This is a genomic window from Vibrio sp. DNB22_10_4 (assembly GCF_052879755.1).
In genome coordinates, this window is sequence record NZ_JBNNXW010000014.1 from 1 (window position 1) to 102,195 (window position 102,195).

91 protein-coding genes, 1 tRNA gene and 2 pseudogenes are annotated in these 102,195 nt (G+C 46.0%); 46 read left to right on the forward strand and 48 right to left on the reverse strand.

Features of this window, described 5'->3' with window-relative positions:
• Window position 1: 1 nt before the first annotated feature.
• From ACVA6Q_RS20810 to uvrY, 4 genes are all read right to left on the reverse strand, one after another.
• Window positions 2-72: transfer RNA gene (locus ACVA6Q_RS20810), tRNA-Cys, on the reverse strand.
• Window positions 73-427: 355 nt separating this feature from the next.
• Window positions 428-982: a CDP-diacylglycerol--glycerol-3-phosphate 3-phosphatidyltransferase gene (pgsA, locus tag ACVA6Q_RS20815; protein WP_353498401.1), complete on the reverse strand. Its 555-nt coding sequence runs from the start codon at window positions 980-982 to the stop codon at window positions 428-430.
• 48 nt (window positions 983-1,030) lie between these two features.
• Entirely contained in the window at window positions 1,031-2,866 is a 1,836-nt protein-coding gene (gene uvrC / locus ACVA6Q_RS20820) for an excinuclease ABC subunit UvrC (protein WP_418641569.1), read from the reverse strand.
• Between the two features lie 13 nt (window positions 2,867-2,879).
• A complete protein-coding gene (uvrY, locus tag ACVA6Q_RS20825) occupies window positions 2,880-3,524 on the reverse strand; it encodes a UvrY/SirA/GacA family response regulator transcription factor (protein ID WP_006075673.1) in 645 nt (214 codons plus the stop codon).
• Between the two features lie 484 nt (window positions 3,525-4,008).
• Between uvrY and ACVA6Q_RS20830 the strand changes: the two genes are divergently transcribed.
• On the forward strand, window positions 4,009-6,387 hold the full coding sequence (locus tag ACVA6Q_RS20830; protein WP_446648818.1) for a DNA polymerase II: 2,379 nt from the start codon (window positions 4,009-4,011) through the stop codon (window positions 6,385-6,387).
• Window positions 6,388-6,613: 226 nt separating this feature from the next.
• On the opposite strand, the gene ACVA6Q_RS20835 is transcribed toward ACVA6Q_RS20830, so the two are convergent.
• From ACVA6Q_RS20835 to ACVA6Q_RS20850, 4 genes and pseudogenes are all read right to left on the reverse strand, one after another.
• Window positions 6,614-6,877, reverse strand: a complete 264-nt coding sequence (locus ACVA6Q_RS20835; protein ID WP_446648819.1) for a hypothetical protein — start codon at window positions 6,875-6,877, stop codon at window positions 6,614-6,616.
• A 329-nt stretch (window positions 6,878-7,206) separates the two neighbouring features.
• Window positions 7,207-7,506 (reverse strand): annotated as a pseudogene (locus ACVA6Q_RS20840) (IS66 family transposase); the annotation flags it as partial.
• 20 nt (window positions 7,507-7,526) lie between these two features.
• Window positions 7,527-7,634, reverse strand: a pseudogene (gene tnpB / locus ACVA6Q_RS20845) (IS66 family insertion sequence element accessory protein TnpB); the annotation flags it as partial.
• A complete protein-coding gene (locus tag ACVA6Q_RS20850) occupies window positions 7,631-7,993 on the reverse strand; it encodes a hypothetical protein (protein WP_446648820.1) in 363 nt (120 codons plus the stop codon). The gene ACVA6Q_RS20850 and the pseudogene tnpB, both read right to left, overlap by 4 nt.
• 152 nt (window positions 7,994-8,145) lie before the next feature.
• On the opposite strand from ACVA6Q_RS20850, the gene ACVA6Q_RS20855 reads away from it, so the two are divergent.
• Together ACVA6Q_RS20855 and ACVA6Q_RS20860 are read left to right on the forward strand one after the other, a co-directional pair.
• Complete coding sequence (locus ACVA6Q_RS20855; RefSeq protein WP_446648821.1) at window positions 8,146-9,021, forward strand: hypothetical protein; 876 nt, start codon at window positions 8,146-8,148, stop codon at window positions 9,019-9,021.
• Between the two features lie 171 nt (window positions 9,022-9,192).
• Window positions 9,193-9,843, forward strand: a complete 651-nt coding sequence (locus tag ACVA6Q_RS20860) for a GntR family transcriptional regulator (RefSeq protein ID WP_446648822.1) — start codon at window positions 9,193-9,195, stop codon at window positions 9,841-9,843.
• Between the two features lie 4 nt (window positions 9,844-9,847).
• On the opposite strand, the gene rpiB is transcribed toward ACVA6Q_RS20860, so the two are convergent.
• The 6 genes from rpiB to ACVA6Q_RS20890 form a co-directional block, all read right to left on the reverse strand.
• Window positions 9,848-10,315, reverse strand: a complete 468-nt coding sequence (rpiB, locus tag ACVA6Q_RS20865; RefSeq protein WP_446648823.1) for a ribose 5-phosphate isomerase B — start codon at window positions 10,313-10,315, stop codon at window positions 9,848-9,850.
• A gap of 81 nt (window positions 10,316-10,396) precedes the next feature.
• Window positions 10,397-10,855, reverse strand: a complete 459-nt coding sequence (locus ACVA6Q_RS20870) for a YhcH/YjgK/YiaL family protein (RefSeq protein ID WP_446648824.1) — start codon at window positions 10,853-10,855, stop codon at window positions 10,397-10,399.
• 1 nt (window position 10,856) lies between these two features.
• The gene (locus ACVA6Q_RS20875) at window positions 10,857-11,501 is read right to left on the reverse strand and encodes a GntR family transcriptional regulator (RefSeq protein ID WP_446648825.1); all 645 of its coding nucleotides are present in this window, start codon (window positions 11,499-11,501) and stop codon (window positions 10,857-10,859) included.
• Window positions 11,502-11,529: 28 nt separating this feature from the next.
• Window positions 11,530-12,828, reverse strand: a complete 1,299-nt coding sequence (locus tag ACVA6Q_RS20880; RefSeq protein ID WP_446648826.1) for a TRAP transporter large permease — start codon at window positions 12,826-12,828, stop codon at window positions 11,530-11,532.
• Window positions 12,825-13,355 (reverse strand): TRAP transporter small permease, encoded by a 531-nt coding sequence (locus ACVA6Q_RS20885; protein WP_446648827.1) that lies wholly within the window; start codon window positions 13,353-13,355, stop codon window positions 12,825-12,827. Before ACVA6Q_RS20885 ends, ACVA6Q_RS20880 begins: the two co-directional genes overlap by 4 nt.
• 43 nt (window positions 13,356-13,398) lie before the next feature.
• Entirely contained in the window at window positions 13,399-14,367 is a 969-nt protein-coding gene (locus ACVA6Q_RS20890) for a TRAP transporter substrate-binding protein (RefSeq protein WP_446648828.1), read from the reverse strand.
• 212 nt (window positions 14,368-14,579) lie between these two features.
• On the opposite strand from ACVA6Q_RS20890, the gene ACVA6Q_RS20895 reads away from it, so the two are divergent.
• The 3 genes from ACVA6Q_RS20895 to eda all read left to right on the forward strand — a co-directional run bounded on the left by ACVA6Q_RS20895 (window position 14,580) and on the right by eda (window position 17,162).
• A complete protein-coding gene (locus ACVA6Q_RS20895) occupies window positions 14,580-15,542 on the forward strand; it encodes a C-terminal binding protein (protein ID WP_446648829.1) in 963 nt (320 codons plus the stop codon).
• Between the two features lie 65 nt (window positions 15,543-15,607).
• Window positions 15,608-16,546 carry a sugar kinase gene (locus tag ACVA6Q_RS20900; RefSeq protein WP_446648830.1) on the forward strand — a complete coding sequence of 313 codons (939 nt, stop codon included), beginning with the start codon at window positions 15,608-15,610 and terminating at the stop codon, window positions 16,544-16,546.
• Window positions 16,533-17,162, forward strand: a complete 630-nt coding sequence (eda, locus tag ACVA6Q_RS20905; RefSeq protein WP_446648831.1) for a bifunctional 4-hydroxy-2-oxoglutarate aldolase/2-dehydro-3-deoxy-phosphogluconate aldolase — start codon at window positions 16,533-16,535, stop codon at window positions 17,160-17,162. Before ACVA6Q_RS20900 ends, eda begins: the two co-directional genes overlap by 14 nt.
• Window positions 17,163-17,497: 335 nt before the next feature.
• Here eda and ACVA6Q_RS20910 read toward each other — a convergent pair whose 3' ends face one another.
• Both ACVA6Q_RS20910 and ACVA6Q_RS20915 read right to left on the reverse strand, forming a co-directional pair.
• The gene (locus ACVA6Q_RS20910) at window positions 17,498-18,325 is read right to left on the reverse strand and encodes a hypothetical protein (RefSeq protein ID WP_446648832.1); all 828 of its coding nucleotides are present in this window, start codon (window positions 18,323-18,325) and stop codon (window positions 17,498-17,500) included.
• Between the two features lie 543 nt (window positions 18,326-18,868).
• Window positions 18,869-19,648, reverse strand: a complete 780-nt coding sequence (locus ACVA6Q_RS20915) for a nucleotidyltransferase domain-containing protein (RefSeq protein ID WP_446648833.1) — start codon at window positions 19,646-19,648, stop codon at window positions 18,869-18,871.
• A gap of 160 nt (window positions 19,649-19,808) precedes the next feature.
• On the opposite strand from ACVA6Q_RS20915, the gene efpL reads away from it, so the two are divergent.
• On the forward strand, window positions 19,809-20,375 hold the full coding sequence (gene efpL / locus ACVA6Q_RS20920) for an elongation factor P-like protein EfpL (protein ID WP_042499378.1): 567 nt from the start codon (window positions 19,809-19,811) through the stop codon (window positions 20,373-20,375).
• A 3-nt stretch (window positions 20,376-20,378) separates the two neighbouring features.
• The gene (locus tag ACVA6Q_RS20925) at window positions 20,379-20,696 is read left to right on the forward strand and encodes an HI1450 family dsDNA-mimic protein (protein WP_338164042.1); all 318 of its coding nucleotides are present in this window, start codon (window positions 20,379-20,381) and stop codon (window positions 20,694-20,696) included.
• A gap of 67 nt (window positions 20,697-20,763) precedes the next feature.
• Here the strand turns inward: ACVA6Q_RS20925 and ACVA6Q_RS20930 are convergent, their stop codons facing one another.
• The 3 genes from ACVA6Q_RS20930 to ACVA6Q_RS20940 all read right to left on the reverse strand — a co-directional run bounded on the left by ACVA6Q_RS20930 (window position 20,764) and on the right by ACVA6Q_RS20940 (window position 22,821).
• Window positions 20,764-21,297 carry a phosphatase PAP2 family protein gene (locus tag ACVA6Q_RS20930; protein ID WP_353498397.1) on the reverse strand — a complete coding sequence of 178 codons (534 nt, stop codon included), beginning with the start codon at window positions 21,295-21,297 and terminating at the stop codon, window positions 20,764-20,766.
• Between the two features lie 101 nt (window positions 21,298-21,398).
• A complete protein-coding gene (locus tag ACVA6Q_RS20935; protein WP_042499372.1) occupies window positions 21,399-21,785 on the reverse strand; it encodes a DUF2750 domain-containing protein in 387 nt (128 codons plus the stop codon).
• 130 nt (window positions 21,786-21,915) lie between these two features.
• Entirely contained in the window at window positions 21,916-22,821 is a 906-nt protein-coding gene (locus ACVA6Q_RS20940) for a manganese-dependent inorganic pyrophosphatase (RefSeq protein WP_446648834.1), read from the reverse strand.
• Between the two features lie 229 nt (window positions 22,822-23,050).
• Between ACVA6Q_RS20940 and ACVA6Q_RS20945 the strand changes: the two genes are divergently transcribed.
• Window positions 23,051-24,271 carry a putative manganese transporter gene (locus ACVA6Q_RS20945; RefSeq protein ID WP_446648835.1) on the forward strand — a complete coding sequence of 407 codons (1,221 nt, stop codon included), beginning with the start codon at window positions 23,051-23,053 and terminating at the stop codon, window positions 24,269-24,271.
• A 9-nt stretch (window positions 24,272-24,280) separates the two neighbouring features.
• Here the strand turns inward: ACVA6Q_RS20945 and ACVA6Q_RS20950 are convergent, their stop codons facing one another.
• The 4 genes from ACVA6Q_RS20950 to torE form a co-directional block, all read right to left on the reverse strand.
• On the reverse strand, window positions 24,281-26,035 hold the full coding sequence (locus tag ACVA6Q_RS20950) for a glycoside hydrolase family 36 protein (protein ID WP_446648836.1): 1,755 nt from the start codon (window positions 26,033-26,035) through the stop codon (window positions 24,281-24,283).
• Window positions 26,036-26,138: 103 nt separating this feature from the next.
• On the reverse strand, window positions 26,139-28,601 hold the full coding sequence (gene torA, locus ACVA6Q_RS20955) for a trimethylamine-N-oxide reductase TorA (protein WP_446648837.1): 2,463 nt from the start codon (window positions 28,599-28,601) through the stop codon (window positions 26,139-26,141).
• Window positions 28,602-28,624: 23 nt separating this feature from the next.
• On the reverse strand, window positions 28,625-29,806 hold the full coding sequence (gene torC / locus ACVA6Q_RS20960) for a pentaheme c-type cytochrome TorC (protein ID WP_353498392.1): 1,182 nt from the start codon (window positions 29,804-29,806) through the stop codon (window positions 28,625-28,627).
• A gap of 42 nt (window positions 29,807-29,848) precedes the next feature.
• The gene (torE, locus tag ACVA6Q_RS20965) at window positions 29,849-30,025 is read right to left on the reverse strand and encodes a trimethylamine N-oxide reductase system protein TorE (protein WP_042499363.1); all 177 of its coding nucleotides are present in this window, start codon (window positions 30,023-30,025) and stop codon (window positions 29,849-29,851) included.
• Window positions 30,026-30,453: 428 nt separating this feature from the next.
• Here torE and ACVA6Q_RS20970 point away from each other — a divergent pair, with 428 nt between their 5' ends.
• Window positions 30,454-31,248, forward strand: a complete 795-nt coding sequence (locus tag ACVA6Q_RS20970; protein ID WP_446648838.1) for an ABC transporter permease — start codon at window positions 30,454-30,456, stop codon at window positions 31,246-31,248.
• A gap of 240 nt (window positions 31,249-31,488) precedes the next feature.
• The gene (locus ACVA6Q_RS20975) at window positions 31,489-31,665 is read left to right on the forward strand and encodes a hypothetical protein (RefSeq protein ID WP_353498391.1); all 177 of its coding nucleotides are present in this window, start codon (window positions 31,489-31,491) and stop codon (window positions 31,663-31,665) included.
• Between the two features lie 112 nt (window positions 31,666-31,777).
• On the opposite strand, the gene focA is transcribed toward ACVA6Q_RS20975, so the two are convergent.
• Window positions 31,778-32,620, reverse strand: a complete 843-nt coding sequence (gene focA, locus ACVA6Q_RS20980) for a formate transporter FocA (RefSeq protein ID WP_353498390.1) — start codon at window positions 32,618-32,620, stop codon at window positions 31,778-31,780.
• A gap of 232 nt (window positions 32,621-32,852) precedes the next feature.
• Window positions 32,853-34,034 carry a hypothetical protein gene (locus tag ACVA6Q_RS20985; protein ID WP_446648839.1) on the reverse strand — a complete coding sequence of 394 codons (1,182 nt, stop codon included), beginning with the start codon at window positions 34,032-34,034 and terminating at the stop codon, window positions 32,853-32,855.
• Between the two features lie 260 nt (window positions 34,035-34,294).
• Here ACVA6Q_RS20985 and ACVA6Q_RS20990 point away from each other — a divergent pair, with 260 nt between their 5' ends.
• Window positions 34,295-34,528: a TIGR02647 family protein gene (locus ACVA6Q_RS20990; protein ID WP_446648840.1), complete on the forward strand. Its 234-nt coding sequence runs from the start codon at window positions 34,295-34,297 to the stop codon at window positions 34,526-34,528.
• Window positions 34,529-34,636: 108 nt separating this feature from the next.
• On the opposite strand, the gene ACVA6Q_RS20995 is transcribed toward ACVA6Q_RS20990, so the two are convergent.
• On the reverse strand, window positions 34,637-35,083 hold the full coding sequence (locus ACVA6Q_RS20995; RefSeq protein WP_353498387.1) for a PACE efflux transporter: 447 nt from the start codon (window positions 35,081-35,083) through the stop codon (window positions 34,637-34,639).
• 97 nt (window positions 35,084-35,180) lie between these two features.
• Between ACVA6Q_RS20995 and ACVA6Q_RS21000 the strand changes: the two genes are divergently transcribed.
• Both ACVA6Q_RS21000 and ACVA6Q_RS21005 read left to right on the forward strand, forming a co-directional pair.
• Window positions 35,181-36,065 carry a LysR family transcriptional regulator gene (locus tag ACVA6Q_RS21000; RefSeq protein ID WP_446648841.1) on the forward strand — a complete coding sequence of 295 codons (885 nt, stop codon included), beginning with the start codon at window positions 35,181-35,183 and terminating at the stop codon, window positions 36,063-36,065.
• A 1-nt stretch (window position 36,066) separates the two neighbouring features.
• Window positions 36,067-36,909, forward strand: a complete 843-nt coding sequence (locus ACVA6Q_RS21005) for an NAD-dependent epimerase/dehydratase family protein (RefSeq protein ID WP_353498385.1) — start codon at window positions 36,067-36,069, stop codon at window positions 36,907-36,909.
• 86 nt (window positions 36,910-36,995) lie between these two features.
• Here the strand turns inward: ACVA6Q_RS21005 and ACVA6Q_RS21010 are convergent, their stop codons facing one another.
• Entirely contained in the window at window positions 36,996-37,574 is a 579-nt protein-coding gene (locus ACVA6Q_RS21010) for a thymidine kinase (protein ID WP_353498384.1), read from the reverse strand.
• 61 nt (window positions 37,575-37,635) lie between these two features.
• Window positions 37,636-39,018 carry a cysteine--tRNA ligase gene (cysS, locus tag ACVA6Q_RS21015; protein WP_353498383.1) on the reverse strand — a complete coding sequence of 461 codons (1,383 nt, stop codon included), beginning with the start codon at window positions 39,016-39,018 and terminating at the stop codon, window positions 37,636-37,638.
• A 239-nt stretch (window positions 39,019-39,257) separates the two neighbouring features.
• Between cysS and ACVA6Q_RS21020 the strand changes: the two genes are divergently transcribed.
• The 4 genes from ACVA6Q_RS21020 to ACVA6Q_RS21035 all read left to right on the forward strand — a co-directional run bounded on the left by ACVA6Q_RS21020 (window position 39,258) and on the right by ACVA6Q_RS21035 (window position 42,363).
• Window positions 39,258-39,752, forward strand: a complete 495-nt coding sequence (locus tag ACVA6Q_RS21020; RefSeq protein WP_353498382.1) for a peptidylprolyl isomerase — start codon at window positions 39,258-39,260, stop codon at window positions 39,750-39,752.
• 39 nt (window positions 39,753-39,791) lie between these two features.
• Window positions 39,792-40,523 carry a UDP-2,3-diacylglucosamine diphosphatase gene (lpxH, locus tag ACVA6Q_RS21025; protein WP_353498381.1) on the forward strand — a complete coding sequence of 244 codons (732 nt, stop codon included), beginning with the start codon at window positions 39,792-39,794 and terminating at the stop codon, window positions 40,521-40,523.
• Between the two features lie 90 nt (window positions 40,524-40,613).
• Window positions 40,614-41,846, forward strand: coding sequence for an EAL and HDOD domain-containing protein (locus ACVA6Q_RS21030; protein ID WP_446648874.1), 1,233 nt, complete (start codon window positions 40,614-40,616; stop codon window positions 41,844-41,846).
• Between the two features lie 28 nt (window positions 41,847-41,874).
• Window positions 41,875-42,363, forward strand: a complete 489-nt coding sequence (locus ACVA6Q_RS21035; RefSeq protein ID WP_446648842.1) for a YchJ family metal-binding protein — start codon at window positions 41,875-41,877, stop codon at window positions 42,361-42,363.
• 90 nt (window positions 42,364-42,453) lie between these two features.
• Here ACVA6Q_RS21035 and ACVA6Q_RS21040 read toward each other — a convergent pair whose 3' ends face one another.
• Window positions 42,454-42,654, reverse strand: coding sequence for a DUF4250 domain-containing protein (locus ACVA6Q_RS21040; RefSeq protein ID WP_042499342.1), 201 nt, complete (start codon window positions 42,652-42,654; stop codon window positions 42,454-42,456).
• Between the two features lie 77 nt (window positions 42,655-42,731).
• Window positions 42,732-43,415, reverse strand: a complete 684-nt coding sequence (locus ACVA6Q_RS21045; protein ID WP_446648843.1) for a hypothetical protein — start codon at window positions 43,413-43,415, stop codon at window positions 42,732-42,734.
• A gap of 162 nt (window positions 43,416-43,577) precedes the next feature.
• Between ACVA6Q_RS21045 and ACVA6Q_RS21050 the strand changes: the two genes are divergently transcribed.
• From ACVA6Q_RS21050 to ACVA6Q_RS21135, 18 genes are all read left to right on the forward strand, one after another.
• Window positions 43,578-45,923: a YgiQ family radical SAM protein gene (locus ACVA6Q_RS21050; RefSeq protein WP_446648844.1), complete on the forward strand. Its 2,346-nt coding sequence runs from the start codon at window positions 43,578-43,580 to the stop codon at window positions 45,921-45,923.
• A 244-nt stretch (window positions 45,924-46,167) separates the two neighbouring features.
• Window positions 46,168-47,835 (forward strand): asparagine synthase-related protein, encoded by a 1,668-nt coding sequence (locus ACVA6Q_RS21055; RefSeq protein ID WP_446648845.1) that lies wholly within the window; start codon window positions 46,168-46,170, stop codon window positions 47,833-47,835.
• Between the two features lie 9 nt (window positions 47,836-47,844).
• Entirely contained in the window at window positions 47,845-49,032 is a 1,188-nt protein-coding gene (locus tag ACVA6Q_RS21060; RefSeq protein WP_446648846.1) for a glycosyltransferase, read from the forward strand.
• Window positions 49,029-50,447 carry a lipopolysaccharide biosynthesis protein gene (locus ACVA6Q_RS21065; RefSeq protein WP_446648847.1) on the forward strand — a complete coding sequence of 473 codons (1,419 nt, stop codon included), beginning with the start codon at window positions 49,029-49,031 and terminating at the stop codon, window positions 50,445-50,447. Before ACVA6Q_RS21060 ends, ACVA6Q_RS21065 begins: the two co-directional genes overlap by 4 nt.
• A gap of 11 nt (window positions 50,448-50,458) precedes the next feature.
• A complete protein-coding gene (locus tag ACVA6Q_RS21070) occupies window positions 50,459-51,394 on the forward strand; it encodes a glycosyltransferase family 2 protein (protein WP_353498373.1) in 936 nt (311 codons plus the stop codon).
• Between the two features lie 289 nt (window positions 51,395-51,683).
• Window positions 51,684-52,016, forward strand: coding sequence for an STAS domain-containing protein (locus ACVA6Q_RS21075; RefSeq protein ID WP_353498372.1), 333 nt, complete (start codon window positions 51,684-51,686; stop codon window positions 52,014-52,016).
• A 46-nt stretch (window positions 52,017-52,062) separates the two neighbouring features.
• Entirely contained in the window at window positions 52,063-52,938 is an 876-nt protein-coding gene (locus tag ACVA6Q_RS21080; RefSeq protein ID WP_446648848.1) for an OmpA family protein, read from the forward strand.
• Between the two features lie 38 nt (window positions 52,939-52,976).
• Window positions 52,977-55,040, forward strand: a complete 2,064-nt coding sequence (locus tag ACVA6Q_RS21085) for an SLBB domain-containing protein (RefSeq protein ID WP_446648875.1) — start codon at window positions 52,977-52,979, stop codon at window positions 55,038-55,040.
• On the forward strand, window positions 55,040-55,756 hold the full coding sequence (locus ACVA6Q_RS21090) for a chromosome partitioning protein ParA (protein WP_446648849.1): 717 nt from the start codon (window positions 55,040-55,042) through the stop codon (window positions 55,754-55,756). Before ACVA6Q_RS21085 ends, ACVA6Q_RS21090 begins: the two co-directional genes overlap by 1 nt.
• Before the next feature lie 130 nt (window positions 55,757-55,886).
• Entirely contained in the window at window positions 55,887-57,398 is a 1,512-nt protein-coding gene (locus tag ACVA6Q_RS21095; protein ID WP_446648850.1) for a sigma-54-dependent transcriptional regulator, read from the forward strand.
• The gene (locus tag ACVA6Q_RS21100) at window positions 57,388-58,437 is read left to right on the forward strand and encodes a glycosyltransferase family 4 protein (RefSeq protein ID WP_446648851.1); all 1,050 of its coding nucleotides are present in this window, start codon (window positions 57,388-57,390) and stop codon (window positions 58,435-58,437) included. The genes ACVA6Q_RS21095 and ACVA6Q_RS21100 overlap by 11 nt, the downstream gene beginning before the upstream one ends.
• Window positions 58,438-58,606: 169 nt before the next feature.
• Window positions 58,607-60,016, forward strand: a complete 1,410-nt coding sequence (locus ACVA6Q_RS21105; protein ID WP_446648852.1) for an O-antigen ligase family protein — start codon at window positions 58,607-58,609, stop codon at window positions 60,014-60,016.
• A 111-nt stretch (window positions 60,017-60,127) separates the two neighbouring features.
• A complete protein-coding gene (locus tag ACVA6Q_RS21110; RefSeq protein ID WP_446648853.1) occupies window positions 60,128-60,856 on the forward strand; it encodes an acyltransferase in 729 nt (242 codons plus the stop codon).
• Between the two features lie 12 nt (window positions 60,857-60,868).
• The gene (locus ACVA6Q_RS21115; protein ID WP_353498364.1) at window positions 60,869-61,990 is read left to right on the forward strand and encodes a glycosyltransferase; all 1,122 of its coding nucleotides are present in this window, start codon (window positions 60,869-60,871) and stop codon (window positions 61,988-61,990) included.
• On the forward strand, window positions 61,987-63,411 hold the full coding sequence (locus tag ACVA6Q_RS21120) for a GumC family protein (RefSeq protein ID WP_446648854.1): 1,425 nt from the start codon (window positions 61,987-61,989) through the stop codon (window positions 63,409-63,411). The genes ACVA6Q_RS21115 and ACVA6Q_RS21120 overlap by 4 nt, the downstream gene beginning before the upstream one ends.
• Window positions 63,412-63,584: 173 nt before the next feature.
• The gene (locus tag ACVA6Q_RS21125) at window positions 63,585-64,709 is read left to right on the forward strand and encodes a glycosyltransferase (protein ID WP_446648855.1); all 1,125 of its coding nucleotides are present in this window, start codon (window positions 63,585-63,587) and stop codon (window positions 64,707-64,709) included.
• A 30-nt stretch (window positions 64,710-64,739) separates the two neighbouring features.
• Window positions 64,740-65,945 (forward strand): glycosyltransferase family 2 protein, encoded by a 1,206-nt coding sequence (locus ACVA6Q_RS21130; RefSeq protein ID WP_446648856.1) that lies wholly within the window; start codon window positions 64,740-64,742, stop codon window positions 65,943-65,945.
• Window positions 65,932-66,573 (forward strand): sugar transferase, encoded by a 642-nt coding sequence (locus ACVA6Q_RS21135; RefSeq protein WP_353498360.1) that lies wholly within the window; start codon window positions 65,932-65,934, stop codon window positions 66,571-66,573. The genes ACVA6Q_RS21130 and ACVA6Q_RS21135 overlap by 14 nt, the downstream gene beginning before the upstream one ends.
• A gap of 35 nt (window positions 66,574-66,608) precedes the next feature.
• Here ACVA6Q_RS21135 and arnF read toward each other — a convergent pair whose 3' ends face one another.
• From arnF to ACVA6Q_RS21170, 7 genes are all read right to left on the reverse strand, one after another.
• Window positions 66,609-67,034: a 4-amino-4-deoxy-L-arabinose-phosphoundecaprenol flippase subunit ArnF gene (arnF, locus tag ACVA6Q_RS21140; protein WP_353498359.1), complete on the reverse strand. Its 426-nt coding sequence runs from the start codon at window positions 67,032-67,034 to the stop codon at window positions 66,609-66,611.
• Window positions 67,034-67,381 (reverse strand): 4-amino-4-deoxy-L-arabinose-phospho-UDP flippase, encoded by a 348-nt coding sequence (locus ACVA6Q_RS21145; RefSeq protein ID WP_353498358.1) that lies wholly within the window; start codon window positions 67,379-67,381, stop codon window positions 67,034-67,036. The genes arnF and ACVA6Q_RS21145 overlap by 1 nt, the downstream gene beginning before the upstream one ends.
• The gene (gene arnT, locus ACVA6Q_RS21150; RefSeq protein WP_446648857.1) at window positions 67,381-69,033 is read right to left on the reverse strand and encodes a lipid IV(A) 4-amino-4-deoxy-L-arabinosyltransferase; all 1,653 of its coding nucleotides are present in this window, start codon (window positions 69,031-69,033) and stop codon (window positions 67,381-67,383) included. The genes ACVA6Q_RS21145 and arnT overlap by 1 nt, the downstream gene beginning before the upstream one ends.
• A gap of 226 nt (window positions 69,034-69,259) precedes the next feature.
• The gene (gene arnD, locus ACVA6Q_RS21155; RefSeq protein WP_353498356.1) at window positions 69,260-70,174 is read right to left on the reverse strand and encodes a 4-deoxy-4-formamido-L-arabinose-phosphoundecaprenol deformylase; all 915 of its coding nucleotides are present in this window, start codon (window positions 70,172-70,174) and stop codon (window positions 69,260-69,262) included.
• Window positions 70,174-72,156, reverse strand: a complete 1,983-nt coding sequence (gene arnA, locus ACVA6Q_RS21160) for a bifunctional UDP-4-amino-4-deoxy-L-arabinose formyltransferase/UDP-glucuronic acid oxidase ArnA (RefSeq protein WP_418641581.1) — start codon at window positions 72,154-72,156, stop codon at window positions 70,174-70,176. Before arnA ends, arnD begins: the two co-directional genes overlap by 1 nt.
• A 24-nt stretch (window positions 72,157-72,180) precedes the next feature.
• On the reverse strand, window positions 72,181-73,179 hold the full coding sequence (gene arnC, locus ACVA6Q_RS21165) for an undecaprenyl-phosphate 4-deoxy-4-formamido-L-arabinose transferase (protein WP_353498354.1): 999 nt from the start codon (window positions 73,177-73,179) through the stop codon (window positions 72,181-72,183).
• A 3-nt stretch (window positions 73,180-73,182) separates the two neighbouring features.
• Complete coding sequence (locus ACVA6Q_RS21170; RefSeq protein ID WP_446648858.1) at window positions 73,183-74,343, reverse strand: aminotransferase class I/II-fold pyridoxal phosphate-dependent enzyme; 1,161 nt, start codon at window positions 74,341-74,343, stop codon at window positions 73,183-73,185.
• Window positions 74,344-74,789: 446 nt separating this feature from the next.
• Between ACVA6Q_RS21170 and ACVA6Q_RS21175 the strand changes: the two genes are divergently transcribed.
• The gene (locus ACVA6Q_RS21175; protein WP_446648859.1) at window positions 74,790-75,713 is read left to right on the forward strand and encodes a pyridoxal-phosphate dependent enzyme; all 924 of its coding nucleotides are present in this window, start codon (window positions 74,790-74,792) and stop codon (window positions 75,711-75,713) included.
• Window positions 75,714-75,798: 85 nt separating this feature from the next.
• On the opposite strand, the gene ACVA6Q_RS21180 is transcribed toward ACVA6Q_RS21175, so the two are convergent.
• Window positions 75,799-76,578, reverse strand: a complete 780-nt coding sequence (locus ACVA6Q_RS21180) for a tetratricopeptide repeat protein (RefSeq protein ID WP_446648860.1) — start codon at window positions 76,576-76,578, stop codon at window positions 75,799-75,801.
• A gap of 301 nt (window positions 76,579-76,879) precedes the next feature.
• On the opposite strand from ACVA6Q_RS21180, the gene ACVA6Q_RS21185 reads away from it, so the two are divergent.
• The 3 genes from ACVA6Q_RS21185 to ACVA6Q_RS21195 all read left to right on the forward strand — a co-directional run bounded on the left by ACVA6Q_RS21185 (window position 76,880) and on the right by ACVA6Q_RS21195 (window position 79,817).
• On the forward strand, window positions 76,880-77,317 hold the full coding sequence (locus ACVA6Q_RS21185) for a dCMP deaminase family protein (RefSeq protein ID WP_353498350.1): 438 nt from the start codon (window positions 76,880-76,882) through the stop codon (window positions 77,315-77,317).
• A 120-nt stretch (window positions 77,318-77,437) separates the two neighbouring features.
• Entirely contained in the window at window positions 77,438-78,790 is a 1,353-nt protein-coding gene (locus ACVA6Q_RS21190) for a DUF4397 domain-containing protein (RefSeq protein ID WP_446648861.1), read from the forward strand.
• Window positions 78,791-78,935: 145 nt separating this feature from the next.
• Complete coding sequence (locus ACVA6Q_RS21195) at window positions 78,936-79,817, forward strand: TonB-dependent receptor (RefSeq protein ID WP_353498348.1); 882 nt, start codon at window positions 78,936-78,938, stop codon at window positions 79,815-79,817.
• Between the two features lie 23 nt (window positions 79,818-79,840).
• On the opposite strand, the gene ACVA6Q_RS21200 is transcribed toward ACVA6Q_RS21195, so the two are convergent.
• From ACVA6Q_RS21200 to ACVA6Q_RS21210, 3 genes are all read right to left on the reverse strand, one after another.
• On the reverse strand, window positions 79,841-82,252 hold the full coding sequence (locus ACVA6Q_RS21200) for an MMPL family transporter (protein ID WP_446648862.1): 2,412 nt from the start codon (window positions 82,250-82,252) through the stop codon (window positions 79,841-79,843).
• Between the two features lie 135 nt (window positions 82,253-82,387).
• Window positions 82,388-83,071 (reverse strand): DUF2057 family protein, encoded by a 684-nt coding sequence (locus ACVA6Q_RS21205; protein WP_446648863.1) that lies wholly within the window; start codon window positions 83,069-83,071, stop codon window positions 82,388-82,390.
• Between the two features lie 175 nt (window positions 83,072-83,246).
• Window positions 83,247-84,272 carry a porin gene (locus tag ACVA6Q_RS21210; RefSeq protein WP_446648864.1) on the reverse strand — a complete coding sequence of 342 codons (1,026 nt, stop codon included), beginning with the start codon at window positions 84,270-84,272 and terminating at the stop codon, window positions 83,247-83,249.
• Window positions 84,273-84,806: 534 nt separating this feature from the next.
• On the opposite strand from ACVA6Q_RS21210, the gene dinG reads away from it, so the two are divergent.
• Genes dinG through rsmS form a run of 4 tightly spaced genes read left to right on the forward strand, consistent with a single transcriptional unit; the run spans window position 84,807 to window position 88,355 of the window.
• Window positions 84,807-86,882: an ATP-dependent DNA helicase DinG gene (dinG, locus tag ACVA6Q_RS21215; RefSeq protein ID WP_446648865.1), complete on the forward strand. Its 2,076-nt coding sequence runs from the start codon at window positions 84,807-84,809 to the stop codon at window positions 86,880-86,882.
• A 15-nt stretch (window positions 86,883-86,897) separates the two neighbouring features.
• Complete coding sequence (locus tag ACVA6Q_RS21220) at window positions 86,898-87,668, forward strand: sulfite exporter TauE/SafE family protein (RefSeq protein WP_353498343.1); 771 nt, start codon at window positions 86,898-86,900, stop codon at window positions 87,666-87,668.
• A 25-nt stretch (window positions 87,669-87,693) separates the two neighbouring features.
• Window positions 87,694-88,197, forward strand: a complete 504-nt coding sequence (gene priC, locus ACVA6Q_RS21225) for a primosomal replication protein PriC (protein ID WP_446648866.1) — start codon at window positions 87,694-87,696, stop codon at window positions 88,195-88,197.
• Complete coding sequence (rsmS, locus tag ACVA6Q_RS21230) at window positions 88,197-88,355, forward strand: pleiotropic regulatory protein RsmS (RefSeq protein ID WP_446648867.1); 159 nt, start codon at window positions 88,197-88,199, stop codon at window positions 88,353-88,355. Before priC ends, rsmS begins: the two co-directional genes overlap by 1 nt.
• Before the next feature lie 45 nt (window positions 88,356-88,400).
• Here the strand turns inward: rsmS and pdxY are convergent, their stop codons facing one another.
• From pdxY to cmoM, 5 genes are all read right to left on the reverse strand, one after another.
• Entirely contained in the window at window positions 88,401-89,255 is an 855-nt protein-coding gene (gene pdxY, locus ACVA6Q_RS21235; RefSeq protein ID WP_446648868.1) for a pyridoxal kinase PdxY, read from the reverse strand.
• Between the two features lie 167 nt (window positions 89,256-89,422).
• The gene (gene mukB / locus ACVA6Q_RS21240; protein WP_446648869.1) at window positions 89,423-93,871 is read right to left on the reverse strand and encodes a chromosome partition protein MukB; all 4,449 of its coding nucleotides are present in this window, start codon (window positions 93,869-93,871) and stop codon (window positions 89,423-89,425) included.
• A complete protein-coding gene (mukE, locus tag ACVA6Q_RS21245; protein ID WP_353498338.1) occupies window positions 93,868-94,611 on the reverse strand; it encodes a chromosome partition protein MukE in 744 nt (247 codons plus the stop codon). Before mukE ends, mukB begins: the two co-directional genes overlap by 4 nt.
• A complete protein-coding gene (gene mukF / locus ACVA6Q_RS21250) occupies window positions 94,592-95,929 on the reverse strand; it encodes a chromosome partition protein MukF (RefSeq protein WP_446648870.1) in 1,338 nt (445 codons plus the stop codon). The genes mukE and mukF overlap by 20 nt, the downstream gene beginning before the upstream one ends.
• 11 nt (window positions 95,930-95,940) lie before the next feature.
• Window positions 95,941-96,723: a tRNA uridine 5-oxyacetic acid(34) methyltransferase CmoM gene (cmoM, locus tag ACVA6Q_RS21255; RefSeq protein ID WP_353498336.1), complete on the reverse strand. Its 783-nt coding sequence runs from the start codon at window positions 96,721-96,723 to the stop codon at window positions 95,941-95,943.
• 114 nt (window positions 96,724-96,837) lie between these two features.
• On the opposite strand from cmoM, the gene elyC reads away from it, so the two are divergent.
• A complete protein-coding gene (gene elyC, locus ACVA6Q_RS21260; RefSeq protein ID WP_353498335.1) occupies window positions 96,838-97,746 on the forward strand; it encodes an envelope biogenesis factor ElyC in 909 nt (302 codons plus the stop codon).
• An 87-nt stretch (window positions 97,747-97,833) separates the two neighbouring features.
• Here elyC and ACVA6Q_RS21265 read toward each other — a convergent pair whose 3' ends face one another.
• Together ACVA6Q_RS21265 and torR are read right to left on the reverse strand one after the other, a co-directional pair.
• On the reverse strand, window positions 97,834-100,431 hold the full coding sequence (locus tag ACVA6Q_RS21265; protein ID WP_446648871.1) for an Ig-like domain-containing protein: 2,598 nt from the start codon (window positions 100,429-100,431) through the stop codon (window positions 97,834-97,836).
• 290 nt (window positions 100,432-100,721) lie between these two features.
• The gene (gene torR / locus ACVA6Q_RS21270) at window positions 100,722-101,432 is read right to left on the reverse strand and encodes a two-component system response regulator TorR (RefSeq protein WP_446648872.1); all 711 of its coding nucleotides are present in this window, start codon (window positions 101,430-101,432) and stop codon (window positions 100,722-100,724) included.
• Between the two features lie 280 nt (window positions 101,433-101,712).
• Here torR and torD point away from each other — a divergent pair.
• Window positions 101,713-102,195: molecular chaperone TorD (gene torD, locus ACVA6Q_RS21275; protein ID WP_446648873.1), on the forward strand; the 483-nt coding region annotated here is incomplete at its 3' end.

The following is a 102,195-nucleotide window of genomic DNA, read 5'->3' on the forward strand; positions in this document are numbered from 1 at the left end:
GAGGCGCCTCCCGGAGTCGAACCGAGGTCCACGGATTTGCAATCCGCTGCATAGCCACTCTGCCAAGGCGCCTTTTTGTTACTCTTGAAGTTTTGCTCTTCACTTTCGTTTTAAGCAGTTCCTCTTGAGTACGGGAGGCATTTTACGCAATCAGGAAAATGAGTCAACACGTTTTTTGATATTTTGAATCGTTTGACCAAGAAATACCCAAAAACCGCTAATTTGCTCAATTTTCTAGCAAAAACATGCACATTTAGGTCTAGTAAACTTGTCAACTTACCAAAAGACACCTAGCCGAGACGTTTGATTTGAGTCGACTTTTAGTCCTTCTGGCACCTACTCCTGCAAATTTCATACTGAGCTAAAAAGCACAAAGGCGAGCTTAATGCTCGCCTTTGTACTAAATACTGTTGAAGTAATCCGCTAACTACTCATCTGCATTAAGCAAATCGTCTTTTGCTGCCGCTAGGTATTGCATCATTGACCAGTAAGTCAAAACAGTCGCGACATACAGCGCCACATAACCTACCCAAATCATCCAATCGTCATAACGCCAAATAAGAACCCAGAGCGCAAACATTTGAGAAACAGTCTTGACCTTGCCCACCCAAGACACTGCCACACTTGCTCGTTTGCCAATCTCGGCCATCCACTCACGCAGTGCTGAAATAATGATTTCTCGGGCAATCATGGTCACAGCAGGAATGGTGACCCAAATGGAATGGTAATGTTCAGTGATGAGAATGAGTGCGGTGGCCACTAGGACTTTATCCGCGACCGGATCAATGAAAGCACCAAAACGGGACGTTTGCCCAAGCTTTCTCGCTAACATCCCATCGAGCCAGTCAGTGAAGCCTGCCACCCAGAAAATCATAGCGGCGGCAAACGGCGCCCAACTATACGGAAGATAGAAAGCAACGACGAACACGGGGATGAGAAATAATCTCAACAAAGACAAAATGTTAGGGATGTTTAAACGCATATTATTATCGGCTCTATTTTACTGCCTGTTTATGTTGCGGGATTTTCATCACTGTTTCAATGCTTGATAGATGTTTTCTGCCAAAGATTTGCTAATTCCTGGTATTTTGGCGATTTCTTCTACACTTGCACGTTTCAGCTCTTGTAAGCCACCCATGTATTTCAGCAATGACTGGCGACGTTTCGGGCCGATACCTTCAATTCCCTCTAACGGACTGGTACGACGAGCTTTCGCACGTTTTGCTCTATGTCCCGCAATCGCATGATTGTGGCTCTCATCACGAATATGCTGTATAAGATGCAGCGCTGGCGCGTCACTCGGTAAATTAAACTCTCGCCCTTCAGGCGTAATTAAAGTCTCCAGACCCGGTTTACGAGTTACACCTTTAGCAATACCCATCATTAGTGGGCGCTTCGGCCAATCGTCCCAGTATTCAGACACAATATCAACAGCGCGATTGAGCTGCCCTTTACCACCATCTATAAAGATAATATCGGGGATTTTGTCGACATCGATTTGCTTCGAATAGCGACGCTCAAGGACTTGCCCCATTGCGGCGTAGTCATCACCACCGGTTATACCTGTGATGTTGTATCGGCGATACTCTTGTTTCACCGGCCCCTCTTGATTGAATACAACACAAGAGGCAATGGTGTTCTCACCCATGGTATGACTGATATCGAAACATTCCATGCGAGTGATGTTCTCAATGCTCAATGCCTCTTGAAGGGCCTTGAAGCGCTGATTGATCGTCATTTTATGGTTGATCTTAGTGGTAATCGCCGTAAGTGCATTGGTGTTCGATAGTTTAAGGTATCGACCTCGTGCGCCAGTTGGGTTGATATGGAATAAAACCTTGCGACCGGCAATTTCAGTCAGGGCCTTCGACATGTCATTGACGTCTTCAACCAAACCGTCATTCAAAATGATTCGCGTTGGAATCGTTCGTGATTCAGAATGATTAAGGTAATACTGACTCAAGAAGCTGTAAAAGACTTCAGCTTGCTCTGTATTATTTGGGATCTTAGGAAAATGGCTACGGCTGCCTAAGATTTTACCTTGGCGAATCATCAAGATATGGACACAAGCCACACCATTTTCCTGAGCAAAACCCAGTACATCCATGTCATCATCACTGTCTTCAGAAACAAATTGCTGCTCTTGAACACGTCGAATAGCTTGGATCTGATCGCGGTACTTAGCGGCTTGTTCAAAGGCTAGATTGCGACTCGCCTCATCCATCTTCTCCACCAGCATCTGCACTACGTTTTTGTCTTTGCCTTGTAAAAATAAACGCAGTAAACCAACCAATTCATCGTACTCATCATCGGAAATGATAGTGCTGACACAAGGCCCCGCACAGCGACCAATTTGGTACATTAAGCACGGTCGACTTCGATTGGCATAGACAGAGTCTTCACACTGACGAACAGGGAAAATCCTTTGTAGCAAGTGTAGGGTTTGTCTCACGGCTCCAGAGTCTGGATAAGGGCCAAAGTACTCGCCTTTTTTCCGTCTTGCCCCCCGATGCATGGAAAGCCTTGGATGTTTATGGCCTGACAGAAAAATATAAGGATACGACTTATCATCTCGAAGCAATACGTTGTATTTGGGAAGGTACTGCTTGATGTAGTTGTGTTCGAGGATCAACGCTTCGGTTTCGGTATGTGTAACCGTGACATCGATTTTGTGGATGTTGCTGACCAGCGCGCGGGTTTTTTCGCTATCTACTCGCTTGCGGAAGTAGCTAGAAAGGCGCTTTTTGAGGTCTTTGGCTTTACCAACGTAGATAACGACCGACTCGGCGTCATACATACGGTAGACGCCGGGTTGGTTAGTTACGGTTTTGAGGAAGGATGTTGAGTCAAAAATGGGTTCCGACACGATACTGTCTCAACTATAGGGTCTCAGTATCTAGCATTCCATGTCGAATCGCTAAGTGGGTCAGTTCAACATCACCGTTGATATCAAGCTTACTGAACAGTCGATATCTATAGCTATTCACGGTTTTAGGACTCAAGCTCAATTGCTCTGAGATATCCGTTACCTTTTGGCCTTTGGTAATCATCATCATGATCTGAAGTTCACGTTCAGAGAGATCTTTGAACGGGTTTTCTGATGCTGATGAAAATTGGCTAAGCGCCATCTGCTGAGCAATCTCAGGAGAGATATAGCGCTGGCCGCTGTTAACAAGACGAATGGCATTCACCATTTCATCTGGCGCAGCGCCCTTGGTCAGGTAGCCTGCGGCACCTGCCTGCATAACTTTTGTCGGAAATGGGTTTTCCGTATGCACAGTTAACACGATGATCTTAATGTCTGGATTATGGCGAAGGATCTTTTTCGTCGCTTCGAGTCCACCAATACCAGGCATATTCATATCCATTAAAATGACGTCAACATGGTTGCTACGACACCATTTTACGGCTTCTTCACCACTGTCAGCTTCCCCTGCCACATTCATTCCACGGACGTCTTCAATAATACGTCGTATCCCTGTGCGAACCAGTTCGTGATCATCTACAAGGAAAACATTAATCAAACTTGTATCTCCACACTTATCTATTGGCTCTGCGACCACTTGAGGTTAGTGGATAGCAGCATGGCTGACTATCATACCTCATCTTACGTTTAAAAGCTCCCATACAAATCGTGCACGGGCGCATAGTTTGCGAAACACATTACGACGAAGATTCGACGTCGTCAATCATAAAAACTTTAAAATCATTAGGTTACAAATCATACAACCATTAGTTATCTCTAACGTAACCCCCCGATTTATGGGCATAAATCCACTTTAACCCACTATGAAACACCTATCACACTATCCGCTACATAATTGCAAAATATCGATATAAATCACTATTCTAGAAATCTAGTATTGCTACTAAAGTTTAGCCCAATTTGAGAAACTTTGGCTCTAGTGGGACCTTTGTTACACTTGACTATCACTCAGGGCTATCATTGTGTAAGAATTTGCACAAAATTTACTCAAGCTCAGCGCATCATGTAGGAATTTGCTTCATTTGGACATTCATCAAGGTTTTTTATTAACCCGCCAAGCCAGAGATACTCGGTTTGGCCCGCAAATAGAATTGTGGCTATCCACACCTCAAGGGCCCGCGCAGATTCTTATTGAAGGACAAAAACCGGTCTTTTTTGTGCCATCTGTCGATAAGACCCGTGTCCACAACGTGGCGCATGATGCAGGGTTTTCCATCACCTTTAACCAGATTGAGATGTCCAGCTTTGATGGCCAAAACCTGATCGCCGTTTATAGCGATTCTATCGCCAATGCTCGCCAGCTAAATGAAAAACTCATAGCGGCCGATATTCTCGTATTGGAAGCCGACATTAAACTTGCCGATCGCTATTTGATGGAACGCTATATTCAAGGAAGTTTAGCCGTCGCAGGTCGCACTGAGACCATAAATCCAGGTCAGCCGCATCAATTCCTGCGTATCACCGATGCGAAGTGTAAAGCTCACGATTACCAACCTGATCTCAACGTCGTGTCACTCGACATTGAATGCTCAGAAAAAGGCGTACTCTATTCCATCGGTCTTGATAGCCCAAGCGACAGTCGAGTCATTATGATTGGTGAGCCACAACAGTGTGACACACCAACTCAATGGGTCAGTGACGAAAGGTCACTGCTGCTTGCGCTCAATGATTGGTTTCAAGATTACGATCCAGATGTGGTCGTCGGCTGGAGTGTCATCGACTTCGATTTCAAACTGCTCAACAAGCGAGCTGAGTTCAATAACGTTGTACTCTCACTTGGACGCAATACACAAAAAATCTACTTCCGCACTCTGCCCTCTAGCCAGCAAAGCTTTATCACTATGCCAGGTAGGGTGGTGTTAGATGGGATAGATACCCTTAAAACCGCGACCTATAACTTTCGTTCTTGGTCGCTTGAGTCTGTGTCTCAAGAATTATTAGGTGAAGGAAAAGCCATCCACAATGTGCATGACCGCATGGATGAAATTAACACTATGTTTCGCAAAGACAAGCCCTCCCTAGCCAAGTACAACTTGCAAGACTGTGTGTTGGTAAACCGTATTTTTGACCACACCCACCTACTACAGTTTGCCATTGAACGCACCAAGCTTACGGGTGTGGAACTCGACCGTGTCGGGGGCTCAGTTGCGGCGTTTACCAACCTCTACTTACCGCGACTGCACCGAGCTCACTACGCGGCTCCTAATTTGCATCCTGAGAACTGGGTGGCAAGCCCCGGCGGCTATGTGATGGATTCCATTCCCGGTCTGTATGATTCGGTCTTGGTTCTCGATTTTAAGAGTCTATACCCTTCGATTATCCGCTCATTTTTGATTGATCCAATGGGACTAATTGAAGGCTTGAAGCTTGAAATCGGCAAAGATGACGACCAAGCCGTCGCAGGATTTAGAGGAGGTCAGTTCCATAGAATGCAGCATTTTCTTCCGAATTTAATTCAAGAATTATGGAAGGCGCGTGATGTCGCAAAAACCAACAATGAAAAGGCGTTTTCCCAGGCCATTAAAATCATCATGAACTCATTTTACGGCGTGCTTGGCTCATCGGGTTGTCGTTTTTTCGATACAAGGCTAGCCTCTTCCATCACGATGCGTGGACACGAAATCATGAAAACCACCAAAAGACTGATTGAAGAAAAAGGCTATCAGGTGATTTATGGTGATACGGACTCTACTTTCGTGTCATTAAACGCTGCCTTTTCACCAGAAGAAGCAGATAAAGTCGGCAACGAACTGGTTGAGGCGATCAACCATTGGTGGACTGAGCATCTCGAGCAAGAGTACAACCTAACTTCGATCTTAGAGCTAGAGTACGAAACACATTATCAACGATTTTTAATGCCAACCATACGCGGCTCAGAAACTGGCTCTAAAAAACGCTACGCAGGCCTAATCGGTGAAGGTGATAATGCACGCCTCATCTTTAAAGGATTGGAAAGTGCGCGTACCGATTGGACGGCGCTGTCACAGGCGTTTCAGCAAACACTTTATATGATGGTGTTTAACCATCAAGATCCTGCTGACTATGTTCGAGAGTTTGTTGAGTCGACGCTACGGGGTGAATATGATACGCAACTGGTGTATAAGAAAAGACTACGTAGAAAGCTGCACGAGTATCAAAAGAATGTTCCGCCACAAGTACGAGCAGCTAGAATGGCGGATGATATCAACCAACAATTAGGACGCTCGTTACAATATCAAAATCGCGGGCGCATCGAGTACGTGATAACTGTTAATGGACCTGAACCAAAAGAGTATCAACGCTCACCCATCGACTATCAACACTACATTGATAAGCAGTTAAGGCCAGTTGCGGAGGCTATCTTGCCGTTTATTGGCATGAACTTCGATGATTTGAGTGCGCCACAAATGGGGCTGTTCTAACTGCTAGGTTTTGTTCAATCAGTAGCATTTTGTCGGAGGACAACAAACTTTGATCGGAAACGCGCCTTTTCAAGCAATTATTGGGCTATAACAAAGTAAAATTTGATCACTTTCTGAAACGTTTTTGGACATAACTGAGCTAGTTACTTTGCTAATTTAGGAAAAAATTAATTAGCTCAGATATGGCAAAAGTGATCTAAGCCAACTAAGTTTGAGTTTAGACTGCCTATTGGTGATTTTTGCGTATGTTATCAAATATCAGTTTGGCTGAAACGCTTGCACATTGCTTCTCTGTGTCTACCATTAGGTCTGAAGTTGGTAAAGGAGGGAAGTTAAATCCACCTTGCTTATCTACTTGTTTGTATAGTTCTTTATCTGTTAGTTTTTTAAACTTGATTCGGCTTTCACTATCGAGTCTATTCAGTACTTCCTCTGTCGAACAAAGAAGCTCAACAAACACCACTTCTCTGCTTTGGCTTTTAACTAGCATAACCATTTCATCAATCAGTGCAGGATCTACGGTCGCTTCTAGGTGAAAGGTGAAAGGTGAAGATAAATGGTCTTTGCTCTCTGGCTTTTTGGAAAAAGGCTTCTTTCCACACTGCGGCTCTTACAGCACAAAACCCTTCAGGTCCAAAGTCAAATAGAGAAAGTGCAGTATCGTAAGCTGGCGGTAAACTCCCTAATGCAATAAATAACGGAAGGTAATTAGCCTTCCGTTTTATCGTTTCTCATCCGCACTGTAGGTTCCAGGGTATCACCGATTCCAAGTCCTCTGATGCACTCGCCAAGCGCTCAAACCCCACCGTCATCACTGCCTTGCACCTTTTGAGCGTCACTAAACTTACGGCGAGCATGAGCCCAACACCCAACCAAGTTGGCGTCTGTGTCTTTATAACCCTGATAACCATCCACATGTAGATAGCCCTGGTACCCTGCTAAAAAAGCACTTGCATGTGAGCCTGACCGACCCAGTTGATGGTCATACAACACGATATTACGGGCATTCTCATCATAAGGCGGTGGCGTGGATCCATCACTGCCTGAGCAGTATACCCACATATACGTTTTACACTTATCACTATCAATGACCTTAACCGGCGTTTCATCCGCATGAAGCCACTCGAGTCAGAGGGGTTGAGAGCCATACGCTGCTCGACTAAGTACGATAAGCCATCAATGGATTTACGGAAATCGACGGGGGTGGGATAAAGGTAAAGATGCTGAAACTCAGAGAAGGTTTTCATTGGTTGACCTCACGGATAAGTTCAGCGACCCATTGTGGAGAGGCATGTTCAGGTAGAATGAGGCTCACTACACCAACCGTCAATTCGATAGTCGGCAAAGAGCGACTTGCGGTGGTTGGAGTATCCTCTATGGTAGCGGGCTCTACTTTAATGAACTCATCGGTCGTGTGGTGACTCTCAAGACGGTTGCGTTGGCGATAAAACGCTTGCTGGTTGATGTTATTTTGGCGGCAGAACAAGACAGTAGAGTCCGCTGTCTTGTTCTGCCTGGACCAGCGTTGCCCACTCCTCATGAGTTTGGCTTCAGACAGTTCGTGGCATAAGGTCAAATCTTTAGTTGATAAACATCCCCTCAACATACAGTGTCACCTTGCTCATTGTTAGATGGGGTTTAGCGCCAGCTTACGTTCAATGCAGTTATTTAATATCACTTAGTGAAAAAACTAACATGTTAGTGTAAAATCGCAGGACTTTAGACTTTCAACAATTACAAAGACCTTAAGAGAATATAATGAGCATTGGTTTAATCGCGAGCGTATTAGGCGCATTGCTTCAAGCAGTGAACTATGTTTTAACTCAGAATTTGCAATCAAAAAACAACCTGTCCGAGTTTAAGCTATTAATTTCAATACACTTATGTTCTGGAATTCTGGCTTTGTTCCCTTTAATTGCGTTTAACTATATCGAGTTTGTGACTTTAGATTTAGTAACTAGCATGCTTTACGTGAACTTACCATATTTAGTTGCTCAGTATTTCATTCTAGTCGCAATAGCCAGAAGTGAGTCCGCTATAGTATCACCCCTATTAGCATTGAAAATTCCAGTTCTTGCCGCCTTATCTGCTGTTTTCTTTGGTGAAGATTTTAACTTAAATCAAATTATAGCTATCACACTAATAATTTTAACAGCACTAAGTTTCTCTTTTTCTTCAGGCAAACTTGACCTTGCTCCAATTTGCTGCGTAATTATTGCATGTATTGGATTTAGCCTATCAGACGTAGCCATTACCGATTTTTCGCACCAACTGCCCCCTAAATCTAGCTTAGAAAAGTCCTTTGCAACTATTAGCCTAAACTATACTTTTTGCGGTCTAGTCAGTTTGGTGTTTCTGCCAATATTTAGAGTAAGATGTAGAGATGTTTACCACGTAAAATGGATTTCGTTAGTCTGGTTAGGGGCCGTTATATTTTTAGTTATTGGATTCACAAACTCTGGCGTTGTGGCAGGTAATATTATCCAAACTCTAAGAGGAGTGTTTGGAGTTGCCATATCTTACCTGTTATTTAAGTGCACTTTTGAACAAGCTAAATCAATCTGGGTAAAAAAGCTAGCAGGCTCAATAGTAATGGTTCTATCAGTAGCCATTTTTTTTCTGCCAACTAACTAAGCACCAGAATACACTACCTCGATACTGGTTCCTGAAGTAAGGCTTCACACCTATGTCACCTCAAGAGAGAAAAAACGGAACCTAAGTTTCAAAAACTTTCATCAAGGTTATAGTACTTATATTGATCAATGGTGTATAATCCCGTTCTACCGTACAGACTACTAAACACAGATGAACAGTAACTTAAGCACCGTAACATACAATAGAATCCGAAACCTGATTGTTTCTGGAGCACTACCTATGGGTTCAAAAATATCTGAGTCAACGTTGCAAAAAAAACTCGAGTCTACTAAGGCCCCTATCAGAGATGCAATAAAACGGTTATCCGCAGAAGGCTTGCTCGATGTCCGCCCTAAGAGTGGGACGTATGTATTTAGTTTTAGTCAAGATGACTTTCAAGATTTTTTGCAGTTCAGATTACTATTAGAAGAGAGTGCTGTTGGCATTATTGTTAGTTCAAGGGAGAACTCTGGCGAGTTGGTAGGCCAGCTAGAAGCGATACATGACCAAATGATATATAGTCTTGAGATGGAACGTGTTTACGAATACATCAGGCTCGACAATGAGTTTCATAACGCATTGATACTGGCTTGCGGCAATCGCTATATAATCAGTTCTTACGCAACTATTGCACCAAGAATGTCTGCTGTGAGTGTAAACTTAACTAACTCGGGTGAACACCTTTTCAAGGGACTGGAACAACATAAAGCTTTAATCGAGGCGATCAAAACATTAGACCAAGACTCGGCTAACCGAGTCCTAGGATCGCATATTCTCCCTGAGTTTGGCTCGTTTTGGGAGCTTGAAAACATAGTAAAGTGATTTCTTAACTAACGCACAGTGTTTTTTGCTCCTCTTCAATCTCTCTGATCATTTTGAGCCTAAAAGTTCGCCTCTGAGAGTTTTCAAAACTGGTCTCCAACCAGGCTTTCAAAAGCTCGTTCGCCCTTTCTTCATTCAGATTGTCACTTCCTAAACAGATTACGTTTGTATTATTGTGTCGCATTGATAACCTAGCAGTATAGATGTCATTTGCTAACACTGCTCTAATACCGTTGAATTTATTCGCACAAATACTCATCCCAACACCTGTACTACATATAAGTACTCCTCGCTCAGCCTTACCAGCCACTATCGTACGACACAGCTTTTTGGCATAAGTTGCAGAGTGTGCCATCGTAAGCGAGTTTGTACCTACATCAACAGTTTCATAGCCTAGCTTAGTAACATGGCTTATTAGAGCAAGCTTTAAATCATGACCTCTATGGTCACATCCAAACGCTATTACCATCATTCCTCCTCTTTTTACTTTTACCCTACTTCTATCGCAATCACGAAAGAAGTAGGGTAGGTACTTACTGTAGGATGAAATTTCCTAGTTACATTCAGGCACTTTAATTTTTATTACGGCTTTTTTAACTCTATTACCTTCCGCAGCGTTTATTGGGGTGCACAAAGGCTTGTGGGGTTCACCCGGAAAAAACACCGCGAAGTCGCCCTTTCTTAGGGTCAAAAATGATTCATTCGATACAGTACCAAAAGCAACATCTTTCTCTTCCAGCTGATCGTCCGTAAACTCCAAACAGTCATTGGAAACTCCAAACATTTCAACCCCTTCCTTGACCAACTGAATATCAATATAGTCGTCATGGATCTCATACCTAGCCTGGTTTACATCCATCGTAGCAACATCAAAAGATAATACAAATATCTTATCCGATACATCTGTTCTCCCATCGATACTCATATCTAAGGCGGTGGGTAATGTCTCTTCTAACGCTTCCTTCAGAAATGATGGAAGGTGTGCAGTCTCATTAATGTTTCCAAAGTACATACTATATCTCTCCTATTGAATTTTTCCAAAAAGAACCACGTGATGGTAAAATATGTAGTTCCAATACTGCTATAGCATTTTTTATATCATCTAACATTAGAAAACTGATAATTTCCTTATGTTGACTTAGACCTATTTTGATATGTTCTATTGAATCAGCAAGTTGGTTTCTAATAGCCGACATTTTTGTTGCAATGGTATCATAGGACTCTATGATGAACTTATTTCCAGAAGCAACTACAATTTCCTGATGAAACTCGTCATTCAGTCTTACATACTCATACAATCTATTTGAGTTAACACTATATATCATTTGATCATAAATGATAGAAAGATTATTAGCCAATAACTGATACTTGTCCGCTGATAATATTCTTAGTGAGTTTACTTCAAGTATATGTCTATAGTGAAGAAACTCTTCAAACTCTCCTTGTTCAAAATCGAAAATGTATGTACCACTTTTTGGTATAACCCTAATCAGCCCCTCACTTTTTAGCTTCTTGAAAGCATTCCTTACTGGAGACTTTGTCGAATCAAGTCGTTCTATGATCATCGACTCGGATATTTTTGAACCAACTGGAAGCGCCCCAATAATTATTAAGCTCTTTATTCTCTCATATATAACGACATCTAGTGATTTGCTCATTATAATACATCCAAGCTAATAGCTTAACTTACATAAATACTGATGGGAGGAACAAAGACAACTGAGGTACAAACGTAACAATACTGAGCATAATAATCATAGCTAGCAAAAATGGAAGTATAGACTTAACCAAACTCTCTAAGCTCACATCTGCTACGCCCGTTGCTACAAAGAGGTTCGCACCAAGAGGAGGAGTACAGAAACCAATAGCTAGGTTAACTGTCATAATTACGCCAAAATGTATCGGATCTATACCAAATGATTGAGCTATAGGAAGTAATATTGGTGTCAGGATAATTATTGAAGCAATAGTTTCCATAAACATACCAACGATCAATAACATGACGTTTATCAGAAGAAGCACTAATAGTGGGTTTTCCGAAATGGACGTAATGAACTGTGCTACCTCGACAGGCACTCGTTCTAATGTCAATAATCTACCAAATGCCGAAGCCATTACCACCATTACTAAAACCGTGGCGGACGTTAGTCCAGAACGAACTAACACTTCTCCAAGCTGTGAAAAATGAAGATCTCGATATATAAAAAGACTTACAATCAGGGCATAAATTACAGCGACACCAGCGGCTTCAGTTGGAGTGAAAACCCCTCCATAGATCCCTCCTAAGATTATAATCGGTACAATGAGCGCCCAAATAGAGTGATTCCGCCAAGTAACTTTTTCTTTGTCTTCGTTCGGACAGACATCCACGTGTTCAACACTTTTAGGGGTTTGATTCTGATGAATAGTAAGCCTTGCGACTAGCATATACCCTAAGCCAAACATCGTTCCAGGAATCAAACCGGCAAGAAATAACTTACCTATCGACTCACCAGCAGTTACTCCATAAATGATTAATGGGATAGAAGGAGGAATCATGACTCCAGTTATACCCGCTGCTGCTGTAAGAGCAGCTGAAAATGGTTTCTTATAGCCATTCTTGCTCATTTCAGGGATCATATTCGATCCGATTGCCGCAACCGTTGCTGGCGACGAACCAGATATTGCAGCAAAAAACATAGACGCCAAAATATTTACATATGCCAATCCGGCTTTAAATCTACCAACAAGACTGTTTGCCGCCGAAACAATCCTAGCAGATAGCCCTCCTCTCTGCATTACTTCACCAGCGATAACAAAAAGTGGAATAGCAACAAGTGGAAATGAGTTACCCCCCATCACTGCACTTTTAGCTAACATTGATAGATTTGGGGTTCCTGTCATATAGTCTAAAACAATTAGCGAGGCGGTCCCTAAACATATTGCGATTGGTGCACCTAGTATAACAAGCATTATAAATACACCGAAAAGAACTAAAGATATCATTGACATACCTCTTTACTAACTTTTGCCAAACACAGCTCTTTGATTTCTGCAAGGATATTCTGAGCAATTCGATAGCTACTCAATAAAGCACCAAATGGTAGAGATGCGTACAGCCACTTCATACTCACTTGCGTATCCGTAAAAGGGTAATACAAAACGACAGACAGCTGCCTAGATATGAAAGGGCTCGTCATCTGTTTTATTCCAAGGTGAAGTATATGCAACATAAACCACAATATAATGACACTTACCAGTATATTCAAAATTACTTTTGCTCTTTGTGGCAATAGGTCTACAAAAGCAGTGACACAAATATGTTTTCTCGTCTTGAACCCGTAGCTAACTCCAACCCAAATAAACCAAATAAAAGACCACGTAACTAACTCTTCAGACCATGACAATGAAGAATTAAACACATACCTCATGCATACCTGGACAAATATAAGAATAACTATGTTCGCCAAAAGTAACGTAATAACCCATTCTTCTATGCGCTCATTTATAGTTTCTAGTATAATTTTCATCATTTTACCTTTTATGCCCACTCTGCCAGAGAGCAGGCATTTGATCTTAATTTAGAAGACTATCAACAACCTTTTTGTCAACCATTTTGTAGTATTTTTGCCTAACGGACTCGGTCTTTTCTTGTAAGTCGGAAATTTGTTCTGAAGAGAGTTCGTTAACTAAAACACCGGACTCTTTAATCTTTCCAAGAAATTCCTTCTCTCGCTTTTCAATGACTTCATTTTGATATTCAATTGATCTTTCTAGTGCTGAATTGACTAGTTTCTGATGCTCATCAGACAGACCATAATAAAATTCTGGGTTAGCTAGCACAATGTGTGTGGAGTAAACATGGTTTGTACGTGATAGGTATTTTTGGACTTCATAAAATCTACTTGAATAAACGTGTGTAATTGGGTTTTCTTGAGCATCTATCACTCCTTGTTGCAAAGCGGAATATACTTCATTAAAGGACATTGGAGTTGGAGATGCCCCCATTGCACTAAATGCTTCAATATGCGCCTGAACTTGCATCGTTCTAATCTTCATGCCTCGCATGTCATCATACGTGTAAATAGGTTTTGTGTTGGTCGTTATTTCTCGAATTCCATTTTCCATCCAACCCAGACCAACCATACCAATGTTCTCTGCTCTCCTTAGCAGCTCATGTCCAAAATCTCCATACAGTTTTGACAAAGCTTCTTCGCGACCACTAAAAGCATACGGCAAGCCAATCAAACTATAAGCTGGGTCCCAGCCAGCTAACATGTCAACAGTGGGAGTGGTAATCTCGATGACACCATCTTGAACAGACTCAATCAATTCTCTGTCAGCACCAATCTGACCATTCGCGTAGATGTCTACAGTAACCTCTCCGTTAGACTCACTTTCAACGAGATCTTTGAAGTGCAGCCAAGCAAGATTCATGTGATAGTCGCTAGGTGCTCCGTGACCAATCCGAATGTTTACATCAGCCCATGCTAAAGATGTTGTTGAACTAGCAACAAGGAGTGCTGATAGTAGTGTTTTTTTCATATTAATGCGCCTTTCTTACATGTTAGTTTCGTAGTGATTATCTTATTAATGGTAGAAATATAATGTGCTCCCGCTCAAGAAACAGATATTTACTACTTAGAAAATCATTTTGAACGACATTTATCACATATTTGGCCACTTACTATTGCGAACAGTCCTTTCATGGATTAGCTTCCAACTAAAACTAACATGTAAGATATGAGGAATAGAACATGAAGAAAGTCGTAATTCTAGGTACCGGTTACGCTAACTACGAGCCAGAGTCCAATGTCCTGGCAGACATAGAACATGAAATTGTTGAATTACCACCTCACACACCACGAGATCAAGTGATTGAAAATCTTAAAGAAGCAAACGCAGTCCTTGTCAGGCAGTCTGAAATTGAAAGTGAGATGTATGACGTGATGGGCGAATGCGAAATCATCGTAAGGTACGGTGTTGGCCTAGATAATATTGATCTTGAAAAGGCTAAGAGTAAGGGAATTAAAGTTTCTAACATTCCAGATTATGGTGCAGACATAGCTGTAGCGGAGCATGCGATTGCTCTAATGTTCGGTTGCGCACGTCGTCTTTCCAAGAGAGATGCAGACGTCAAATCCGGAAAGTGGGATATTGGCCAGGATGAGCCCCTCCTTTCTTTCGAAGGAAAAACTCTAGGGGTCGTTGGTTATGGCTCCATAGCTAAGAGTTTCATTCGTAAAACTTCAGGCCTTGGTTTTGAAAAGGTTCTTGTATGTGACCCTACCCTTTCTGTAGCTCAAGCTGAAGCAGACGGAGTAGTCCAAAGCAACATCGAAGAGTTGGCGAAAAATTGTGATTATGTTTCTATCCATGCTCCGTTGCTGCCATCGACTAAAGATATGTTTAATGCCCAAACCTTTGATCTGATGAAGCCGACTGCGATTGTTATCAATACTGGTCGTGGGGGAATCATCAACGAAGATGATCTGTATGAAGCCCTTATAAACGGCAAAATTTTCGCTGCTGGCCTTGATACTTTCGAAGCCGAACCGGTAGAAAAGAACAACAAACTACTTCGCTTGGATTCAACCATCTGTACTGATCATACTGCTTGGTACACTATTGAGACAGTGTCAACACTTCAAAGTCTTGCCGCTCAGGAGGCAAAGCGGGCGTTCCAAGGCAAACCACTAAAAAACTGGGTAAACCCGTAAACATCTAATCACTTGAACTTTTCATCGCGTACGCGAAATGTACGCGATGGAGTTAGGAGCTACAAATGAAAAAAATCGCATTCATTGGCGAATGTATGGTTGAGTTAAATGGGGTTCGACCATCACTATTCCAAACTTATGGTGGCGATACCTTGAACTCGGCCACCTATATGTCTCGGCTTTGTTCTGACAACGTTGAAGTGGCCTATATCACTTCGATTGGAGTTGATCCGTTGAGTCTCGATATAAAACGCGCATGGGAAGAAGATGGGATTAATACTCAACTAGTCCTTCACAACGACAAAAAAAACATGGGACTTTATATCATCAATGTTGATGATACTGGAGAGCGAACATTCACTTATTGGCGAAGTGACTCCGCCGCTAAGTACCTAATGTCTCATCCCAAAGCAGAAGAAACCTTCGCCGCTTTAAAGAAGTTTGATGCTGTAGTTCTTTCAGGAATTACTCTTGGAATCATGAGTAGAGAAGACCGAAAGGAGTTGTTCGCCAAACTGATTAATCTGCGCTTGTGGGGAGTAAAAATCATTTTTGATTCTAACTACAGACCCGCGTTGTGGGATTGTATCGAAGATACTATTGAAGCATACGATAATATGTTTGAAGTGACAGATATTGCATTAGTGACGCTAGATGACGAGCAAGCTTTGAGGCCACATGAAGTTGACGTACATCTTGTTGCTGAGCGAATTCTTAGGACAGGTACAGAAACAGTGGTCATAAAGAATGATCGAAACGGCAGTTTCTGTTTCGATAGTCAAAATAGTATTCATATTCCAACGGTGCCAGTAGATGTAGTTGATTCTACAGCGGCTGGCGACAGTTACAATGCAGGTTTTTTGTCTCATTACTTGAATGGCTTTGAGTTAACCAAGTGCTGTGAAGCCGGAAACAAAGTTGCAGGAATAGTTGTACAACATAGAGGCGCTATTGCTCCAAAATCTGAGACCGAACACTTGAGAGTTATAAATGAAACTATCTAATATTGCAGAAAAGTACCCACTGATCCCTGTAGCAGTCATTAATGATCTCTATGATGTATTACCCCTATGTGACCTACTTACTCGCAATAATCTGCCTGTGATTGAAATTGTACTCCGTACTAGTTGTGCTTTAGACGCTATTAGTGAAGCAAAAGCGAGCTATCCGAACCTTACTGTCATAGCCGGCTCTGTTAAAAACCCACATCAAGCTCGAGCGGCCCAGGCAGCTGGTGCAGACATAATTGTTTCTGCTGGCTTAAACTTGAGTACAATCGAAGCTTGCAAGGAGCTAGGTATTGAAATAGTTCCTGGAGTCAACAATGCTAGTGACATAGAACGAGGGTTAAACGTGGGGATAAATAGTATGAAGTTTTTCCCAGCAGAAGCTTCCGGAGGTATCCCTATGTTAAAAGCTCTTTCAAGTGTTTACTCTGAAGTAAATTTTATGCCTACTGGTGGGTTGTCGATGAAGAATGTAACTCAGTACTTAGAATTAAACTCTGTTCTTTGCTGTGGTGCCTCTTGGTTTATCGATAGTGAGCTAATTAAAGAGAAAAACTGGGCAGGAATTGAAGCGAAAGTTCAAGAGGCAATCGAAATCACATCTCAAAATTAATTGTATTAGTTCAGACTAGCTCTGACACTTCAATTTGAAACAATGAGAGTTACCCACTTTGATTAAAATCGCCAAGCCCGTTCTCAAAGACAACAATAGGTAGCTCTCATACTTCATACTAGTAATAACTTTGTTGCAAAGTTGAGTTTAAGAGCAAACTGGTAAGACCCCACTTAACTAGACACTGAACGAAAAAGAAAATTCAGGCCAAGTGATGAGCCATTGATGGGTGTTCAAAAAGCGCCCAAAATTGGAATGGGGCAAAAATATCTTGGAACTGTCGAACTAAACTAAACCATAGACTCTCAACAATCTCTATTTAGGGAAGTGATAATTTAATAGCCTATCAGTTCATTGAGGTTAGCGTACCTTTCGACATAGCGATCTAAAGAGTGATCTTTCCCCTGAGAGAAGGCTTCATGGTCATCACCTAAAGTCGACAGGCGCACATAGTAATCCCTTGGGTCACTAGGGGTGAGTTCTATCTCTGTGCCCTTGCGTGCAAAACCATAAAAGCTAGAGACACGAAATTGAAAATGAATCGAATAAGCCAACATTTCGAGCGCATAGCTACTTTGAATGGATTGTTCATTCTCAAACTCTGACATCCTAGATAAAAAAACTTGCAACTCAACCAACAACTGAGTCAACTTTTCAGAGTTTTCTTCCTCAGCATATTTTATACAATCTCTGAAGGTTGGTTCAAAACCATTTGGCTTCGCATGTCTACTAAACTCTTTTGCTAAGTTTTCTTTATGCTCACTCAGTTGCTGCGAAAGCCTGTTCGCAAGATAGAAGCTACGTAAGGAGGTGCTACATTGTTGAGCATAAGTATCTATATCAGCTAGCGCATGAGGCAAAAATGCTCTAGCGGCAATGAAATTACGTTTAGATTCACACCGTGCTCTCTCTTTTTCCAACTTTCTAGCTTGTGCATCTAGGTAGATAGCTATACCAGCAGTTATTGCAGCAGCAAGCAGTGCAATCATACCAGCATTGAATGTTTGCCATTCAAACCAAATCTCAAGTGTACTTTGATAACCTTTTGATGCTAGAGGAATCAATACCATGGAGCACAGATACCACCCTAAAATAACACTAAAAATCAAGCCAATAACAATCTTTACGCGCAAAAACACCCCCCAATTGATGTACTCGTCCACAAGCACTCAACATCTCATCTTTATGTACAACGCTCATCAAAATAACAAAACAACCTCATAGTAGAATCTTATATGAGAAAACGTTGGTCAATATAATCATCCTTGTTTAGTGAAGAGTAACGACTCTAAGCAGAAAAGGGGCAAAAATAAGCTAGCCTCGTTACTCAGTTTGCAGAGTTGACGATATAATTCAGTGGGCGCAGCCAGTAGATTCCTGCCTTCGCAGGAATGACCGGATTTGGATTATTGACACCGAAAGGGGCAAAAGTGTGCCAGAGCCTAATCAGCAAGGTTCTGAACAAAAGCCTCTTAGTTATACGAAACACTCTGCTTTCAATGTATTTGCTATCCTCTCAAAAAGTGAGGATCTCCTACCGCGAGTAGGTAACTGAAAACCTTCGACTAGCTCACGTAAATCAGGTTGGCAACGCGCTGAATAAGATTCCCTTTTTCAAGGGAATGACGGTAATTTTGGAGAGATGGTTTGAAACACCAAAAGGGGCAAAGGCGTGTTTGCTTTTTTGTCCAAATAATAGCGCTCATTCAACCAATCTTAAACTCGGTCTTCTGATACTCTTTGACAAGCCAGGGAGCGAAGTCATCCACAAGGCCAACAACTGAGCGTTTTGGTATTACCCGTCCGCCAAGCAAAATACCGAGGCGCTCAACGGTTTGCTCGCGCTGTGGGTAGAACTCGAGAAATGCCCTACCACTTTCTAGAGGATCATCTAACCAGCGCTTGGTTCTATGAAGCACCAAACCGTAGGCTGCTCTGAGTAGCTTTTTCGCTAACCTGCGCTGAGCATCGGCTTGCGACTGCGCATCTTCAGCCAAAGCAACTTCTTTTCTAAGCAAGGCAGCGCTTTGCTCGATATCCATATTCCACTGCTTGGCAATTTCCCAGCTCGGCACGTAATCACCAAAGCACTCTGACAAATCCTCACCGTACACGTTGGTGCAGCACTGCTTGAGTAAAAAACCCCAAGTAAACAAAGCCGAAAGTGACGCCACTTCACTCACTAGAGCGGTACGAATGGCCAGCCCTTTTACAAAAGGAAAGTCTTTTTGAAACCGCCAATTAATCGAGTTAAACAATGCCTTTTGGCTCGCCGAGAAAGGCGCATGAGTGACCAACACCACATCAAGGTTCGATACGTTTGGTATCGCGGTGCCATTCGCCACTGACCCATAAACATAAACGCTATGCAGGCTCTCTTTCAGTCCCGATTTTAAGCACGCTATTAGATCTTCGATGACCGGTACATAGCTTGGCTGGGGAATGGAATGGTGAATTGGTGATTGGGTTGATACTTGGGTTTGCACGTCGTTACTTGGCCGATTTGATTGTTCCCCTATTCTACGATTGCCGATTTTGGGATTCAACGTTGAATTGTCGTGCTTGAGACGTCATTCCCTTCTTGAGCAAACCTAGATTTCGAACGTATAATTGACTGTCTAAACAAAAAAACGAAGGAAATATTCCATGCCTAAGGCAAGTGAGCTTAAAAAAGGTTTTGCGATTGAGTCAAATGGCAAAACGTTGCTAATCAAAGATATCGAAGTCACCACTCCTGGTGGCCGTGGCGGCGCAAAGATCTACAAGCTACGTTGTACTGATTTGGCAACAGGCTCTAGAGTTGATGAGCGTTTCAAATCAGATGACACGCTTGAAACGGTAGAAATGAACAAGCGCAACGTGACTTTCTCTTACGTTGATGGCGATGAGTACATCTTCATGGACAACGAAGACTACAGCCAGTTCACGTTCAAGCACGATGACATCGAAGATGATCTACTGTTCATCAACGAAGACACACAAGGTGTTCAAGTTATCCTAGTGAACGGCAGTGCGGTTGGCCTTGAGCTACCATCGTCTGTTGAGCTAGTGATCGAAGAAACTGACCCTTCAATCAAAGGTGCTTCAGCGTCTGCTCGTACTAAGCCAGCTCGTCTATCAACAGGCCTGACAGTGCAAGTACCTGAGTACATCGCCCAGGGTGACCGCGTAGTGATCAACACTGCAGAACGCAAATACATGAACCGAGCGTAAGTTATGTCAGAACTGATTTCATACGATGACGTGATTGAAGCGGCATACGATATCTTCCTAGAGATGGCACCAGATAATCTGGAAGCTGCCGACGTCATCCTTTTCACTGCGCAATTTGATGACCGCGGTGCAGCGGAGATTGTTGAAACTGGCGCAGATTGGGTGGAGCACGTTGGCTTTGACGTTGATGAGAGCTATGCAGAAGTCCGCATTGGTCTTGTGAACGAAGAAAACGATGTCTTAGATGATGTGTTTGCGCGCTTGCTCGTAAGCCGTGATCCTGACAATAAGTTCTGCCATATCCTTTGGAAGCGTGACTAACGCCACCAGTAATCGCTTAAAGCCCAGCACTGCCGGGCTTTTTATTGGCTGCTATCACAGTGCAGTGTTACCAAACGTACGTCAATGACACTCCTGCCGAACGCGAGCTTGCATAAGGAATCACCTGAAGGTTTTCATCTAACTTGTCGGTGAATACCCAGCCCGTCAAGACGCCAAGGGCAGCACCCGCCGCTACGTCTCGCCAATAGTGTTTGTCCGCTTGCACGCGTCCTACCCCTACCATGGCTGCCATACCATAGGCAGGCAGACCGACTTGCCATCCTTGACGGATATAAAGGGTTGTTGCGGATGCGAAGGCGTTCGCGGTGTGATTCGAAGGGAAGCTTTTGTTGTCGCTGCCGTCTGGACGCGGCGCGTCAATGGTATGTTTGCCAATCAGACCAATCGCAGAAGCGGAACCAATACTCAGGCCAGCTTGCCAAACCCCTTCCCAATCTTTTTGATAGGCGGGCATTGCTGCGGCCAGTCCCACAAGACCATAAGCCCCAATGTCGCTGAACGTGTCCCACGCTTCTTTGTTGGAAGCATGACTAAAGGAAGTAAATACTAAACTAGAGATAAGTAAAAAAAGTCGCGACATAACAAACAGTAAGCAGAAGTAAAGGGATGATAAGTCTACCTTATGTTTGTTTTTCTGCCTACTGTGTGAAATGCCTGATTACGCTTTATTGGTGCCAGTTTTCAGCGCGTTTTACTCGCCTGTTTTTTTAACTCAAAGTCAAACTCGTCTGGGAATAGCACCACGCCTTCCTCGTTTTGATTAGGAAATACAACCACGGCAAGCTCATCGTCTTCTAAGCCATACGTCCAGCGACTGTGCCACTTGTTCAGTGAAATCGCTTCGGCTTTGCAGTTATCCCATTCGCCCGTCGCCCATTGCTCCGCAAACTCTTGATTCGGCCATACAGGCACGCAATCTTCATCTTCGGTGTTGAGCATCACGCAGCCGTGTTCGTCAGTCAGGATCCAAATTTGACGTTCTTGCACCATGGTTTTTACACTGTACTTCAGTCTCTTCTCTTCATCGTAACGAGAGATCTCATCAATTTGATGTTGTTCTAATGCCATTGCAGCGCGCCTTTTTGATTATTTGTAGCTCTAAAGGTTAAGTTTAACTTTAGAATAGCGGAATTAAAAAGCCCCAGCACCTATGACGTTAAGTCACGGTAACTAGGGCTTTGTAAGACTTAGTGAAAAGTTACACTAGCTCGTTTTGCAGCCAAGGCCAGCCTTGTTTCTTACGGCTTAGTGTATTTTCCATCATAAGCATGCCGTTTTTCTCATGCTTAACCAGTTTCTCAGCCCACTCACCTTTGGAGATTAGACGAGTTTGAGCGGTTGTGATGTCAGTTAGCATCACTGCGGCGAAAGCCAGACCTTCTTCTTCGCAGCGGCGAGTTAGGTCAGCTTCTAGTGCTTCGATCATGCCATCAACTTGCTCAAGTGTCGCAAGCTCAACCTGACCAACAACCACATCACGACCATTGAATGGGTACGCTTTAAGATCTTTTTCTACTAGTTCAGCAGCAGATAGACCTTCAATGTTTGTTTTAGCGATCAGTAGATCTTTGATGAACGCGTCTAGATCTTCAACACCAGCGATTTGTGCTAGCTCTAGAACCGCATCTTTGTCTTTTTGAGTACAAGTTGGAGATGCGAAGCCTACTGTGTCAGATAGGATTGCAGACATCATTAGAACCGCTAGTGGGCGAGTGATTTCTGCTTGCTCCATCTTGAATAGGTTAAATAGGATGGTACAAGTACAACCTACAGGCCAGATCCAAGCTTCAAGAGGGTTTACTGTCATCACATCACCTAGACGGTGGTGGTCAACAATACCTAGGATTTCTGCTTCGTTGATATCGTCTGGTGCTTGCGCTAGATCTGTGTAGTCTACTAGCCAAACTTTTTCACCAGCAACGCTTGTGCGTAGTTCTGGTTGGTCAACGCCTGCTGTTGCAAGAATGTGTTGCGTCTCACGGTTAATCTCGCCTTGACGAACTGGCGTCGCTTCAAGACCACGAGCCTTTAGAAGTTCTGCGGCAACAAGTGCACCACAAATGCTATCACTATCTGGGTTTTTATGACCGACAACTAAAATCATTTTGCTTCCTAACTAATTCTGATCATTCAGGCGAGTTCGCCTGTATTACTCTCACAGGGGCGATACTTTACCTGATTTTCTCGATTTGTCATCGGTTGATGTGCGATTAGCGGGATTCTTTCCCCTTCATAGAAGGTAAATAAAATACACAAACGCCATTGAGAATTATTATCATCAGTATATAATTGAGAATAATTCTCATTTACTATCGGTAAAAGTTATGCTTCACATGACAAACTCTACTGTCGTCAATGGCCTCAGCGTTGACCAATTCAAGCCTAAGTATAAACGCTTGATTCTCCCGATCGCTCTGACACTGTTGCTCATCACAAGCGCAACGCGTGACGTTACGATGAATGCCCTCGCGGATGCATTTTGGGCAGTATCGACGTATGTTGCTTTCACCTTAGTCATCTACCACCAAGTCGCCCGCATGATGTCAAGTCAGCACCGAATGGTGGCGCTTTACCATCAATCACCCACCTACCAGGTATTGATATCTTCAATGCTCGGCGCCCTTCCAGGCTGTGGAGGCGCCATCATCGTCACCACCCAGTTTGTTGCTGGCCGCGTGGGGTTTGGCTCTGTTGTTGCCGTACTGACTGCCACTATGGGTGATGCCGCGTTCTTATTGATAGCCAGTCAGCCAAGTGTTGGACTTGGAATGATGGCGCTTGGCGTTGTTGTCGGAGCCATCACAGGTTTAATCGTCAATCGCATTCACGCCGATGACTTCCTAAGACCTAATCCAGACAGCAAAATGAGTAATATGGTCAATAGTCTGGCAGCAAGCGTTGATTGTTGCTCGCAAAACGCAGCGAACCCTTTGCAGCACAGAGCAATCAATCTACAAGGGCTATTTTGGACTTGGCTCATCGTCCCAACCGTTGCGATTGCCTTCGCTATGTCATTTCAAGTTAACGTCAATGCGGTTTTCAGTCTCCCAGAGGGCACGATTGAATGGGTCGGTGCGGTACTCGCCGTCGTGATGATGTTTCTGTGGGCATTTACCAAAGAGATTAAGGATTATCAGAGTGCTGTAGCTGAAGATGACAAACGCCCTGCCTCACACCCAATGCAAAAAGCAGCGCAAGATACGCACTTTGTCAGCGCTTGGGTGATCGTAGCATTTCTCGCTTTCGAATTATCGATTCATTTCGCCAACATCGATATGGCGAGTTCGCTATCAGGTTACGGTGTTTACATGCCGCTGATCGGTATGCTCGTGGGCTTGCTTCCAGGTTGTGGACCACAAATACTGGTGACCAGCTTATATCTTGGCGGTGTTGTGCCAATGTCTGCACAGATATCGAATGCACTTTCTAATGATGGAGACGCTTTGTTCCCAGCAATTGCGCTGGCGCCTAAAGCAGCACTGGTAGCGACCTTTTACTCTGCGCTACCAGCGCTCATAGTAGGATATGGGTACTATTGGCTGTTTGAAGTCTAACCGCGCCCTTTACGCCACCGGCAAGTGAACGATTGATACGACCGCTCGACTACTGAGTCCTTGGTTTATAGGGACGATCTGTATCTGAGCAGGCTCTTGGTTGAGCTTCTCACCAGTCCAAAAATCGTACCAATCACTTGGAAACTCGGTAGTTAGGGTGTACTCACTGACCACATCATTGTAATGAAATAGGCTATGCAAGCGTCTTTCTTCGGACAACTTAAGCGTGGCATGATTAAGGGTCAATGAGCTAAAGACTGAAGCGCGACTGGTTTGATGCTGACGAGCGATCAGCCGTGCCAACGTTTCCTCCGCAAAAGGCGTTAGTTCAGGCAGAGGGTCACCTGAAAGCAGCAAGCCACCCGCCGCTAAAAGCACGTTACGATGAAACTCATACGCGCTGCGGTCAGCGCCTTGATTCGGAAGTGAAGTGAACGTAGCGCAATCTGGGTCAATAAGCCACAAGCGCTGATGTTGCCAACTACGATAGAACGTCTCTTTCGCGATTTGCTCAAAACGCTCTACATGTCGCTCAACATCATCGGACACTCGCATCGCATCGACTAGCCCAAGAGAAGGCCACATTGGCGCGTTACAGCCGAGTACAAGCGCATCGCCAGCCCCTTCGTTGATCGCTGCCATCCCAAGACGATAAGCTTCAATACCCGTCGCCCCTCTTTGATGACGCACGCCTTTTAGAGTGCCCCAGTAGTTTGCATCAAGTTTGAAAAGCTCTACGCCCCATTCTTCGCGCATCACTTTAACAACACGAGTTAAATGTGCTTGCACCTCTGGATGTGTCGCATCCAAAATATACCAAGGTGTGCAGCGCCAACCGCCATAGGTGATGTCTTCCGCTTTCAAAAGCTCACCAGATGGGTGTTTCAAAAACCACTCTGGATGCTGCTGGAAAATCTCTGATTCCGCTTGAGCAATAAACGGCGCTAGCCAAATGGCAGGCTTTCTGCCTTGAGCTCGGATCTCCGCAATGAGCGATTTCACTCCACCCTCGAACTTATCAGAAGGCGTTAGCCAATCTCCCATAAAAGCTTGATAGCCATCATCGAGCAATACCCACTGTAAGTCACTAAGCTGCTCTGTCATGATTTGCGTGTTGTCGATGACATTTTGTTTAGTGACTTCGGCATAGTAGGCATACCACGAACACCATCCGATTGGGCTCGACTGCGTGACACCACTTCGAGCCGGGTGATGGTTGGCAATGTGCTGAGCATACCGCTCATAGACACTTTCTAAACTGCTCCCATGGATCACAACAAGCGATTCTAGTTGATTGGTCTCCCAAAACTGTGGTTCGCTCTCTTCGCCGTCGATGTAAGCCACCACATCAATGCCGTGATGTGTCTGATCAAGCTCAAAGTAGCCGGCAAAGCGATGGCAGGATGTGAAACCGTACAATTGAAAGCCGGTTGACTGCTCCACAACTAGGTAGTTGTAAAAGCGTTTAGGTGCATCCTGCGGATAGAGCCGATAACTGGCGTTATTGTCAGGACAGCGGCCGACATCCACTAAAGCTGTCGGTGAGCCAGCCGTCTGGCAGAGCATCTGAAACCCATCACCAAGCAGTTGAGCGCCTGTTTCTACTTGGTTTTCAAAACGCAGTAACGCCGTTTGAGAAGGCAAGGCGCGCGGAAAAACGCTGCGATAGTGACACGTTAACTCAGAGCCTTCTAACTTAATCTCAATGTCGGGATTGATCGCCAAAGCATCGAGCTCTGGTAAAACAGAAATATACTCAGTCATTGTTACTCAACAATTAAATAGGTTACCTAATGAGTATATTGTCAGGTATAAAAAAACCCATCGTTTCCGATGGGTTTTGTGTACTAGTTAGCACTTACCTGCATTATACCACTTCGATCGGGCCGCCGAACGAGGTCACTGGTGGAAGTTTGCCTACAAACTTCTCAAAGTCCACCAAACAAGTGTTCGCTGACGTTGCCTGCGCAAGCTCCGACGATGGGATATCTTGCGTCAGGGTGTTTGGATCGCCATAGGTATCCAATGCGCCAATTTTCTCGTTAAGTGGACCATACCATGCGCCCTCTTCAATACGAACCACGCCTGAAGCAAAGCTGTCGGTTACAACCGCACCTGCCAGTAGTTGACCGCGGTCGTTAAATACGCGAACCACATCGCCATCTTTGATGCCTTTGGCTTTAGCATCTGTTGGGTTGATGTAAATCGGCTCGCGACCTTGTACGGTGTATGTCGCACGGAACTCTTCTGATTCACACATCTGTGAGTGCAGACGCTTGTCCGGGTGGCAAGATTGTAGCCAGTACGGGTGTTTTTCAGAGCCAGGACCGCCATGCGAACGTTCTGACTTTTCAAACCACATTGGGTGCTCTTGGCAGTGTTCGTAGTTCATGTTGCCGATAGTACGGCTCGTGATCTCGATAAAGCCAGATGGTGTACCCAATGCATTGATCTCTGGATCTTCACGGAAATCTGCGTGACGAACCCAAGGTTTACCTGTACCGAAGTCTAGGAAGCCTTTTTCCCAGAACTCAGCAAACTCTGGAAGTTCAAACTTACCTTTGTTGGCTTCTTTACAGTTGTCGTAAAGTGATTTCACCCACTCCATTTCTGTCATGCCACGCGTGTAGTCTTCAGAGCGCCCCCAACGACGAGTAAGTTCCGTCATGATTTGGAAGTCAGTCTTAGACTGGAATAGCGGGTCGACAAGCTTATGCATCGCAATCAGACCACGGCCTGAGTACGCACCGTAACCGTCAATATCGTTACGTTCCCACTGAGTACATGCTGGTAGCACGATGTCAGAGTGGCGGCACGTTGCAGTCCAAGCAAAATCAATCGCCACAACAGTATGAAGGCTGCGGAACGCTTTCTTCATGCGGTTGCGATCTTGGTGGTGATGCCAAGGGTTATTACCACTAAATACCATCATCTTGATGTCAGGCAGTGTCACAACCGAACCATTTGAGTTGATCTTCTTACCTGGCTCTAAAAGGCTGTCCACCCAACGAGCAACTGGGATTACGCGGCTGTAGCCTTTGTAATCTTGGTTAGTGTATTTAGGTGTTTGGCCTTGATCGATGTTCAACGGGAACGAGCCTGGAGCGGCAAACCCTGTTGAAGGAACACCGATACCTGAGTAGTGGTGACCATAAGACACACCGCCACCTGGTAGACCGATCTGACCAATCATTGAAGCCAGTACTGCACCCATCCAGTATGGTTGCTCACCGTGTTCTTGACGCTGAACACACCAGCCGAACAGGATTTGCGTACGACCGTTAACCAGCATACGAGCAAACTCACGGATCTTGTCGGCGGGTACACCACAAATCTCAGCAGCCCATTCAGGCGTCTTCTCCACGCGATCTTTGGTTTCACCTTGAACATACTTAATGAAATCATCAAAACCTAGGCAATACGTTTCGATGAATTTCTTATCGTATAGATCTTCGTTGTACAGCACGTGAGCCAGACCTAGCATAAAGGCTACGTCCGTTTGTGGGTTCACATACATGTGGTCGTTTTCTAGGTAACGCTGCGTTTTGTTTTTAACAGGGTCAACCGAGATAACGTTGATTTCTTTTTTAGCGACTTTCTCTTTAAGCTGCTCTAGGTATGCAAACGACTCATGCGTTTCACATGTCCAACCAACTTGAAGGTTTTTCACTGGGTCGTTTGCCCAAAGAATAATGTTGTCACTGTTCTCTAGGATAAGCTCCCAAGACGTACCCTGAGCGTAAACTTCCGTCGAGCCCAGCACGTATGGCAGGATGGTTTGACCCGCACCTGTTGAGTAGTCACCCACTTTCTTAACTGAGTAACCGTGCAGACCCATCGCACGCATCATATGGTTAGTACAGCTGTGCATTTGGCCGGTTTGACGCCAACCTGTTTGACCCGTGTGCAGAGCATATGGACCGTAGTCTTTTTGCACGCGCTCAAGTTCACGGTAGAACAAATCTAGCGCTTCATCCCAAGTCACACGCACAAAACGGTTGTTACCGCGCGTCTCAGGTGCGTACTTGTGCTTCTTCAGCCAATCAAGGCGAACCATTGGGTAACGAACACGAGATGGGCTGTAAATAATGCCTTTAATACCGTTCAACATGTCTGTTGGGTATTTATCCACTTCTAGCGGTTTGATCTCTTGAACTTTGCCGCCCCACACTCGGGCGCGAAACGCGCCCCAGTGTGAACCAGATACTTTCCAAGTGCCGTCTGTTTCTGCAGCGCTTGCCGTCGCTGACGCCAGTAGGCTCGGACCTATCAGTGTTGCTGCACTCGAACCCGCCACGCCTTTAAGGAAGCTTCTTCTTGTAATTGCCATTTTTTAACTCCAATTGACGTTTATTAGTGGTGGCCTTCAGAGTAATCTGAAGAGTGCTTCTGTAGATACTTCAGAACAAGTGCTTCTGTATCAGTGTCGAAGTTCACAAACGCGATCATACCGTCTAGCATGCCTACCCAGCCGTTTGCACTGAAGTGCGCAACGTCAGGTTGTGTATGACAAGTAGAACAGTTGGTTTGATACGCTTCACCAGCTGCGTTCCAAATTGGAGTGAAGTCAGTCACCATAGACTCTTGTTTCATCCATAGGTCAACGGCAACTTCTTCCCAAGGAAGACCCGTTAGCTCGTCTTCTTTCTTCTCGCCCACATTCACGTCAGCGCCTTGTGACACTTCACGAGAAAGAATGGCTGTTGAGATGTTCTTACCAAAGTCTTCTTGAATCACGCGGCCAAAGCCTTTCGCTTTACGCCAACCATCGATTTCAACTTTGATCATGTCACCTTTAACATCCAAGATTTCAACTTTACTTGCAGGGCTAAGTAGACCCGCTTCCGTTGAACCTGTTTCATCGGTGTAAAGTGGTAGGTGACGAATAGACACGACGCTCTGACCTTTCGAGTAAGACGTGCTGCTTGCTACTTGCTCTAGGTCACCAACAATACCACTTGCCGCTGCCATATCTTTAGGCAGGTTGTGTGCAATACCTTTATGGCAGTCTACACAGCTTTGATCACGCTCAGCCGCTGACTTCATTTGAATGCGAGCAGTCGGAGACATTTGCTCAAAGTCCATAGACTCATAGTTGTGACAGTTTTTACACTCTAGAGATTTGTTGGCAGAGAAACGATCCCATTCATGGCGCGCTAGCTCTAGACGACGCGCTTCGAATTTTTCTGGGGTATCTAAATCGCCAAAAACCTGTGCAAAGACTTCTTTTGAAGCCTGCATTTTACGTGCAATTTTATCTGTCCAGTTATGTGGAACGTGGCAATCAGGACAAGTGGCACGAACACCTGAGTGGTTTTTCCAGTGAACGGTTTCTTGAAGCTCGACGTATACATTGTCACGCATGGTGTGACAGCTGATACAGAACTCTTCTGTGTTAGTTGCTTCAAGCGCGGTGTTAAAACCACCCCAGAAAACCACACCAGCAACGAAACCACCCGCGGTTAGCACACCAAGGCTGATGTGAACTGCAGGGCGGCTGATGGTGCGCCAAAGTTTAATTAAAAAGGATTTCATGACTAACTCTCTTGAAACTTGTTGAACGGGTTTGGCTACAAATTAGCCATGCACGCCTGGAGGGCCGAAAACGAACATTTGGAGCATCCAAACGATAAATCCGTAGCCACCAACGATAGCCACACTCAACAGAGGGAAAAATACGGCACAGATGAAGAAAAACGACTTCCACTCCATCCCGTGCTTTTCCGCACTTTCTACTTTGTTAACATCACTCATACATTTGCCTATATTGTATGTTGTCCAGTCCACGAGTATTCCACGAAGGACACTCAATTATTTAAAACATCTATGGGAAAATGCTAAACCATACTAGGAGTAAGGTTCAATCAATTCCGTCCTCTCATCCCTTGTTAATCAACAGTTTTTTGAGTTCATCCCGAGTTGTATTTAATTAAAGATTGATGTGTAAAGTTATGAACAGATATGACAGATTAATACTGTTGCCCACATGTAAATATAGCTACATAACCACAACAATTACACATTCTTACCAATAACTCCACCAGCTTTTTTAGCCTGTCTCCCTCCCCAATAGCACGTAGTTTGTTGTTTTTTTGTTACTCCAGGCGTATTTAAACCACGTGAATGATGAGGCCAATTTGGGTACACTTTTGACACTAACTTCCCCAGATACAGAGCATGACATGCAGCAAGTTATTGATATCAGTTGGTGGCAGATCGCGCTATTCGCTACCACCTTGCTCATCCCCTACGCCATCAACAACTACTACAAGCTAGAAATAGGAAAAGATGCCACTGTTGGGCTTATTCGAATGGCAATCCAGTTAGCTCTGGTGGGGCTCTATCTTGAATATTTGTTTTACTTAGATAGCTTTGTCGTCAACTTGGTGTGGTTGCTGGTGATGATTATCGTCGGTGCTAACGCGATAGCCGCAAAGTCAAAACTACCAAAACGGCCGGTTGTCAGCTTTTTGGTATTTGCACTGTGTATTGGGCTTTTCCCAATTCTGGCATTGCTTTGCCTTGTCACTGTACAACCAGACCCATTCTATAGCGCGCAATACGCGATACCTTTATCCGGCATGCTGCTTGGTAATAGCTTAGGAGGGAACATTGTTGCGCTTCAGAACTTCTACAGCGCGTTAGAAAACCGTTGGAGCGAGTATCAAGCCTCCATCGCACTTGGGGCGCCGATTTCTATCGCCACATTGCCTTTTGTCCGAGTTTCGCTTCAGAAATCCCTAGCGCCTATTCTGGCTACAATGGCCACAACTGGACTGGTCTCACTGCCAGGGATGATGACTGGTCAAATTTTAGGCGGTGCGAGTCCGGTCGTAGCTGTGAAGTATCAGCTGGTCATTATGGTGGCTATTTGGGTCATGATGAGTATTTCTATCGTCGTCTGCTTAAACCTTGTGGTCTATCGAGGATTCGATGCCTCTGGGAAGCCAAAAATTCGTCCCCAAACAAGTGGCTAATTCAGCACTTTTCGCGGTTACTCACTAAGTTTGAACCAGGTTATCCACAGGATATGTGGATAACCAAGTCTCTGAAGTTACGCTATTTATCAATATACATGCCTGTAAACGGCCAAAAGATCCCCAGCGTCATGTTCTTGTCATCAATTATGGTTAATTTATCAGCAAAACAAGGGGCAAATAGCGAAGTTGCCTCGTCGCACAGGATTCTGAAAGCTAAGCAACTCAAGGATGACAAAGATGTTGGATGAATTATGTACAAGGCCGAGTCAAGACGATGTCGCTCGCAATTGGCTTATCGACACACCCGACGCACTCAATGATGCCGATGATCATGGCTATGGCCTCTCTTCACCTTTCAACCTCTCAAAAGGTTGGCTTGCACAGGATGGCTCACTAATAACTGACAGGCATTAAAAAAGGGCGTAGACGCCCTTTTTGCTCTGTATCCAACTGCTTTCTGCATACAACTACTTTCTACATAGAACTGGGCATCTGTTGGATCGTAGTGGATCTAATCGCAGTGAATTTAGTCGCGTAAGTAGATCAACCAATACAACATGCCAACAAACACGCCACCGCCGATGATGTTACCTAACGTCACTGGGATTAGGTTATTCACAACAAACGTCATTAGGTTTAGATCCGCAAACTCTGCCGGTGTCGCACCTATGGCTTGCCAAAACTCAGGTGATGCGAGATTTTTGATGCCAATCGCCATCGGTACTTGAAACATGTTCGCTATGCAGTGTTCAAAACCTGCTGAGACAAACATCGCCACCGGCAATACCATCACGATGATCTTATCAGTCAAAGTACGACCACTAAACGTCATCCATACCGCAACACAGACCAATACGTTACACATGATGCCAAGTGCTACCGCTTGCCAAAAATCGTGATGAAGCTTGTGCTGGGCAATATGCATGGTGTTAAGGCCTACCTGACCGCCATCAAACATGTATTGCTTTGCCGTCAACATAATACCTACAAGGAACAATGCACCTAGCATGTTGCCAACGTAAACCACCATCCAGTTTTTAAACAGGGCACGCCAGGTAATTTTGCCACTCGCTCTTGCCACAAGGGTCAACACGGAGCTGGTAAACAGTTCACCACCGGTAATAATGACCAGAACCAAACCCAAACTGAACGCCAGGCCACCAAGAAAACGAGTCAGTCCCCAGGGTAGGTCTCCGGCTCCTGTCGTGATGGTGGTGTAAAAAATAAACGCAATACCAATGTGCAGACCTGCCGTGATTGCTAACAGGAAAGACTTCATCGGATCTTTTGTCGCTTTACCTACGCCAGCTTCTGCTGCACGCTCTGCCATTTGTGGTGGCAACAGCGCATCAAATTGATTGATTTCCATTTTTCTCTTACATATTTTGTGACAATTAAAACGGGCGCGGATAATCACTCCAATCCATCAATAAAGCAAGATTTATTTGGCGGTAAAATGTTATTTACCAAATATGGTGGTTAGGACAAATAGGCGCGTAGGAAAAAGCGGCGCTCAATCATTGAGTTAATGAAGCGAGCGCTTGGAGATAAGATTGGGAGTTAGAAACAAAAAACGCCGCAATCGCGGCGTTTTGGAAAGCTTACTCAGCTTGTTCCTGAAGGGCGCTGACCAGCTTTTTCAACGTCTCTATTTCAGCTCTATTTTGCGCGGCAACATCTTGGGCTACCTGCGCCTCATCAGGAGAGACAACACTGTCACTGCGCTTCTGAAGCAATGTAATTTGCTGTTTCAGCAATGCATTTTCCTTCTTGAGCGCTCGGGTGTTGTCAGCCGCCTTCAAGCGCTCCACATCATGAGCAATGCGACTCGACTGCGCTGATAACGACTGATCACGATAGTCATTGCCTTTCGCGGCAGAGGAAATGTGGTGCATTCGAGATTCTGCCTCAAGCACAAACGGCTCAAACTGAGACTTCTCTACATTGATAAGTTTCGTCACTTCTTGCACAACAGACTCTAAACGTCGAAATTGAAAATCGATTCGTTCCACTTGTTCATCAATCTCGACAAACGCGCGTGGTGATTGTGTGACAAACTCAGACAGTTCCTGAATGCCCTGCTCCACATAACCAAAACTCACCGGCGCCAAAACGTTGTAACGAGCACTCGCTAATGTCGCAAGCTTTTGCTCTAGTGGTTTCACGTACTTCGCATCAATCACGCGTATCTCAAGGGCTTTGGCATGATCAAGAAAACGTTCTTGATAGTTCGTCGCGAGATCCACTTCCGATACCACCAAGTGCTCAAACAGGCGCTGATAGTCACGGCTTAACGTATTCATCGCATGCTTAAAGTAACGACCTGCCTCTATTTTTTGGAGGTAAGCCATTTCTGTCATAGCCGGCGCTAAAAGTTCATCTGCTTGCTTCTTCAAGCCTTGAATCGCTCGGTAGTTATACTCAACGGTATTAATGCGATCTCGAAACCCGACGGCGTATGTTTCACTGGAAAATACCGAGTGCTTGTTGTCAATTTGATTGGGATCTTTGCGGATCTCAATAAAAAGGTCATGAGCGCTCTTCCAAGACGACATCATTTCTCGGTAATTCTCTGGGGCATAGATGCGCAGCGACTCTGCACCTTCCAACGCTTTCGACCAGTACGTATACGTTGCCGTCAGCTGTTCAAATTCTTTATTCCGCGTCAACTCCAGCTCTTTGGGGCTTAAATTCGCCCTAGCATCGTTAACTGGCGGCGTACTCGCACAAGAGGCCACGCCCAAAACACACAGCAATACCACAATTAATTTGCGCGTAGACATCTACTCTCCTAATCTGGGACAACGCATCCCGTAAGCCTGCTCCCAAGCGTGCAGCAAGCAAAAACAACTCACTATATTCAAATTCAACACTAAATACATCTCGGCGCATTCTAATCGGTTATAATTCATCCACTTAGTGCGAAATTTTTACCAATTCTTACTAGAAGGCGGTGCAAGCTAACACTTTCCTCACTCGGCGATTGTCAATGTGCTGTTTCCCCACTATGTTGATGGAAGAAACGCAACCAAGAGGCAAATCTATGAAATTCACGCCTGAGCATCTCGCAGAGATGAACCTACTGCTTAAATTTGATATCAGCAGTTCGGCAACCGGTATAAAAGTGCACCATGATGCTAATGAAGATATGCAAAAAGCAGTCCAACGACTGTATGATAAAGGGCTTTGTACTCTACCGGACGGTGGATACCTGACAGATGAAGGGATTGAGACCGCTGAGCACGCGGATAAAATCCTACGCGTATTGAGCTCATAAATGTTGACTCACTGAAACTTCAAGTGGCAACGGTAATCCGTTGCCACTTCCTATTTATACTAACCACCTTAGAAACAACTCCATTCACTCAGAGTTTTTATTCTCGTTCTAACGTATTTGATAATCGGTACCAGCGTTCCACCAAGATACTAGCCGCTGATAAGGCGCCCACTTGTCATACGCCCAATTAAATGCAGCGGTAAAGAAGAAAAAGAACACTAAGAAACCAGCTTCAATCATAAGTGCTGTCCAAAGCGTCACACCCAATGCCCATGCGATAGCGGGAATCGTGAAGAAAATCAGCCCACCTTCAAAGCCCAGTGCATGCCCAACTCTTACAGCCAACGTTCTTTGCGTTCGACACCCTGGAACTAACTTGTCAAAAAGTACGTTATAGAAATAATTCCAAATAACGGTAAACACGCTCATTCCAATACCCACGGCCATCATTGACGTTGACTTCACACCCGCCAGCATCGAAGCAGCAGAAATAATGATGGTTAAAGCCGTAACTTCAAATAGCATCGCGTGAAAAATTCTTTCTTTTACATTCATATAATTACACCCTAACTTTGCTATCAGCACTAGCAATAGATGTATTATCAATTATGCTTAGTGTCATAGACAGTTAGGTAACATCAGGATAACTGATATGTTGAGTGTGGAACAAATCGAAGCCTTCATCACTACAGTGGAAACTGGGTCGTTCTCGAGTGCAGCGCGAAAATTAGGCAAGGTACAATCTGCCGTGAGTCAAAATATTATGAACCTGGAAATTGACTGTGGGGTTGAGTTGTTTGATAGAAGAGGTCGCTACCCGGTTCTTACTGAAGAGGGAGAAAAGCTGCTACCCTACGCGAGAGCCGCCATGGTCCAGCATGGTCGACTTGCCGAACGCGTCGATAGTTTGACGCAAAAGGAGATCCAACCTATCGTTCTGACCATTGACGAGGGCATTCCTTTTGGCTGGGTTACGCCTATCATTCGAGCGCTATCAGATGAGTTTCCAAGACTCGAGTTAGAGCTATTGTTTGCTTCAAGCTGTGATGCGGTCGAAATGGTACAAACCGGAAGAGCCACTTCCGCTATCATTCATGAAGATCTTTCCGTGCCCTTTTCGCTCGATTTCGAGAGTATCGGGTCACTTCAGTTCGACGTTTATGTCTCAGCGTCTCATCCGCTAGCGCAAACCGTCGCCCCTCATCTTGAGATTTTGAGCTTGCATCGCCAATTGTCGATCAGCTCTCGCAATAACAAAACAAGTAGCTTACATCATGCGTTGAGTCCAGATATTTGGTATTCGGACAGCTACCAAATGCTACTCGAGTGGTGTATTGCTGGGTTTGGCTGGACATACATACCCACTTACCTTGCAAAGTCGGCGCTTGAGCAAGGAATCATCGTCCCTGTTCCAGTAGAGTTTGAGAAGATCTCTGCCATGATTAACGTCAGTATTATTCAGCATTCAAGCAAAAGTAATGATCTTGGCCATCGCCGTTTAAGGGAATTGCTGAAACAGAACTTCAAGGAGGGTTAACATGAACCAGAATAATGTCGTCATCGTTGGTGCTGGTTGGCTTGGTTTGCCCCTAGCAAAAGCGCTCAATAACAAAAACTATCGGGTCACCGCAACACGTACCACAGAGCAAGGTGTCAGCGAGCTCGCTCACCATGGTATTGACGGCTTTGTGCTCGATTTGGCCAAGCTTACCAATGACGATAAAAAGCTCGCCACCTTAGACCACTTAAGAGGGTTGAATGCCGATACGCTGATTGGCTGCTTCCCGCCGGGCTTTCGAACAGGTGGCGGCGCACTTTACGCTTCACAATGGGATACGTTATGCCAACTTGCTAAAGATGCCGACATCAGCAAGATTATTATGGTGAGCTCAACATCTGTTTACCCGGACCGAGCAGAGTTAATGACTGAAGACATGGCTCGCCTACCGATTGCCAAAGGCCGCGACGATTTTAGCGCTAAAGCTATAATCATGTTAACGGCCGAAGAGTACGTTCGTAACTCGACACTCGACTACGCAATCGTGCGCTGCAGCGGATTATTTGGCCCAAACCGCCACCCGTCGCGCTTTGCTTCCAAGCTCAAAAGCGTCAGCGATCAAGCGACCGCCAATATGCTCCATCTTGATGATGCCATCGGCTCGATCATTTTCGCGCTTGAAAACATCAGCTCGAGTGTCGTAAATGCCACCACACCTGCATCCTGTGACAAGGTGACGTTTTACCGAGCGGCATTAAGAGCTGCGGGGTTGGACACATCGCTTAATTTAGTGAACTCAACGCCGGATAAAACCATCTCCAGCGAGAAGCTGCAAAACCTTGGTTATCATTTCAAATATCAAAGTACACTAGACGCATTGTAATCACTAGAAGCATTGTAATTACTCAGTCCAAAAAAAGAGAGCCACATAAAGTGGCTCTCTTTCATACAATAAAGCAATAACTTACATTACTTCCCAAGCGCTTCTTTGTAGTGCTGACGGCAAACAGACACATACTTATCGTTGCCACCAATAGAAACCTGGTCACCTTCTGCAATCGCGTTACCGTGCTCATCCGTTCGGATCACCATGTTCGCTTTACGGCCACAGTGACAAATCGTTTTTAGCTCAACGAGCTTGTCCGCCCATGCCAGAAGGTGTTTACTGCCTTCAAAAAGCTCACCCAAGAAGTCGGTGCGCAAACCATAGCAAAGCACAGGAATATTCAGTTTATCCACTACTTCGGTAAGTTGGTACACCTGCTGCTTGGATAAGAACTGGCACTCATCGATCAAAATACAGTGTCTTGGGGTTTCAGCATTGATCGCCGCAATCTCATCAAAAAGATTCGTCTCAGCGCGAAACAGCTGAGCTTCCGACTGCAGACCAATACGAGAGCTGACTTTACCGGCACCATAGCGATCATCCAACGCTGCGGTATAGATAAGTGGCGTCATACCACGTTCTTGATAGTTAAAAGAAGATTGAAGAAGAGTCGTCGATTTACCCGCATTCATTGCTGAGTAATAGAAGTACATCTGAGCCAAAACGTATCACCAAAATTAGAAACTAAAAAGAAGCCCTAGCAAGCTAGGGCTATCAAAACGGTTATTTACGACGCCACGTCGTGCCTTCTGAGCCATCTTCTAGGATGATACCCAGTTCGTTCAGCTTATCGCGAGCCAGATCGGCATTCGCCCAATCTTTCGATGCACGAGAGTCGTTACGAAGTTTGATCAGCGCTTCAATTTCCGCCACTTCGTCATCATCACCCGCATCGCCTTTAAGGAAAGCTTCTGGATCTTGATGCAAAATACCAATGATATCAGCCAGTTCGCGCATTAGCGCACCAAGCTGGCTCGCTTCTGCCATATCAACTGTTTTCAGACGGTTAATCTCACGCGCCATATCAAACAGCACTGAGTACGCTTCTGGAGTATTGAAGTCATCGTTCATCGCTGTCGTAAAGCGAGTCACATAGTCTTCACCGCCTGTAGGCTCTGCATTAACATCCAAACCACGTAGTGACGTGTATAGACGCTCAAGTGCTGAACGTGCTTGGTTTAGGTTATCTTCACTGTAGTTAAGTTGGCTACGGTAGTGACCAGACATTAGGAAGTAACGAACCGTTTCTGCATCGTAGTGACCAAGAACGTCTCGGATCGTAAAGAAGTTACCTAGTGACTTAGACATTTTTTCTTTATCTACCATCACCATGCCACTGTGCATCCAAGTGTTCACGTACTGGGTATCGTGAGCACAGCAAGACTGAGCAATTTCATTCTCGTGGTGTGGGAACTGAAGATCCGAACCGCCACCGTGGATATCAAAGTGGTCACCAAGAATCGATGAGTTCATTGCCGAACACTCAATGTGCCAACCAGGACGACCTGCGCCCCATGGTGATTCCCATGTAGGTTCACCTGGTTTAGACATTTTCCAAAGTACAAAATCAAGCGGACTGCGTTTTGCGCTTTCTACATCTACGCGCGCTCCTGCTTGGAGTTGATCAAGATCTTGCTTAGACAGCTTGCCGTATTCGTCAAACTTACCGACTTCGAACATCACGTCGCCATTATCAGCGACGTAGGCAAAACCGCGCTCAATGAGCTTTTCAACCAGCGCAATGATCTCTGCGATGAATTCAGTCGCGCGAGGCTCAATGTCTGGGCGCTTCATGTTCAATGCATCGAAGTCTGCGTGCATTTCGCCAATTAAGCGCTCGGTTAGCGACTCACAAGACTCACCATTTTCGTTAGCACGCTTGATGATTTTGTCATCGATATCGGTGATGTTACGTACAAATGTTAGGTCATAACCGACGTAACGAAGATAACGGGATACCACATCGAATGAAACAAAAGTACGACCGTGACCAATGTGACAGAGATCGTAAATAGTGACCCCACAGACATACATGCCGACTTTGCCTGCATGAATAGGTTTAAATTCCTCTTTTTGTCGTGTCAGTGTGTTGTATATTTTTAACATGATCTCTATCTGAACTATTACGTTTGAAATGTATCGGCGATTATAACCATAAAGCTACGTAGAATGGAGTCAATTAGCGAAGAAATCTCGGCTTTTTGCGGCAGTTTTTGCAGCTAACACTATCCATTGTATAAAAAGCGCTCCTTTTATTGCAGATATCCCGCTTTCTGCTATTGCTTGTGCAGGGAGTTAAGCTAGAATCATGGCTTCAAAATAGAAAAATGGAATAGGTATTCATCATGATCACCCTTCACACTAATTTCGGCGACATCAAAATTCAATTGAACGAAGAGAAAGCACCAGAAACAAGTGCAAACTTCCTACAATACTGCCGCGATGGTTTCTACGACAACACGCTTTTCCACCGTGTTATCGACGGTTTCATGATCCAAGGTGGTGGCATGACGTCTGGTCTTAAAGAGAAGACGACTCGTGCTCCAATTAAAAACGAAGCAAACAACGGCCTTAGCAACAAAGTAGGTACTTTGGCTATGGCACGTACGATGGAACCGCATTCTGCGAGCTCTCAGTTCTTCATCAACGTAAACGACAACACGTTCCTAGACTTCCGCTCTGAGAGCCTAGACGGTTGGGGTTACTGTGTATTCGCAGAAGTTGTTGAAGGCATGGACATCGTTAACAAGATCAAAGGTGTGAGCACTGGCTCTATGGGTATGCACCAAGACGTACCTCTAGAAGAAGTGATCATCACTGGTTCTACGATTCAAGAGTAATCGTTAAAAGGGAGGGCTTGCCCTCCCTTGCTGTATATTATGACAACATTATTCATTTCTGACTTACACCTTTCCCCTCAGTTACCCCAAACCACGGATTGCTTTGTTAAGTTTATGCGCGAAGAAGCCATTCACGCAGATGCATTGTATGTACTCGGTGATCTGTTCGAATTTTGGATTGGCGACGATGACCCTTCTCCTTTTGCCGCTATGATTAAGCAAGAGTTTCTTACTCTGACTCAGCACGGCGTCGATACCTACTTTATTCAAGGTAATCGCGACTTTTTGTTGGGAAAGCGTTTTTGCAAAGCAACCGGTATTACCCTTCTCGATGAACACAGTGTCATCGACCTATACGGTAAGAAAGCGGTGATATTACATGGGGATACGCTATGTACTGATGATGTGCGATATCAGAAGTTTCGCGCCAAAGTACATATGCCTTGGCTGCAATGGCTATTTAATCGCCTTCCGTTCTTTACAAGACGCCGTATTGCAAATAAAATCCAGGGCGATATCAAAGAGGTCAAGTCCAGTAAGTCACTCGACATTATGGACGTTAACCAAAACGAAGTAGAAGCGCTGCTTCGTGAGACTGGCACTGATCTTATGATCCATGGGCACACGCACAGGCCAGGAACACATGAGTTCACCGTCCAAGGCCACCCCGCAACACGAATCGTGCTCGGCGATTGGTATCAACAAGGCTCGGTATTAGTGTGTGAGCCAGAATCGCAGTGTCTTGAGCGCCGTTTTTTTAACAAACCATGAACTACCCCTCGAAATTCCAATAGTTTCATAGTCAAAGAAAGTAATAAAACGTTACTATGAGTCAACGTTTTTGAGATAACCATGCAGAATTTGAAATACTCGTACATCGCTAGACAACCTATCTTGGATAGCGAACAAAAAACTGTTGGCTATGAGCTGCTATTTCGGGACGGCCCTAACAATACCTTTCCAGATATTGACCCAGAACTGGCCACCAACCGACTTCTCTCCGAGCATTTCTTGGCAACACATTACAGTACGATAGGCGATAAACTAGGTTTCGTGAACTTCCCTTACCAAAGCTTGGTCAACTTAGTCCCGACCCTATTCCCTAAAGAAAATCTGGTAATCGAGATCTTAGAAAGTTGTGAGCCGACTGCTGAGCTGCTTGCTGCGATTAAGAAAATGTCCCAAGCGGGTTACACCATCGCCCTTGATGATTTTGTACCACGCAAAGAGTGGCTACCTTTCTTGCCGTATACATCGATTATCAAAATTGATATTCGCCAGTACTCGTTGAAAAAGGCTCAAGCACTTATCGAAAGACTGCGACCTCATAACATTACTTTCCTAGCTGAAAAAGTGGAAACCTACGAAGAGTTTGAGCTTGCCAAGCAAGTCGGCTTTGATCAGTTTCAAGGCTATTTCTTTAGTCGTCCGCAGTTGATTCGCCGTAAGCAAATCAAACCTTCTTTCCTGACGGTCGTTCAGCTTTGTAAAGAGATAGCCAACCAAGACATCAACTACGATGAGCTAGAACGACTCATTTCTCTTGATGTCACCTTGTCGTACAAGCTACTAACGTTTGTGAATGCCTCGTATCTGATCCGCTCAGAAATCAAATCGTTCAAGCAAGCCTTAGTTTACCTAGGTGAAGAGCGTCTTAGAAAATTCATCTCCTTAGTGGCGATTACATCAACCCAAGACGACAAGCCAGATAGCCTGTATAGCCTATCAATTCAACGCGCTCGTTTCTGTGAGCTGCTGCTTAGCGACATGAATACCAATCTCGACGAAGGCCTTGGCTTTCTCACTGGTATGTTCTCATTGTTAGACTCGCTGTTTGACCAACCTTTAGAAGAGCTGGTAGAAAAAATGCCTATCGACCATATGGTTAAATCAGCGTTGGTGACTAAACAAGGCACACTTGGCAACATTCTGTCCTTGGTCAAAGCGTACGAGAATGCCGATTGGATGACGGTGATAGCTTATCGCGACAAACTAGAAGTCAGTGACGAAAAGCTCGCTAAGCATTATGATGACGCTATTAAATGGACTGAAGACCTACTGGTAATTGAGTCCGAGTACCACGTTCACGTTTGAGCGTTAAACACCAAATCAAAGATTAATCATGAAACCATGCTACTGCGGCAGTAATCAAAGCTACGAAACATGCTGCCACCCCATCCACCAAGATGTCACTCTAGCTAAACAACCTGAGCAGCTGATGCGCGCGCGCTATAGCGCCCACTTAACCAAGGATGTTGACTTTGTTGTCGCGACCTATCATCCAAGTTGTCAGGCAGAGAATGAGCGAGAAGCAATTGCTGACTCTATAAACAGTGATTGGCTCAAGCTTGAAGTTATTGGCAGCGAGAGTGGTAACCATGAAAACGAAGGCTATGTAAGCTTTCGCGCTTTTCTTAAAGACAACGGTTATGAGTACTGCTTGGCAGAGCGTTCACGCTTCCTATTCGAACAAGGCCAGTGGTTTTACGTCGATGGTGAAATCGATGACAGCATTCCACCTAAACCGCTAACCGTTGAATCGGTGAAAGTAGGTCGCAATGACCCTTGCCCGTGTGGCAGCGGTAAAAAGCACAAAAAATGCTGCGGCTAATGAGCCCAAATAGATAAAGAGTTCTATAATAAACAGGCTCTATAGAAACGAAAAGGTCGCATTGTGCGACCTTTTTCTATGGTTAGCGATTTAGCGTTGGTACGCTTTGAACTGATTGGTCAAAGGGTCATACTGGTAACCGAGCATATCCAATTTGCCTACCACGCCTTCTACGTCCATTTCATACATGCTCACCAACTCATCAAACGAGTCGCACTCTAAGCGCAATTTTTCGTTGACGATACCAAGCAAGATAATACTGTCAAAACCGCTCACATTACTTAGATCCATAACCGCACTCCATAAAAAAAGCTAGCCCTTAAAGACTAGCTGTTTATTACGGAATAGAAAGTGACTTGGTTTACAGATCAAGCAAGCCAATAAAGCTGCAACAGCCCAATGTTGGTCACCAAAAGGCTCAAAAACGCGACGGCAAGCTGACCTTTCGCTGGTGCTCGGTGACGAATAATGTGCCAGCTCCAAATCACGATGCCAGCCATTAGCATAAGCAAAGAGATAATCACCGCTGGAGTATAGTTAGCAACAACCTCAGGCTCCCACTGATAAGCATTAAACACAAAACTCAATGCCAATAGCATCGCAAACACAACGCCTGACACCGGTAAGATGCGATGAAAGGCCTGAAGTCGTGTCTTAGCCATTGTCAGCAGTAGATGGGCAAACGCCGCACCTAGCAATAATCCTGCACTGGCAAGCGACATAGATTGAGCGAGATTTGGCTGCTGAGCGATCAAAATCACTGAGAAGGTCATCCCCATACCGTTAGCAAGATGCAGAGCCCAGAAAGGCCCTTTCTCTCGAGTTTTACCTGTTTGAACTTTGGAATAGAAATAGAACAGCGCAAACACCACTAAAAAAGCTTCAATCTTCAAAGAAGCAATGGCAAGCCAAAGTATGCCTATAGCTGGCAATAACTTGTGAATACGGCCTCTTTGTCCAGGGCAAATGTCGCCCTTTGCTAAAATAAGAGTTAGTACGAGCATCGCAACGGCAAGTGCCGGCGCAAGTAATGTCAAAACAGCGGTAATCATGGGTATGAGTTCAAAGCAAAAATCATTGACGCTGATGATATATCAGCTTGAGGACGAATACCATTGACTCGTCATACAGCAAAATAACCACACTTTGTTTGGGCTTTGAAGTCACTGGGATTGAAGTATATAATGCCCGCCTTCAAAACTAGAGGTTAAAATATGCACAACGACATCACCCCAATCCATGAGCACAAAAAATACTGGGCGGAATGCTTTGGTATTGCTCCTTTTTTGCCCACCAGCAGAAAAGAGATGGACGCCCTTGGATGGGACAGCTGTGACATCATTATTGTCACGGGGGATGCGTATGTTGATCATCCTAGTTTTGGTATGGCTATCATTGGTCGCCTACTTGAAGCACAAGGCTTCCGCGTTGGTATTATTGCTCAGCCAGATTGGAGCAATAAGAATGACTTCATGAGCCTAGGTAAGCCGAATCTCTTCTTCGGTATCACTGCTGGCAACATGGACTCAATGATCAACCGTTACACCGCGGATAAAAAACTGCGCCACGACGATGCTTACACACCAAACAACGAAGGTGGTAAACGACCAGACCGCGCAACACTGGTTTATTCTCAGCGCTGCCGAGAAGCCTACAAAGAAACTCCTATCGTACTGGGTGGTATTGAAGCCAGCTTGCGCCGTATTGCTCACTACGACTATTGGTCAGATAAAGTTCGTCGCTCAGTGCTATTTGACGCCAAAGCCGACATTCTACTGTTTGGTAACGCAGAACGTGCACTGGTAGAAGTTGCGCACCGACTGGCTGATGGTGAAAGCGTGGCTGACATGACCAATATTCGCGGCACAGCAGTGAATTTGGCGGTTGAACCAGAGCAATACACCATCATTGACTCATCGCGTATTGAAAAGCCGGGTAAAGCATTCGTGCCACAAAACCCATATCAGGTGGAATCAAACTGCGACACCAACAAATCAGAGACTGAAGCTGAAGCTGAAGCGAAACCGATTACCATTCGCCCATCTCGTCATGATGCAGTCTCGACGGCTGTGCGCTTGCCACCCTTCGAGAAGCTCAACAATGACCGTATCCTTTACGCTCATGCCAGCCGTGTGATGCACCTTGAGACCAACCCATATTCGGGTCGTGCGCTGATTCAGCGCCATGGCAACCGAGAGCTTTGGGTAAACCAAGCACCGATTCCGCTCACCACAGAGGAGATGGACTACGTGTTTGGCCTGCCATATGCGCGTGTACCTCACCCTAAATACGGTAAAGCCAAGATCCCTGCCTACGACATGATCAAAACCTCGGTTAATATTATGCGTGGCTGTTTTGGAGGTTGCTCGTTCTGCTCGATCACTGAACACGAAGGACGAATTATTCAAAACCGCTCTCAAGAATCAATCATTGGGGAACTAGAAGAGATCCGCGACAAAGTACCGGGTTTTACTGGTACCATCTCTGATTTGGGCGGCCCAACAGCCAACATGTATCGCTTAGGCTGCTCTGATCCAAAAGCGGAAGCAAACTGTCGACGTCCTTCTTGCGTGTTCCCAGGTATCTGTAACAAGCTCAACACGGATCATAAACACACTATCGACCTATACCGCGCAGCGCGTAAAGTTGATGGAGTGAAAAAGGTCATGATCGCCTCTGGTGTTCGTTATGACTTGGCCATTGAATCCCCAGAGTACGTTCGTGAACTCGTGACGCACCACGTAGGTGGCTACCTAAAGATCGCACCAGAGCATACGGAAAAAGGCCCGTTGGATCTGATGATGAAACCAGGTATGGGTACCTATGACCGCTTCAAAGAGATGTTTGAAAAATACAGCGCTGAAGCAGGTAAGAAACAGTACTTGATCCCATACTTCATCTCGGCACACCCAGGCACAGAAGACGAAGACATGCTTAACCTGGCACTGTGGCTGAAAAAGAACAACTTTGAATGTGACCAAGTTCAGAACTTCTATCCGTCGCCAATGTGTAATGCAACATCCATGTATTACTCAGAAACGAACCCGCTGAAACGCGTCAAATACAAAAAACGTGAAGACTTGCCAGTGGCGAAGGGCGAACGTCAGCGTCGCTTGCACAAAGCCTTGCTACGTTATCACGATCCAGACAACTGGCCGCAGATCCGTGAAGCCTTAGTCAGCATGGGTAAGCAATATCTAATTGGCGACAAACCAAGCTGCCTAGTACCTGCTGAAGATATCGACTCACGTACGCCAGCACAGCGCCGTAAGTCCGGCCGTCATGGTGCCAATCGATTTGCTACCAAGCACACGAAGGGACAACCGGACATCCGAACCGATGGTCAGCGACGTAAGAAACCGGGTCAACGCCCAGCAACTGGTCAGAATCAAGGTCATGGCACTCAAGGTCATGGTGCTCAAGGCCCTGGTAAGCAAGGCAACGGCAAGCAAGGCAACGGTAAACCAAGCAGCAAACCAAATGGTCAACAAAGATCAGGTGGCAAGCCTGCAGGTAAACCAAACGGTAAAGGCGCTCCTAAACGCCGAGCTCGCGCTTAACGCCATCGATTCCAACATTTAGCGAATCGTAGTTTCATGAAAGAGAGTCACTTGTGGCTCTCTTTTTGTTTATCCGCTCTTAACCCCATCTCAGTGCAAATTCTCAATCTGATTTTGATTGTCAAAATGAAAAAACACCATTACCACTTCAAGATCAAAACGTAACCAACTGTATTTATTATATTTAAATTTGGGCACGGCTGTTGCAATACAGAGGTATCAATAGAACTTCTGAGGCAGGGTTATGGCACATTATCTAATTACAATTCCTAAAGCGACCAACAAAGCAGTCGAAATTACTAACACGGCCAATGATGGCGAACTGGATAGCGCGACCATTTGGGAGCTTGGCCATAAAACCGTGATTTGTTGGGGTGACCCAGCCAGCGCTGCCAGCGATGCTGATATTATCGCCGATGTGAGCTTAAACCGCAGTCAGTCTTATTGGGGTCGAAGTTGGATTGTAGTCGATAGCAATGAGCAAACCGTACAAGCATGTACAGATCGTCTTGGCATCTTCCCTGTTTGGATTGGCGAACATCAACACAACACCGCGCTTTATACCAGTCGTCAAGCGCTGAGCACCTTTACACATCACCAACCGAAAACGTCTAGCGCTCAACGCACTTTGGTAGCGTTCGGCCAGTTGTTTGATGAGCAGACATTGTGGAATGAGATCCGCTGCCTCAATGGGCGTACAACAGTCACTATCGATTCTGAGCGCACTAACATCCAATCTCATCAAGACACCCCGATTTTAGATAACGACATCACCCGTTTTGACGATGCGTTGGAGGCTTTTGTCGAAGCCGTTCGCGAAGCGTTTAACTACGGCAGTGAGCCAATGGTGTCATTAAGTGGCGGGCTTGACTCTCGCTTGATTCTTTCCGCAGCCACAGCGCTTGGCAAAAAACCAACCACGCTAACCTACGGCTCACCTCTCTCTAGTGACCATCAAATTGCCAAAAACCTTGCCGAGTGCGCAGGGCTTCGTTTGATTACTGGAAACGAGTTCGCGACGCCAACTGACCCTAGCAACATTCAACGTGTCGCGGATCTCGGAAATGGAGAAGTCCCTCTCCATCATGCTCATTCGATTCTTGATTCTTCACTTTTAGCACAAACCTCTGGACGCATGCTTCTCACCGGCACCGGTGCTGAAGTGGCAAGAGCGTTTTACTACGACCGGGGTTTTCCAGGTTTCAGTATCTTTGGTCAAGGCATGGTAGGTCACACGTCGCTGATGGAGCGAGCGAAGCGTTACATAAGAGAAGAGTATTCGAAATCAGCCACACCGTTCTTCAACTATGCACCGCAATACAAAGAAACCATGCTCAATGACCTTAATAGAATCATTGAACGCCACGCCCATCATTTCGATACGGCAGCACGTTTTTTGGACAATTTCTATCTACAAAATCGAGTGGTTCGCTTTGTCGCCTGCGGCCAGCAAATGTTAGATTCGCACTACCTTCGCAGCCATCCATTTCTCAACAAAGATGCTCTGTATCAAATTGCTCACTTGCCAGTGCGCTATAAACTCGCGAGTCGGTTCCATCGAAAAGCGATACAGAAACTGTCTCCAAAACTTGCCAATATTCGCTGGGACAAAACAGATCAGCCGCTTAGCCACGGATTACCACTCAGCTACCGCTACCCTGCATTGACGAGCCGCCTAGGCATTGAAAACTGGGGCAAAAACAGCACGCCGATGTACAACTATAGCGAGCTAGCAAAGCACTTGTCTCGCGGTACCATCGAGCGCAGCTTGCGTCAGATGAACTGCCTGAGCAACATCAATGATGATCAGTCATGGCAACACGTTCAGCAGCATTTACCGACTCTAGGCTTTAGCGCGGTTTGGTCGCAATCGAAGCCGCTAACCGCTATTCAGTCCATCACTGGCGCATAGGAGAGAGCAATGAAAACCTTAGGTTACGTACTCAGTGATTTCCCTGTTCTGTCAGAAACCTTCGTCGGCACAGAGATACGTGCGATGGAAGCTCTGGGATATCAGGTGAAGCCCTTTGCCTTCAATATCCATCAAGATGGTGGTCAGCCTGTTGATAGGCCGCTGCTTGATAAGGCTGTTGCTCTTTCTAGCGTTAGCAATTTTTCGGCACTCGCCATTTGGCTTCGCAACCCACTTAGAAGCATCAAAGCACTGTCCTTCATTCTTCGTCAAAACGGCCTTCCAAAGAAGTCATTGATCCGCAGTGCAGGACAGTTAGCACGAGTGGCACTGGACAATGAATGTAACCACCTGCACGCGCACTTTGCTCTGCATACCGCAGCGACGGCGATTGCGGCCAGTCAGCTTTCAGGTTGCCAAGTCTCTTTTGTCGGTCACGGTTACGATGTTTATGCGCGCCCGGCCGATTTGGCTCTCAAGCTCGAGTCTTCCAGCTTTTCAGTCTGCGTTTGTGAAGATATGTGTGACCAGTTTCTAAAGCTTGCACCTAACCACCCAGTTCATTTAGTTGAATGTGGGATCGAACTTAGCCGCTATCCATTTCATCCTCGTCAACATCACAATGGGCGTTTACTTTTTGTCGGCCGCCTAACCGAGAAAAAAGGGCTGATTGATCTTCTTCAAGCCATGTCGCTACTTCCGGATGATGAACGTCCCATGTTGGATCTTGTGGGGGATGGCGAACAGAAGTCCCTGCTTGTCGCGCTAGCCCATCAGTTGGGCATTGCTGAGCAAGTACACTTTCTTGGTAGCCGTCCTTCCGAATGGATTATTGATAACGCCGCACACTACTTAGCACTTTGCACCCCTTTTTGTGAAGCTCGTGACGGCGATAGAGACACAGGACCAGTCGTGGTAAAAGAAGCGATGGCACTCGGACTGCCGGTGATTTGCAGTAACTTCATGGGCTGCAAAGAGATGATCGTTGAAGGTACCGGACTCTTAGTACCACCAAAAGACCCACAAAGTTTGGCAGCCGCCATCGTCAAAACGTATTCACTGACCACTTCGCAGCGAATGAGCCAGCTAAACAAGGCGCGAACTCGTGTGACTCGACTTTATAGTGCTCGCAACTCAGCGAAAAAACTGGCCACCGCTATTGAAAGCAACTACCAGTTACAAGGAGCCACGCTATGAGCCGCGCTATCCAACAGTCGCTCTACTACGCCGCAGGGCTAGTTTTGATGAAAGGCGTATCGTTTATCATGCTGCCGATTGTTGCAGGTGCGCTGTCTACCACGGACTACGGTCAGCTTGATCTATGGCTGTCCATATTAAACGTTGGTGGCATTATTCTTGGTTTTGGTTTGATAGAAGCGCTGTACAAGCAAGCAGGAGAGGCAAAAGGCAACGCGTTTGACACGTTAAACAGCACCGCCACGATTCAACAGCTCATTATCGCAGTCATGGCGCTCATCGCTGCCGTACCAATTGGTCTTTTTGTGTTGTCCACATGGACACAGATCAGCAGCACAGATTTTATTTTGGTCACGTTGACCCTGATTGTCAGCTGTGCCATCAACATGCCGCTAACCTGGCTAAGATTAGTTGACAATGCGCGCTTGTTCTTTTTGTTAACAAGTAGCAAAGCTGTGATTCAAGCCGTTTTAACCTTTGCTTTCTTACATTACGGTTTAGGATTGACTGGCGTGTTGCTCTCCGGTCTACTCTCGTCTCTGTACTTAGCAACCCTTCTATTAGTCAAACAATGGTGTTCACTTTCATTTAGCTGGGACGCTCACATCGCAAAACAAATGAGGCACTATGGGCTACCTCTTATCTTCTCTGGATCGCTATTGTTTGTCGCAGCAGGTGCTGAGCGCTGGATCTTAGCAGCGACGGTGGGGCTAGAATCATTGGCTCAATACGCTATCGCGATGCAATTTGCCCTTATTGTTGCCTTTCTGTGCGAGCCTCTAACCCTATGGTGGTTTCCAAAACGCTTTCAAATACTTAATGAAGAGAACGGCAAAGTCAAAACAGTCCAAATCGCTGAAACCCTTTGCCACACCACCATTTGGTTCGCGATGAGTATTGCTCTGTTCGCACCGGTTATTATTGAAAACTGGTTTCCAGCACGCTATCACGAAGCATCACAATGGATCCCGTGGCTAGCGCTAGGCATCGCATTTAAGCAAATTTCCCATACCTTGACCACAGGTTGCTACATTGATAAACAGCCGAAAATTGTTCTAAAAATCAACACTATTATGGCAGTAGCAGCACTCACTGTGTTTACCTTGTCAAGTTGGCTATTTGGAATACAAGGCGTTGTGTTTGCCTTTGTCCTGCTCTATGCGCTTCGTGCCTATCTCTTTGACCGCGCCAGCCAAAAGCGCCTGGTGCTGAATCATCACTACATACAACTTGCTACTCACTTAGCTTGGGCAACAGGTTTTATCGCTCTCAACCAATTCTCACCAATCTATCTGGTAGCAGGCTGGCTAGTACAAACGGCTCTATTCAGCTTTTGGCTGATGCAGAACTGGCGACCTAAAGCAAAACCAGCCGACAACTCAATCCGCACTGATACGTTCGCTAAACGTTTATAAGGAATTCCAACATGACTTCACATTCAACTCCTATCGTCAGTATTGTCATTCCAAACTTCAACTGTTTGGCGTACCTTCCTCAGTGTTTACAAAGCATTGAGCAGCAGACTTATACCCATTACGAAATCCTGTTCGTTGACGATGGTTCCACGGACGGTTCGCGTGAGTACTTAACTGAGTTAAGTAAGACCCATCCACATATCTCACTCATTCTAAGTGAGCGTGGAGGGCCTGGCGCCGCTCGCAATCTTGGCGTAGCGCAAGCCAAAGGTGAGTGGATAGCATTTTTAGATGCTGATGATTTGTGGACACACAGTAAACTCGCCGAACAGGTGGCTTTTATGAGTGAGCACCCAAACTGCGTGCTCAGCTTTACCAATTACGAGCATATCAATGAAGCTAACGAGTTTATCATTCCGTGCTTTCAATACTGGCCCGAGTTTCAACGCCACATTGAATCGCAATCTGCCACTACCGGCTATCAAATGCTAAACCATGCAACCGCGATGCTTTTTAAAGAGAATATTGTCGGCACTTCTTCGGTCATGTGTCGACGTGATGCTTACCTTCAAGTACAAGGGTTTGACTGTGAATTGCCAAGTGCCAGTGATTGGGATCTGTGGTTAAAGCTCAGTGAAGCTGGCGACGTGTCGTTTACCAACGAAATTCGTATGCACTACCTGATGCGCCAAGGTAGCGTCTCTTCCAATGTGCCAAAACGCATTGAGGCGATGAAGACGATTGCTCAGCGTCACGTCAGCTTTGCTCAAGCTCAGTGCTCTAAAGCAAAGCGCTTTGTTGATGAGCGTTTGATGGACGCCTATTGTGAGTATGCTTCGCAGCACAAAGGTTATTTCCATCGCACAGCAAAACATGTGCAAACTTTCATCACCTACCCTAGCGTTCGCCGCTTCAAGGCTATGGTGAAAACGGCCATCATCTATTAAATGAATCTTGCTCTGCCGCTTAGCCTGCCCTACCAGCGGCCTGAGTGGTAGAGCAAGCTAAACATACTTGTGACTGTAATCAACTCACTTCTTTGACGCATTCCGCTAAATTTCTCTTACTTCTCAACCAGCAATTTCGATTTTCAATTTGAGAATCACGACTTCAATTTGATAAACACACACCAAGACAAATCTAAATCATTGAAATTAAACTGTTAAATAATTGGCACACTCCATGCAATCTAATCAGTGTAGAAACAATTTGGCCATTCAGGACGAGGACAAGACCATGGAACTACTAAAAGCAGAAACCAACACTCAAACCCTTCAAGTAAAAGTTTTAGGCGATTTTGATGCTCGAGGCAGCCGATCGGCTCAAGCTCAAATTGATGACATCATTCACAATGATGGACACCAAGAAGTGGAAATCGACCTAGAACAAGTGCGCTTTATGGATTCTTCTGGCATCGGTGCTATTGTTTATTTGTATAAGCGACTCGTTGAACGTGAACGAAAAATGCGTCTGGAAAATGTCACAGGACAGCCCCTGCAAATCATAAAGTTACTTAGAATTGGTCAGGCGATTCCAGTCAATACTCACGCCAGTAACGAGTACTTATAGCCTCAAAATATTAGACTAAAAAGTTGGCAAAATAGGTGGTCACTACATGGAAGTAAACACGGGTATGAAACAAGCATTAACCTGTATTTTGGCAAGTCTTCTGGTTGCATGTACCAGTTATCCTGATGATGGAACCGGAGGCATTGCCGAACAATATGTAGGATCCGACTTTTCACCTGTCATGCCTGATGAACCACTCGGCCCGGAGCATGGGCTACGCTTCGATTGGAAACTGACCAAACTCCACTTAGATTCTCTCATCCAAGAAGGCGCTCAATGGTGCTTTCCTGCCGCAGTATTGCAAGCTCAGGAGAAGCAAAACCGTATCGCACGGGAGCTTGAGGGCGGGCTGTGGATTGACGCCGCCAACGACATCGTTATTCAGCGAAAAAAATTGAACGACCTAGAGCTACGACTAGACTACGTATTAAGTCAAGCAACCTGCGCACCACCAGCGAAAGGAGCGGCATTTGATGACCAAATGTCGGTGGTAAGACGCATCTACAACCTTTTAAACGTCGACAACCAGTTTGCCTATGACTCGATTGAAGTTAACCCTAAATATATGGGTCACTTAGCAGAGGCAGCTAACATTTTAAAACAGTATCCGAACATTCGACTGTCGGTCACAGGCCACGCCGATGCGACCGGGACTAAAGAATACAACGAGCGAATCGCCAAAGGACGTGCGCAACAAGTAAAACGTTACCTTACTATCTTTGGATTAGCGCCTAATCGAATCGATACACATTCTTTAGGTGAAGAGCTGCCCTTGTATCAAGGAAACACACCGGGTGTCATGCTCACCAACCGACGCGTAAGCGTTGATGTCATTGCTGATAACTATAGCGCTACAGAAAGTTATAGCACCACAGAAAGTAGCCGTACTGGAAATGGAGCTGCTAACAAAGGAGCACAATGATGAAGCTTCTCAATACCCTAGCAACACTGCTATTGGCAATGATCGTCGTTGTGCTCAGCCCTGCTGCACTCGCCGACGAAAAAAATGTTCAAGTTGGCGACCTTATCCAAGTTGATCTACCCGGAGAGTCGAGCCTTAACCGAGCATTTCAAGTCGACAAACGCGGTCGTATCAATCTTCCTGAAGTCGGGCAAGTCTTCGTTGCCGGATTTGATGAAACCCAGCTTGAATCTGTCGTAGTTGATGCCCTTGGCACGATCTTTCGCGATACCAGCAACGTCAAAGTATTCATCGCCCAGCGTCAGATCCTGATTTCCGTACAGGGTTATGTTGAGGCGCCCGGAGAGTACACCATCCCTTACAACTCAAACGTACAAATGGCTCTGCAAGCCGCTGGCGGCCTGAGAGCCGGGGCGCAGCTCAATAAAATGATTCACCGCCGCGGCGCAGATCGCATTGAGTTTGATTACAAACAGTTCCTTGATACTGGTGATGACAGAGACCTACCCGCACTGGAGTCCTTAGATATCCTTTTTGTTCCTGCTTCACCGCTTGTGGGTAATGTTGAGCAAGAGTTTGACGCAGCAAAGCTCGCCGACTCTGGAGACAGTGCAGACTCACGTCAAGCGATCAAGGTGTTTGGTGAGGTCAACGCACCGGGCTCTTTTTCTTACAAAGCCAATACCGATCTTGTCGATGTACTCATGCGTGCAGGCGGTGTCACACGTTATGCCAGCGTCGAGCAAATTCGAGTTATCAGCAATAACTCCCCTATTCTTTTCAACTTAAAACGCTACTTAGACAGTGGTGACACCTCACTACTCCCACCATTGCAGCCGGGCGCGACCATATTTGTGCCTAAGCAGGAAGAGGAAATTAAATCCGGCTCGAACACCGTTTATGTCATGGGTGAAGTTGCAGCACCAGGTGCGTTCGAGGGTAAGCCCGGCGCGACATTTATGGATATTCTGGCCAATGCCGGCGGCCCAACGCGTTTTGCAGAATCTCGTCAAATGCGAGTGATTAAATCTGACGGTTCAATTATACCTTTTGATCTGACAGCTTACACCGAAGGTCTAAGCACTGCTCAAGCGCCCCTTATTGAAGCTGGTGATGCGATTTTTGTACCAGAGAAAACAGATATCAATGAAAAGTCATGGTTAAAAATCTCACCTGACCGCGCTGTTAATGTCATTGGCGAAGTAGTAAGACCCGGTCGCATCGAATGGTCAGATGAAATGGATCTGATGGATTTGTTGGCACACGTTGGAGGTCCGAAAGGGCGAGCAGACACCTCTAAAATCGAAGTGGCAAACGGCGGAAAAACCGTTGTGTTTAACCTCGATGAGTTTATTAAAAAAGGCGCTCCACAATCTGAGCTGCCTTTTATTGGCGCGGGCGCGGTAGTAAGGGTACACGATCTTCCGCAAGACCCTTCTGACAACAAAGCTCAGTGGGTAAGACAAAGCTCTGACGCCTCCATCTACGTATTTGGTCAAGTCAATGCCCCTGGCCGCTATCGCTTTACCAATGAGATGCATTTCCTCGATATTCTCTCAGCTGCAGATGGACCAACCAAAGACGCCGACATTCACAACATTCGTGTGACACATCGCGACAAGCCTTATGCAAAAGTAAGTAGGCTCAATTTGTCGACTTACTTTGAAACAGGTGATGAGTCCATTTTACCGCTAGTGAAACCGGGTGACACCATCTATGTCCCGGAGAAAAACAAGAACTGGCTTGATAAACCGAAAGAAAAAACGGTTCGAGTACTTGGTGCAGTGAAAAGCCCAGGCCGTTATGTGTTTAATGACAACATGACAATTTTAGATATCTTAGCCGAAGCTGGCGGGCCGGATGAGCGTGCTTATGTCAGTAAAATCAGCATCGTCAATATGTCGTGCTGCCAAGGGCAAGCTCGCTCATTTGATTTAGTTGAGTTTAGTAAAACAGCAGACATTCGAATGCTACCTGTACTTCGCGCTGGCGATACCGTTTATGTACCCGATCGCCGTAACAGCTTTGCTGAGCAAGCACGCCTAGGTCTCACCGATATTTTCCGAATCGTTTCGACCATTGCTATTATCGGAGCCCTGTGATGACGATACCTGCCACTCATGCTGAGATTGAAGAGCTGTATCTAAATGCTGAGTTAAAGCAGTGCCGCTCTATTTGCCTGACCGCTTGTAATAGTGGAGAAGGTACGACAACACTAGCAAAAGCGCTAACCGAACGTTATCTGCTGGCTGGCTACAAAACACTGCTCATCGATTTAAATGTGTTTCGACCTAGTTTAGTACCACTCGATTTTAATATACCTTCGGAAAACAGTGACACCTCGAGTCAATTACTTCAGGAGCAAAACAGTGACTCCTCGTCTCCCAAAGTATTTTTGGGTGTCAGTGTACCAAGCGACCCGAAAACACGTTTGCAGTTTAAAGACCCAATTCAGCTTCGCAAGCAAACAGAGCGTTGGTTGGAAGAATATGACCGCGTTGTGTTTGATACTTCCCCCATTCTCAACGTTAATCAAAACAACATACCGGCTCAAGTCGTGGCCAATGCCTGCGACGGCACCTACTTAGTGGTACTAAGCGGCGTCACTATGACCAATCAGGTGACAGAAGCGACACAAATATTAAACGACGCCACGTCAGTTCAACTGCTTGGTTCCGTGCTCAACTATCGAGATCAACCTTCTCTTGCCAGTGAGATTTGTAGAGAAATCGATCGCTTGAGCTGGCTACCCAATCGTGTAACCAACTGGATGAAAACCAAAGTTCGTAATAACCGCTTCCTATCTCAATCGATTTGAGCACTCATTTTGAGAGAATCCTGGTCAAATTGTTATTATTCAGTACCTTAACAGACGATACTTTGTTGCAATTTGACAATATGTACTATCATTAAAAGAACAGCGCCTAATCAAACAAAGGATTGTAAGTATGACACCCAAGGTACTCTTGGTAGAGGACTCGTCTTCTCTCGCCGTTCTCTACAAACAATACTTAAAGAATGAACCTTTTGACTTACTTCATGCCGCAACAGGCGGTGAAGCAAAGCGCATACTTGAACGTACGATCCCTTCTCTTATCATCCTCGATCTTCAGCTACCCGATATGCAAGGGGACGAGATTTTGGAGTGGCTTGAAGAGAAGAATATTAGCATTCCCGTTGTGGTCGTTACCGCGCACGGTAGCGTAGACACGGCAGTGAAGTTAATTCAAAAAGGCGCGAAAGATTTCTTAGAGAAACCCATCCGCGCTGACAGACTCAAAACCTCGATCCAGATCCACCTTAAGCAAGCTGAGCTTGAAACCATGCTGGATGATATTCAGCAAAAAATGGATCGCGAACGCTTCCATGATTTTATTGGTGCCAGTATCCCAATGCAGGGGGTATATCAAATCATTGATGCGGTCTCCGACACCAACGCCAGTGTATTTATCATTGGTGAAAGTGGCACAGGTAAAGAGGTTTGCGCCAATGCCATTCACAATGAAAGTAACCGCAAAGACAAGGCATTTGTTGCCATCAACTGCGGTGCTATTCCCAAAGATCTGATGGAAAGCGAAGTGTTTGGTCATGTTAAAGGCGCCTTTACTGGCGCAGCAACTGACCGTAAAGGCGCCGCTTCGCTCGCTGACGGTGGCACTTTATTCTTGGATGAGCTTTGTGAAATGGATTTGGAAATGCAGAAAAAACTGCTGCGCTTTCTACAAACAGGCACTTTTACACCTCTGGGAGCAACCAAAGAACACAAAGTAGATGTCCGCATTATCTGCGCGACCAACCGTGACCCACTTTTAGAGGTTCAAGAAGGCCGCTTTAGAGAAGATCTTTACTATCGCGTCCACGTTGTTCCCATCCATATGCCGCCACTTCGGGAGCGTGACCGTGACATCGTCACGCTAGCCGAACATTTCCTACGTATCTATTCTAGGCAAGATGGGCGCAAGTTTGAAACCATAGCGAAGGAAGCACAGCGCTATCTGAAACGCTATACTTGGCCGGGCAACGTGCGTCAGCTGCAAAATATTATCCGTAATATTGTGGTGCTTAATGATGAAAAGTCTCTCGGAGTATCACATCTACCACCCGAAGTCATGGCTTCCACTGCAACTAAACCATCGGCCTCGCACGCACCTAATAGCCGTCTTTCTGTCGTACAGCAGACCAGCCCAGCGCCTAGCCCGATAGTAGAAGCTGCCCCTGAAATGGCCACTACTTCTATGCCAATGGAGAGCGCAGTTAGTAACACCCCGCCAAATGCAGAACCAAACAACGCTCAAGGGGTGACCATCCGCCCGATGTGGCAAATAGAGCGTGAGACCATTCAGCAAGCCATTGACTACTGCGATGGTAATGTACTCAATGCAGCGGTGTTACTAGAACTCAGCCCTTCCACCGTATATCGTAAAAAACAAGCATGGGAAGCCGAAGACAGTGCCTCTTAATCCGGTGATTTGGTTACTGCTCGATAGCCGCTCATTTGGCGGCATAGAGACTCATGTCTTGGAGCTCGCCAAGGGACTGCTCGCCCATAACTACCAGGTAAAAGTGGTATTTTCCAACGAATACCACCCAGTTCCTCCGCTAGAAACGGCGCTAAACCAGAGTTCAATTCCTACCATGACCCTGAGCCGTGAGTATCCCAACACTCACCCACTGTTGCGTCTGAAAGAGGCCATTTCTAGCGCTGAGCAGCAAAATCAACGCCCAGCGGTCATTCATACGCATGGTTATAAAGGCAGCCTTTTAGCGAGAGTCACTCGCCTTATTGGCTATACCAACTCAATTCGTATTGTTTCAAGCTTTCACGCAGGAGAAACCCCAAAAGGTCGCGTCAAACTTTATGATGCTCTCGATAGATTCAGTGCTTTCCTCAGCGAACAACGTATCTGCGTTAGTCGTACTATTCAATCGAAGCTTCCTTACAAAAGCATACTAGTAAAAAACTTTGTCCCCAAAGCGCCGCTTGTGTCACTTGCGTCGCGTAGTGTCGCGTTTGTCGGCAGGTTAAGTGAAGAAAAAGGCCCGGATACCTTTATTGAAATGGCCACACACTTTCCAAGTCATGATTTTCATATCTATGGTTCAGGACCGATGGAAACGCTATTAAAAGAGATTGCTCCGCCAAACGTGCAGTTTCACGGGCACCAATCCAATATGAATGAGGTTTGGCAAAGCGTCGATCTTCTTTTGATTACATCACGCTATGAAGGGTTGCCGATGGCAGCACTAGAAGCCATGTCTAGAGGAATACCCGTGATAAGTTTCGAGCTTGGTGAGCTCCCTAGTGTTATTGATACTGGCAGCAATGGCTGGATTACCTCATGTCCCGAAGATATGAGAGACACACTAAACAATTGGTTTTCGCTTTCAGACGCAAAACGCTCGCAAATCAAGTATCACGCCCAGCAAACCATTGAACTCAATTACTCTACCGATGTAGTAATACCGACGATGCTCGGGGTGTATGGGCTCAAAGCGTAAATCTCACCACTCAATTTGATTCCCAAAATGAGAAACACTCTGTTTCTTTAATTAGAACTTATTCCACTCCCTCCAGAAATCCCACTACACAAGGCCTGCGGTGAATTCCGATGTTTGGCACTCTATTTGCCTAGTTAGTAGCTAACAACTGACACAATGCTAGGTAACTATGACTCAATCAACCGCCACACCTTCAACCGACCATGCTAAACACAGCAAACACATTGTGCTGAGTTTGGTCTTGTGTGGTTTGGTTGGGGCAGCGTGGGTGTTGGCACCACATCCTGTGATTGGCCTAGTGGTCGCGCTGTTACCGATTGGAATCTTGGTGGTACTTAGTCAAACTTTCTGGCTAGTGACTCTGTTTATCGTGTTTTCGTTTTTCCGCATTCATGAAGTATTCCCAGTACTATACCCTCTTAAGATTCCATTGATGTTGTCTGCTGGAGCACTAGCCGCACTCATCTGGCATACCGTATTTAGCCAAAAACTAAGACTCTATTGGCATCCCACCTACTTTTGGTTGCTGGTATTTTGGGGGCTCGTGATCGTCGGAATCCCTTTTGCGTCAAACAAAGGCGTGGCCATCTCAATGTTCACCGGCAACTATGTAAAAATCATCATTATGACGCTTGCGGTATCTTGGCTAATCACGTCATCAAAAGAACTGTCGCGATTCTCTTTCGCCATTGTTATTGCAGGGCTCATTGTCGGCTGTAAAGCGCTATCCAACTCGATAAACGGTATAGGTCTGGTTGAAGGCTCACGAGTCACAATCGGACGCAGCTTTGGCTCTATGCTTGGCGACCCGAATGATTTAGCACTCGTGTTAATGTTCCCATTGGCCTTTACTGTTGCCACCGCCACTACCCGAGGCGTCGGCATACCGATGAGATTGCTCGCAGCCACCACTTCCATCGTTCTCTTTTTCGCAGTTCTTGCCACCCAAAGTCGAGGCGGCCTGCTTGGCTCGCTCGCTGTATTCGGCGTGTTCGGTTGGCGATTTATCCAATCGAAAGTGCTGTTCTGTTCGCTGGGCTTTTTTGGCGCGGTGATACTCTACGCTGTTGCCGGTATTTCAAGCCGCTCCTCAGGGGGCGCTGCCGAGTCGGGTATCGACGAGTCAGCTATGGGGCGCGTCTATGCTTGGGAAGCGGCATTTAAAATGGCTGTCGATAATCCCCTTCTCGGGGTTGGCTTAGACAACTTCTACTACAACTACTTCTTTTATAGTCCTCATTGGGATGGACTCAACCACGCCGTGCACAGTACCTGGTTCGGCGTACTTGCAGAGTCTGGCTTTCTCGGCCTAACGGTCTTTTTACTGTTTATCACCAGTTTGATTAAGTGCGCTAGGCAAACTCTTAGAAACCTTGATAGTGGTGAAAATATCCCTCCTTACCTTCATTCAATGGCCATGGCCGTTTACAGCGGGCTTGTTGGCACTTTTGTATCCGGAACCTTCTTAACACAAGGGTTCGTATGGCCGATTTATATTCTCGCTGCACTCACCATAGCCGTCTCACAAATCGCTTCTCAATTTGAGAAAAGCCAAACCTCTGACTCAGAACAAAAGTAATCATCTGTTTTTATTACAAAAAATTATTGGCTCAGTTCTTGAATTGAACAAAGGACACAGTTGGAAATGACTACATCTCGCTAGTTCATGGAAAGTACAAGGAACATGATTATGGCTACAGCAACTTCATTTGATTTCAAAACTTGGCTTCGCAGCCACCCAAATCCTAAAATGCGTCGCCTGTTTACCATGTTGAAACGAGCGCGCGCAGCAGGGATCCCAACCCCAAGTGTTTACAACAAAGTCATGTACCGTCTCATCACGATGTTAAAAGGCGGCTTCGATACGATAACTCGCCTTTTTATTTACACGCCAGCATTTAAAGGACGCCTTGCTAGCTGCGGTCATTCACTCTATCTCTACAGCGGTCTTCCTTTGGTGACCGGCCCACTAAAAATTGAGCTTGGCAATGAGTGCCGTGTATCCGGTCACACCACATTGAGTGGCCGCACCACCCCTCATCCAGACCCATCAGTCATTCCAACCCTCAAAGTTGGCAGTAATGTCGATATCGGCTGGCAAGTGTCCATTGCCGTAGCAGGAAAAGTGGAAATTCAAGACAACGTGCGTATTGCTGGCCGTTGTCAGCTGTTTGGCTATTCAGGGCACCCTTTAAATGCCGAGCAGCGTGCTTTGGGAGCTCCAGATGAAGACCATAGGCTGGGTGACATTGTTTTAGAACAAGATGTATGGCTAGCAACAGGGGTCACCGTTCAGCCTGGCGTGACGATTGGTAGAGGGACTATCGTCGCTGCGGGGAGCGTGGTAACTCACGATTTACCGGCTAATGTGATCGCCGCTGGCTCACCGGCCAAAGCAGTCAAAAAAATCACCCAATAAGAGGATAGAGCAATGCGAGATCTGATTGTTTTCGGTGAAGATTACGGAGCGCTACCTTCCAGTACGCAACATTTGATAAAGCGCTTAGCGAGCAAAAGAAAAGTATTATGGGTCAATTCGATTGGCCTTAGGCAGCCGCGCTTAACGACAAATGATATGAAACGCGCACTTGGCAAAGTACTTGGTAAGGGTAAAGCTAGCCAGTTTCAGCCCACGCGCTTAAATAAGCCCGCTAGCATGACTATCGCTAATATTCACACCTTGCCAGCACCGCGAGCGGCTTGGAGCCGTAAGCTAGCAGCAAAAGCGATGGCGCACCAACTCAAGCCGATGATCGATGAGCTGCAGCTTAACGATCCTATTGTTTGGACATCACTACCCACCGCATCCGATGTATGTGCGCTCCTTGGCCAGCGTTCAATTGTTTATTACTGCGGTGATGACTTTGGCGCTCTGGCCGGCGTGGATCACGAAACCGTTCTCGAACATGAAAACGGACTAGTCGAACAGGCAGATTTAGTGATCACCGCCAGCGAAAAGCTATGCACAAAGTTCCCGAGCCATAAAACCCGTTTACTCAGCCATGGCGTAGATAGCGAACAGTTTTCTAAACCAGCCCAGCGCGCGCTAGATTTACCCAATAGAGGCAGACCGATTGCAGGGTTTTACGGCAGTCTATCAAATTGGCTCGACTATGAACTGCTCAACCAAACCATTGCTGCTTTGCCAGAGTGGGACTTCGTCTTTATCGGCCAAATTGAGCTTAGTAAGCTGCCTATTGCCGCAGCAGATAACGTGTTTTATCTCGGAGCAAAGCCTCATCATGAGCTGCCAAGCTACAGTCAGCATTGGACCGTTAGCCTGCTGCCATTTGTACTCAATGAGCAAATCAAGGCGTGCAATCCGTTAAAACTAAAAGAGTACCTAGCGGCAAGAAGGCCTGTAGTCAGTACCGACTTTCCTGCTCTTACAGGCTACCGCGAACACGTGAATGTGGTTAACAATGTCGAAGACATGGTGGTTACACTAAATCGAATCGCCAACGAGAGTTACTCCCTACCCAAAGGGTTAGTCGACTGCGACAGCTGGGACAATAGAGCAAGCACACTCGAGCTGTATTTGGAGGCACTATGAGCGAGCTTAAAATACGTCTATTGGTAATGCTTACGGCGGCTTGGCGTCGCCGTTACGCGATTGTCATCCCTATTCTAGTGATGCCTATCATTGCTTATGCAATTGGCGCGATGACGCCACCTAAATACAAATCCCACACCAGCATGTTGATTCAAGAAACTGCGAAAATGAACCCTTTTCTTGAAGATATTGCGGTATCTACCATGCTCAAAGAACGTCTATCGGCACTAAAAACCCTGCTCAACAGTCGTCATGTGTTGCTCTCGGTCGCAAGCGACTTGAATCTTATTAACGACGCCATGAGTCCCTACGAGCAAGATCAAATCATTGCTAATATCTCGTCCAACTTAACGGTCAACCAGCTGGGTAAAGACTTTATCAAAATTGAGCACTCTGCCTCTTCACCCGATGGCATGAAAGCTTTGCTTGAGTCAGTTAGTGTGCATTTTATTGAAGAGCTGCTTGCCCCTGAGCGGTCATCTATACGCGATTCGAGCGAATTCCTAACCATTCATATTGAGAAGCGCAAACAAGCCTTAGAAAAGGCGGAGCAAGCATTGGCGGAGTATTATAATGCGCACTCAGCTGCCACGCCTGAGATGCAAAGTGAGAATTTAAGCCGCCTGGCTAAACTCAAACAAAAGCTTGCAGAGAAACAGGCTGAGCTTGCGGGTATTGAGAAAAGTCTCGGAACCTTAGATCAGCAGCTTTCAAAAACCAATCCAATCGTTGGCCGTTTAGAAGAACAAATCATTGAAATACGTAGCGAATTGACTCTGCTCAAAGCCAAGTACACCGCCTCTCATAGCGCCGTACAGGCCAAGATCCGTGAATTGCAAAGGCTAGAGCAAGAGCGCTCTATATTGCTAAGCAGTGAACAAACTGGATTAGACTCCGACCAACTATGGGACATTGCCAGCGCTGTAGGTACCGGCAGTAGCCGCGAGTTTCAACCCTTGTTGATTACCCAGCTTCAAAACCTTCAAATGGTGCGCGGACGATACGAGTCGTTGAAACAAGAGACCTCAAGCCTAGAGTCGATGATTGCCGAACTTACCGAAAATGCGAAAAACTATGGTAGCAACGCCAAGCAGCTGCTGCGCCTGCAACGTGACGTCACGCTAAAGCGCGAACTGTATGATGAACTGGTCGAGCGCTACGAAATGGCTGAGCTTACCGGCTCATTGGGTATATTCGAGCAGAATAAACGCGTAAAAGTGATTGACCTACCCTACACACCCAGCAGCTCCACCAATTTGCCAGCTATCGTTTTCGCAATATTAGGGGTTATTGCAGGGATCGCACTTGGGATTGGCACCGCGATCTTCCTCGAGCTATTTGATACGACCATTCGCCGTCGCCAGCAACTCGAAGACGCCAAGCTGTCGGTCATCACAGCTATTCCCAAAATCAGTTTCTAGTTTTGCTAAATTGCATGTCATTTCGAGAAATGACATGCAGCCTTCCATAACCCTATGTTTTAGCTGTTATTAAATTCTTGGCACACTAAGTGCAATTCTTCTAGCAATCAGCGCTGCCATCGTTAATTTGCAACACAACGAGAACGGCGAATTATACAAGTAAGGAGACGAGAATGATGGCAACTCAGCACAATCAATCCACAAGGATTCAAGGCAAAAAAGCAACACTGACCACAGTGCATATTGTTCAACATTTAGCACCAGGCGGCCTTGAAACCATGGTCATTGAGCTCCTAAAACAAACCCCCGCTCACGAGCGCTGCTACATCATTAGCTTGGAAGGTACCCAGCAACAAGCGATTCCACACTGGCCTATATTGAGACATTTCCAGTCGCAGTTAGTGTTCTTAGACAAAGCAGAAGGCCTTCAGCTATCACTCATCAAACAGCTTAGCTCCGAGCTCAAAAGTCTAAATGCCGATGTAGTTCACACTCATCATATAGGCCCACTTCTTTACGGTGGCATCGCCGCGAGAATGGCGCGCATCACAACTTGTATTCATACTGAACACGACATGTGGCACCTGCAAAACACCAAACGTCGCCACGTTGAAACGATAGCGTTAAAATTAGTGAACCCTATATTAGTTGCAGACGCGGACGAAGTTAGCAAACAGTTGAATGAGCTGTTTCCATTTACAGAGTCAAAGGTGATTAAAAATGGAATCGACTGCAATCGCTTTGTTCCTGCTAACCAAGCTGCCGCGAGACGCATTCTAGGGCTACCAGCAAACACTCTACTTATTGGTACTGCTGGCCGATTGGTTCCGGTTAAGTCCCACACTACGCTCATTAAAGCAGTATCACGACTACCTGAGAACACGCACTTAGCGATTGCCGGCGCCGGGCCTTTAGAGCAAGAGTTAAAGCAGCTTTGCGAGTATCTAAACATCAGCCATCGCGTTCACTTCTTGGGATTAGTGAGCGATATGCCAAGTTTTTATCAGTCACTGGACTTGTTCTGCTTACCATCAAGCTGTGAAGGATTTCCACTGTCTCCACTTGAAGCTCAGGCGTGCAATATCCCTGTTGTGGTAACCGATGTCGGTGCAGCGCGAGAAACTTTGTGTCCTCTTTCCGGTCTCACGACGAAATCGAAACGCGTCTTTTCACTATTGGCCACACTCGAGAAAGCCATTGCGACTCGCCACTTATTTACACCGAGAGATTTTGTGGTCGAGCACAACGATGTTCGCACCATGAGCCAAGCTTACCGCGCACTGGCGGTTAAGGCTTAACTGATGACTGACGCTACTCAAGGAATAGATATGCAAACACTACTTATCAGCTTATTTTGGACGAGTGCTTTTTTTATTGTCTACCACCATGCTATATACCCTTTGTTACTGAAATGGTGGGCATCACGTCATCCGCTACCTAAAGCAAAGCGGGGGCCGCTTTATAAAGTAGACAAAAATGCGGCGTTACCATCGATCACTATCGTCATCCCTGCTTACAACGAGGATAAATGGATAGCCGATAAGATCCGCAACTGCGCAGTACTCGATTATCCGCGCGATAAACTAGAAGTCATCATTATCAACGACGGCAGCACTGACAACACCATCACTGTTGCGGAAGAAACCATTCAAGAGGCCATCTGCTGCGATACTCTATTTAGAATCATCGACAATACGGATAACCAAGGAAAGGTGTTCCAACTTAATCAACAGTTGTCAGCGATTGAAACTGACATCACATGTATCTCCGATGTGTCGGCACTGATTTCAATCGATGCTCTAAAGCTCGCCGCCCATCATTTTCAGGACAGCAGTGTTGGTGTGGTTAACTCGACTTATCAGCTACTAGAGCAAGATGAGCGCAGTGAGTCCCTTTACTGGCGCTACCAGAATCAGGTGAAATACAGCGAGTCTACTCTGGGCTCTACGATTGGTGCTCATGGTGCGCTCTACTTCATTAGAGCAAACTTATTTGAAGCACTGCCATACAACACCATCAATGATGATTTCATTATTCCGATGAACATCGTTCGTCGTGGCTATCGTGCTGTGTACGAGCCGCATATGAACGCCATTGAGATGGAAAGTAGTAGCACTAGCCAAGACTTTAAACGTCGATTACGAATCTCTGCTGGTAACATGCAGCAAATTATCGCCTTACTGCCACTGTTTGCACCGCACCACAAGGGCACGGCACTCACCTTCTTTTCTGGAAAAGGACTAAGAGTGCTAACCCCTTACTTGATGATCATCTGCCTGATTACCTCAGCCATATTGGCACCGAGCAGTGCACTATTTACCAGCTTTCTATTACTACAAGTGGCGCTCTATGGCTCAGTAGCCATCAGCGTACTTATCCCAAAACTACAGTCCGTTAAGCTAGTACGTGCATTTACGTACCTAGTCGTTGGACACACTGCAAACTTAATTGGTGGTCTTCGCTATCTGATCGGCTTAGAGAACGGTGCATGGAAACGTCTACCACAACAGGAGAGTGAACATGAAAAAGGTTAATATGGAAAAAACTCTGATTCGTACCTCAAAGCGTATCTTTGACTTGGTCGGCGCGAGTGTAGGCATGCTCATTCTCGGTATCTGCTTTATCCCAGTTGCATTAGCGATCAAGCTGACGTCAAAAGGTCCAATTTTTTATCAGCAGCTTCGCGTTGGTAAATGGAGCCCAACAAAAATGGACTTTATCCACGTGCTGAAGTTCAGAACCATGTACATCGATGCAGAATCACGGACAGGGGCGACTTGGGCAACAGAAAACGACCCTCGTATTACACCCGTTGGCCGCTTCTTGCGTAAAACGCGTCTCGATGAACTGCCACAGTTTATTAACGTACTTCGTGGAGATATGTCGCTCATTGGTCCACGTCCAGAGCGCCCGGACTTCTATCAAAGACTAGAAAACGATATTCCATTCTTTGTTGAACGCACTTATGACGTACTCCCAGGCATCACCGGACTTGCTCAAGTTAACCAAGGTTATGACACATGCATTGAGGATGTGCGCAGCAAAGTGGGATTCGACCACAGTTATGCGCTGTCCCTATCATCGTATAAATCGTGGCTAATGACGGATGTGCATATTGTGTTTAAGACGCTGAAAATCATGGTTGATGGACGCGGTCGTTAACACGTAACCTCAGACCAATATCTAAAAAATCCAGCTCAAGAGCTGGATTTTTTTGCAGTAAAGATGAGAATGAGGCCAAGGAGAATACAGCCGATGCCAGAAAGCTTCACCCAGCTAAATGGCTCATCAAGCCAAGGAAGTGTAACCGCTAAAGCGTAAACTATGACATAGCTAAGACTGAGCAACGGGTAAGCAACACCAAGTGGTAAGTGCTTCAATGCCATAACCCAGCATCCCATAGACAGCGCGTAACAACCAAGACCGAAAGCGACGCAAAGTAACGCAGGCCAAAACTCAGCCACAACCGTTATCACATCGATTGCCATCAGAGCTGGTTGTAGAGTTGACCACCCTGCGGACAATCCACCCATTCCCCATTTCATTGCTAGTTGTGCGACCGAAATAAGCAGCACACTAACCAGCGCAATAGGAAGCCCAGTTTTGAGATCTTTCAATACCATCAGTGCGCGCCCCCAATGATACCGATACCAATCATGATCATCATGACACCAAGCCACTGTCTTGGCACAATCACTTCACCAAAAGCAAATTTAGACACCAATAACATGATGACAAAGTTGACACTGAGCAGAGGGTAAGCGACTGACACGTCCCACTGGCTCAACACGCCAAGCCAAGTAATCGCACTGGTACCCAAAAAGCCGATGCCCAAGATCATTGGAAAACTAAATAGCTTACCCATCATCGTCAGCTGTGGGTTCTCTTCAAAGTACATAGCTGCTCGCTTTTGCCAATATTGACTGAGCGAGCTAGCCAGAACGGAAATGATGTACAGCAGTACCGTCATTACTCAGCCGGTACTTTATTGAAGATCAGAGCATGGTAGCGACCACGATCAACGTGATCATCTGCGACAGGGAAGTCAGCTGGCAATGCAGGCAAGTTCCTAAAGTGAAGTAGCACTGGTGCCGTCTTTTGCTTCTCTTTAATAAAGTCACCAAGATCTGCAAATGGTACCCAACGATGATTCGCATCATCGTAAGCCAAACCATAATCAACTTCACCCATACCTTTCGTTAGGTAGACATCGGTGCGCTTTAGATACCAGTTCAGTGCAGACATGGTATCTGGATAATCAGCAATCAGCACCATTTCATCGGTAACTTTCGGTGCTAACTCTTCCATAAAGCGACCTGGCATTTTTGAGTCAATGGTCGTGTTTGGTACCACGGTTGAGAACAACGCAAACAGCGCCAATGGAGAGAGCATATAAGCTGCAAACTTGTGCTCAAATGCCTTAGCTTTAGCGGCATAAAATGCACACGCTGCCCAGAAACCTAGAATAAACAGAGCAATCCATGGACGGTACGACTCGCTCTCATCTAGTGGCAGTTTACCCATAAAGAACATAACCATCAGAGCGATCGCCACAATCGCGAAGAACGCACCATTAACTAGCGAGCCAATCGTTAAGCCTTTCGCTTTCTTGCTATACGCTTTAAGAATGCCGTGCGTCAGCAGAATCGCAAGAGGTGCCATACACGGCAGAATATAGGTTGCTAACTTACCACTCGCGTAAGAGAACAGCAGAAATGGCATCAACGCCCACAAAATTGAGTAACGGATCAGTGGCTTGCTAAGCTCGCCTTTCAACTGAACTGTGGCTGATGGCGCCCAAAATACCCAAGGAAGCGTACCCAAGAATAAGAAAGGAACGTAATACCAAATCGGTGCTGCGTGTTGTGCGTCTTCTGCAGAGAAGCGGTGAATGTGCTCTTCCCAGAAGAAGTAATTCCAGTAGTCAGGTTCGGCAGCATGTACTGCAAGTGACCAAGGCAGGCAGGTAATAAATGCCACTAGCATCACCCACCAGCCCCAACGAAGGATCTCAAGGAACTGCTTTTGCAAAATCATATATGGCACAACCACAATCACGGGTAGTGCGAGTGCAAGGAAACCCTTGGTAAGAACGGCACAACCACAGAAGAAACCTGCGAGGCCATAGTGCAGCCAACGCTGCTTGGTACTCGTTGCTTCTGTCGCAAAATAGAACGACGCGTAACAAGCCGTTAGCCAAAATGCGAGCATACCATCGAGCACGCTGTAGGTACCAATTGCGGCAACCATAAACATGCTCAAGAACACGCCTGCAGTTAACCAACCTTGACGACGATCTGCCATACGGCTTACCAGCGACACTAGGAATAGAGCACCACCTAAGGTTGCCAATGCTGACGCAATACGCACTGCGAAATTGGTATCACCAAACACAACTTGAGCAATAGCATTGAACCAGTAGCCCATGATCGGCTTTTCAAAATAGCGCAAGTCGTTGAAGGTAGGAACAATCCAGTTTCCTGACGCGACCATCTCACGAGAGATCTCACCATAACGCAGTTCATCCGGAGACCACAGTGGACGTAAGTCGAGCGGTAATATGTAAAGCGCGATAAAAAACAGCGGTACCCAGACCGCCCAGTTAATTCGTGATTGTTGCATTCTTCATCCAATTGAATAAAAGCCCATGAAGTCATGGGCTCTGATTGATGGCACTTAATAATGTTGTTGTGTTGTTTATTTACGCGCTGTTTACCCCTCCCAGCCTCCCCTTATTAAGGGGAGGAGCAAAAGCTACAGGCTTTGCCTGTCCGGTTCTCCCCCTTGATAAGGGGGAGTTAGAGGGGGTAAAAACAGCGCACAAGAAACTAAACCCAACGCGCCGTAACTAAAGCCCCATGCGCTCAACAAAAGACGCTTGGTGCGTTAGCCACCCTTCTCGCCCTTCCATCTCGATGTTTTTTATCGAATCTTTTGGAAGTGGCATCTCTGCTTCTTGAAGCAGATCTATCATGGGCACGAATTCTATATTCTGTTGCTTAGCTCTGACAATCAATTCTTCAAACATGTCAGCGCAAACTATCCCTTCGACTTCCGCATGAATGGTGTAAACATTTAGAGCATCACGCTTGATGAGCTTAAGAATAGCGTCGTTATAGTTGCTATTGTCGACGCCATCTTGGCCGACTAACTCATCATAAGTAGGAAGTGTAACAGGAATTTGCGGCGCCATACCCTCACCTGGAGAGAAGATAGAATCACCACGACAGTCACTGTTATATTGGAAAGGAAATGCGTTTTTTTCGACCAAAGTTTGATCTGTACAGCGCCAACCGGCAACCGCACTGCAAGGCAGGTCACGACCAGTGATTGCCTTTAGTATATCGTAGCCCTTGGTGATCTCACTGCGCAGCTGCTCTGCTGACATAGTGTCAGTTTTCATCTGCCATTTGTGGTGATCCCAAGCATGTAGGCCAATCTCGTGACCCGCAGTATCGGTCGCTTCAATGATGTGACGGAGCTTCTTACCAATGACAGGTCCTGGCCAAATAGTGCCACGGATCAGGATGTCGTAGCCGTATAAGCTCGCAGCTTTTGAGCGAAGCATCTTCTTCAAAAATGCAGGACGCAAAAGGCGCCATATATGGCGCCCCATGTTATCAGGTCCAACAGTAAAGAAGAATGAAGCCTTCACTCCGTGCTTCTCGAATATTTCGAGTAGCTTAGGTACACCAAGTTTGGTGCCTCTAAAAGTGTCTACATCGATACGAAGACCGACTTTAGTGACTTCATTCTGTTCCATTACTTCTCTTCTGCTACTGCACCTTTAAGGAAGAAATCTAGCGTCTCTTCGATTGTGTCGTTCATGTGAACTTTTGGTTCCCAATCAAGCAGCTTCTTCGCGTTTGCGATGCTTGGTTTACGGTGTTGAACGTCTTGGTAGCCGTCACCGTAGAACGCTTTGCTTTCTACTAGGTTGTAGCCAGCAAATGGAGGGAATTGATCACGCAGTGGGTGGTTCTCAAACTTCTCAACCAATGTCTCAGCAAGCTCTTTGATGCTCGCTTCGTTTTCTGGTGCACCGATGTTGATGATTTGACCGTCACACAGACCTTCTTTGTTCTCGATGATGCGGAATAGCGCTTCAATCGCTTCAGAGATGTCAGTGAAGCAGCGCTTCTGTTCACCACCGTCGATCAGTTTGATCGGCGTACCTTCAACTAGGTTTAGGATAAGCTGAGTGATCGCACGGCTAGAACCGATACGTGCAGAGTTCAAGCTATCTAGACGTGGGCCCATCCAGTTAAACGGACGGAATAGTGTGAACTTAAGGCCATCTTTCTTACCGTAAGCCCAGATAACACGGTCAAGTAGCTGTTTAGATACTGAGTAGATCCAACGCTGACGGTTGATAGGACCAACGATCAGTGGTGATGTATCTTCGTTGAACTCAGGATCCGTCGACATGCCGTACACTTCTGACGTCGATGGGAAGATGATGCGCTTGTTGTATTTCACACACGCACGAACGATCTTCAGGTTCTCTTCGAAGTCGAGTTCGAATACGCGAAGCGGGTTACGCGTGTATTCGATTGGTGTTGCGATAGCCACTAGTGGAAGAATAATGTCACACTTCTTAACGTGGTATTCGATCCATTCGTTGTGAATAGTGATATCACCTTCAACGAAGTGGAAATCTGGGTGGCTTAGGTGCTCTTCGATTTGGTTCGAATTCATGTCCATTGCATAAACTTCGTAACCACCGTCGTCTAGTAGACGCTTAGTTAGGTGAGTACCGATGAAGCCGTTTGCACCAAGGATAAGTACCTTTTGACGCTTCTTAGCGTTAATAAGAGCACTTGCTTGAGGACCAAAGCGCATGCCTTCAACAAGGTGAAGCTCAGCAGCTAGCTGCTCGCCACCTAGGTAAAGACCGTTTTCCGCTTCACCAGACTTAACAATCAATGAACCTTGAGCACAAGCGATAGTCAGTGGTGATGTAGCTACGATAGTACCTGGAGTCACGTCGTAAGTTTTGTCGCTTGCTTCTGCGTTCCAGATAATAAGCTTACGCTCACCTAGGAAAGTGAATGCACCTGGGAATGGTTCAGTCACAGCTCGTACTAGGTTAAATACGGTGCGAGAATCGTTTGACCACTTAATCTCACCGTCAGCTGGAGTGCGACGACCAAAGTAAGTTGCTTTGCTTTCGTCTTGAGCGGTTGCTTTGAAAGACCCATCAACGATTGTTGGTAGTACTTTGCTTAGCAGGTCGCTAGATGCAACGTTCATGCGCTTATGAAGCGTTTCAGCAGTATCTTCGTCAGTGATCGCGATCTTCTCTTGACCTACGATATCACCAGCGTCCGCTTTCTGAACCATTTTGTGTAGCGTTACACCTGTCTCTGTCTCACCGTTTACTAGTGCCCAGTTGATTGGAGCACGGCCGCGATAAGTAGGAAGCAGAGAACCGTGTAGGTTAAAGCCACCTTTTGGTGCAATATCCAGCACTTCTTGGCTGATCATGTTGCGATAGTAGAATGAGAACAATGCATCTGGCTTCATTGCACGGATCTTTTCAACCCATAGTGGGTGGTTCACATCTTCTGGTGCGTAAACTGGAATACCGTTTTTGGCTGCAAGTTTTGCTACAGATTCAAAAAATACATTCTCGTTGCTGTCATCAACATGGGTGAATACCGCTTCGATTTCTACACCTGCTTCAAGCAAGCTACGAACACCAGTACAACCGATATTGTGGTAGGCAAACACGACTACTTTCATGGAATATTCCTCTGGATATAAATCTTATTCTTTATTCTTTAATTCATCAGTTTCACGCGCTTGCTTAGTGGCTTCACCCACCAGCACGTCTTGCACGTAGAAACGAGGGCGCGCTCTAACATCAGAGTATATGCGGCCAATGTACTCACCGAGTAAACCAAGACCGATAAACTGCGCACCCACAAACACAAATAGGATAGCAAATAACGTAAACAGACCATCGCCTGCCCACTCAGAACCAAACATAATGCGCATCAGCATCAAGATAATGCCAAATGCGATACCCGCCGCAGCGATACCACCACCAACAATGCTTAGCAAACGCAATGGCGCGGTTGTCATACTGGTAATCAAGTCAAACATTAGGCTAATAAGCTTCATAAAGCTATATTTTGACTCGCCATCTGCACGCTCATCGTGGTGAACGTCGATTTCTGTCGTGTGACGAGAAAAGCCGTTTGCTAGAACTGGAATGAAGGTGCTGCGTTCATGACACTCAAGCATCGCATCAACAACATGACGACGGTATGCACGAAGCATACAGCCATAGTCATTCATCTCAACGCCAGTAGAGCGTTTCACCAACTTGTTGATAAGCTTCGATGGGTAACGACGAAGCGCGCTGTCTTGACGGTTTTTACGTACCGTACCGACAGAATCAAAACCTTCTTCAGCCTTAGCAACTAGGTTTGGGATCTCTTCTGGTGGGTTTTGAAGATCTGCGTCGAGAGTAATAATCAAATCACCACGAACCTGCTCGAAACCCGCCATGATCGCGTTGTGCTGACCATAGTTGCGGTTAAGGATAACGCCAACAACGTGGCTCCCCTCTTGTTCCGATGCTTGCTCAATGATTTCTGCGCTGCGGTCACGACTGCCGTCATCGACTAGGATCAGCTCATAGTCTTTACCTAGGCTATCACTGGCTTTCGTTGTGCGTTCTATCAGTTCTTGTAGACAGTTTTCTTCGTTGTATACCGGTATAACGATAGACACGAAGTTAATGGCTTCAGTGTGTTTCATGGTTTATCCAATTATCTCTGACACGGCGCTCACTACACGCTCTACATCATCCTGAGTCATATCAGGGAAAAGCGGCAACGAGCAGATTTGATTACTGTTACGTTCGGTATTATGAAGATTTGGGTTAATGTCCCCAAACAGCTCCGCGTAATTCTCGCGGTAGTATTTTTGAGTATGGCAAGCTTTAAAGTGAATTCCGGCACCAATGCCTTTCTCTTTTAATGCTGCAATAAGATCGTCACGAGTCAAACCAGCAACCGCAGGATCCACTCTAACAATCATTAGGTGCCAGCAGTGCTTGTGATCGTGGGAAGCCAAACCAAGAGGGGTAACACCTTTGATTGACTCAAGCTTACCGCGGTAAGAGAGTGCAAGCTCGGTGCGTTTGGCGGTGATTTCAGCGATACGGTCCATCTGACCAAGGGCAAGCACGGCACAGATGTCTGGCATGTTGTACTTAAAACCAGGTTCAACCACTTCGGCTTGCGGTGCACGACCTTGTGTTTCGCGGTCAAAGGCATCTACGCCTAAACCATGGAATTTAAGGCGGCGTACTTTATCAGCCAACTCAGCATCGTGAGTAGTAAAAATGCCGCCTTCTGCTGTCGTCACATTCTTAATAGCATGCGTTGAGAACAAGCAAGAACCGCGGTGACCAATTGGCTGCCCTTTATATTCCGTGCCGAGTGCGTGCGCTGCATCTTCAATCACTGGAATATTGTACTTCTCACCAAGAGCATAAATAGGGTCAAGATCCAGCGCAGCACCTGCATAGTGAACAGGAATGATCAGCTTCGTCTTATCAGTAATAAGTGGCTCGATCTTCGCTGCGTCTGTCATTAAGGTATCAGCATCCACATCAACAAAGACAGGTTTGGCACCTACCAAAGTAATCATGTTGACCGTTGAAACCCAAGTTAGTGAAGGCGTGATAACCTCATCGCCTGGTCCAATACCCATAGCAAGAAGAACAAGATGCATGCCTGCCGTCGCACTACTTAGCGCTACGCTGTGTGGTGCGCCGGTATGCTGAGAGATCTTGGTTTCTAATTCTGCGTTTTTAGGACCGGTGGTGATCCAACCTGAACGAAGGACATCCACAACAGACTGAATGTCTTGCTCGTCGACAGCAGGTCGACATAATGGAAGAAAGGACTGGCTCATTTTTTAAACTCACAGTTAGTTCGTGACGCTGTGCACGAAAATTTGACACTAAAGTTTACTAGGGCGTTCAAAGAATTAAAAGGCTTGATATCGACTTACCACACAAAACATTGACATTCTGTACATATAGTCGACAACCATTAGCAAAACAAATCGTTGTTCACCCATTTTCATTAGCAAAATAGCGCTAATTACGCGTTTCGTCCAAGAAAGCCCCACAACTGAACGTTTGCCCCGCAATTTTTCACTAAAAAGCCGGCAAAATGGCGCAAAGTCAAGTTTGTGTCAATTTAGCGAGCAGACAAGCTATCCCTATACTGGCTATTCTGGCACAGCAACTGGTTTAACTATGTAACGATTTGTCGTCTCTTCGTTTGTAACTATCAACATCAAAGAGTACACTTCGCTGCCCATATACTGCCCAGTGTCACATAAAGGTAGCGCTCATGAAACTCAATGACAGCCCAGTCACCGAACACCACTTTCAGGGGCATCATTTTTTCCTCAAAAGAGATGATTTGCTTCACGGACACTTTAATGGCAACAAAGCTCGAAAATTTATGGCTACGCTTGAGCAGCCACTGAAAGGAAAAACTCGACTCATTGGTTGGGGTTCCGCTCAAGCAAACTCGCTCACGTCGCTCGCTGCCTTAGCCAAAATAAAAGGGCTCAAACTGACCTATTATGTGGCTCATAAACCAGCTTGGTTGGACGAAAAACCAATGGGAAATTATCGCACCGCCTTAGAGCTGGGTGCTGAAGTGATTTCGCTTCGAGACATGTTTGGTGAAAAGGCGCCACATCCTTCTGCGTTTATCGCGCAGCAGCATGAAAATGACCCAGAGTGCTTAATCATTCCCGAAGGGGGGCATTTTCAAGATGCTAAGCTAGGAATCAGCAAACTCGCCGATGAGATTTTGTCTTGGTCAAGATTTGAAAAGGGTCGTAACATCAAAGTTGCGCTGCCATCTGGAACGGGCACCACTGCACTCTACCTTAGCCAGCAGTTAAAACCACAAGGTATAGAGGTGCTAACCTGTCCTTGCGTATCGGGAAAAGACTATCTACTGTCCCAGTTTCTAGAACTTGGCGAGACTGAGTACTACCCGACAATACTCGGGCTGCCATCTAAACATCACTTTGGAAAACTATACCAAGAAGACTATGAACTTTGGCAAGCATTGCAGGAAGAGACACATATCGAGTTCGATCTACTTTATGACCCAATGATGTGGCGCTGTTTACTTCCTTGGCTAGAAGAGAATATCGACACCACCATCCTCTATATCCACCAAGGAGGCCTGCTTGGCAATGAAACCATGTTAGCTCGCTATCGACGCAAATACGGCGACCATCAAGCCGGCTGGTAAATCATCTTTCGACTACTCAGTCATAAAACCACTCAACTGAAAGTAAAAAGGAAGCACTTGGCTTCCTTTCTTAATTGTTTGGCGACTATTGATGAGAGGAGTGCTCTGCTAAGTACTTTGTCGCTTTTTGCTGCGCAACCGCAAGTTCAGCTTCACTCAGCTTTTGGGCTAAATCATCACGAAGTTTTTCAGCAGTCTTATAGCCATTTGTTGAAGCGACCGATGCCCAAGCATAGGCTTCAACATTATCAAGCCCTACTCCTTCACCAAGTGAGTATTTATAGGCGAGGTTTCGTTGTCCATAAGCGTAGCCATTTTCAGCCGAACGGCGATACCATTTTACCGCTTCCTCATCGTTCTTCTCAATGCCGAGCCCTTTTGCGTACATCACACCTAGGCTGTTTTGAGCAACATCAAAACCCTTCTCTGCCGCTAAGCGATAGTACTCGACTGCTTTTTCATTACTTTTGGGAACACCACGTCCCCATTTGTACATACCAGCCAAGTAGTACTGCGCTGTTACGCTGCCTTTTTGCGACGCTTTTTCGAACCAAGTTGCTGCTTCTTTCGCATCATAAGGAACACCGTGACCGTTATCGTACATCATGCCAAGCTTGTACATCGCCGTCTCGCTTTTTTGCGCTGCGGCCTTTCGGTACCATTCAACCGCAGTGATGTCGTCTTCTTCTACGCCATTGCCGGTCGCATAGCGGTCGCCCAACTCGATCTGAGCAAACAGGTCGCCGCGCTTGGCTTCCGTTATCACTTCTTGGTTGCTTCGCTTTGACCAATCCTGAACAAACGCAAAGCTGCTTGCACTAAAACACAGACCACATAGTGAAACCGCTAACAGTGTTTTTCGCATTATCTTTTCCCATCCTTAAAGAATTCGTCAAATTCTGCCATATGATTATTAATGATCTCAGCAAATTATTGATAATTGTCGTTACTCTGACACAGAATCCCGACCAGATCACAAAATCTCTCCCTAAAGGTTACATTATAGACAGCACAATATGTCTCTATTGATTGTAAATCTTAGTAACACGAACACCGCATCTAAAACTGTAATCGTTTACAAATAGCACTCGTTTTCATTGTCGTTATTTTGTAGACTTAAACGCAATAACAACACGACCAAGCACACAACAAACACTGGAGTAATTATGGCGTCTAAATGGGCAAAACGATTTATTCAAATGGCTGAATTAGTTGGCTCATGGAGTAAAGATCCATCAACACAAGTAGGCGCAGTCATTACCAAGCAAAACCGTATCGTTTCTGTTGGCTTTAATGGCTATCCACATGGTATTTCCGATAGTGCTGAAGTGGACGAGCGAGAGACTAAATACCTGAAGACATTGCACGCTGAAGAAAATGCGATTCTATTTGCAAAGCGAGATCTTGGCGGTTGTGAGATTTGGGTAACACATTTTCCGTGCCCAAATTGTGCCGCAAAAATCATTCAAACAGGCATTTCTGTTGTCCACTGCCCTGCGCAAACTGACGATTTTCTATCACGTTGGGGCGAAAAAATTTCACTAAGCCAAGATATGTTCGATCAAGCTGGAGTAACCGTGGACTGGTTACCAATAGAAGATTAGCATTAGCTCATTTATGAAACTGCATGCTTTACCAATAGTTTATTTTACCATCAACTTTGAACTTATTTGATTTTGGTGCCGTAAGCCTCTTTGCGAATAACATGAGCATAGAGGCTTACCATGAATATTATAAAAACATCCGTTATCGCAGCCGCAGCAATCACCATCGTCGGCTGTGGCAGCGATTCCGATCACCCTTCTAACCCAACCACTCAAGTTCGCGTGACACACGCCAGCGCTGATGCACCACTGGTAAACATCAAAGCGAATGGCGCTATTTTGAGTGGGTTAACAGACGTAGACTACCAGCAGGGTAGCGGATTGATAACTGTCGACTCAGGTACGTATGACCTGTCAGTCGAGGCTATCGGCACCGACGGTAGCGCTAGCGAAGTGCTTCCCGTACCTGGCGTAAACTTTGCTCCTGACATGCAGTATGATGTTTTTGCTCTCAACAAAACATCGGCACTGCAGGGAGTTATATTGGCACGTTCTGGAATCAAACCTGATAGTAATTCAGTCCGCATTGATGTTTTACATGCACACCCTGACGTTGGTGCGGTTGATATTCACCTGACCACAGATGCCAGTATCAGTACTGCTACAGTTGGCGTTTCGGGTTTAGCATTTGCGATAGATTCGGCCGACCTACCGATTACAGTCCCAGCCAGCACCTATCGAATACGCATAACTCCGACCGGCCAAAGTACTGATGCAGACGTCGTATTCGACAGTGGTGAAATAGATTTACCCGGCGGCACTGATTTGATGGTCACCGCTGTACCCAACGTAGTGAACAGTGCTATGGGTGACTCACCTGTGAATCTGTTAGTCGCAGACGGAAGTTCTGTCACAGTACTCAGAGACACTGATGAAAAAGCCATTGTGCGTGCCGGCCATGCCATTGAAGACGCGCCACCTGTAGATATTCTAGCAAATGGCGCAGCCGTTGCCGGACTGACCAATCTGACGTATGAGAACGTTGCTGGGACAGCGATTGCACCTGGAACGGTCGATGTTGCCGTTGCACCTACTGGTACAACTTCACCACAAGTCATCACCGTCCCGGGCGCCACCTTCTCCGCAGGTTCGGAAACTACCATTTTCGCCGTGGGACGTTTAAATGACAGCTCTCAAGAAGCTTTAATTATTGAAGACGACCTTCGCGGCATTGCAACCTATGCGAAAATTCGAGTAGTGCATGCCAACCCGACTGCAGCGGCAGCGCTCGTGGACATCCATGCGGTTGCTGACGGCGGTGCATTTTCAGCGGATACAGCAGTCCTTAAAGGCGTATCATTTAAAGATACTGCCGTTCTCAAAGTCGCGGCAGGAACTTATGATTTAGCGGTGGCAGAGGCAGGTACAACCAACATACTGCTTACCAACACAAACGTTCCGACGCTAGCCAACGGTAATGTTGTTACGGCGTTCGCCACAGAAGATTCTATTGCGTTGAACATCGATAAATAACAGACGCCCTATGGTCAAAAGGTCGTGGTTTTAACCACGACCTTTTTTATGGTTAAAACTTCTTTCCATCAAGACTTTGCTCATCTACAATCCGCCAACCTATAATCTTGATGTATATCTTCAATTCATTTAAGTAGATACCCCTATGACATTTAATGCCAAATTTTCCCTAAAAGCGCTCTCATTGGCGGCGCTGTTGCTACCTAGCCTAGCTTCAGCGATAGAGCTACCACTATTCAAGAAAGAAGCTGAAGAGCGAGGCTACACCCTGCCTGAAGCTTTTGGGTTAAGTCTTGGTTATATGAATGTGTCTCAAGGTATCAATGTCAACTCGATTGCTCTTACCGGTTTACCTTCCCAAGTACAGAATTTGGAAATAGGCACACAAGGAGGTTATCAAGAATCCGAAGTTCTGACATTGAAAGCAGACGTTTGGGTTCTGCCGTTTCTGAATTTCTACGCAATTGGCGGTAAACTCAATGGTTATTCAGAAACGACTATCACCTCCGTTAAAGGTGAGCTCGACCTCTTGCCTCCTCTGCCTGCTATCCCGATTGAAGTCGATAATTTGAACGAACCGTTTCGATTGGATCTTGACGGTTATACCTATGGTATAGGTACTGTGATTGCAGGTGGGTACGAAAGCTTTTTCGCGCTTGTAGATGCAAGTTACACGAAAACCAGTCTCACCGTAATTGATGGTGAAATTGACTCGATAGTTGTGTCACCGCGAATCGGATGGGATTTCTCCCGAAACAGTGATTGGCCAATTAGAGCTTGGGTAGGTGCGCAGTACCAAAACATAGAACAAACCCTAACAGGTAATGTCAAAGACTTACCGCTAGGCTCTATCGGTGCCTTGCCTATGTTAGATGACGCGAAGTTCACTGTGACGCAAAGCCTCGCCAACAACTGGAATAGTCTAGTCGGCGCGCAATATGAGTTCACCCCAAACTGGGTATTAATAAGTGAGCTTGGCTTCGGTCAACGTAAGAGCTTCTTCGTCACCCTAGATGCTCGTTTCTAACCCTTAAAGAGTTATCAAGCCCATTATTCAATGGGCTTTTTCTTTGTCACTTCTAGCAATAGTGGCAATAGCGTTAAACTAAACACCAAAATACAGCTCAATGCGATAGTAAGTACCAACCCGATGGAATGCATCCCTTGGTGATCAGCAACGATCAAAGCACCAAATGTTGCTAGCGTGGTTAAACAACTTACTAGTGACGCCTTCGGTGTCGAGGTTTTAAAGAATGCCGCCAAACTTCTCACCGCACGAAAACGCTTCACGATGTGTATGCCATTATCCACACCCAGACCAAAGATCAGCGGGATCACTATGATGTTGGCCATGTTCATCGATAACCTGAGCCAGTGCATCAACCCTAAAGTCGATAGTGACGCCAACGTCAGTGGAATAAAGATAAGTAACACATCTCGTTTTTTCTCAACCGACCAAATGAGAATCAGTGCAATCCCAAACACCGACATCATGATTGCCGCTTGAAACGCACTCACAATAATGCTGCCCACTTCTTTTTCAGCAACAGCTCTGCCTGTTGCATTCGGTGCAATTTGCTTAGACTCGGTAATAAACTTATCCAAAGCATCGACATTAGTCATATCTTCACTTGGAGAGATCACCACTAGCCATTCACCCTGCTGACTGATATAGCGCTCACTCAAATCGGTTGGCAGCGACTCAATAGTCACGGGTTCAAACTGCGTCAGTGTATTCAAGCTAGTTGATAGACCAGCAAATAGAAGCTCCGAGACAGAAGCGCTATCTATCGTATCAGGTAAGCGCTCGCTATCCTGCCAACGTTGAGTTTTCGCCATCTCCACAAATTCTGAATAGCTCATTGGCGTCGCTATGTCTGGCTGCGTGAACAACGCTTGCAGCTGCTCGGTTCTCTTCTCAAGATCTTTAGGCAAAAAATCACTCACTACCCTAACCGAAGCCACCGAAGGTTGCTGTATCAAACTAGCCTGCCACTGCTCAGCTTGCTGCTGGTTTTTAGCAATGGCAAACAGCTGATAGCTTGAGCCAAGTCCCTCTTGTTGCAATTGATTTAGAGCCAACACAGACTCTGACTGAGGGTTTTTCAAAACCAACGTTGAGAAATCAAACTTAAACTGTGTCGCGCCGTATCCCATGACGACCGTCAATACTATCGCTAAGCTAAACACCGTGCCTTTAAAGCGCATCAGTTGCTCTCCGAACCAAGCGAAACGGTGCGTATCTCGTTGATGACGAACTTTCGGATAGCCAAACAAGGTAAAGAACAGTGGGATAATGATAAAGGTTGCAGCAAGGCCAAGCACCATACCAAGAGCAGACACGACACCTAACTCACCAAGCCCTGTATAAGCGGTTGGATAGAAGCTTAAAAAGCCCAGTGCCGAAGAAAGTGCACACAGTGACAAAGGTCGAACCGAATGAGAAATTGCATCGCGCATCGCTAACGAGTCATTCTCTCCTTTTAACCTAAGCTCTTGAATATGAAGACATAAGTGAATGGAAAAATCGACTGCAAGGCCAATAAACATCACCATAAATACAATAGAGATCGTGTTGTAGTGCCCAATAACAGCCAGACCTGCCGCAAATGTCCAAGCTAGACCAACTAATACCGTCAAGTAACATGCGACTATCACTCGAAGTGAGCGGATACCAATCGCCAAAATCAAAATAAGACCGACTAATGAAGCACTACCGGCTATAGCGATGCTGTTGTTGGCATCAGCAATTTCATCAAAATCGAGTGCCGCCTGACCGGTAACTTTAATGTCGACGTTTGATGGTAAATCCGCCGCTATAATGCTCTGGTGAATTGCCTCCATAATAGCGCGATTCGGTTCCGTCGCTGATGCGTCTGGTTCTGCAACTAACGTGATGGCATACGCCGTGGGCTTTGTCAGATTTTTCTGAGCCAGTTTTGCCCAGTCAACTGATTGGTTGTTTATTGCCTCTAAAATCGGTGTTAATTTCGGTTGTTCGCTTTGGGCAAGTTCGGCCAAATAAAGATCAAGACTGCCTGATTGAGCAGCAAGTGCAGCAGGCTTAATCGCGTCGCGAGTAAAGGCTTCGATACGTTCAAACTCGTCTTGAGTCACAAACCCTAACGGGTGCTCTTCAAACCAAGCCAGCAATTGCGGTGCAAAGATCTCTTTAAATATCTTTTGGTTCCGCAGTTGTTTTTCTATTGAGACGACGTGCTCTTTTAGGTCTGAACCATCGGTAATAGTGACCAATACAGTGACATTACCGGATTCGGGAAACGTGTCGTTTAAATAGTTAAGATCGTCAACCCAAGCTCCATTTTGTTCTACTAATGAAGATAAATCGGCATTCATCCTAAAATGCTGCTGCCCATACCAGATAGCTACACTGGTAATGAGAGTGACAAAAAGAAGGACAAGCTTAGGAAAACGCTGAATAAGAGAAAATAGACGGTTCACGAGATTGACGTTAGATACAGAACAATAGAGTAATCATAACCTAATTCTGGGGCAACTATAGTTAGATTCCTGTTAGCGAGACACAAAAAAGGGGCATTTAGCCCCTTAATTACAAAGCTTGATAGACTGAGCCAATTACTCTTGGTCAATCATCCACTTGCGAAATTCCTTGCGTTCAGTTTTCGACGCCTTTAAGTACAACGCTTGTAACTGTTCCATATTGCTGGATTTAGCATCACCCTTCACTGCTTGAGGTTTTTCAACCACCTTCGGAGTAGACGCTGCAACAGCCGTTGTTGCTGTCGCTGCCACAGCAGCGGTTGCTGAAGCCACTTCAGAAGCAGACTCACCACCGAAAGTAATACCGCGCTGCTCGTTATATTCAGCTATCAACTCACCTATCCCAGAATACGGAAACGCCCCTTCGCGGCCTTTCAACTTCTCAACGGTATAAGATAGTGAGTTACCATCTTGAGTAATACGCCACTCTGGCTCTGGTAAACGAAATGCAGCGCTCGCTTCTTGCTTACTTCGAGCGACTGGGTGGTTAATCTTCACCTCATCACCGGTGATATTGAATGTGATGACATAAGGTGCAGAAGTATAGACCGACTGGCTGCTACCTCGGCCTACTTTTTTATCCATGCGTATCACAACCTGAGTGGTTCCGGATTCGACATCGTTGGAACGTATTTTTGATTCAGACTCTTGGCCATTCACATACAGCAATGACACACCATTCATTGGCGTTAACGTGGCAGCACTTGCAGCAAAAGCAGAACTTGCTGCCAATAAAATCGTGATAACAGACTTCTTCACGTTATTAACTCTCCTTAATTAGGCCTTTACACCTATAAACACTCGGTACGCACACAATCATGCCACAGCATTTGACTAACAAAAGCTTTTTTTAGTTTTATTGAGACATAATTTGATTGTTCGATCAAAAAAGCCACCCGGATGGGTGGCTTAGAGTATCTATCTAAAAGCTAGATTAGAATTCAGCTTTAAGACCGATAGCAACGCCAGTTTGGCTGTTGTCTGCATCGTCACCACCAACTTCAGCGTAAGCTTTAGTTGAAGGAGCTAGAGAGTAAGCTGCGTTTAGGTACCAGTTGTTCACATCATCAGAGTTAGCTACATCTGAAGAAGAGCGGCTGTAACCAGCGCCAACAGTAACTGCGTTGAACGTGTAGTCAGCAGATAGACCGAATGTGTCAGTCTTAACATCAGTACCAGTTACGTCACCGTCTAGTGAGTAGTAACCAGCAGCTAGGTTTAGGTTCTCAACACCAGCGTAACGAGCTTCTAGAGCGTATAAAGTTTCGTCAGCGTCAAATGGAGTAGTTGTAGTTACATTAGCGATTTCGCCTGTTGCGATACCAGTAACAGGATCCTTCACTACTACTTGCTTAGTTGTAGACTCAGTACCTTTAAACTTAGCTTTACCTACGAAACCTGTGAAGTCAAAGTCAGCTACACGTGCACCTAGCTTAGCATCGAAGTAAGTACCGTCTTCGCCTAGGTCGTTGTTACCGTTCTTGTCTTGTAGGAATGCAACAGTACCGTAGAAAGTGCCTTTGTCGATGTCGTAGCGAACTGCTTCGTCACCAGAGAATGGAGTACCGTTGTTGAAGAAAGAGTTGATACCGAACTGGTAGTCGCCGCCAATACCTGCATCATCAAGAGCTGTTGCAGTTTTACCGAACTTGATAGAACCAAAAGATTGAGAGTAGAACGCCATGTAAACGTCACCAGTGTCAGCTTGACCGCCGTCACCAGAGAACTCCCAGTATGCGCCGATTTGTAGGTCGTCGTTTACTGCGTAACGAGTGTCAAAACCAAAATCTGCGTCCTGAATGTCTTGTTGGAATTCAGCACCTTCTACTTTATCTTTCAGGTAAACAACCTCAACATCACCTGTCATGTTAACAGTTACTTTGTCTTGGTTATAAAGTTCGATACCTGCTTGCGCAGAACCCGCTGCTAGTACAGCTAAAGCTACTAGAGTTTTTTTCATGATAATCCACTGCCTTTTCTTAGATGGGAATTCCTTTTCGGTTCCCTTTTTTAATATATGTGACGTCTAAATCTTCCAGAAGAACGACAACCTTTTGTCCTTTGGGTGACTTAGCGTCTTTAAATCTCGAAACCAAGAATGCAAAAGTTATAAGGACTTGTCAAACACTCTAAATAAAAAACTCAAAATTATATAAATACAACAAAATCAACAAGTTAAGGGAATGCGCGTGATGGAGTGCAAGTTTTTCGAACAGCATTCAATTGTAACTACAGAATCCTTTTCCAAGCCCAAACCTACACAAACCACCACTAAATACACAATAACCAACCAATACACAGAATAAATAACTAGCAACATATATTTTTTGGAGTTTTATATTTTTTACAAAATAAAAAATATCCACTTAAGTAAAAGTTCACTCGGATTTTGTGATTTTGATCTAAATAACAGCTGTAAACGTGCGCTTATTTGCCGATATTTTTCACACCTTGAAGTGTGGTACACTCCCCGCTCGTCTAAGTAGGGCCCATCATGCTGACCAGTAAAATCCAAAAATCCATTCGCCAGAGTTATCAAAACCTTCAAACCCAACTCGATAACTTTGTTCCTAGGCGTGCTCAGAACTACCTTGTTTCAGAGATTGCTAAAACTCTGTGTGGTCAATATCACAAGTCGACACGCATGATCGTGGCAGAAGCAGGAACCGGAATTGGCAAAAGTCTTTCTTATTTAATGGCAACCATTCCTGTGGCGGTGCAAAACAATCGCAAAGTGGTGATTTCAACCGCAACCGTTGCCCTTCAAGAGCAGCTATTGAATAAAGATTTGCCGCTGTTTAGGCGTATCACGGACCAAAACTTCTCTTTTATCATTGCAAAAGGCAGACAGCGTTACTGCTGCACCGAAAAACTGGCCGTCGCTTGCGGCGCAGACGGCGGGCAAATGGCGATGTTTGAAACCAAGCCAAAAGCGGCGGATATCGCTCAATTGCAACTGATGTACGAGAAATTGGCTCAGGGTAAATGGGATGGTGATAGAGATTCTTGGCCAAAGCCTATTGATGACGCTATCTGGCAAACCATTGTCAGTGAAAAGCATAGTTGTAATAACAGTTTGCCTGCTCACAGAGGGTGCCCATTTTCTAAGGCACGTTCAGAGCTGGATAAAAACGACGTCATTATTGCCAATCACAGCTTAGTAATGGCAGATGCCGATCTTGGTGGTGGCGTCATTCTTCCCGAACCAGAAAATACCATCTTTATCTTTGATGAAGCGCATCACCTTCCACATGTCGCTAGAGACCATGCCTCTGCTTCAGCGACATTAAAAGGTGCGGGTACTTGGCTAGAAAGGCTCAACCAATCAGCAAGTAAATTCTCAGGGTTAGCCGATGAAAAGCGTGTCGGTCGTTTTCGAAATGAACTACAAGACGCTATCCAGCAATTAATCCCCCTGCTTGGAGAGGTAAACACCTATTGCACAGGCCTCGCCTTTGAAGAAGATAGCTGTCGATTCGAAAACGGAGAGCTCCCTTCATGGCTGGAAGAGCAAGCTAAGGTACTCAAGCAATACTCACAGAAAGGAGCTCAAGCATCGGCAAAGATTGCAGACCTCATCTCTGAGCGATTAAAAGATGGTGAAATCGGTGCCAAGCTCGCAGAGCCTGCTTTGGCCGAGCTGGGCTTTTATATCCAGAGATTCGACAATCTAGCGGCCGTTTGGCGTCTAATGGCAGAGCCGCAAAAAGAGAAAGGTGCCCCCCTCGCCAGATGGATTGAGAAAAGCAAAGAGCGTGAAGGTGACCACTTGGTCAGTGTTGCCCCTCTAGAAGTGGGCTGGCAGTTAGATCAACAGCTTTGGTCACGTTGTGTCGGTGCCGTACTCGTTTCAGCAACCATGCGCGCGCTCAACTCTTTCTCTTTTTTCTGCCACCAATCGGGGATCAGCCAAAAAGAGGATGATGGCGTTCAGTTCTTAGCACTCGCTTCACCATTTAATTACGCGGAACAAGCAGAACTAATCGTGCCAAAGATGAAAAACGAGCCACAAGCCCCGCAATTTACTGATGAGCTTATCGAGAAAATTCCAAACATTATCGAACAGGATAAAAGCAATCTGGTACTTTTCTCTTCCTATTGGCAAATGAACAAAGTGGCCGATGAACTGAGAACAAAATTTGCACTCAAAGGCTGGCACTTGCAGATTCAAGGCGAAAAATCACGCTCAGAAATTCTAAATAAACATAAAACCTTGACTCAAGGTGGAAAAACTAGCGTTCTTTTTGGTACAGGCAGCTTTTCTGAAGGATTGGATTTGCCAGGTGAACTGCTTGAAAACTTAGTGATTACCAAAATCCCTTTCGCAGTTCCAACATCGCCGATTGAGCAAGCGCATGCAGAATACATCGAGAGTAAAGGTGGCAATGCATTTCTCCAGATTACAGTTCCAGAAGCCAGTAAAAAGCTGATACAATCGGCTGGCCGTTTGCTGAGGAAAGAAAGGGACTGTGGCACCCTCTATATTCTGGATAGGCGAATCGTCACTAAAAGGTATGGCAAATCTTTGCTTGATTCCCTACCCCCATTTAAAAGAAAAATAGAATACTAAGGGTCATTCGTCTCGATGGAATTTATCGAACCAAGTATGTTGGTTATCTTGGCAATCGTGGCTTTTGCTGCGGGCTTTATTGATGCTGTTGCCGGCGGTGGTGGCATGTTGACCGTGCCAGCACTACTGTCATTAGGGCTTCCTCCTCATATTGCTCTTGGCACCAATAAACTTGCTGCGACCTTTGCTTCGTCGACGGCGGCTTTTACCTATTATCGAAAAAGACTGTTTAAGCCTGAATGTTGGCGCCGAGCTTTCGTAGCGACGTTATTTGGAGCGACACTCGGCACACTAGTTGTCGATATGATCAGCACCGAGTGGCTAGAAAAAGTGCTACCGCTGGTGATTCTAGCCGCGGCGCTTTACACCGTATTCCATCGCTCTCCTCAAGGAGAGCACAGCAAAGTTAACGTTGGCTGTCCTAAATTCAACCGCAAGCAGTATCTTCAAGGATTATCGCTTGGCTTTTACGACGGGGTAGCGGGACCTGGTACTGGTGCGTTTTGGACAGTAAGCTCAATGGCACTGTATCGCTTAAACATCTTGTTTGCTTCTGGCCTATCCAAAGCGATGAACTTCACCAGTAACTTTACCTCGCTGATAACCTTTGCGGTGCTCGGCCATATTAACTGGGTACTTGGTTTGACCATGGGCGTCTGTTTGATGGCTGGTGCGTATATTGGAGCGCATTCGGCAATTCGATTTGGTGCTAAGTTTATTAGACCTATCTTTGTAACGGTAGTGAGTATCCTAGCAATCAAACTTGCCTATGACGCATGGCTATAGGCCACGGCATTAGAGTATACGGCTGATGAAACTCGAGCAACTCAAGTCACGATTACGAATTCTCAAGCAAAAAGCCAAAGCGTTTGATGATTCAAATAAGCAGGAAAAAGTACGACTGTTTGATGAGCATCTGTTTCAATCAGGCGGCTTTCGTACCCTGCCTTGTGTCATTGAAACGACGTCCTTGCTCAACAAAATCGTAACACTCAGTCAGCACTCAACAAACCAAGGTACGTCTGAAGCACTGGTAGAGAAGTTTTCATGGCAGTTGGAAGCGCTCGAGAGAGTGCTCGCAGCGCCTCTCAACATTAAACAAGATCCCACTCAGCAGAAATCACTGGCTGAACTTAAAGCGTCACTTGCTCAGCATAAGGTTTGGGAGCAAAAACTGTGTCAGTTAGTTCGCGACAAAGAACAAAACCCGCATGATGAGCAATCACTCATAGAAACAGAGCAAAGATTGCAACGGTGCCGCAGCGCTATGAACCAGATTCAATACACGATCAATCAAAGGATGAAATTTATCTAATGTCGAATGAAAAAGGCTTAGACAGTGCTCCAGAGGAAATCAAACTCGCCGTGGATCTGATTTTCTTATTCGAGAGCAATGAGATCGACCCAAAAGTCGCCTTAGAGGCACTTGAAATTGTGAAAGGCGATCTCCTCAAAAAGATCGACAGTGAGTAGGCCTCTAGGTAAAAACCGAAGCACCTTCGCTTCGGTTTTTCTTTATCACACCTTAGTGATTGGGAAACGCTCCATTGGATCCACCAACTCTTCCTGCGCCGCAATGGTTTGCAGCTCCCATTCATCTCTTTGCTGCGTTTCCTTAAGTACCGCATAACTCGCGTTATTGGCATGCTCAAATGCCCGCTCGGCCGACCAGCCTTTCAAAAGTCCGGCGGTGAATAGCGCAGAAATCAGATCCCCTACTCCCACTGGCTGCTTAGCAAACTTAAGATGAGGACGCTGCGCAATAAAGCACCCCGCTTCTGTCGCCAGCATCATGGTAAACTGGTCATCAGAAACACTATGTAGATGTTTTACCAACACCATTTTCGGTCCACGCGATAAAGCCTCATGGCAGGCAGCTACCGCAGTCTCTAAGTCAGTGATGTCCATATTGGTAAACTGAGCCAGCTCGAATTGATTCGGCACAATGACATCAGCGCTTGGCATCACATCGTTGACCAAGTATTCAGTTGTACCTTGCGGAACAATACAACCCTTCTCTGGATCGCCCATGACAGGATCACACACATAAATCGCATTAGGGTTTTGAGCTTTGACCTGGCGAACTGCATCAAGAACTGCGAGACATTGATCCGCACTTCCCTGATAACCAGATAATATCGCTTGGCAGTTTTTAAGCTGCTCTATATTGGCAATGCCTGAGACTAACTCAGATATATCATCTGCGGAGAATGCCTTACCCTTCCAGCCTTGCTGATATTGAGTGTGATTCGAAAATTGAACCGTATGAATAGGCCAAACCTCAAACCCCATTCGTTGCATTGGGAAAACGGCCGAACTGTTGCCAGCATGCCCATACACGACATGAGACTGGATAGAGATGATACCTTTCATGAATGCTCCTCACAGCAGGATAAAATATTCTTATCACCCCTTAAATATGGGGTGGGTCTGACATGCAGACAAGTTTCAGATTAAAAACAAATTGAGTACTACAGATCCAAAAAATCCGATATTGGACACCAATATCGGATTTTGCTTAATGAATTAGAATCTAATCACTAAACCGTTGCTTGCTCAACGAGCTGTTCAGCATCTTCTAATCGCTTGTTCTCACCAAAGCCACGCAGACCCACTACATGTACATGCTCATGGTCTTTAAACACTTTACGCACAAGCTTATAGGTGGTGCCTTTTTCTGGGCTGATGTTTTCTGGCGCTGCAATCAATAGCTGCATACCCTGACGGTCACATAACTCAAACAACGTCGCAATCGACTTAGCATCCAGACGCGCGGCCTCATCTAGGAACAGTAGGCGACACGGCAGAATGTCCTTGCTACGCAGACGACGAGACTCTTCTTCCCAGCTCTGTACTACCATCAACAGAATTGACTGGCCGGTACCGATCGCTTCACCTGTTGATAACGCGCCAGATTCCGCTTGCAGCCAACCGTCAGAGCCACGGTTTACTTCAACGCTTAGCTCTAAGTAGTTACGATAATCAAGCAGCTCTTCACCCAATACTTGCGGCGAGCGCTGACCCATATCGATATGCGGGTTGACGCGTTGGAATAGCTTAGCCATCGCTTCCGAGAAGGTATAACGCGAGGTTTCAAACAGATCTTTGTGCTCACCCGTTAGCGCCACCAGCAACTGCTCATGACTTTCGCGGATCTTCACATTCAAACGAACGCCTTTAACCTGACCAAAGTGAATGTTCGACAAGCCTTGGTTTAGCATACGAATACGGTTCTGTTCACGCTGAATCGTCTTCTTAATGATGCTCGACACCGACTCAGAACTGATCGCAAGACGGTTTTCACGCTGAGTTAGCTCTTCTGTTAGGCGCGCTAGCTCCACTTCCATCTCTTCAATTGCTTCTACCGGATCGTCAGTACGGATGATGTCTTGACGAATACGCTCGCGAAGGTGTTGATAGACGGCAATGTAGAACAGAACTTTACGCTCTGGTTTCGAAGTATCTTCAGACTGACGAAGTGAATCGCGAAGATCTTCGTTATCTGCGACAGCAAGACGCAATGCACCCAAAGACTTATCCGACATAGAGCGAAGCTCGCCCGCGCTCATGTACGCCAGTTCGCGCTTATGCAGGCGGCGCTCAACATCGTTCGCTTTCGCCAGACGAAGTACGCTACACCAACCCGCTTTTGCGGCAACCACGTAGGTGCGCAGTTCAATGTATTCTTTCTGAACCTTCTTAAGACGCTTAGCCAGACCCTTCATCTCAAGCTCTGTCGACGTCATCGTCTTCTCATACTCAGACTTGCGAGTGCGAGAAGTTTGCAGTGCTAGGTGTAGCTCATCACGACGCTTCTCGGCACGTTCAAGCGCTGATTCGTCAGGGACAATGCCATACTCTTGAAGCTCAGCTTTGAACTCTTGAACCGTCTCTAACTTAGCTTGGTGCGAGCTCTTAAGTGACGCCAATACTTGGTTGTACTGGTTCGCTTGTTCTTGAACCTGCTTTAGCCCTTCACGTAGACGGGCACGACTTGCTTCCGCTTGCACCAGTTTCGCTTTGAGCTGCTCGCTCAATTCACTGCTTTGGTTGAGCATGTCCATTGAGTCTGCATAAGCAAAGTAAGGACGACGCTCAGCAAGATCCGCAACGGCAAAGATCTGTGCTTTTAGCGTTTGCAGGGCTTTATCGGCATTTTGATATTGGCTAGTCAGCGCATCAAATTGCTCTGGATCGCTGTCGAGAACATTGACTACCGCAGCCAGTTTTTCAGCCGCCGCGCCATGTTGCTGAATGTAGCTCTTAGCGCCATTGAGATCTTCAATTTGAGCTTGAAGCTCTTGATGACGCTCAACCAGAGTCTCATCAAATAGCACGTTCGCGCTGATAGATAGACGATCCAGCAAGGTCACACACTGCTTCGATTTCGACAGCTGCGCACTCGCTTGTTGCTCACGCTGTTTGTTGTCATTCAGCTCTCGTGCTACCTGACTGCGAAGCTCGCGTAAACGTGCCAGTTCCACTTCAGGATCCGCTTCAAACGCCAACTGCATGTGCTCTGCTGCGAACGCATTGAACGCTTGGTATAGTCGCTGCATTTTTTGTGCATCAAACGCCGCTTTTGCGTGTTTTTCTACCGTTTCTTCACGTTGTTCACGTAGTAGCTCTAAGCGCTGTTCACGTGCTGCACGGCCAAACAATGGGATCTTAGGGAAGCGTGAATAACGTAGTTGACGTTCGTTAAGCTGAACACACACCGCACCATCAAGCTCATCCGCATCGAAAGAGCTGTCATCAAAGGCATCGATGTCACCTTCAATGATGTAAAGATCTTCTGGGCAATCATCAAGCTCAACCAGCTTTTCTTTGATGCCGTCGAGATTTGATACCACAATGGCATGACGCGCAGGGCCGTACATCGCGCTGAAGTAAGGTGCATCACCGATAGTGATATCATCATAAATCTCAGACAGCAGAACGCCACCAAGCGTGTCGGCAAGACCTTTCAAGCGAGGATCGTTCGAACCACCAGGGGAGGCAAGGCGTTCAATCTCAAGTTCTAGCTCTTCACGGCGTTTCGCCAGCGAGTCACGTTCGAAAGAGGTCTTACGCTCATTGTCATTAGTGGTTTGCATTGAGCTGATGACATCTGCACGATCCACCAGCTCCATGCCGCTTTGCTCGCGAAGATCTTCAAGCGCATTAAAAGACTTGATCCATTTCGGCGCATAACCTTCTAGCTTGCTGATCTCAGACACAAACTCTTGTTCGCGCTGCTTTGTTTCGCCAGATGCTTCACGAATCGCTTCAAGCTGCTGTTCACACTCAAGCACGCGCTCGCGTTGGCTCTCCGCTTCCATTTCGAGATCCGCTTCGCTATCAACACGGATTCCTGCATCACCAAGTTCGCTTGCAAGCTTCTGCGCTTGCTGCTGACGCTCAATGTTTTTCTCAAGTTCACGATATTGCGCGCGAAGCTGAGATTCACTTTTCAGTAGCTGACGATGCTCATCCGCTTGCTTGATCGCCGATTTCGCAACTTGGCTCGCTTCACTGCGCCCTACATCGCCCGCAATCTGCTTAACAAGCGACAGTGCTTGTTCAAACTGCTGTGCAGCGGCCGATGACATGTCAAGGCGGTGTTTAAGCTCAAGAAGCTCAGTCGTGCTTTGTGATTCTTGCGATTTTAGTTGGCTCAGTGTTTCTGCTGCGCCATCTTGATTCAATGATTCGTTCTCAAGCAGGTTACGTGCTTTCTCAAGGGCTTGTACCGCTTGCTGATATTGCAGTGCACGCGTCTGCTGAACATCCAGCGCTTGCTGATAATCAGCGAGCTGAGTCTTAAGGCTATCCACCTCTTCTTCAGCAAATGTCGCTTGCTCTTCAGCGGTAAGCTTACGCTCAGTCGCTTCTTCTACGACCATCATCTGCTCTTCAAGACGCTCATTCAGCTCTTCAAGATCTTCTTGGTAGCGTTCAATCTTCTCTTGCTGACGAAGCGCGTTTTGTACCAACAATAGGTGGTCTTGCGCTGCTTGATGATCTTGCTCTAGACCCGACTCATTCTCAACTAACAACGTCAGCTCTTGCTGAACTTTGTTGAGCAATTCGTTTTGCGCGATAAGCGTTTGACGAGAACCAAACAGCTCGCCACGAAGCTTCATCGTTGTCTCAAGCTTGTTACGACGCTCGTTAGCATGGCGCATATAGTCAGCTGCCACGTAATTCGTCGACTCGGTGATCAGGTGCTTAAACAGATCACGGTCAGCTTGGGTGGTCTTGATCGCTTCTAGCGTTAAACGGTTTTCACGAAGCGCAGATTCCATATCTTGGAACGCTTTCTTCACACCGCCGTTTTGTGGCAGTAGGTAGTCACGAAGTGAGCGAGTAATTGCACTCGAGATACCACCGTAGAGCGAGGCTTCAATCAGACGATAGAACTTAGAACGATCGCTGCTGTTACGCAGTTTCTTTGGCAGCACACCAAACTCAAACATCTGCGCGTGGTAATCCACAATCGAGTTGAAGGCTTTAAAATGCACGCCTTCCATTGCGCTTACAGCGTCTTTCACTTCATTGATTGGACGCACGCGAGCGTGATTATCCGATACCGCTTCAATCAAAATATCGGTTGGTTTTACGCTGCTTGGCAAGCCTTGTACAATAAATGGCTTAATATCCACTTTCTTATCACGACCGGCGACTTGCTGTAGCTTAACCACGAACAAAACGCGTTGGTTGCGCGAGTTCACTACATCCAGCGCAGAATAACAGGTACCAGGCTGAAGCTTACCGTACAAACCTTTATCGCGAGACGCCTGAGAGCTCCCCGCTTCGGTGGTATTTCTAAAGTGCAAAAGGCTTTGGTCTGGAATCAGCGCCGTAATGAACGATGCCATAGTGGTGGATTTACCCGCACCATTACCACCAGAAAGCGTGGTGACTAGAGTGTCGATGTCAAAGGTACGTGCAAAGAAGCCGTTCCAGTTGACCATCGTCATCGATTGATACTTACCTCTTTCAATCATGCGTCCGCCTCCTGTTGATTGTTCTCTGTATCGTTGTCATTTGACTCAACCGAGTCGCTGCTTTCATCCGTTGGGATCAAGCTGCCTTGCGATGGTGCTTGTGTATGCACCACGGCTTCACCATCACGGATGAGACGAAGCTGCGCATCACGCATATCGTCACCAACACGAACGTCAGCGCCAAAGCGGAATACCGCTTCGCTGATACGGAATTTATCGGTATCACCAATGGAAATGGTCATCCCTAGACGACGTAAACGACGCAGTGAGGTACGTACTTTGTCAAACAGTTTCTCTTTGTCGAGATCCGAACCAGTCGCACGGTTAGTCACTAGGCGCATCAGCTTCTTTTCATCCGCAAGCGCTAGGATTTCTTCATAAAGCTCTTGGTTAGTAAAGATACCTTCATGCGCAAGACGTTCAGGGCTTAGGTAAAGGAAACACAGTACCTTACCTACCAGCATATCAAGTTCTGAAAGAACGCTTCGACCGATCAATGTCGTCGAGCGTGGGCGCAGATAGAAAAAGCCTTCCGGCGCTTTCACTAACTCGGTGTTGTAGCGCTGATAGAAACTGGCCAGCTCAACCTCAAAATCACAAAGTAGTGCGTGATTATCTAGGTCTTCAGATGAGATGTGCCTTCCCGCTCGCAGTGCACTATCCAATGCAGGGAACAGCGGGTTGGTGATCGCTTTTGCCAGCTTCTCTGGCATGTATTCGTCAATATTTGTCGATAACATTTGCTTGTACCTTTGCGCCAAAATCGTTAATAGCTTGCCAATCTGGCTGAATAGCCGAGTAATCAGACTGGGAGTAACCCAATCGAACGGCTTGGTCTACAACAATTCTTGCGAGATCAAAATGATGAGTATGTGGATGTGACGCGAGGTAGTCGCGTAGCACCAAGCCAAGATCGATTGGAGAGCCTTGTTCTTTATGCACTTTAAGCATGTCTCCAATTCGCTCAGCGAGCTCATCATTTACTTGTTCAAATTCTTCGTATTCCACTTCAAGTGGCACGGCACCGGTTACCTCAGCGTTGCGAAGTACAAGGGCTTCGTCACGAAGATCGGTGAGCTTCTCGGCATCTGCATAAGTGAGATACCAAGGTGAGTCAAAATAGTCTGTGACCGATTGGCGCAACCTTTGGCTAAAGGCGCGGTTTTGATCCATATCGATCGCAGTACGGATAAACTTGTGCACATGGCGGTCATAGCCGATCCACAAATCAATCGCTTGTTGACCCCAGCTAATGATGCGGTCGAGCTTCATCTGCAAGCCGAACAAAGCTTCACCAACGAACTCGAGCTCATCATCGCCATAGACGATTTCTTGAATGTCTAAAATCTGGGTTTGCAGCTCATCGCCCGCCGCTTGCAACGTATCTTGCAGCTCACGTAGCGTTGCTGAAGTTTCCGAAAGCAGAGTCTCACAGTTGTTAATCGCTTCGCGCCAATCTTTGTTAAGCAGCTCTGCAATCTGAAGTTTCACCGACTGCTGCTGTTCATCCATTACGCGTTGGTTAAGATCGATTTGATCGAAAATCTCGCCAACCGAGTATTTCAACACGCCAAATACATTCTTACGCCAATGAGCAACCGTCCCGCCTTCTTGTGCGGCTTCAATGGCTTTTGCCATCTCACCTGCCACCATTGAAAGCTGGATTGAGAGTCGTAACTTGGAGAATTCGCGATGTCTGACGTAATAATCGGTGATACCGATGGCAAGAGGGCTGAGCCTGTAAATGCTCGCCCCATCGTTGACTTCACTGGTAAAGCGGCTTAATAGGCGCTGCTTGACCAGTTCATTAATCGCATTGTTCGCACGAAACGCGGTGGCTTCGCCTGTTTGCTCAAACTGCCCGGTGACGATCTTAAATGCATCATGCAACTCGCCCTCGCCCAGCTCTTCATCAAATCTTTCATTACTCAACACCGCGATGGAGATGAGAAATGCCAACCGTTCAGTGGAAAGATTCAACGCAAAATCATGCTGTTTGACCCATCCGACTAGCTCGTCTATCGGTCGGTCATCAGCATTTAGAGTGTTATCACTCATGGTCTTTCCTGTTATTGTTTTTTCCTAGCCCATACATGTATGTATCGACCCATGGAGAGATAAGGCTCTTGGCGACACAGCTGTTGTTCCAGTTTTAGAACATCTTCAGCGGTGTAATCTCCCATGTATTGCATATTGCCAATATAATCACTGAATGAACGAATGCCAGATTTACCACATATTTCAAACCCGGCTTCTTCAACCCACTGATACACGTCCTCAGGCTTCAACCCTTTTTGTGGCTGAAGCTTAAATCTTTTTCTATGCGGCATTCCATCTAATACATGAGGAATATTGCCACAAATGACATTCTTAAATACCAATCCATGATGATTGTAAAACATGACAGAAGCGATACCGCCAGGTTTCACTTGTTGTAATACCGCTTCGAGGGCCGGCCTTGGGTCAGCCAACCACTCCATCACTGCATGGAACAAAGTTAGGTCAACTTGCTGTTCCATGTGCTCAGCAATACGCTGTACTGGACTGTGGATCCAGTGATATTGCGAGAGTAACCCGTTTTTTTCAACCTCTGCTTTGGCTAACTTAAGCATTTCCGAAGAAAGGTCACACAAGGTGATATGGTGTCCGCGCTCAGCGATACGCTGCGAAACTTGACCTAATCCACCCCCCGCATCTAATACTTTGAGTGTTTTTTTAGTATCATCCAGCACGGCAAGAGCCTGGGTTAAATCTTCCCAAACAATAGTTTGGCGGATTTCTCCCTTCTCGGAGCCGTAAATATTTTTTGCAAATTTGTGGGCGATATCGTCGAAATTACGGTCTTGCATCACGGTTTATTGAGTTAAGATAACCAGTCGTACAGCTATTCTGTCATATAAGTGACAGGAATAAAGGGGCAAGTCCCTTTTTTAGCGTTAAGTGGTGTTTTTTCGGACTATTATTCTATGTTTGAGCTGAAAAAGCTGGTGTCTGCATTACTAATGCCTTTACCTGCTATGCTAATCCTTGGTTTCTTGGGATTGCTTCTTATCATGTTTACCGCAAGACGTAAGTTTGGAAGCTTGCTGGTTCTCGTATCGCTGTGTGGGACATTTCTTATTGCATTCCAGCCCCTCTCTAGCCGTTTATTGATGCCGCTTGAGCGTGAATACAGCGCTTTTTTACCCATTAATGAATCTATTGACTATGTGATGGTGCTTGGCGGTGGTCACGTGGTGGATGACGATATTCCTCCAACGTCAGCGTTATCTCGCACTTCTTTGATGCGCTTAACCGAAGGCATTCGCGTCATGCGCATGTATCCTGGAAGCAAACTGATTTTGTCCGGCTATGCCGGTGGCACTGATGTCAGTCATGCCAGAGTCATGGCGAAAGTAGCGCTCGCGCTTGGCGTAGCAAAGCCCGATATTATTTTGCTTGAAGCAGCCAAAGACACGTGGGAAGAAGCAAGACAAGCATCGGCGTTTGTACAAAGCAAAAAGCTGGTCTTAGTAACATCAGCCAGTCATATGCAGCGAGCAATGTATGAGTTTGAGGCCGCCGGCCTTAATCCATATCCTGCGCCTACAAACTTTTTGGCTCAAGAGAACGTAGAGCAGGCTTGGAGTCGCTACACACCTCAAGCTCGTTATCTTGAACAGACTGAGCGCTATTGGCATGAAACCTTAGGTCAGCTATGGCAGCGCCTACGAGATTGGGTTGCTAATGAGAGCATGCAAGATTTGTCATTTTCGGTCTCTGAGTTTGAAACCGAATCAGCAGAACCCGCGCAATTAGAACAGCAAGAAATTGAACAACAGCTTGCGCCAAATGACGAGTCCGAGAGCGATGAAGCAGCGGCTACCAGTCAGTAAGTTGTAAAAGTTCCCCTAAAAAGTAAAGAGCCTCATTGCGAGGCTCTTTTACTTAGTCAAACTCACATATGTAGCCACCATTGGTGATTATCGTGCGTTCAATTGATCCAACTTCGCCTTCACCGGAACAGAGAAGTTGAAACCGTCGTGCTGATCCCAGTTGATCGACCAAGTCATAACACCGCCAAAGTTAGGCGAGGTTTTTGTAGGTACTATCGTTCCACAGCGATTCAGCGAGATCATACAGTCGAGCGCCGCTTCGATATTGGCAATTGGCGCTTGCCCTGAATTCGCACTGCTCGGTCCAGACGGCAATCCAATCGCGACTTGATCATCTCGAAGTGGCAGGAATTGGCTGCCATCTGCAAGCTCAAAACCTTCGGTGAGCATTCTCGATGCTGCTACCATCATATCTACAGACCCTTCAGGTGCGGCTCCTGTCGTATAAGGGTTAGCAAGCCCACCGTTATTGTAAAGTTGAACATGTAATAGATCGAGCGTGTCACGCACTTCATTGATAAGCGGAATATACGCGCCCCATATCCCTGAGTAAGCAACCATTCCACCTTGCACATAAGGATGCTCTGGCGCCATTGTCAGATACATATCACCGCCAATGTTCGTCTCAATCGCTTTTAATGCACGCGGCAAGCGAGTTTGGATCTGGCTACCATGAACAAGGTTCGAGCCACTTTCATAATCGACATCTAAACCATCAAACCCCCACTCTTTGATAATGGCCGTTAGACTCTCCACAAACGCTGCTTCATCAGTATCTGTATTTAGTGTAATCGTCCCCTCAGCCCCGCCAAGTGACAGAACAAAGATCTTACCCTCTGCTTGTAGCACCTTGATGTCTTGCTTGAACTGAACAGGATCTATTGGTGCACAACTCGAGCGAATATCGCCATTGTATAGGTTGAAATGGACTCTGCCGGTACTGTTGCGATCGTTGTCAGCAAACGCGATATCAATGATGTCCCAATCTTTCGACATTTGATTCAGTGGGATCGGACAGCCCGCGCCATTAACAAAGTTATGCCAGTAGCCAATCAGTTTGTGCCTAGGCTGCACCACGGATTTAGCTGATACCGTTACACTGGTTGAAGATGCTGAGTTATCCTGTGTATCTTTACCTGTCACACTGAGCTGATAAGAGCCTATAGCTGCTGGTGTCCAGCTAAATTGATAAGGAGCCGTATTATCCGTTGCAACTAACAAGCCATTGACGAAGAGCTCAGCACTGGAGACATCACTTTGTAGCGCGCTGACATCAGCAGTCACCGTGACCGCTTTGCCTACCGCGACAACGTCGCCTGAAGCCGGTGAAGTGATCTCGGTAACCAAAGGCTGGTCTGTTATTGACACAGTACGGTTAACTTGGCTGGTATTGCCTTCATCATCTGTCGCCGCAACCGTAACGGTTGTTTCTCCAGAGCCGATTGCATTCCACGTCCATTGATAAGGCGCAGCGGAAAGTAACCCTAATGAAGCGCCATTAACGCTCGCTTCGGCACTGACTACAGTACCATCAGCATCATTTATGCTAGCTTGAATGTTTACATCTGCACCTAGCAATAATGTTTGACCTTCACTTGGCGAGACAAGCGTAATTTCTGGAGCGGTTGCACAAGCCCCAAGGCTGTTCCACGCATCTTCCCAGTACAGGCCAGTTCCAGGCTCATACGCCCATGCCGAGTCGGATGAACACCATCCAGCCACCGAACATTGATACAAGCTGCCGTTATTAGTGACATTCTGTCCACTCTGATAACTAGTGCCAGCAATATAGGCCGCGGCATCAGCACATTTACCACCAGCAAATTCAATGGCTGATACGGTGACTGACGATGACTGAGAGCGAGCACCGGCATTGTCGGTCGCGACAGCCTCGATAACATAGTCGCCGGCAGAAGCTGCACTCCAAACCGTTTGCCATGGTGGTGTGGTGACAGAATCAACGACGGCTCCACTTACCACAAAATCGACCTGAGTAATGGTGCCATCACTATCCGAAGGTGAAGCGGTCAAAGTCACTTGATCGCCTACGTTGACCTGAGAGTTAGAGGTTTGAAGCGTTACGCTTGGTGGCTGGTTAGTGGCATCAGCAACACTAAATGACTGAGAAGCTGCAGTCGTTGCGCCTTTATCGTCTGTTGCCGTTACCGTTAACTGGTAACTACCCAATTCTGTCAGCCAGTCAGTCGTATAAGGGGCACTTGTTAGCGTTGCCAAAGCAACCCCACCTAAAGCAAACACGACCTCAGTTACCGTGCCATCAGTATCCCCTGCCGTGGCAGAGAAGGTCACGACATTACCAACCGCTAGCTGTGCATTATTTTCTGGTGAGAGAATTGAAACAGACGGAGCGATATTCGCGCCGCCGCTGGAGCAATCACCAAGCTTCGACCATTCTTGGTAAGGCGCTGAATTTTGCGCGGGATCGACATTCACATTCCACCAATTGGCCTTATAAGCCGCAGACTGCCATTGAACCTCGTTGCCACCGTTGTACGTCGCAGAGGGATCCCAAACCGCCAACGCGCTGCATTGAAAAGCCATTGCAGGGGCTGTGTAAAGTGAACTTGCAGCTAACAAGGCCACTGCGGGTAATGCTGCAAACCTAAATCCCGCCGCTGGTTTGTGCGCAGCAGTAAGCTTGGGTTGAGAAATCACATTGGTCATAGAACATCCTTTTATTGAACCAAGTTTTAATGAAGTTGAGTTAGGTTCGATAAGACGCGCCAACCGTACACCAGCCCGACATTATCAAAGCAACCCTCTTCAAATTAGTTCAACAAATCCGTCAACTCGGGTTGCGAAAAAGGAAGAGAAACACTACGCGAGTCATCTAACAAAAAAAATCGGTAACGGAGCAACATATCGCGGCAGAAGGCAAACTTGCTCCCATAAAAAAGCTCCAGTTACCTTTTTGGTAACTGGAGCTAATACAAGGTGTTAACTGTCTATTAATGTTAATCGCCAGCGAACATGTACCCTTCACCATGAACGGTAATAAAAATCTGTGGATTCTTAGGATCCATTTCCATTTTCGCTCTCATGCGACGAATTAACACATCAATCGTTCGATCGTTTGGCGCATCTACTCGGTGGCTGATCATATTTAAAATCCGCTCACGGCTCAGCACTTGATTCGGATACGTCGAGAGTGCGACCAGAAGCTCATATTCCGCCTTCGTCAATTTAACCGGATCACCGTTATTGCTTAAAGAACGACGCTGCTTATCAAACGTCCATTCACCAAAGTGAATGACATGCTCATTTTGAGTGGATGACTCCAACACCGGCTGCTTACGCGCTAGCGCAATGCGCCACAGCAGGTTCTTCACTCGTACCAGCAGCTCACGCAGCTCAAACGGTTTGGTGACGTAATCATCCGCGCCCATTTCAAGACCAACGATTCTATCAATGCTGTCAGTGCGACCGGTCACCAAAATAATACCAATATCAGACTGACTTCTCAGTTCTCTAGTCAGCATTAAGCCATCTTCTTTCGGAAGATTGATATCAAGCATCACCAAGTCGATGCTCGACTCTTGCAGAACCTGACGCATTTCATTGCCATCTTGGGCTTCACTGACCAAATAGCCTTCATTTTCGAAATAGCCAGCGAGCTTACTGCGAGTGACTACGTCATCTTCTACAACCAAAACGTGATATTTCATATCTGTACTATCTCAATCTGTAATGACCGTTTCATTCTATTCATAACCATTCACAATTCTAGTCTACTACAGCGTAGAACAGCACAAACCTACTTTTTTTTGATTCAAGACAACCAAAACCGTCGAATAGCATATGCAACAAAAACCAAATCGCACAAACATCTGACAAAGCACGATTTTTCATATTTTTTAATAAATTAACTCATTTATTCATACAACACGTTATTGCTATTCATCTTTATTAGCTAAAATAGAAGTATCATTTTTGGAGACAATACAAATGCAAGAAATCAAAGCATTTAATGAGCAACGTGCGGAAATCTATTGGTGGCTATCAAGCTTGTTTGCTTCTGAGCTGACCGACGACGAACTAAGCAAATACCACAGCCCAGAAATACGTTCGTTTCTAACCGGACTTGGTGAAAACCCATCGCTGTCGGAGCCAATCAAAACCTTCACTGATTCGCTCAATAGATTGCAAGTACGTGAAGATGCTCAGTTGGAGCTCTCTGCCGATTTTTGTGATCTGTTTTTAAAGACCGACAAGCATGGCGCACTGCCTTATGCCTCAATGTACATTGGTACTTCTGGCCTACTCAACGACCAACCTGCGCAAGAAATGGCAGATCTACTCGCCAAGCACGGTATTGCAGTAAATAAAGACCTCAATGAGCCAGCGGATCACCTTGCCATCGAACTCGATTTTCTAGGTAACCTTATCATCCGTTCGAACGAACTGGAGAACGACGCGCATATGAATGAC

Coding starts and splice junctions, on each gene's coding strand:
- ACVA6Q_RS20930 (WP_353498397.1), bottom strand. CDS start 21,297: ATGTCGCGACTTTTTTTACTTATCTCTAGTTTAGTATTTACTTCCTTT.
- ACVA6Q_RS20985 (WP_446648839.1), bottom strand. CDS start 34,034: ATGTCTACGCGCAAATTAATTGTGGTATTGCTGTGTGTTTTGGGCGTG.
- ACVA6Q_RS21145 (WP_353498358.1), bottom strand. CDS start 67,381: ATGACGGTACTGCTGTACATCATTTCCGTTCTGGCTAGCTCGCTCAGT.
- elyC (WP_353498335.1), top strand. CDS start 96,838: ATGTTTGAGCTGAAAAAGCTGGTGTCTGCATTACTAATGCCTTTACCT.
- ACVA6Q_RS21135 (WP_353498360.1), top strand. CDS start 65,932: ATGAAAAAGGTTAATATGGAAAAAACTCTGATTCGTACCTCAAAGCGT.
- ACVA6Q_RS21115 (WP_353498364.1), top strand. CDS start 60,869: ATGCGAGATCTGATTGTTTTCGGTGAAGATTACGGAGCGCTACCTTCC.
- ACVA6Q_RS21265 (WP_446648871.1), bottom strand. CDS start 100,431: ATGACCAATGTGATTTCTCAACCCAAGCTTACTGCTGCGCACAAACCA.
- ACVA6Q_RS21175 (WP_446648859.1), top strand. CDS start 74,790: ATGAAACTCAATGACAGCCCAGTCACCGAACACCACTTTCAGGGGCAT.
- ACVA6Q_RS21035 (WP_446648842.1), top strand. CDS start 41,875: ATGAAACCATGCTACTGCGGCAGTAATCAAAGCTACGAAACATGCTGC.
- torC (WP_353498392.1), bottom strand. CDS start 29,806: ATGAAATCCTTTTTAATTAAACTTTGGCGCACCATCAGCCGCCCTGCA.
- ACVA6Q_RS20895 (WP_446648829.1), top strand. CDS start 14,580: ATGAAGAAAGTCGTAATTCTAGGTACCGGTTACGCTAACTACGAGCCA.
- focA (WP_353498390.1), bottom strand. CDS start 32,620: ATGGAAATCAATCAATTTGATGCGCTGTTGCCACCACAAATGGCAGAG.
- ACVA6Q_RS21085 (WP_446648875.1), top strand. CDS start 52,977: ATGATCGTCGTTGTGCTCAGCCCTGCTGCACTCGCCGACGAAAAAAAT.
- lpxH (WP_353498381.1), top strand. CDS start 39,792: ATGACAACATTATTCATTTCTGACTTACACCTTTCCCCTCAGTTACCC.
- torR (WP_446648872.1), bottom strand. CDS start 101,432: ATGAAATATCACGTTTTGGTTGTAGAAGATGACGTAGTCACTCGCAGT.
- ACVA6Q_RS20990 (WP_446648840.1), top strand. CDS start 34,295: ATGAAATTCACGCCTGAGCATCTCGCAGAGATGAACCTACTGCTTAAA.
- ACVA6Q_RS20970 (WP_446648838.1), top strand. CDS start 30,454: ATGCAGCAAGTTATTGATATCAGTTGGTGGCAGATCGCGCTATTCGCT.
- arnF (WP_353498359.1), bottom strand. CDS start 67,034: ATGGTATTGAAAGATCTCAAAACTGGGCTTCCTATTGCGCTGGTTAGT.
- arnD (WP_353498356.1), bottom strand. CDS start 70,174: ATGGAACAGAATGAAGTCACTAAAGTCGGTCTTCGTATCGATGTAGAC.
- ACVA6Q_RS20860 (WP_446648822.1), top strand. CDS start 9,193: ATGAACAGTAACTTAAGCACCGTAACATACAATAGAATCCGAAACCTG.
- ACVA6Q_RS20975 (WP_353498391.1), top strand. CDS start 31,489: ATGTTGGATGAATTATGTACAAGGCCGAGTCAAGACGATGTCGCTCGC.
- mukE (WP_353498338.1), bottom strand. CDS start 94,611: ATGTTATCGACAAATATTGACGAATACATGCCAGAGAAGCTGGCAAAA.
- ACVA6Q_RS21065 (WP_446648847.1), top strand. CDS start 49,029: ATGAGCCGCGCTATCCAACAGTCGCTCTACTACGCCGCAGGGCTAGTT.
- dinG (WP_446648865.1), top strand. CDS start 84,807: ATGCTGACCAGTAAAATCCAAAAATCCATTCGCCAGAGTTATCAAAAC.
- torA (WP_446648837.1), bottom strand. CDS start 28,601: ATGGCAATTACAAGAAGAAGCTTCCTTAAAGGCGTGGCGGGTTCGAGT.
- ACVA6Q_RS20855 (WP_446648821.1), top strand. CDS start 8,146: ATGAGCATTGGTTTAATCGCGAGCGTATTAGGCGCATTGCTTCAAGCA.
- ACVA6Q_RS20885 (WP_446648827.1), bottom strand. CDS start 13,355: ATGATGAAAATTATACTAGAAACTATAAATGAGCGCATAGAAGAATGG.
- mukB (WP_446648869.1), bottom strand. CDS start 93,871: ATGATTGAAAGAGGTAAGTATCAATCGATGACGATGGTCAACTGGAAC.
- ACVA6Q_RS20880 (WP_446648826.1), bottom strand. CDS start 12,828: ATGATATCTTTAGTTCTTTTCGGTGTATTTATAATGCTTGTTATACTA.
- ACVA6Q_RS21105 (WP_446648852.1), top strand. CDS start 58,607: ATGACTCAATCAACCGCCACACCTTCAACCGACCATGCTAAACACAGC.
- ACVA6Q_RS21170 (WP_446648858.1), bottom strand. CDS start 74,343: ATGAGCCAGTCCTTTCTTCCATTATGTCGACCTGCTGTCGACGAGCAA.
- ACVA6Q_RS20835 (WP_446648819.1), bottom strand. CDS start 6,877: ATGCTAGTTAAAAGCCAAAGCAGAGAAGTGGTGTTTGTTGAGCTTCTT.
- ACVA6Q_RS21220 (WP_353498343.1), top strand. CDS start 86,898: ATGGAATTTATCGAACCAAGTATGTTGGTTATCTTGGCAATCGTGGCT.
- ACVA6Q_RS21040 (WP_042499342.1), bottom strand. CDS start 42,654: ATGGATCTAAGTAATGTGAGCGGTTTTGACAGTATTATCTTGCTTGGT.
- mukF (WP_446648870.1), bottom strand. CDS start 95,929: ATGAGTGATAACACTCTAAATGCTGATGACCGACCGATAGACGAGCTA.
- ACVA6Q_RS20850 (WP_446648820.1), bottom strand. CDS start 7,993: ATGTTGAGGGGATGTTTATCAACTAAAGATTTGACCTTATGCCACGAA.
- pgsA (WP_353498401.1), bottom strand. CDS start 982: ATGCGTTTAAACATCCCTAACATTTTGTCTTTGTTGAGATTATTTCTC.
- ACVA6Q_RS21110 (WP_446648853.1), top strand. CDS start 60,128: ATGGCTACAGCAACTTCATTTGATTTCAAAACTTGGCTTCGCAGCCAC.
- ACVA6Q_RS21070 (WP_353498373.1), top strand. CDS start 50,459: ATGACTTCACATTCAACTCCTATCGTCAGTATTGTCATTCCAAACTTC.
- arnT (WP_446648857.1), bottom strand. CDS start 69,033: ATGCAACAATCACGAATTAACTGGGCGGTCTGGGTACCGCTGTTTTTT.
- ACVA6Q_RS21120 (WP_446648854.1), top strand. CDS start 61,987: ATGAGCGAGCTTAAAATACGTCTATTGGTAATGCTTACGGCGGCTTGG.
- priC (WP_446648866.1), top strand. CDS start 87,694: ATGAAACTCGAGCAACTCAAGTCACGATTACGAATTCTCAAGCAAAAA.
- ACVA6Q_RS21185 (WP_353498350.1), top strand. CDS start 76,880: ATGGCGTCTAAATGGGCAAAACGATTTATTCAAATGGCTGAATTAGTT.
- ACVA6Q_RS21095 (WP_446648850.1), top strand. CDS start 55,887: ATGACACCCAAGGTACTCTTGGTAGAGGACTCGTCTTCTCTCGCCGTT.
- arnA (WP_418641581.1), bottom strand. CDS start 72,156: ATGAAAGTAGTCGTGTTTGCCTACCACAATATCGGTTGTACTGGTGTT.
- ACVA6Q_RS20925 (WP_338164042.1), top strand. CDS start 20,379: ATGTCAGAACTGATTTCATACGATGACGTGATTGAAGCGGCATACGAT.
- ACVA6Q_RS21000 (WP_446648841.1), top strand. CDS start 35,181: ATGTTGAGTGTGGAACAAATCGAAGCCTTCATCACTACAGTGGAAACT.
- ACVA6Q_RS21190 (WP_446648861.1), top strand. CDS start 77,438: ATGAATATTATAAAAACATCCGTTATCGCAGCCGCAGCAATCACCATC.
- ACVA6Q_RS21130 (WP_446648856.1), top strand. CDS start 64,740: ATGCAAACACTACTTATCAGCTTATTTTGGACGAGTGCTTTTTTTATT.
- ACVA6Q_RS21055 (WP_446648845.1), top strand. CDS start 46,168: ATGGCACATTATCTAATTACAATTCCTAAAGCGACCAACAAAGCAGTC.
- cysS (WP_353498383.1), bottom strand. CDS start 39,018: ATGTTAAAAATATACAACACACTGACACGACAAAAAGAGGAATTTAAA.
- efpL (WP_042499378.1), top strand. CDS start 19,809: ATGCCTAAGGCAAGTGAGCTTAAAAAAGGTTTTGCGATTGAGTCAAAT.
- rpiB (WP_446648823.1), bottom strand. CDS start 10,315: ATGATGGTAATAGCGTTTGGATGTGACCATAGAGGTCATGATTTAAAG.
- ACVA6Q_RS20950 (WP_446648836.1), bottom strand. CDS start 26,035: ATGACTGAGTATATTTCTGTTTTACCAGAGCTCGATGCTTTGGCGATC.
- ACVA6Q_RS21075 (WP_353498372.1), top strand. CDS start 51,684: ATGGAACTACTAAAAGCAGAAACCAACACTCAAACCCTTCAAGTAAAA.
- ACVA6Q_RS20900 (WP_446648830.1), top strand. CDS start 15,608: ATGAAAAAAATCGCATTCATTGGCGAATGTATGGTTGAGTTAAATGGG.
- ACVA6Q_RS21180 (WP_446648860.1), bottom strand. CDS start 76,578: ATGCGAAAAACACTGTTAGCGGTTTCACTATGTGGTCTGTGTTTTAGT.
- ACVA6Q_RS21020 (WP_353498382.1), top strand. CDS start 39,258: ATGATCACCCTTCACACTAATTTCGGCGACATCAAAATTCAATTGAAC.
- ACVA6Q_RS21080 (WP_446648848.1), top strand. CDS start 52,063: ATGGAAGTAAACACGGGTATGAAACAAGCATTAACCTGTATTTTGGCA.
- ACVA6Q_RS20945 (WP_446648835.1), top strand. CDS start 23,051: ATGACAAACTCTACTGTCGTCAATGGCCTCAGCGTTGACCAATTCAAG.
- ACVA6Q_RS21050 (WP_446648844.1), top strand. CDS start 43,578: ATGCACAACGACATCACCCCAATCCATGAGCACAAAAAATACTGGGCG.
- ACVA6Q_RS21090 (WP_446648849.1), top strand. CDS start 55,040: ATGACGATACCTGCCACTCATGCTGAGATTGAAGAGCTGTATCTAAAT.
- arnC (WP_353498354.1), bottom strand. CDS start 73,179: ATGAAACACACTGAAGCCATTAACTTCGTGTCTATCGTTATACCGGTA.
- ACVA6Q_RS20875 (WP_446648825.1), bottom strand. CDS start 11,501: ATGAGCAAATCACTAGATGTCGTTATATATGAGAGAATAAAGAGCTTA.
- ACVA6Q_RS21045 (WP_446648843.1), bottom strand. CDS start 43,415: ATGATTACCGCTGTTTTGACATTACTTGCGCCGGCACTTGCCGTTGCG.
- ACVA6Q_RS21060 (WP_446648846.1), top strand. CDS start 47,845: ATGAAAACCTTAGGTTACGTACTCAGTGATTTCCCTGTTCTGTCAGAA.
- eda (WP_446648831.1), top strand. CDS start 16,533: ATGAAACTATCTAATATTGCAGAAAAGTACCCACTGATCCCTGTAGCA.
- torE (WP_042499363.1), bottom strand. CDS start 30,025: ATGAGTGATGTTAACAAAGTAGAAAGTGCGGAAAAGCACGGGATGGAG.
- ACVA6Q_RS20890 (WP_446648828.1), bottom strand. CDS start 14,367: ATGAAAAAAACACTACTATCAGCACTCCTTGTTGCTAGTTCAACAACA.
- rsmS (WP_446648867.1), top strand. CDS start 88,197: ATGTCGAATGAAAAAGGCTTAGACAGTGCTCCAGAGGAAATCAAACTC.
- ACVA6Q_RS20935 (WP_042499372.1), bottom strand. CDS start 21,785: ATGGCATTAGAACAACATCAAATTGATGAGATCTCTCGTTACGATGAA.
- ACVA6Q_RS20870 (WP_446648824.1), bottom strand. CDS start 10,855: ATGTACTTTGGAAACATTAATGAGACTGCACACCTTCCATCATTTCTG.
- pdxY (WP_446648868.1), bottom strand. CDS start 89,255: ATGAAAGGTATCATCTCTATCCAGTCTCATGTCGTGTATGGGCATGCT.
- ACVA6Q_RS21125 (WP_446648855.1), top strand. CDS start 63,585: ATGATGGCAACTCAGCACAATCAATCCACAAGGATTCAAGGCAAAAAA.
- ACVA6Q_RS20940 (WP_446648834.1), bottom strand. CDS start 22,821: ATGATTTTAGTTGTCGGTCATAAAAACCCAGATAGTGATAGCATTTGT.
- ACVA6Q_RS21210 (WP_446648864.1), bottom strand. CDS start 84,272: ATGAAAAAAACTCTAGTAGCTTTAGCTGTACTAGCAGCGGGTTCTGCG.
- ACVA6Q_RS20995 (WP_353498387.1), bottom strand. CDS start 35,083: ATGAATGTAAAAGAAAGAATTTTTCACGCGATGCTATTTGAAGTTACG.
- ACVA6Q_RS21195 (WP_353498348.1), top strand. CDS start 78,936: ATGACATTTAATGCCAAATTTTCCCTAAAAGCGCTCTCATTGGCGGCG.
- ACVA6Q_RS21005 (WP_353498385.1), top strand. CDS start 36,067: ATGAACCAGAATAATGTCGTCATCGTTGGTGCTGGTTGGCTTGGTTTG.